This is a genomic window from Marivivens sp. LCG002 (assembly GCF_030264275.1).
Lineage (GTDB): Bacteria > Pseudomonadota > Alphaproteobacteria > Rhodobacterales > Rhodobacteraceae > Marivivens.
The window spans coordinates 641,684-752,715 of record NZ_CP127165.1 but is presented as its reverse complement, the minus strand read 5'-3'; the positions used below and the strand labels follow the sequence as shown (position 1 = coordinate 752,715).

The window sequence follows — 111,032 nt, the reverse complement described above, 5'->3', positions numbered from 1 at the left end:
CCTCCTCCGATCCTGCACCAATATCGTCGCGCTTGCGGGGGCCGAGCAGATCAACGCCGCGCTTGCGGGCGGCGCCGATATCGTCATTGCAGGGCGCACCACCGACACCGCCATTATCGCCGCGCTCCCCCTTGCGCGGGGGGACAACGCGGGCGCGGCATGGCATGCGGCCAAGATCGGTGAATGCGGTGCGCTTTGCGCCACCAATCCGCAATCGGGCGTCATCCAGATCGACATTGATCAAGAAGGTTTCACCGTCACGCCCTTGGCCGATGGCGCATTTGCCAGCCCGCATACGGTATCGGCACATATGCTTTACGAGAATTCGGATCCGTTCATTCTCTATGAACCCGGCGGCCATCTTGATGTGACCCACACACAGTATGAGCAGCTCGACGAGCGTTCCGTGCGTGTCACGGGGTCTGTCTGGCATCCCTCCGACGATTATACGGTCAAGCTCGAAGGCGCACGCGTCACGGGCTTTCAAACGATCCAGATCGCTACGATCCGCGACCGCCGCTATGTCGAAAACGTGGAGGCGTGGTGCGCCGATATTCTTGTCAAACACAGGGCCAAGACCTGTGACCGCCTTGGCCTCTCGCCCGATGATTTCAGCGTCGAGCTGCGGATCATGGGCCTCTCGTCGACGCTTGGCGAGATCGAGAGCCGCAAGGTCATCCCGACAGAGGTCGGCATTCTTGCCATCATCACGGCCCCGACCCAAGAGCGCGCGAACGAAATCGCAAAGCTGATGAACCCCTATCTGCTCCACCATCCGCTGACCCAAGAAGAAGAGCAGCCGACCTTTGCCTTCCCCTTTTCCCCTGCCGAGATCGACCGCGGCGCATCCTATGGCTTTTGCCTGAACCACATCCGCCATCTGTCCGATCCGATGGAGGCGTTCCGTCTGGAGTTCCACGATGCCTGAGCTTGGCCAAATCGTTCAGAAAGTCCGCTCCAAGAATGCAGGGCCTTTCTGGCTTACCATCGACATTTTCTGCGGAGACTCTGCAGCCTTTGATCGGGTCGTCAAAGGGCTTGGAACAGACCGCGTTGCCGCACTTTTTCGGGCTGAAACCTCGGACGTGAAACGCTTCGACATCCCGAGCCTCAATGTCGTGAAATTCTCGCTCCCGCGACCTGCGATCCAAGGCACGCCAGAGGACCGCGACATGCATGGCGCGGGTTGGGCGCCGCTCCTTGCCGAGATCGAAATCAACTAGCGCTTCATCCGCCGCTCGACGATGGGGGAAAGCATGATCACCAGAACGATCCGGATGATATGGTGGGCGACAACAAACCCCACGTCCGCCCCCGCAACAAGTGCAAGAACCGCCATTTCGGCCTGACCACCCGGCGAAAAGGCGAGCAATCCTTCCAGAAACGGCACAAGCCCGAGAGCAATCGCAGCGCCTGCGAAAAGGCTCGAGACGATGAAAATCAGCACGGAATAACCAAGACCCGCGACCACATCGATACGCAACTCTTTCCAAGTGATGCCCGAATATTTCACGCCAACGGTAAAGCCGATAAAGAACTGAGCCGCGTAAATCGCCTGTGCAGGCGGACGATGTTCGATCAAACCCGAAAGACTGAACACAGTTGCGAGGATCATCGGCCCGAGAATCGAGGCGCCGAAGAGCCCGATCTTTTTTGCGCCCTGCCAGCCGACAATTCCGACAGCTGCCATGAGCAACACCTCGTGAAGCGGTAGCTCCGCAATCGGCAATCCAGGTGCGCGCGACAAGTCGATGTGCAGCACATAGGCAAAGAGCATGGGCAACAAGGTGACGATCACCAACACACGCGTCGCATGGATCAAAGACATGGCCCGAACGTCGCCGCCTGCCTCTTCGCCAAAAACAAGCATATCCTGCAGGCCGCCCGGCATAGCGGAATAATAGGCGGTCGCGTGATCGAACCCGAAGACGCGGCGAAAGAACGGATATCCGACAAGCCCGATAATGAGCGTCAAAAGAGGCATCAAGGCCAGCGAGATCAGCATCTCGTCAAGTCTATGGAACAATTCGGGGGTGATCGAGGTGCCGACCGCGACCCCGAGAATGGTGCGCATCAGATTGGATGTCTTTGGTGCGCCTTTCAGCCTTATGCCGAAAAGCGAAGCCGCAAGGCAGCCCGCCAAAGGCCCGAGCAGCCATGGAAGCGGCAAATGAGCCAAGCTGAACACGGCGACGCCAACAAGCGATATGGCGATGGTGAGCGCAAGCCTGAAATAGTTCGACAACGATCTTCTCCCCCGTCTGAACGCGGGATAGGCGCGGTCCCTGACAACAACCTGACGCGGCCGCAAAACCCATCGGGTTCGGCGTCAACGGCTTGTTCAACGATGTTTGGAGAGTGGTACCACCTCCCCGGCTCGAACGGGGGACCTCCTGATCCACAATCAGGCGCTCTAACCAACTGAGCTAAGGCGGCACTGCGGGCGATTTAGCCCTGCTTTGAGATGAATGCAAGGGGCTTTGGGCGGAAAAACGAAATGCACCTGCTTGCCTTATGACGTGGCTGGCCTTAGGTCATTTCCAGCACATGAACGGAGATCAGCATGGGTATCGATACCGAACGCGACGTCGAAGCCAATCTTCAGATTGGACCGACCAGCACTGGAATGGTCCGAATTTTCATCGAGTCGGAAGGCGTAGAAATCCCGATGGATTTCGAACCCGAAGAAGCCGAAGAAATCGCCGAAGAGATTCGCGCCGCAGCCCAAGCCGCCAGGGCGCTTCGCTAGGTCATCGCGCCGCTCCGACCCTCGGGTCGCGCATCCCCTGAAGCCGCAGAGCCGTGGTGCGCGCGAATTTATGCGTCAGCACCTTGCGCCGCGCGGCGGCAAGCTTGGTCTCTTCGGGCATACGGATGATCTCGGCGCCATATCCATCGGCAATGATCAGACCGCTTTCAGGCGGCAAAAGCTCGGTCGGGAATTCCGTATCCACCGCCCAGAAAAAGCGGTCACACCATTCCAGATAGCCTTGCCACTTGCTGTCCGATTGAAAATCGGCGCGGGATGACTTGCATTCGATGACCCAGATCTCGCCCTTGGGTCCCAAGGCCATCACATCGACACGAAGACCCGACGTCGGCACCAACTCCTCGACCGTTACAAAGTCGTGGCTGAGCAAATGCCGACAGACCCCGCGAGCGAGCAACTGCCCCGGTTGAGGGGTGATTTCGGGCATGAGGTCGTCATTGATGATCGGCATGGGGAAACCATGAACAATCCATGAACATACGTCAAGACTTGGACTGCATGACTGCGTTTGGCACTTGAAGAACCGCGCCGCACGCCCTACCTACGTGAGCGGCGGGTTTCTGCTCTTCTCGTGCGTAAGCGTTTACATTCCAGTGGCCTTAAGCAAATCCGAGGGAGCTGGCTCTGTCTGGGTCCTGGCTCAGTTATCTGGCGCCCACCTGTATATACAGGTCCTCGGGAATAAAACGTGCACGGTCGCTGTGGTTCTCGCCACCAACAAAAACGCCGCTCGGGTATCCGGGCGGCGTTTTTGATTAGTGCAGGTTTCGTGCGCGATAGGTCTTGTGGCTCCGCGCTTCGACCCTCACCAGCGCGGGTTCGGGCATGAGACCGATTTTCGTCCCGCCGCGGGGTTCATCATCATCGTCTTCGGCCATATTCATGACCGCGATACCGAACTGGACACCCGCAAAGACAAGCCCGTTGAAAAGCCAAAGAAGAAACACGGCCAGAAGTCCGACATCGGACGTGCTCACCAGATGCCACAGGTTCGCGACATTGTACCACAAGAGCAATCCGACCAGAACGGCGGACAGCACAAATCCGATGGCGACATGGGTGATGTAAAGACGGATGAGTTTCGGCATGAGCGAGTCTCCCTTCACAATGGATGATAGGAGCATCGGAGCCGCCAACAATAGAAAAAGGCCCCAAAGGGCCCTTTTGTCGCGCAATCGGCTGATTCAAGCCGAACGCCTTAGAAGGCTTCGGGACGTGCTTCGCGGGCCATGTGATCGAGCACGGCGTTGACAAAGCGCGGCTCTTTGCCCTCGGGATGGAAGGCCTCGGCCACCTGCACGAACTCGACGATCACCACCTTGGGCGGGGTTTCGCCATTCACCAACTCGGCTCCTGCAGCACGGAAAAGCGCGCGCAGCGTCGGGTCGATCCGTGCGATCGGCCATTTGGCGACCAGAGCGCGATCCGTCATCTGGTCGATCTTTGCCTGCTCGTCGACAGCCTTCTCGACAAGTTTGCGGAACGTATCGACGTCACCTTCGACCATTTCTTCACCGTCATAGACAGCGCCGAAACGGTGGTCTTCAAATTCGCGGCAAATCGCTTCGATCGTCTGGCCGGAGGCTTCCATCTGGAAGAGCGCCTGCACAGCGTAAAGACGTGAAGCCGATTTCATTTGGCGTTTTTGAGAGTTCGAAGCAGTCATGCGATGGAATTTCCGTCACGGGCAAGGAGGATGTCGTTGGTAAAGCCGATGCCCTTATCGGCGCGGCCCCACTTACGGCCCAGAGCGATCAGGTGCAAGGCCGCAGCTGCTGCTCCGCCGCCTTTATTCTGGTCCTTCGGGTTTGCCCTTACGTCAGCCTGTTCATAATTCTCGACGGTCAGGATGCCGTTGCCGATGCAAAGCCCCTGAAGCCCGAGAAGTGTGATCGCGCGACTCGAGTCGTTGCAGACGGTGTCATAGTGGGTGGTCTCGCCCCTGATGACGCAGCCAAGAGCGACGTAGCCGTCGAAATTGCTCATACGGGCCGCGATGCCGATGGCCGTCGGAACCTCGAGAGCGCCCGGAACTTCGATCACCTCATAGGTGCCGCCCGCCGCTTCGATCTCGGCGGTTGCACCTGCGATCATCTGGTCGGTGATGTCCTTGTAATAGGGCGCGACCACGATGGCGATCTTGACGGGTTTGTCGAACGAAGGACGCTCAAGGGTGTAATGCGAGACGCCGGCCATCACGCCTCTCCTTCGATCTTGCGCGTGCCGGTGATTTCAAGCCCATAGGCATCGAGTGCCACCACTTTGGGACGCGGAGAATTGGTAAGCAGGGTGATCTTGGACAGCCCAAGGCTCGAGAGAATCTGTGCCCCTACCCCGTATTGGCGAAGCGTTTTGGGGCCGCGATCCTCGTCCGAGACCATCTGCATGTGGATATCGCGCAAGAGGACAACGGCGCCGCGTCCTTCTTTGGCGACTTCTTCCATGGCAAAGGAAAACTCGCGTGCGCGGGTCGCCCCTGCAAGGCCGACCATGTCGAGAAGCGGGTCGAGCGTGTGCATACGCACCAAGACGGGATCATCGCCCGACAAGTCACCTTTGACCAAGGCGATGTGCTCTGCGCCATTGGTCACATCGCGATAGATCCGCATGTTCCAATCGCCGCCGAACTCGGAACTGACCGCGGTTTCGCTTACCAGCCGCACGAGGTTGTCGTGGCGACGGCGATAGGCGATGAGATCGGAAATCGTTCCGATCTTGATGTTGTGACGCTGACCAAATGCCACAAGATCGGGCAGACGGGCCATGGAGCCGTCTTCGTTCATGATCTCGCAGATCACGCCCGAGGGGTTGAGCCCCGCCAAGCGCGAGATATCGGTCGCCGCTTCGGTATGGCCCGCGCGGACGAGGACACCGCCTTCACGGCTACGCAGCGGAAAGATATGACCCGGCGTTGCAATGTCTGCATGGGTCTTCGAGGCGTCGATCGCAACGGCAATCGTATGGGCACGGTCATGCGCCGAGATACCGGTCGAAACCCCTTCGCGGGCCTCGATCGAGACGGTAAAGGCGGTCTCGTGGCGCGAAGAATTGCTCGACGCCATCAAAGGCAGGCCCAAGGCGTCGATCCGCTCGCCCGTCAGCGTGAGACAGATCAAGCCGCGCCCATGGGTGGCCATAAAGTTGATCGCATCGGGTGTCGCCATCTGCGCAGGGATCACAAGATCGCCTTCGTTCTCGCGATCCTCGTGATCGACAAGGATGAACATCCGGCCGTTGCGGGCCTCGTTGATGATATCCTCGATCGGCGAAATGGCATCGGACCAGCTTTGCTCGACTGGACCGGATTCCTCAAAAGACTGTGTCATGGCGACCCCGCTGTTACTCAACAATGGAGATAAAGCACCTGTGGGCGCATGGAAAGTGCACAGTCGTCGCGCATTTGCGCACAAACGACATCAGGTCGATTATTCCCACTCGCGCAGTCGGGCCACATAGCGTGCCATCGTGTCGATCTCGAGATTGATCGGATCGCCCACCTTGGCCGCGCCCCAGGTCGTGACCTCTTTGGTGTGCGAGATGACATTGATGCCGAAGGTCGCGCCGTCCACTTCGTTCACGGTCAGCGAGGTGCCGTTCAAAGCGACCGATCCCTTGGGCGCGATGAATTTGGCAAGCGTGTCAGGAGCGCGGAAGGTCATGCGGGTGCTGTCGCCTTCGGTGTGCATCTCGATCAACTCGGCCACGCCGTCGACGTGGCCGCTCACGATGTGACCACCGAGTTCATCCCCGACCTTGAGCGCACGCTCGAGGTTGAGGAGCTTGCCGACCTGCCACATGTTACGGCCGATGTTGGTCTTGGAGACGCTCTCGGCGCTGATCCAGACGTCGAACCAGTTTTGCGGCTCTGTGCCCAGCGCGACAACGGTCAGGCAACATCCGTCACAGGCGATCGAGGCGCCGATGTCGATCCCGTCGACATCATAACGCGTGCCGATACGGGCGCGCAGATCGCCCTTTTGCTCAACTTCAAGAACTGTGCCGATATCGGTGATGATGCCCGTGAACATGCCGTTGATCCTTTTCCTTTGCGCCAAAGAAGTAGTCTCTCCTGATCGCCAGAGCAAGGCGCCCTATTCTTGCCCAAAAGACTGGATAGAATAAGGCGTTCGTTATAGTGCGGTGCGTAATGCCGATTAAGAATGCAAATCAGAGACGGTTTCTGTTTCTCCAAGGGCCGCATGGACCTTTTTTCGTCCGCCTTGCCGAAATGCTCCGCAAGGCAGGGGCAGAGGTTTGGCGTGTCGGCTTCAATGCGGGCGACCGAGCATTCTGGTTCGGGTCGAAGAATTACATTCCCTATCAAGGCAACATCGATGACTGGGCCGATACGTTTCGCGCGATCGTTGCAGAGCACCGCATCACCGACATCGCGCTTTATGGCGACACAAGGCCGATCCACGCCCAAGCGGTCGCGATCGCGCGCGAGCTCGGGCTTTATATCCATGTCTTCGAAGAAGGCTACATGCGGCCATTCTGGGTGACCTACGAGCGCGGGGGTTCGAACGGGAATTCCAAGCTCATGGACCTCAGCATTGCCGAGATGTCCCGCATACTCGAAACCTCTGATCTCGATGTCCCCGAACCTCCCGCCCATTGGGGCGACATGCGCCATCATGTCTTTTACGGCGCGCTCTATCACTGGTTCGTCATGTTCAGAAACGGTGCCTATCGCAACTTCAGGCCCCACCGCGACCTTCCCGTCCGAACAGAGGCCGCGCTCTATACAAAGCGCCTTTTGCTGATGCCCCTGATCGCATTGGAGCGGCGGATCGCGCAGGCGCGGATCAAATACGGCGGGTTCCCTTATCATCTGGTCCTGCTCCAACTCGAACATGACTCGAGCTTCCAGATGCATTCGCCGTTTACACGTATGGAAGAGTTCCTGACCCTTGTCGTCGAGGGGTTTGCAAAGGGTGCACCGCAGCACCACCATCTGGTGTTCAAAGCGCATCCTCTCGAAAACGACCGAAGCCCCGTGCGGCGTATCCTGCGCGATCTTGCAGCCAAACACGGGCTTGGGGATCGCGTCCACTATGTGCGGGGCGGCAAACTCGCCACGCTCCTTGATCATGCACGCACCGCCGTGACCGTGAACTCGACCGCCGCCCAACAAGTGCTTTGGCGTTCGATCCCGCTCAAGGTGTTCGGCCGCGCAGTCTATGATAAACCCGAGTTCGTCTCGACCCTCCCTCTGGAACAATTTTTCGCGCAGCCGGGACGGCCCGACAACAGGGCCTATCGCGACTATCGCCGCTTCCTGCTTGAAACCAGTCAGGTTCCAGGCGGGTTTTATTCCTCGCGCGGTCGTCGGCAACTCTTGCGTCAAGTCGTCGATATGATGCTCGACAGCGACGATCCCTATGATGCGCTCAAGGCGGGCAAGGCTCCGCCACGGCAGGCCTTGCGTGTCATTCCCTAGCCACCACAACTTTTAGTGGCTCCCACTGTTCTCGCGGCACAATCGCAACACAAAGCCCCCTGACCGTCACCACCTCGGGCTTCGTTCTGGATTTTCGGATCGTATTTCGATACTTTAGAGACAAAACTTGAGGCAGAATAACATAGGTCGAGGAGACCGAGCAGTGAACTCCAACCGTTTGCGTCTCGCAAGAGGCGCGGCACTCGTTGCCGCAATCGCCCTTACCGCATCCTGTGCGGCCTTGCCCCGTTCGGGTCCCAACAAGTCGGAAATCTTCGCGGGTTCCGTCCTGCGAGAAGGTGACAGCTTTATCATCACCGTGGATGACCGCGTGAACTATATCGCCTCTGTTGCGCCCTCTTATGGGTTCGACGATGCCTTCCTCAACGCAGGTATTGTCGGCTCCGATACGATCCAGCCGGGTGACGTGCTTGGCCTTACGATCTGGGAGAACGTCGATGACGGGCTTCTCGTGCCGCAAGGCCAGAATGCCACCGTCCTCGACGAAGTGCAGGTCGACGGCGCGGGGTTCATCTTTGTTCCCTACGCAGGCCGTATCCGCGCCGCAGGCAACACCCCCGAAGCGATCCGCCGCCTGATCACCGAAAAGCTCGGCGATCAGACCCCTGATCCTCAGGTGCAGGTCCGCCGTCTTGCGGGGGACGGGGCAACCGTGTCCATCGTCGGCGCCTCTGGTCAGGGTGTATTCCCGATCGAACGCCCGACCCGCACGCTCTCGGCCATGCTTGCTGCTGCGGGCGGCGTGAGCATCCAACCCGAAATCGCACTTGTCAAAGTGGTGCGCGGCGACAAGGTCGGGACCGTCTGGTTCCAGGACCTCTATGATCACCCCGCAAACGACATCGCTCTTCGCGGCGGGGATCGCATTATCATAGAAGCCGACCAACGCAGCTTTACCGCGCTCGGAGCCACGGGCTCACAAACCGAGGTGCCTTTCGAGAGCCGCACGATCTCGGCCATCGAAGCGCTTGCCCAAGTGGGCGGCCTAAGCTCGTCGACAGCCGACCCGACAGGCGTCTTCGTGTTCCGCAACGAGCCGGCCGAAATTGCGAACCCTTTGACGGGACGCACCGATCTCACGGGCTCGCAGCGCGTGGTCTATGTGCTTGATCTGACCAAGCCGAACGGCATGTTCATGGCACGTGACTTTGCAATCCGCGACGAAGACACGGTTTACGTGACCGAAGCCCCGATTGTTCAGTTCAACAAGACGATCTCGGCTCTGACTGGCACGCTGAGCTCGGTGACCGGACTGACCTCCGCAGCCAATAACACCACCGCGCAGTAATGCCCGATCGGGACACATTCCAGGACGCCGCCGAACCCTCTCGGCGGCGTCTTTTTGTCTATAATGGCGGTTTTCTCACCCAGACCCGCATCCGCCGTATTCTCGAACTTTCAGGCTTCGACATCGCGATCGGCCTTCCCAAATCCCCCCAAGACCTCATCGGCGTGTGGGGGCAGTCGCCGACGTCGCCCAGAGGTGAGGCCATAGCCGCAAAGACAGGCCACAAGGTGGTTCGCATCGAAGATGCCTTTTTACGGTCGGTCCTGCCCGCACGACTTGGCAAAGAGCCTCCGCTCGGGCTTCATATCGATGAAACGGGCCTGCATTTCGATCCCGAAACCCCGAGCGATCTTGAAACGCTCCTCAAAACGCATCCGCTCGACGACACCCATCTTCTTGAACGTGCGCGTGCGGGGATGGACCGGCTTAGGCGCGAGCATTTGAGCAAATACAACGGATATGATCTGGGGGCCGAAGTCCCTGCTGCAGGATATGTGCTCGTTGTAGATCAAACCAAGGGCGACGCCTCTGTCACGGCAAGCCGCGCCAACCGCAACACCTTTCGCGAAATGCTCTTCGACGCGCGCGAGGCCTATCCAGGCGCGAAAATCCTGATCAAATCGCACCCCGAAACGCTCGGCGGCGCACGAGACGGTTATCTTCGCGGTGAAGATTGTGATGCCAATACAGAACTTTTCGACCGCAATGCCTCGCCTCAGGCTTTGCTCGAAGGTGCGATTGCCGTCTACACCGTGTCCTCGCAGCTCGGGTTCGAGGCGATACTGGCAGGACACAAACCGCATGTTTACGGACAGCCCTTCTATGCGGGTTGGGGTCTCACACAGGATCGCGTTCCGCTTGCAAGACGGCAACGCAGATTGACGCGGGCACAGCTCTTCGCCGCCGCGATGATCCTCTATCCCGTCTGGTATGACCCCTACCTTGACCGCCTGTGCACCTTCGAAGAAGCCCTGAACACCCTAGAAGCCGAAGTCAGAGCATGGCGCGAAGACAATCGCGGCTGGGTCGCAACGCATATGCGCCTCTGGAAGCGACAGCCTTTGCAGCGCTTCTTCGGCAGCGCCGAGCCAATGCGATTTGCCCGACCTTCAAGTGCCGCCGCCAAAGCCGAACGCCGAGGCGCAAGGCTCATGTGCTGGGCGAGCAAGATCACCGAGGATCTTGCAGCCGCAGGCGCAGTCCGCGTCGAGGACGGCTTCTTGCGCTCGCGCGGCTTGGGTGCGGCCCTGACGCCGCCCCTCAGTCTCGCGCTTGATGATCTGGGGATTTACTACGACCCGAACCAGCCAAGTCGTCTTGAACAGCTGATCGAGGCCTCGGTCACGCTCCCCGACCACGCCCGCCAAAGAGCCGCAGCGCTCCTCCGCGCCATCACGAAGAGCAACCTCAGCAAATATAACCTCGGTGGCGCGGCCCTGCCTGCAGGTCTTCCAGCAGGTCGGCGCATTCTGGTGCCGGGACAGGTCGAAGACGACGCCTCGATCCTTCTGGGCACCCAAGAGGTGCGCACCAACCTAGAACTCCTCGAAGCGGCTCGGCGGGCCAATCCCGCCGCAGTCATCCTTTACAAGCCGCATCCAGATGTCGAAGCAGGCTTGCGACAGGGGCATGTCTCCGAGCCTGAAACCCTCGCCGATGCTGTCTTGACTGCAACCGATCCGATTGCCGCGCTGTCAGGGGTGGACGAGGTCTGGACAATGACCTCGACCCTCGGGTTCGAGGCGCTGTTGCGCGGCAAATCCGTGACCTGCCTCGGCCAGCCGTTCTATAGCGGGTGGGGCCTGACCGACGACCGCGCGATGCCGATCGCGCGGCGCGCCGCGCGGCCTGATCTCATCGGCTTGGTCCATGCGGTCTTGATCGACTATCCGAGGTACTTCGATCCGCTGACAGGGCGCCCCTGCCCGCCCGAAATTGCAGTCTCGCGACTGGCTCAAGGCGATCTCCATCCCTCGACCTTCACCAATCGGCTTTTGTCAAAGCTCCAAGGAGGCTTGGCCAGTGCCGCCGCGCTTTGGCGCTAGGCTTTACGCCAAACCGTCATGACATCGGGGCCGATGGTTTCGCTGCTCTCGAGCGTGAAGTGCGGAGCATCGGCCAGCCGCACTAGCCCGAGCGAGCCAAGCCCTGCACGGCCGTCCGCACCGATCGCTTTGCCCGCCGTAAAAAGAACGAGGTGATCCACAAGCCCCGCGTGCAGGAGCGATGCCGCAAGCTGGCCGCCGCCTTCGCAATAGATCCGCGTAAGCCCGAGCGCGCCCAAAGCCGTCAATGCCTCGACACAATCGCCGCCATCCGCCAAAGGGATCGAGCGGACACCCGCCGCGACCCAATCGGACACAACCGAGGTTGCAGAATGACAAAGAAAGACCGGTATTTCGCCCGCAGTCCGCGTCAGATTGCATGATTTGGGCAAGTCGCCACTCGCACTCATCACAATGCGTGCAGGCTGACCCCCGATCCCCAGCCCCCGCACAGTGAGTGACGGATCATCCGCTCGGACCGTGCCCGCCCCGACCATGACCGCGTCATGGGACGCGCGTTGCATATGGACCCGCCGCCGCGCTTCGGGGCCTGTGATCCACTGGCTTTCGCCGCTCGCGGTCGCGATACGTCCGTCAAGCGTCATCGCCAGCTTGAGCGTGACCATCGGCCGACCGCGCTCGACTTTGCTCAGGAAGCCCGCGTGATCACGGCGTGCTTCGGCTTCGCACACCCCGACCGAAACGTCGATCCCTGCGGCGCGCAGCATCGCACTCCCGCCGCCGTTGACCCGAGGATCGGGGTCTTCACAGGCAATGACAACCCGCGCAACACCCGCCGCAATCAATGCCTCGGCGCAGGGCGGCGTTTTGCCGTGATGGGCGCAGGGTTCGAGTGTGACATAAGCCGTCGCGCCTCTCGCCGCGTCCCCCGCCATGGCAAGAGCTTGGGGTTCGGCGTGGGGTCGGCCGCCCGACGCTGTATGTCCCCGCCCGACAACGCGGCCGTCTTTGACGATGACGCAACCAACCGAAGGGTTGGGCCAGACACGACCAAGACCCCGCCGACCAAGCGACAGGGCCATGAGCATAAAGCGTTCGTCGGTCGCTTGTGTCACTCGTCCGATTTACTGTCTGGCCGCAGCTCGTCGATGAATTTGTCAAAGTCACCGGCAGCTTGAAAGTTCTTGTAAACGCTGGCAAAACGCACGTAGGCAACGGCGTCGATCCGCGCGAGGCTTTCCATCACGATCTCGCCGATGGTGCTCGATGGAATATCGGTCTCGCCCATACTCTCGAGACGGCGCACGATCCCCGAAATCATCTGGTCCATACGCTCGGGCTCGACGGGGCGCTTCTGGAGCGCAATCCGGATCGACCGCTCGAGCTTGTCACGATCGAAATCCTCGCGACGCCCGTTCGATTTGATCACCACGAGATCGCGTAGCTGGACCCGCTCATAGGTGGTGAAACGTCCACCGCAAGCAGGGCAGAAGCGACGACGCCGAATGGCGACATGATCCTCGGCAGGGCGCGAGTCTTTTACTTGAGTATCGACGTTTCCACAAAACGGGCAACGCATGGGCCTGTCCTCATTCTTTACCGCTCTTATTGATGTCGAGTTATCCCCCGACTTATCCACAATCACTATAGGGGAGCATCTAGAACTTGGGTAGAGTCTTTTTGAACCCCCAAGATCAAGGGAAGCGGTTTCCTCACCGATCAGCTAGGAAATGATGGATGCCTAGCCGATATGAGCCGCAACGCGGCGGGTGTGCGGGCGGTCACGATGCTCGAAAAGATAGATCCCCTGCCATGTGCCGAGCGCGGGCCGTCCCCCCATCACAGGGATCGAGAGGCTGACAGGCAAGAGCGCAGCTTTGATATGCGCAGGCATATCATCGGGGCCTTCGTAGGTGTGCGTCAGATAGGACATCGACGGGTCCGTCGTCGGGGGCACCAGACGGGCGAAATATTCGCGCATGTCGACGCGGACTTCGGGGTCTGCGTTCTCTTGGACAAGGAGCGAACAAGAGGTGTGCTGAACGAAGAGCGTCAAAAGCCCCTCCCGCACGCCCGTCCCTTCGGCCCAGCGCAGAACATCACGGGTGAACTCGTAAAGGCCCTGACCACGGGTCGGAATTTCAAATAGGGTGTTCATCGGATATCAGCCCCCGCAGCGCGCACCCCACTCTCCTGTTTCCAGACAATAAAAGAGACCTTCTGCCTCACGGGCCTGAAAAAGCGGGTAAAAGTCGCTGGCCGCGATGCTGCCCGTATCGCAAGTCAGTGTCGCAATCTGATCGTCACCTTGAAAAACATTGATCCCGCCTTCGGTCGGTCGGTCGGGATCGTTGCGATCAATACTGTAGCTGATTTCATAACTATAGCCATTGTTCGGGACGATCACCGTTTCCCCGATATAACGCCCGATCCCCGACCAGGGGATGTAGTCCACATTCGTGACGCTCAGGCTCAAGGCAAGCTCGGGCTGCCCGCCCTTTGGCCCATAAGCATACCTCACCAAGCCATCAGCGACACAAAGGTCGACGGCTTTTTGACCCTTCTTAAAGGTGCAGGAGAACAAGGCTTCAGAGCCGACACAGGCAGCGAAGCTTGCAGATGGCAGCACCATCAAAGCGACGAGGATTGATTTGAGCATGGGACCTTCACAAGCCGAACTATAATCAGTCTAGCGCTGGACGACGTGCCGGCACATCCCTCAAAATGCTGAAAAGCACCCTCGGCAAATGAAAACGCCCCCTTGCGGGGGCGCCTTGTGTTACTGATCGAGGAAGCTGCGCAGCTTGCGCGAGCGGCTCGGGTGTTTGAGTTTCCGCAGAGCCTTGGCTTCGATCTGGCGGATACGTTCGCGGGTCACGCTGAACTGCTGGCCGACCTCTTCGAGGGTGTGGTCGGTGTTCATACCGATACCGAACCGCATCCGCAAAACCCGCTCTTCACGCGGCGTGAGCGAGGCGAGCACGCGAGTGGTCGTTTCCTTGAGGTTTTCCTGAATAGCAGAATCCAGCGGAAGGATCGCGTTCTTGTCCTCGATAAAATCGCCGAGCTGGCTGTCCTCTTCGTCGCCGATGGGCGTTTCGAGCGAGATGGGTTCCTTGGCGATCTTCATCACCTTGCGGACCTTCTCGAGCGGCATCTGGAGCTTTTCGGCCAATTCCTCGGGGGTCGGCTCGCGGCCGATCTCGTGGAGCATCTGGCGACCGGTGCGGACCAGCTTGTTGATCGTTTCGATCATATGGACCGGAATACGGATGGTGCGGGCCTGATCCGCGATCGAACGGGTGATGGCCTGACGGATCCACCACGTCGCATAGGTCGAGAATTTATAGCCGCGGCGGTATTCGAACTTGTCCACCGCCTTCATCAGGCCGATGTTCCCTTCCTGGATCAGGTCAAGGAACTGGAGGCCGCGGTTGGTGTATTTCTTGGCGATCGAGATCACGAGGCGAAGGTTTGCTTCGACCATTTCCTTCTTGGCCTGACGGGCTTCTTTCTCGCCCTTCTGGACCTGTTGGACGATGCGGCGGAATTCGCTGATATCCACGCCAACGTATTGACCGACCTGAGCCATTTCGTTGCGCAGCTCTTCGACCTTGTCACTCGATTTCTCGACGAACATCTGCCATGCGCGGCCGCCCTTTTCGCTCATCCGGTCGAGCCAGGTCGGGTCGAGTTCCGCCCCTTTGTATTCCTCGATGAATTCGCGACGGTTGATGCGGGCCTGATCCGCGAGCTTCACCATGTTTGAGTCGATGGACATGATGCGGCGGTTGATCCCGTAGAGCTGGTCGATCAGCGCTTCGATACGGTTGTTGTGAAGGTGAAGCGAATTCACCAGTTCAACGATTTCGGAGCGCAGCTTTTGATAGGTCGCTTCATCCACCTCGGAGAAGGTGCCGTCCTCGTTCAGCGTGGCCGACATACGGGCGTCCTGCATGTCCGACAGGGTGGCGAAATCGCGTGCGATAATCTCGAGCGTTTCGAGAACGCGCGGCTTGAGCGCGGCTTCCATGGCAGCAAGGCTCATGTTCGCCTGATCGTCGTCCTCGTCTTCGTCGTCCGAGCCCATGATCGGGTTGCCATCGGCATCAAGCTCGGGTTCGTCTTCTTTGTTGGGCTTGGCCACAGCGGAAGCAGAGGTATCGACAACGGGTGCCTCCTCGCCCTCTTCGTCGCCGAGCTGGTTTCCGAAGGTGGCTTCTAGGTCGATCACATCGCGCAGGAGAATGTCTTCGGAAAGAAGTTCGTCGCGCCAAATGGTGATTGCCTGAAAGGTCAGCGGGCTTTCACAAAGCCCGAGGATCATGGTGTTGCGACCTGCCTCGATCCGCTTGGCGATGGCGATCTCGCCCTCACGCGAGAGGAGTTCGACGCTTCCCATTTCGCGAAGATACATGCGAACGGGGTCATCGGTGCGGTCGAGTTTTTCGGTTTCCTGACCCGCAAGAGCAACGTCGCGGTTTCCGCCCGTTGTGACGACGGCGGTCGAGGCGCTGTTCTCGTCGGAGTCGTCGGCTTCGTCGTCTTCGGTGACCTGAATGCCCATTTCCGAGAGCATCGACATAACGTCTTCGATCTGGTCGGACGAGACCTGATCCGGCGGAAGAACCTGATTGAGCTGATCATAGGTGATGTAACCACGCTCGCGCGCGTCAGCGATCATCCGCTTGATGGCCGCCTGACTGACGTCCATGGAAATGTCGCTGTCCTGATCGCTGTCCTTGGTTTCTTCGTTATCTTTTTGTGCCATCTGGCTCTCCTCAAACGATGAAGGGGCGATCATCTGATTCGCGTGATTCGGTTAAAGTCGAATCAATCTGCCCAGTGAGAGATTCGCAACCACTTAGGGTCGTTTTTCCAAGATTTTTACGGAAAATTCGCTCACTCATTCCTTTGAGGAGCCTGACATTCCGATTTGGCGAAGCAATGAACTAAAGGCCTCGCGCTCGTCACGCTTCATGCGCGCTCCGTTCGCACCGACTTCATATTCCGCTTTGTCCTCCTTGTCTTCGCCGGCACCGCCCCCTTCGAGAGCGCGCGCCGCTTGGCCCAGTCGCCATGTCAGCCCTTCATCGGCGACACCCTGAAGATCTTCCATCGCCTCGCGCAGCTCGCGGGCGTGGCCGCGACGGGCGTTCAGCTTGGCCAGCTCTTCCGCAAGCGACATCCGTGCAAGTTCCTCATCCCCCGCGCGGCGCACCGCGGGCGTGATTGCCACGTGGCGTTGAGCAAAGAGTTTTTCAAGGGGTTGCTGGCCAAGTTCCTTCGCAATCGCGTGGCGGACATCCTCTTGGTGGGCGTGTTTCAAAATCGCCGAGCGCAATTGTGCATGCTCGGGTGTCGAGCAGGTCATCCGTTCGATCTCGCCCTCGAATTGACCAAGGACAGTGGGATTGGCGATCGCTGTCGCAAGGATCACGGCCTCGCGGAGGATATCCTCGTTCGCTGCCTGATTGGCCAACATCGAGGATTTGGTCGTGGTCAGCGGGGGCTGCGGCGCATTCCATGCACGGCGCGGCGTAAATCCCGCACGCGGGGCCGAGCGCGGCTTGCGTCCGAAGAGGTCATAGCGCAGCTCCTTGATCGCTTCGCCATAATGCGAACGGATCGAGGGGTCCTTGATCAACCGTATCTTTTCGCGAAGAATCTTGTCCAAGGCGGCTCGACGCTCGGGGCTGTCAAAGACCTTTCCCTCTGTCTCGCGCCGCCACAAAAGCTGCACCATCGGCATCGCGCTTTCGAGAACCTCGCGCACGGCATCCGCGCCTTTGGCTTTGATGAGATCGTCGGGGTCCATCCCGTCGGGCATGATCGCGAAACGAAGCGACTGGCCCGCTTCGAGCATCGGAAGCGCAAGATCGACGACACGCATCGCGGCGCGAATACCTGCCGTATCGCCGTCGAGCGCGATGATCGGCTCGGGTGAAATGCGCCAGAGCATACGAAGCTGATCCTCGGTCACGGCAGTGCCGAGCGGGGCGACAGTTGCCCCGAACCCCGCCTCCGAAAGCGCGATCACGTCCATATAGCCTTCGGCCACGATAAGGGGCGCGCCCTTGCCTGCGGCCTCTCGCGCCTTGCCGTGGTTAAAGAGGCTGCGCCCCTTGTCGAACAGCAAAGTTTCGGGCGAATTCAGATATTTGGCATTGTCGTTGGGCTCCATCGCGCGACCGCCGAAGGCAATCGCTCGCCCTCGCGCATCGCGGATTGGAAACATGATCCGGTTGCGAAAGGTGTCATAGGGCTTCTTGCCGCGATCGGAGGCTTTCGCAAGGCCCGCGTCGATCAACAGTTTTTCAGGGATACCCTTGCCCGTGAGCGCGTCATAAAGCCCCTGCCAGCCATCCGGCGCAAAGCCGATTTCCCAGCGGTCCTGCGCCGCTTCGCTCAGTTGTCGCTTTGCGAGATAGGCACGCGCAGCCGATCCCGCGCCCGTTTTGAGTTGCAGACGGTAATACTTCACCGCCTCTTCCATCACTTTGCCGAGTTCGGTGCGATGATCCGATTTTTCCTGCGCTTTGGGGTCGCTTTGCGGCACGGGCATGCCCGCTTCACCTGCGAGAATCTGGATCGCTTCCATAAAGCTGACGTTCTCAGTCTCGCGCACAAAAGAAATCGCGTCGCCCTTGGCGTGGCAGCCAAAGCAGTAATAGTAGCCCTTGCGGTCATCTACGTGAAAAGACGCGCTTTTTTCCTGATGAAAAGGGCACGGGGCCCACATGTCGCCCTTGGCCTGATTGGACTTCTTCATGTCCCACATGACTTTGCGCCCGACGACTTGCGTCAGCGACAGTCGGTTTCGCAATTCATCGAGGAAGGTCGGGGGCAGACTCATACCCGCCAATATCGGCGCCCTCCCTCCCCGTGTCTAGGGGCGGCGGTCAACTGGGAGGCCAAACAAAAGCGTTATCGCAAAAGATCAAATCCTAAACATTCGGTTGAGCCTTACCCCGATAATAGGCCCGCAATCGGAAACAATAAGCCGCTATCTGGCCTAATGTCATGAAATGAACAGGTTTTCACTCAATTAAGGCCGCAGTTCGCCTCAATTCCGCCATAGCCATTAGAATATATGGCCTGACCATTAGTGTGTCTCGGCGTTGGTTTGATCGTCAATTTGAAGACATTTGATTCGAGGAAGAACAATATGAAACGGTCATTGAAATCGGAGACTTATTCGCTCCGTGAAAGGACCAGAGCCTTTTTGCAAAGGTTCCATAACGAAGAAGACGGCGTGTTTGTCATATTTTCGCTGTATGCCTTTGTTATCATGTTCATCTTTACGGGCATGGCGGTCGACGTGATGCGTGTCGAGACGCGCAGAACCGAGCTTCAGGCTCTTGCCGACCGTGCCGCCGTTGCCGCCGCCGACATGCAACAAACCATTCCGGGCAATACCGTTATCGTAGATTACTTTGCAAAAGCGGGCGTTTCTGAAACGCTCAAGACCTATAACACTGTCTCCACGGTTTCCTCACGCACCGCAACGGTCGAAGCCGAAGACGACGTACAGATGATCTTTGGCAAATTGCTCGGTGTATTCACCGAAGACGCGGGCCCCTTTTCGGGCTCGATGAAGGTCAAGGTCAAAGCCGTTGCCGAAGAGCGCATCGAGAACGTGGAAATTTCCCTCGCGCTCGACATTTCTGGCTCGATGTCGAGCTACGGCCGTATCGGCAACCTCAAGACCGCGGCAAAGTCCTTTATCGATACGGTTCTTGCGAACAACGCGAGCAACGGGCTCGTGACCGTCAGCCTTGTTCCCTATTCGGAACAGGTCAACATCGGCCCCGATCTCTTTGCCCAGATCCCGAACCGCCAGCTTCACAACTATTCCTATTGTGTGGATGTCCCCGACAACCAGTTCAGCCGTGTGAGCCTTGATTGGAACCACCGTTACCAACAGGACCAGCACTTCCAGTGGAACTGGAGCGGTTACAACAACGAGATGAACAACACCGTTTGTCCGCAGCAGACCTATGAACGCATCACGCCCTGGAGCCAGAACGCCGCCGCGCTCAAGTATCAGATCGACCAACTGCAACCGCGTGCAGGTACGGCGATCTACATGGGAACGAAATGGGCTGCCGCTCTGCTTGATCCGTCGACACGCCAGATCAACGCCAACCTTGTCGCCAGCGGCAAAGTCGCATCAGGCGCCGCGAACCGTCCTTTGAACTACAACACCAAGAACTCGATCAAGGCGATGGTTCTGATGACCGACGGCGAGAACTCGACCTCGGCACGGATCGCAAGCTGGGCCTATCAGGACTCGAGCCATTACAGCCATTGGAACACCTATAACTTCAACTGGTATCTGTCGCGTTATGTTTACTCCTATCAGCGCCCCCAGTGGTATTACACGCGCTACACAACCCAGCTCGCGGACCAGCTTCAGGCCAATATCTGTCAGGCTGCAAAGAATGCCGGGATCATGATCTGGACCATCGGTTTCGAGGTCTCGGACGCCGCCGCAAACAAGATGCGCAATTGCGCAAGCTCTCCTTCGCATTTCTATCGCGTCGCGGGCACCAACATCAACGATGCATTCAAAGCAATCGCATCCGACATCAATGAACTGAGGCTGATCGAATGAATATGGTTAGCAAATTGCACCCCAAAGCCATCAGACGTGCTCTTCGCCGGTTTGCACACGCCGAAGACGGTGGCCTGTCGGTCGAATTCGCACTGGTTTTTCCTGCGCTGATCTTTCTCACCCTGTCGAGCTTCGAGCTTGGGATGGTGATGCTGCGCAACGCGATGCTCGATCGGGGCGTAGACAAGGCCGTGCGCGCCTTCAAGATCGACACGAGCGCCCAGATCGACGTGAACACGCTGCGTCAATCGATCTGTGACAAGGCGGGCATTATCCCCGATTGCATGAACCAGCTTCGCGTTGAAATGCGGATGGTCGATCTGCGCGCATGGGAGGATCTTCCTGCAACCTACTCCTGCAATGATCGCTCTTTGACGACCCAACCGCTGGCAAGCTTCACCCCCGGTGGTGCCAACGATATCATGATCTTGCGGGTCTGCGCTCTCTTCGATCCGATTTTTCCGACGACGACGCCTTTCTTGTTCCACCCGCCCGAGCATAACGGTGGCGCTTATGCCCTTACCGCGTCGAACGCTTTCGTGATGGAGCCTGTATGATGCTGACACCGTTACGCAATTTTGTCCGGAAATTCTCGCGGTCCGAGGATGGCACCATCGGTGTCGAAGCCGCGATTACTATGCCGCTCCTGCTTGTGACCTTTGCGATGGGTTTCGTGCTCTTCGACGCGGTGCGCTCGCAGGCGCAATCGCTCAAGACCGCTCACGTGCTGGCCGACATTCTGAGCCGCGAGACGAACCACGTCACACCCATCTATTTAAATTCATTGTGGAAAGTTCAGCAGGAATTGAACAGTGCCACGACGAATACCGAAATGCGGGTGACGGTCGCGCGCTGGAACAAAGACCAGAACAAATACAACGTGGTCTGGTCGAAAGTGAAAGGCAGCAAAGCGCCTCTTACCGACTCGTCACTCGCAACCGATGTTCAAAAGGTGCTGCCGACGGTCGCGAACGGAAGAGTGGTGATCGCGGTGGAATCCTGGGTGCCGCACACGCCGGTTCTGGATGTGGGTATCGATCCCTTCATCTTCCATCAGGTTGCAGCGGCGCTTCCGCGTTTCACCACAAGCCAGCTTTGCTGGAACGACAATGAGGAGCAAGGCGTAGCGACGCAGGTCTGTTAAGCGAACCGCCGCCGAGGATGTTTCGGCGGCGATGCTTCGAAGTCGGCTTAAACCACTCTCGTCTGGATTGCTTCGGCAAAGGCCTTGGCCTGTCCGGCCGAGACAACGCCGCCGACACCGATCCGGTTGCCCATCCGCCACCAAAGACCAGGGGCCCAGGCAAACGGCGCTTTCGACTTGAGAACAATGGAAAAGCCGTTCGAAGGTTTGAGCGCGAAGGCCCCGCGCTCGACTTTCTGGACCTCCGCCAAAGCGCAGAGCACCCGACCCGAGCTGTCACGGACCTCTTGGGTCGTGACTTCCAGCGTCACGGCACTCGCGCGGCGGAGCATTTCGGCCAGATAAAGCGATCCGAGCCCCAGCACGAAGAGAACCGCGATCCAGATCGTCGCCATTCCGCCGTTCAAAGCGAGAAGCAAAAACAAGGCTCCCAAGAGCGCGATGGCAACATAAGCCACGGTTCTGCGGAAGTTATTCGGTGTAATACGGGCGATAACGCCCTTTTCGTCGGGTTGAAAAAGTTCGAAATCCACAATCTGTCCCCTATGTTGTGGCCTCTAGCTAGAGTTGCTTTCAGAACAAAACAAGCTTTGACCTGCATTTGCGCACCTTTCATGTGCATCAGGTCGAATTGCCCAAGCGGTCCCCGAGCACTAGATTTGTCTCAATTCCAATGGAGATGCAAAATGTCTATCCGCCCAACACTCGAAACCCGTCAGGCCGTTCCGACCATGGAAGGCGCAGGTGTGAGACTTCACCGTGCCTTTGGCTTTCAGGACCCGACAGAGCTTGATCCGTTTTTGCTGTTCGACGATTTTCGCGGCGATCATCCTTCGGATTACATGCGCGGCTTTCCGTGGCACCCCCATCGGGGGATCGAAACCATCACCTATGTCCTGAACGGCACGGTCGAACATGGCGACTCTTTGGGCAACGCCGGAACGCTCGGCGCCGGCGATATCCAGTGGATGACCGCAGGATCGGGTATCCTGCATCAGGAAATGCCCAAGGGAAATGCCAAGGGACAGATGCACGGTTTTCAGCTCTGGGCGAACCTGCCCTCGTCGCTCAAGATGACTGCGCCGCGCTATCAGGACGTCAAAGGCAAAGACATTCCCGAGATCATCGACGATGACGGCACCCGCGTCAAAGTCGTGATCGGCGAATTCTGGGGCAAGCGCGGTCCTGTGGACGGTATCGCGGCTGATCCGCAGTATCTCGATATCTTTGTGCCCGCAGGCGTGAAAAAGACCTTCAAGGTCGACACCTATCGCCGCGCCTTTGCCTATGTGTTCGAAGGATCGGGCGCTTTTGCGGATGCCTCCAAACCCGAAGGCGTTCTTCTGGAAAAGGAAGTCATGGGCCAAGAGGTCAACATTCGCGACCTGTCGGGCAACCGCACCCTGATCCGTTTCGGCACGGGCGACGAAGTGACGGTTCAGGCAGGCGAAGAAGGTATCCGCTTTTTGCTGATCTCGGGCGCACCTCTCGAAGAGCCTGTTGCCTGGCATGGGCCGATTGTGATGAACACCCAAGAAGAGCTGCGCACCGCGATGCGCGAGCTGCGGAACGGGACCTTTATCAAGCCCGCACATTGACGGGAACGGGGCGCCGCAGGGCGCCCTTTTCATTTGCCTTGGCCTCTCCCGCGCAGGTCGCTAAAACCGCTTCAGGATTTTGAAAGGCGGGACATGTTGCGCAATTTTGTCATTCTGTTGGCTCTTTCGGGGTGCGGGCAATTTCCCGATCTTGCGGACACGCTTCTCCCCGAAGCCCAAGCCGCCGCCTATCCCCGACCGACAAACGTTTTGCCCGTCCTCGCGGCCGCAGCGCAAAGCGACGAGAAAACCGACAGGATCGAAGCTGCGACCGCCGCCCAGATCGCGCGTGCGAATGCTCTGGGTGCGCGCTGATTTTGCCTGACGTTCTTTGCCCTATGTTGCGTTGCGCTGATCCTGCTTTCGGGGTAACAGCGCACTAAGTCTTTTTCTAACTCGGAATCTTTCATGTCAGACGTCCTTCGCCTTGGTATCGCTGGTCTCGGAACGGTTGGTGTCGGTGTTATCCGCATCATCCAGAACCAAGCGGAGCGTCTGGAGATGCGCACCGGCAAAAAGATCGTGGTGACGGCGGTCTCGGCCCGTTCCAAGGCCAAAGATCGTGGCGTCGATCTATCGTCCTATGCGTGGGAAGATGATCCGGTCGCGCTTGCCAAACGCGATGACGTCGATCTCTTTGTCGAGCTGATGGGGGGCTCCGAGGGGGCCGCCAAGGACGCCATCGAAGCCGCAATCGCAACAGGCAAAGACGTTGTCACCGCAAACAAGGCGCTTCTTGCCATTCACGGCCAAGCCATCGCCGAAGCCGCCGAAGATACAGGCGTTTGCGTGCGCTACGAGGCAGCGGTCGCAGGCGGCATTCCCGTGATCAAGTCGCTGCTCGAAGGCCTTGCCGGTAACGCGATCAGCCGCGTCATGGGCGTGATGAACGGGACCTGTAACTATATCCTGACCCGCATGGAAAGCGCGGGCCTTCCCTATGACGTGGTCTTCGAAGAAGCGAACCAGCTCGGCTATCTTGAAGCGGACCCGAACTTGGACGTGGGCGGCATCGACGCAGGTCACAAGCTCGCTATCCTCGCTGCGATCGCTTTCGGTACGCAAGTCGATTTCGACAACGTCGAACTTGAAGGGATCGGCTCGATCACCATCGACGACATCCATCAAGCCGCCGATATGGGATACAAGATCAAGCTCCTTGGCGTGGCCCAGATGACGGGACGCGGACTGGAACAGCGGATGTCGCCTTGCCTTGTGCCCGACACTTCGCCGCTCGGCCAGCTTCAGGGCGGCACCAATATGGTTGTTCTCGAAGGCGACAGCGTCGGCCAGATCGTTCTTCGCGGTGCAGGCGCAGGCGAAGGCCCGACCGCGAGTGCGGTTATGGGCGACGTCTGCGATCTTGCGCGGGGTGTGCGGATTGCAACCTTCGGCCAGCCCGCCAGAACGCTGCGCAAAGCCGCTTCTGCACGTGCGGCGGTGTCGGCCCCCTATTATCTCCGCCTCCAGCTTCAGGATAAACCGGGCGCATTGGCCAAGGTCGCCCGTGCCCTTGGCGACAACGGCGTTTCGATCGACCGTATGCGCCAATACGGCCAGCAGGACCTGACCGCTTTGGTGCTCATCGTCACGCATAAGACCACGCAGACCGCTCTTGATCAGGCCCTCGAGGCTTGCATGGAAACGGGTGTGGTCAGTGGAACGCCGCTTGCGCTCAGGATCGAATCCGTCTGAGCCAGCCAAAGACCATGGGCCGCTCTGCGGCGCTTTTGAATTTAAGACCAGGGCGTTAGCGCTCTCAGCCTTGCCCCCTTGCCGTTTGGCAGGATAGAGGTCCGTAAAAGTTTAGTTTTCAGGAAGTATCATGGCCCAATCTCCCGAATTTTATGATCGCATGCTTTCGCTCGGTCTCGCTCGTGTTTCCGAAGCAGCTGCGCTCGCTTCAGCAAATCTGATCGGCCGTGGAGACGAAAAGGCAGCCGACCAAGCGGCTGTGAACGCCATGCGCGACCAGCTCAACATGCTCGACATTCAGGGCGTCGTCGTCATCGGCGAAGGTGAACGGGACGAAGCGCCGATGCTCTACATCGGCGAAGAGGTCGGCACGGGCAATGGACCTGCGGTGGATATCGCGCTCGACCCGCTCGAAGGCACGACGCTTACGGCCAAAGATATGCCCAATGCACTGACCGTGATCGCCATGGCGCCGCGCGGCACCCTGCTTCACGCACCCGACGTCTATATGGAAAAGCTCGCGATCGGTCCGGGGTTCAAGCCCGGGGTCGTTACGCTCTCGATGTCGCCGTCCGAGCGGGTTTCCGCACTCGCCTCGGCCAAGGGCTGCTCGACCGAAGATATTACCGTCTGCGTTCTGGAACGTCCGCGTCACGAGGAAATGATCGCGGAACTGCGCTCCACAGGTGCTGCAATCCGTTTGATCACCGACGGGGACGTTGCGGGCGTCATGCACTGCGCCGAACCCGAACAAACGGGCATCGACATGTATATGGGATCGGGCGGCGCCCCTGAGGGCGTGCTGGCGGCTGCCGCGCTCAAGTGCATGGGCGGCCAGATGTTCGGCAAACTGTTGTTCCGCAACGAAGACGAGCGTGCACGTGCGCGCAAGGCGGGCATCACCAATTTCGACCGCGTCTACACGCGTGACGATCTCGTGACGGGCGATGTGATTTTTGCCGCCACGGGCGTGACCGATGGTTCGCTTGTTTCGGGGATCAAACGCGAGGTCGGTTATCTCACCGCTGAAACCATCCTCATGCGCTCCAAGACCGGCTCGGTCCGCCGCATGACCTATCGCAACCCAACGAAGTAAGGTTGGGGTATCTCGGGGTCACACATTCGCTCACGGGACGGCGCTGGATAGGCCCCAGCGTCGAAACGGAGCGTCTTGCCGAGGCGATGGAGCAGGCCACGGGCCTACCCTCGGCGCTCTGTAGAACGCTCGCGCGGCGCGGCGTTGCGCCCGAAGAGGCGAGCGGCTTTCTGGCCCCGACCCTCCGCGACCTTCTCCCCGATCCCCTCGTCCTCAAGGACATGGGCCGCGCCGCCGAGCGGTTTCTCAAAGCAATCAAATCGCGCGAGAAAATTGCGGTCTTTGCGGATTATGACGTGGATGGCGGCTCGTCTGCGGCTCTCTTGCTGACATGGCTGCGCCAGATGGGCCGCGAGGCAACACTCTATATCCCCGACCGTATCGACGAAGGATACGGGCCGAACGAACCCGCGATGGAGGCTCTGGCCCGCGATCACGGGCTGATCGTATGCGTGGATTGCGGCACATTAAGCCATGGCCCGATTGCTGCGGCCAAAGGCGCGGATGTCGTGGTTCTGGACCACCACTTGGGCGGGGAGACGCTTCCGCCCGCTTATGCTGTTGTGAACCCCAATCGTCAGGACGAAACGGGCGAGCTTGGACATCTTTGCGCCGCGGGTGTCGTGTTTCTCATGCTTGTGGAAGCAAACCGCCAGTTGCGCGCCGAGAGCGTGAACGGCCCTAACCTGATGGCGCTTCTCGATCTTGTCGCGCTTGCGACCGTTGCCGATGTGGCGCCACTCATCGGCGTGAACCGCGCTTTTGTCCGCCAGGGCCTAACCGTTATGGCGCAGCGCCAACGGCCCGGACTTGTCGCGCTGGCCGATGTGGCGGGAATGGACAGTGCCCCAAGCACCTATCACCTCGGGTTTCTTCTTGGACCTCGGGTCAATGCGGGCGGGCGCATCGGCAAGGCCGACCTCGGGGCGCGGCTTTTGTCGACAGACAACCAGCTCGAAGCCCAAACCATTGCGGCCAAGCTCGACGAATTGAACCGCGAACGCCGCGACATCGAAGCAAACGTGCGCGAGCTTGCGCTTGAACAGGCGACCCAGCGCGGCCTTGACGGTCCCTTGGTCTGGGCGGCTGGCGAAGGCTGGCATCCCGGTGTCGTCGGGATCGTCGCCGCCCGCCTCAAGGAAGCGACCAACAGGCCGACCGTGGTCATCGGCTTTGACGGCGACGAGGGCAAAGGCTCGGGGCGATCCGTTTCGGGGATCGACCTTGGTGCCTCGATCCATCGCGTCGCGCACGAAGGGCTCTTGGTCAAAGGCGGCGGACACAAAATGGCTGCGGGGCTGACCGTGACGCGGGACAATCTCGAAGCCGCAATGGAGCGGCTTGGCGAACTTTTGGCGAAACAGGGAGCGGGTGACCTCGGGCCACAGGATTTGACGCTGGACGGCATCCTCATGCCGGGCGCGGCAACGGTCGAGCTGGTGCAGGAGATCGAAAAAGCGGGTCCCTTCGGGGCGAGTGCCGCGGCCCCTCGGTTTGCATTTCCGGATGTTCAGATCTCGTTTGTCAAACGTGTGGGCGCAAACCATCTTAAGATCGGTTTCGGCGATGGGTTGGGAGCTCGGATCGACGCCATTGCCTTTGGCGCGATGGATGGCCCGATGGGGCAAATGCTCGAACAGCATAATGGCGCACGCTTCCATCTGGCAGGGCGGCTCGAGATCAACATCTGGCAGGGTCGGCAATCGGTTCAACTTCGCCTAGAAGATGCCGCCCGCGCCGAATAAGCGCGACAACAGAAGACGTTACGTCTCGAAACTTTTTTCACGCCAAAGTCAAAAAATCGCACGAATCCCCTTGCGGAAGTTTGGCGTATTTCATAATCAGCGCTCACACAGAGTGGCCCGTTCGTCTATCGGTTAGGACGCCAGGTTTTCAACCTGGAAAGAGGGGTTCGATTCCCCTACGGGCTGCCACTTTTCCCCTAAAAATCAAAATACCGGCCATTGCGCAAAGCGTTTGCCTTTTTCATGACATCCGCCGTCATGATCGGGCCTTGGGCGCTTTTGAACCCAAAGCCCGCTCGATGATGCACTCAGGAATGGTGCGCCTTTCCCACTGCATCGAAAAGAACGACTTGAGAGGGGTCAAAGATCAGGTGCACCTTGTCACCTGTCTGAACGTGAGACCGACCGCTGTCTTGGGCGACGATCTGGGTTCCGTCGGGCAGCACCGCATAAACCAGCGTCCTGTCTCCCAGACGCTCGACGACACGCACGCGCGCCGGCAAGCCATCGGCAGCATCGGTAAGTCGGATCGCTTCGGGCCGTATCCCGAGTTCGAAGGCTCCGAAGTTCGAAAGCGCGATGTTCGTTTCAAGTGTCAGCCCATCGGAGGTGACGAAATTCGCGCCTGTTTTCCCTTGTGACGTGGTTCCCGAGAGAAAGTTCATCGCAGGGCTGCCGATAAAGCTCGCAACGAATTTGGTCGCAGGGGTGTTGTAAACCTCCAACGGTGTTCCGATCTGCTCGATCTTGCAGTTGTTGAGGATCACAATCCGATCCCCCAAAGTCATCGCCTCGGTTTGATCGTGCGTCACATAGATCATCGTCGACTTCATGCGCTGATGAAGTTCGGCAAGCTCGACACGCGTGCGCACCCTGAGCGCGGCATCGAGGTTGGACAAAGGCTCATCGAACAGGAATGCGGCAGGTTCCTTGACGATCGCCCGCCCGATCGCCACGCGCTGGCGTTGCCCGCCCGAGAGTTGCGCAGGCTTGCGATCAAGCAGGGCACCGATTTCAAGGACATGCGCGGCTTCTTCCACCCGACGTTTGATTTCGTCGGGCGCAAGACGGATGTTCTTGAGACCGAAGGCCATGTTTTCCCGAACGGTCATATGGGGGTAAAGCGCATAGTTCTGGAACACCATCGCGACATTGCGCTGACCGGGAGCCAAATCCTGACTGACTTTTCCGCCGATCAAAAGCGTGCCTGAATCAATGCTCTCCAGTCCTGCAATCATCCTCAGAACGGTCGATTTTCCCGACCCCGAAGGGCCGAGGAAAACCACGAACTCGCCCGAATGGACATCCAGAGACAACCCCGAGATCACCTCGACTGCGCCGAAACTCTTGGAGATATTTTGAAGCGAGATATCTGCCATGTTCTATCCTTTATCCCTTGATCCCGGCGGAAAGTGTGATGGCCGTGGTCACGCGGCGCTGGAACAACAAATAGGCGAAAGCGACGGGAAACCCTGCGAGCACGGCGGCGGCAAGCTGGCGCGCATAGTAGACACCGAAGGCATCACTGACCTGTGTGATCCCCACGGTGATCGTCATCATTTCGTTCTTGGTGACGGCAAGGAACGGCCAAAGGAAGGCGTTCCATGACCAGATGAACGACACAATGGCAAGTGCGGTCGTCACGCCCCAATTCATCGGCATATAGACTCTGAACAGCGTGCCGAACTCGCTGGCATTGTCCATGGCCGCAGCCTCGCGAAAGTCCTTCGGCACTTGGTCGAAGAACTGTTTATAAACTATGATCACAACGGGATGGATCAACTGGGGCAGAATGATCCCCGCCCAAGAGTTCAAGAGCCCCATATTCGCGACCAGCACAAAGTGGTTGATGATGAGAACCTGTGTCGGGACCATAAAGCTTGCCAAAATCAACCAATAGAGCGTGCGGCGAAACGGGAACCGCAGCTGGCTGATGGCATAGCCCGCAAACATCGACGTGCTGACCGTCAGAACCGTAACACCAAGCGCCGTGACGATCGAATTGATATACCACCTCCCGATTTGGGTCTCGGTCAGGGCGAACCAATAATGGTCGAAGGTCAGGGTTTCGGGCCACAATTCGATATAGGGCCTGACAACCTCGTCTTCGGGTTTGAGCGAACTGACAATGCCCCAATAGATGGGAAACGCCCAGATGATGGCACAGATCAGCGTGAAGACGGTTATGATCCCGCCGAACAGATTGAGCTTTTGAAGTCGACCCGAAGTCATGAGCGTTTCTCCGCAAACCGCATCAGTTGGAAATTCAGGACCGAGACGATGATCACGATGATGAAGAGGACAATCGCAATCGCTGCGGCGCGTCCGCCGTCATTGCTCACAAAGGCGCGCTGGTAGATGTAATACACCATCACCAGATTGTCGTTAGGACGTCCCCCGACCGAGAAGAGATAGACTTGGTCAAAGATTTTCAGCTGCAAGATCAACTGGATCGTCAGGACCAGCGCCGTTACGGGCCACAACAGCGGCCATGTGATACGTCGGAACAAAGTCCATCTGTTGGTGTTGTCTAGCGAAGCCGCTTCATAGATCTCGCTCGGGATCGAGCGTAGCCCCGCAAGAAACAAGAGGATGGAAAATCCCGAGGTCCACCAGACTGTAACCATCGCAACCGCGGGCATGAACCACCCCGTCACCTTGAAGATCGGAACGCGGTCAATTCCCATCAGATCGAAGAGATGCATCGCGATGCCGAATTGGAAATTCAACGTCCAGTCCCAGAGCCGATAAACAACGGAAACAGGGAGAATATAGGGGAGAAAGAAAAGCGCCAAAACGATGGCCTGAAGTCGTCCCTGAAGTCGGCTTATGCCCAGTGCGATCGCCAGAGCGACGAATGTGCCCGGAATAACGGAAAGCAGCACGAAATAAGCCGTATTCCAAAAGGCCGTATCGAACCTGCGATCATTCGGGAGGCGTGTGTAATTTTCCAATCCGACCCACTCGCCCTTGCCGATCAAGGGGGCGTCGGTGAAGGACAACAAGAACATGTCGATCGTCGGATAGACGAAAATCAACGAGTAGATAGAGAGGAAAGGAAGAATGAGGATGAACGCGACCAGAGCCTCTTTTTTGCGATCACGGATCATGCGGCGTGCCCCTACCCTCGGAATTGCGTCAGTGGTTCGTTGCAGTCGAAGGCAGGACGACGCATCACGCCGTCCTGCCTCTGATTTTACATGTCGTTGAGATCTTCAGTGATACTCGCCACTGCCTCGGCAGGGTCCAATTCACCGTTGAGCGCGGGCACGAAGTAAGTCGACATCACGTCGAAGATCGGTCCTGCGACACCTGCAAGCGGGGTCTTGGGATCATAGATCATATTCGCGGTCAGGCTCGAATAGGTGGCATTGGGTTCCATCGCCTTGTATTCGGCCGAGTCCGTCACGGCTTTGTAGGCAGGAATGTGACCTGCAGTCGCCCAGAAGAGGGACTCTTTCAAAATCCCCGAAATGACCTTGAGCACGGCGGCACGCTTGGCGGGGTCTTCTGCGCTTCCTGCGGGGATCGCAAAGACGTGGCTGTCCGAATAGGTTGCCGGATGGTCAAAGATCACGGGAAGCTCGACCGCACCCCACTCGAAGAGTTTGCCCTGCGCATGAAGGTCGGTCATCGTCGGGACTTCCCAGACACCGTTGATCATCATCGCAGCTTCGCCGCTGGTAAAGAGCGCCACGGTCGCGGGATAGTCGGTATAGGTGGACTGTAGACCCGCCGTGGTCCATTCCTGCAGGACTGCAAGGGCATTCTCGAGCTTGGCGGCGTTGTCACCGACAAGGAACTCGCCGTCCGTAAGCAATTCGCCGTCCTGTTGGCCGACAAGCGAATAGATCGTGCGGAACATGAAGTTACCGTCAGCCGTCACAGAACCGAGCGGGAACTTGACCTGACCGCTGTCGGCAATTGCCTGAAGCATCGCGGTGAATTCTTCGCGGCTTCCCATCCCGGCGGGTGTTCCGTCGGCATTGAGCTGCCCTGCGGCACCAAGGATGTCCTTGTTATAGTAGAGAACGATCGGGTGGGTATCGAGCGGCACACCGTAAATCTTGCCGTCCGGGCCCGTGACACCATCCCAGATTTGGGCTGCGAAATCGTCCTGACCAAAGCCCATTGCGGCCCAGTCTTCGGGGGTAATTTCATCGAGGACCCCTTGCTCGACTGCAAGCGGAATGCGCGAGGCGTGATAGGTCATCACATCGGGCGCTTCGCCCACCGCGACGGATGTCTGAACTTTGGTATAGAAGGGAACGCCCCACTCGAGTGTGGTTGCGTCAATCTTGACTTCTCCGGCGTTGGCTTCGTTGAAGTCAGAAATCAACTGCTTCATTCGGACACCATCACCGCCGCCAAGGAAATCCCACCATACGACGGTTTCCTCGGCTTGGACGGCACTTGCCATCAACCCGGCAAATGCAATCGCGACATACTTGTTCATTGTAAGTCCTCCCTTTTTTGTCCGGCTTGAAAACCGGTACTGGCGAAATGCTACACCAAACATCGATTCTTTCAACGGATTTGTGGGTATATACCACAAACCGTGATATACTACATCTGGACCCGTACGACCGAGTAGCTATAGGGCGGCAGGGACAGCGACAGACCGCCCGCCGTAATTTTTGCGCCATCCCCTTGCTTTGGAACAACTTTATTCGGCTCCTCCGCCGTGTTCCGCGCCTCGAGATCATCATGCTTGAGGATCGTATGCTCAACCGATTTGGGGCTACCGAACCGCTCGATGGCGAGATCAATATCGAGATGTTCGGTTCCGTTCCGGTTGACCGCAAAGAATGTCAGCACCCCGCTCGCCGCATCATGAACGCCCGAAATATCGAGATAGGATACATTGGCAGCAACTGCAGCATCATAGGTCGGACAATCCACATCCAGATTCAGCGCGGTTCCACGGCCCAACGTCGAAGCAAACTTGAACGGGTAAAAGATCGTCTGACGCCAAGACGTGCCGCCCGGAACAGTCATAATGGGTGCAATCACGTTCACGAGCTGTGCGATACATGCGATCCGCACCACATCCGAACGACGGATAAACGTGTTGAGAATACACCCGACCTGAAGCACATCCTCGAAGGTATAGATATCCTCGAGCAGCGCAGGCGCATGCGGCCAATCCCATTCGGCCATGCGCTTCGCATCATTCTTGCGCTCGTGATACCAGACGTTCCATTCGTCAAAACTGATCTTTACATCACGCTTGGAACGAGATTTCGACTTTACATAATCGATCACACCCGAAACCGTCCCGATATAGCGATCAAGCTTTTCAGGAAGCGCAAGGAACTCTGCCGTGTTCTTTTCGTAGTTCTCGAAATACATGTGGAGCGAGATGTAATCGACCTGATCATAGGTCTGTTCGAGAACGGTCGCTTCCCATTGCGGATAGCTCGGCATTTCCGAGTGCGAGGACCCACAGACAACAAGCTCAAGCGACTTGTCAAACGATCTCAGCGCCTTAGCCGTCTCATTGGCAAGACGACCGTATTCAAGCGCGGACTTGTGACCGATTTGCCAAGGCCCATCCATCTCGTTCCCGAGGCACCACAACTTGACACCCCAAGGATCGGCGCGCCCGTTCTTTTTGCGCAGATCGGACCAATAGCTTCCACCCGGATGGTTCACGTATTCGACAAAGGCGCGCGCCTCGTCCAAGCCGCGCGAGCCAAGGTTCAGCGCAAGCATCATCTCGGTATTCGCCTTTTCGGCCCAGTCGGCGAACTCGTGGATACCGACCTGGTTCGACTCCGAGGTGCGCCAGGCAAGGTCCAGTCTCGTCGGACGGTTTTCCTTGGGGCCGATACCGTCTTCCCAATTGTAAGCCGAAACAAAGTTACCGCCGGGATAGCGACAAATCGGAGTGTCCAGTTCCCGCACGAGTTCTATGACATCGCGACGCATCCCGCTGTCATCGGCCTGCGGGTGATCGGGTTCATAAATCCCAGTATAGACCGCCCTCCCGAGATGCTCGAGGAAAGAGCCATAGAGCCTGTTGTCAATTTCAGAGATTGTATAGCGGCTGTGAGCCGTGACGCGAGCTTTCATCGACCATCACCCATTCATATCGAAAGTTAAGGTTTATACCGTTATTTCCGATATGATTGTGGCGAGTCTTGCTTTCAGTCAACGATTCATTTCACCGAAGTCGCATAATGATGTCTTGGTCATAGTTCCCGAAACCACGGCCGAAGATGTTGATCCCGCCGGGATGGGCGGCATCATCCCGCACACCGATCCGCATCCGGATCGAGCGGTGGGCATCAATATCAAGATCGCCGATCTTGGTGCTCGACACCTTCATTCCATCGACAAATGTGCCTTTGGAATTGATGCGCCAAGTCTTGAGTTTACCGTATTGCGAGCCCGAGAGTTTCCACCATTTTGGAGTGTAAACCCCTCTTTTATCACCGAAATCTCCTGGAGAGGTCCAAGTCGCGACATGGACGCCGTTGACCTCGAGGAAAATGTCGGACGGCCAATCCGCGCTCGTTCCGGGAACCTCCGACGAGAGCTCCATCGAAAATTCGACTTCGCTCGGGGTGAGGTTTTTCAGCTTCGCATTATTGGGGAATTGATACTCGACATAGCCGCTGTTGAACCACAAAAGCCCCGCGCGCATCCGCTCGGGTTCGAGGAAAGTATTGGGCACATCCAGCAGACCGATCACCCCATCGGTCGAACACAATCCACAGGGCGAGGAAATCTCGCACCGTGAATAAAGACCGAGAGGCATGGAAACTTCGATGTCATTCTCGGCTTGCTCGGGGCGGACCTCGTGAAAAGCGATCAAGATTTCACGAAACCGCGACTCGCAAATCTTTTGGCTGCCTTTTTTTGCCTTTTGAGACGTCGTCGCAACTAATCCAACATCTTCAAGGACTTGAAGGTTGGATGAGACGGTAGACTGGGGCAGATCCAGCGCAGCAGAAATCTCGTTTACGTTCATCGGACCTCGGATGTCCAAAGTCTTTAGGATCGAGACGCGGATCGCGCTCGCCAACGCTTTGACCACATCAAGATTTTGCTCCGGATCAACCAACAAGAACCGATTGGTCACTGCATTCTCCTTCAAAGGTAACAAATCTTTCATATCAACAATTGTGATATTTAAAAAGTGAAAAAACCACTGGCTGAAACCCGATCAGGTTTCGACCGTGGAAAAAAGATTTTGTGGGGCTTTTTCTCCTATCGTCCCGAAGGTTCGTTCACGCGAAAGCGCGCTTCGAACCCTGTTGCTGACGAGCGACGTGGAGAGCGGATGTCAAACGCACCACCCGAACGCTCGGCTATGGAGCGCACTATCGCAAGCCCGAGACCGCTGCCCGTGGATTGGGCCCCCTCACCGCGCTCGAACCGATGTGTGAGCCGCGCAAGTGTTTCTTCGGGCACGACGGGACCCTCGTTCGAAACCGTAAAGGTGCCGTCGGCACCCAGAACAACCTCGATAGGTGCATCAGACTGCCCGTGGCGGACGGCATTTTCGACAAGATTGCGCAGGATGATGGCCAGCGCATCGGGTTCAAGGTCGGACAAAACGGCGCTGTCGGGGAGAGAGAGGACAATGTGGGCGGGTGCCACGGTGCGCCTCAGGTCGTCGATAATCAGCTCTGTGATCGGCCGAAGATCCGCTCTGTCGTTTCGGCGCAACTTGGCGCCCTCGGCCCGTGCCAATTGCATCAGACGTTCTGCAAGCCGCGTCAGCCGCTTGAGCGTCGTTTCGATCTCGCCTGCGCGCGCCTTGGCATCGGGATCGGATGTTTCGGACTGAAGTCTCTGCGCCTGAGCGATTGCACCCGCCAAGGGGGTCCGCAATTCATGCGCCGCGTTTGCTGCAAAGCTGCGCTCTGCATCAAAGGCCGTTTCGAGCCGACCAAGAAGCCCGTTAAGCGTTTCGGCAAGCGAGGCAATTTCGGTCGGAAGATCATCGGTATCGATCCGGCTCAGATCACGTTCGCTCCGCGCAGACAGCCGCATCCGATAGCGGCGCACGGGCGCAAGGCTGGCACGAACAGCAAGGGCGATCGCGCCAAGGGCAAGCGGCAACATGATCAAAAGGGGAAGCCCCAAACCCCGCTGGATTTCGTGGGACACACTGGCACGATGCTCCAAAGGTTCGGCCACCGTAATCCTGATCGTCCCTTTCACCGCTTCGTCGCTATAGAGGCGGTGACTGTCGGTCGTCGAGAACCCCACCCCGCGCCATTCGGCAAAAGTATCGGGATCTGCCGTATGGGATTGCAACAGGATCCGGCCTTGATCGTCCGTGACCACATAGGTGAAGAACTCGGTATGGTCGCTGATGGCGGCTACGCGCTGGTTGATCCCTTCTTCCTCGCGGCCGAGAATATCCACCACAGCCAAAGGAAGGATACGTTGCGCCGTCTCTTGCAGCGCCGAGTCGAACACCTCTTCGATTTCGCTGCGCGCAATATAGGCGGTCACATTCGCCGCGGCGACCCATACGACAGTAAGGGCCAAACCGAGCAAGAGCATCAAACGGCCTTGAAGGCTCTTCGTAAACCTCATGCACGCCCCAATCGATACCCGAGACCCCGTTCGGTCTCGATCACCGACGCTCCCAACTTTTTCCTCAGGCGGCTGACATGCACTTCGATCGTGTTGCTTTCGATCTCGGCCCCGAAATCATACATCTTGCCCTCAAGCTGCGCTTTGGAGAGCAATTGACCGGGACGCGAGAGAAACACTTCGAAGAGGGCCCATTCCCGCGCGGTCAGGGTCACAGATTTTCCGTCCCGATAAACACTGTGCGCCGCCAGATCGATCTCGAGTGCGCCGTGTTTGACAATCGGATTGGGGTTGCCGGCATAGCGCCGCGCCACAGACCCGATCCGCGCAGAAAGCTCCGCGAGATCGAAGGGCTTGACGAGATAATCATCCGCCCCCGCATTCAGGCCATCTATGCGGTCGCTGATCTGGTCCAGCGCGGTCAGGATGATCACGGGCGTGACATCCCCCTTGGCCCGTAATCGGCGGAGAAAGGGAATACCGCGCCCGTCGGGCAACATCAGATCAAGGAGAACAAGATCGAAACCCGTTGCGGCAATCGCGTCTTGGGCGACGTCGAGGCGCTGAACCCAATCGATCGAATGACCATCGGCGGCGATCTGGTCGCGCACCGCAGCGCCGAGGATCATATCGTCTTCGATCAGTAATACTCTCATGTCCAGTCGCCGCCCTTCACGCTTGTTTCCGCTTATAGGATCAAATCGTCCTGACGCACAGCTGAAGAAGAACACCAGCTCTCTTCAGCTTGGCGTCAGGTTGAAGCTCTATCCCTGTGTCAAAGTTGGCCCCAACTTGGAGAGTGGCCCATGCAAAAGACCATTACAATTCTTGCTTTTCTGACAGCCTCGGTCGCAGGGTCCGCCCGAGCCGAAGAAGGTTGCTTTGTGCCCATGTCGAACTGGAAGCCGCGCGAGGCTGTCGTCGAACTTGCCGAAGAACGGGGCTGGAACGTGCGCCGCATCAAGATCGATGACGGGTGCTACGAGATCCAAGGGCGCGACGCATCGGGCCGCGAAATCGAAGTGAAGCTCCAGCCGGACACGTTGCAGATCGTCGAATTCGAGTTCGAAGAAGAACATGATGACGACCGCAAGGGTGACGAGTCCCACTGACCCACATTCACCACTTTAAGCCCACCTATGCTCCGCTCCCACCGGCGGCGGAAAGGCGCGTTTCACGCGTTGAATAGCCACCTGACGCCAAGCTGAAGCAGAAAAGTGTCGCGCTTCAGGAACCGCTCAGGTCGGGGCCCCAAGTCTAGGCCATCACATCACAGGAGACACGCTCATGACTTCCCGAACCATCCTTCTTCTCTCTGCGACCGCTCTCGGCGCGACCCTTGTCCTTCCCGCTTTTGCCGCGAACGCGCCGATCGGCCACGCCGTGGCGTCTTGCGATGGTGTCTGCGCCGCCGTGCTTGATCCTTTGGACGCTGTGCCTCTCGTCCGCGTCAGCGATGACCGCGACGACGACGATGATGATGACGATCACGGCCGCCGTCACGATGACGACGATGATGATGACTGCGAGGGCGACGAGCACGGCTGGCGGCTCTTTTCGCGCGGCGATGATGACGACGACTGCGAAACGCTACGCGGCCAGAATACCCCCAATTCGATGAACTCGGGCACGCCGCCCGCCAACGGTCTCTTCGGCAATGGCGCCGCCCCCAAAGCCGTCACGAACTGATCGACCCATTTCCAAGGATATTCTCATGAAATCTCTCATTGCGACCCTCGCTCTTACCACCGCGCTCACCCTTCCGGGGTTGGCGATGGCGCGGCCCGTGACCCTCAGCACGACTATGAACACCTATGGCGGCAACGGGGCCTATCTCGCGCTCTATGTCACCGATGCCTCGGGTGCCTATGTCGGCAGCCTCTGGATGGCGGGAGGTAAATCCAAATATTACAAACACCTGACCGATTGGACCGCCGCAACGGGAGGCAATACGGCCGAAGTCAACGGCATCACGGGCGCAAGCGTCGGGTCGGGCCGCACTCTGGATATTTCGCTCGATCTGGCGGACGCCCTCTTTGACGCGGGCTATACCCTTCATATCGACGCCGCGGTCGAGGACTTCCGCGATAGCCCGAACGAGATTGCCGTGCCGCTGACGAGCGATGGCTTCGGCAAAGCCGTTCAGGGGCGTCGCTATATCTCCAGCTTCACCTATCGTTAAGAGGGGCAACCCATGATCCGTACGCTTCACCGCTGGCCTGGACTGATTGCTCTTGTTCTTGTCACCGTCCTTGCGCTCAGTGGTGCGGCGCTCTCGGTCTTTCCTGCCTATGAACGCTTGACTGCGCCCAGCGCCGTTGCAGAGCAAAGCGTTGCCGATCTCGCGGCCCGCGTGGCCGCCACTCATCCGGGTCTCGAGGAAATCAGACGATCCCCTTCGGGACAGATCACCGCTTGGTGGTTCAAAGACGGAAACCCTGGTTCGGCGGTCATCGATCCTGCAACAGGACTCGATGTCGGCTCTGCCGATCCGAACCCCGTCGAGCGCTGGCTCACCAACTTGCACCGTTCTCTCTTTCTGGATGATGCAGGGCGACTTGTGGCTGCCGTAGGTGCGGGTGCAATGCTTGCGCTCACCCTCTCTGGTGCAGCACTCGTCGCGCGGCGGACGGGGGGCTGGCAGCGCTGGTTTTCGCCGCTCAAAGGCCCGAAGGCCGGACGGCTTCATGTCGAGATCGCTCGCGTCGCTGTTGTCGGCCTTGCTCTTTCGGCTGCGACCGCGCTTTGGATGACTGCCTCCACGTTTGATCTTTTGCCCGACAGCAGCGCGAATGCGCCGCAGCCGAGCAGCGTCAGTGGATTGACCGACTATCCACTGGACACCATGCCCGCGCTTCGCAGCGTCTCGCTCGACGGGTTCCGCAAATTGAGTTTCCCCTACGACTCCGATCCACAGGATGTTTTCACCCTCTCGACCGATGCGGGAACCTCGCTCATCGATCAAGGCACGGGCGAGACGCTGTCTTCGGTCCCGCTTTCGTCGGCGCAAAAGATCACCGAGACGATCTATATGCTGCACACGGGCAAAGGAGCCGCCACCCTCGGGCTGATCTTGGGGATCATCGCTTTGAGCGTGCCCGTTATGGGGACCACAGGCGCGTTGATCTGGATCGAAGCACAACGGGGACGCCCCCGCTTCAAGCAGAACTCTCCCGCCAGCAGCGCAGAAACCGTTGTTCTTGTCGGCTCAGAAGGCGGGAGCACTTGGGGCTTTGCCGTCACGCTCGCCAAGGCTCTGGCCCAAGGCGGACACTCGGTCCACATCGGCCCGATGACGGGTTTCGATCCGGCGCGTTTTGCATCCGCCAAGCGGTTTCTCTTTCTTGCAGCAACCTTCGGTGAGGGTGACGCACCGAGTTCAGCAAAAGGCTTTCTTGACCGCCTCGACGCGCTGGATCAGTCCTCCTCTGCGCCCTTTGCCGTTCTCGGGTTCGGGGACAGAAGCTTTCCCGCCTATTGCGCTTTTGCGCAGGAGGTGGACCTTGCCCTGCGGGCCAAGGGATGGGATGCGCTCTTGTCCTTCGAGACGGTTGACCGCCAGTCGTCACAGGATTTTGCCCGTTGGGGGCGCACACTCGGGGATGCTCTGGGGCTTCCCCTCGAATTGAACCACCAACCGATGCCGCCCAAATCCGAGAAACTGGAACTGGTCTCGCGCCGCGACTACGGGACGGCGGTTCAGGCACCGACAGCGATCCTCCGCTTCGCCCTCCCCAAGCTTTCGCTTTGGGCGCGCATGACGGGCCAAGGTTTTTCGCGCTTTGAGGCGGGGGACCTCGTCGGGATCATTCCGCAGGGTTCACGCCTTCCCCGATTTTATTCTCTGGCGTCGGGCGCACGCGATGGATTTGTGGAGATCGTCGTCAGAAAGCACCAAGGCGGTCTGTGCTCTGGCCAACTCCTCTCGCTCGAGGCGGGGGATAAGGTCGAGGTTTTCTTGCGGCGCAATCCGAATTTCCATGCAGGGCGCGCGCGCACGCCGCTCCTTCTTATCGGCGCAGGAACAGGCGTGGGTCCCTTGGCGGGCCTGATACGGGGCAACCGTCGCAAGCGCCCCATGCACCTCTTTTTCGGGATGCGCCATGAAGACAGCGATTTCCTCTATGGAGAGGACCTGCCCCGCTGGATCGAGGACGGCCAGCTTTCAAATCTGACCACGGCCGCCTCCAGAGGGACAAAGCCACTCTATGTTCAAGACGCTCTCAGAGCTGAGGCCCAGACGGTAATCGACGCCATACATCAGGGCGCCAAGATCATGGTCTGCGGCGGTCGCGACATGGCCCAAGGAGTAAGCCAAGCGCTTGAGGACATCCTCGCACCGATCGGACTGTCGACCGCCACTCTCAAAGCCAAAGGGAAATATGTCGAAGATGTCTACTGATCTTGTGCGCCACGCCCTCAACGGACCGACGATGGGCACCCGATGGAGCGCCTTGTTCTTCTCGGATAGCTCTGTCGATACCGTCCAGCTTAGGGCAGAGCTTCAAGCGGCCGTCGACGCGGTAGACCGCCAGATGTCGACTTGGAATACCGACAGCGACCTGATGCGGCTCAACGCCGCCCCGATCGAGGAATGGCGGCCCCTGCCCTTTCATATGGTGCGGGTGCTCGGTCTTGGGCTTGCCATCGGGCGCGCGTCAGGCGGGGCATTCGATGTCGGCATGGGAGAGGCCGTCGAGGCGTGGGGCTTTGGCCGCACCGACGCCGATCCATTGGCCATTCGCGCAGCGATGGATCACGCTCATCTGCCGACCCATGACATCCTTGACCTTGCAAACGGCCAAGCACGCAAACGGGCACCGCTCTCGCTTGATCTCAACGGCATCGCCAAGGGCTATGGGGTGGACCTCTTGGCCGATGTGCTGGAAAACCACGGCGTTTCCAACGCTCTGGTCGGCATCGACGGCGAAATGTGCGCCTTGGGTCATCGACCCGATGGCACCGCTTGGACCATCGCCATCGAAGCCCCTGATTATAAAAAACGCACACCCTTTTCGATGCTCGCACTGGAAGATGCGGCCGTCGCAACATCCGGGGACTATCGCCATTGGATCACGGTCAAGGATCGCAGGCTGTCCCATACGATGGACCCGGCCCGCGGCGCACCGCTTTTGCAAGCGCCTGCCTCGGTCACAGTTATTGCACCGACATGCGCCGAGGCGGATGCTTGGGCAACGGCTCTGATGGTGATGGGCGTGGAGGAAGGGCTTCGCTTTGCGCAGCAGGCGAAACTTCAGGCGCTCTTTCTCACGCGCCAGCCCGACGGCACTGTGCAAAGCGTTGGAACTGGCCCTCTCTTCGGGGTCGCCGACAGGAACTGAGCCAATCTGTTCGGCCTGATCAAAAAAGGAAAAGCCGCGCGGAACCTGCCGCGCGGCTTTTGGTTTGGGACTGGTTCCCTTAGTCAGAGCGCGTCATTTGCCCCAGCGCAGGGCAAGAACGTCCATCTCTTTCGACAAAGACAGCAAACGATCTTTGGTGCGCTGGCTCATCGGCTTGAGCGGATGACGCACATAGTCCGACTTGATGACCCCGCCTGCCTGCATCACGGTCTTGGCAGCCCGCAGCCCGCACTGACGGTTCTCGTGATTGATGAGAGGCAGGCACTTTTGCCACTGAGCCAAGGCCGCATCGTGGTTGCCCGCAAGATAATCGATCACGATAGGGCGGATCTTGTCGGGTTGAAGCGCCGACGTCATGGTGCCTGTGCACCCTGCATCGAGGTCCGCAAGAAGCGTCGCGGCCTCTTCACCGTCAAAGGGACCGACGATCGCGTCCCCGCCCTGCTCGATCAGCGCTGCAAGCTTGTCGGCGGCAAAGGGCACTTCGATCTTGAAATAGCTGACGTTCTCAAGCTCTTTGGCCATACGGACGAGAAGCGGCACACCGAGCGTGCAGCCCGAAAGAGGCGCATCCTGCACCATGATCGGGATCGAAATCGCATCGGACACGGCTTGGAAATGTTCGTAGACACCTGCTTCGGCAGGAACGAGGCCAACACCGTGATAGGGCGGCATCATCATGACCATCGAGGCCCCGAGCGCCTCGGCGTTCTTGGCCCGTTTGACCACGATATCGGTGCTGAAATGACTGATCGTCACGATCACGGGCACCCGCCCAGCAACATGCTCGAGCGACACTTTGGTCAAAAGCGCCCGCTCGTCGTCCGAGAGAAGAAACTGCTCGGAATAGTTTGCAAGGATACAGATCGCATCGACGCCTTGGTCGATCATACAATCGAGAACGCGGCGCATCCCCTCTTCGTCAACGCGGCCATCGGCGTGAAACGGGGTGGGAGCAACGGGCAGAATGCCTGTCAGAGCTTGTTTCATTCATCAATTCCTTAGTCGTTAAACGGCTCGACGCTGATGCGGCGTCCAAGCGCGAGAGCGTCGGACACATGCACCATCGGACGAAGATCCATGTCGATCTCACCTTGCGCGACGAGTTTGGCCATATTTGCGTAAAGACGCGGGTATTCCCCCGCGAGCGGATTGTCCGAAACGAGGGCATCTTCGACCCCGTCGATCTGGATGCGCGCGCCTCCGTCGAGAAGCACAAGCGTTCCCTTGTCTGTCTCGGCCTCAATCATCCAAGTCTGCTCGCCCGTCTGACGCCAGTCGAAAACGGCGGAAATCTCGGCACCATGGGGATGTGCAAAATGAAGCTCCGCGCCGATGGGCGTTTGGCGATTGGACGGCACCTCGAGCGTGGCCGAGGCGAGATGGATGTTCACGGGCAGGATCTCGGTCACGATCGAGAGCGCGTTGATACCGGGATCAAAGACCCCCATTCCACCGGGTTCCCAGATCCAGTCCTGACCCGGGTGCCAACGGCGCACGTCCTCTTTCCAAGTTACCTTGAGGCGACGCAATGTCTTGTCCGCGAGCCATGCCTTGGCCGCGGCAACCTTATCGGCTTCGCGGCTATGCCATGTGGCGTAAAGCGAGACACGGTGTTCCTGTGCAAGAGCCGTAAGGGCGTGACACTCGGCAAGTGTAGCGCCCGGCGGCTTTTCAAGCATCACATGGCGGCCCGCACGGATTGCGGCGGCGGCATATTCGAAGCGCGGCACCGGCGGAAGACAGAGCGAGACCACACGAATGTCGGACCGTTCCTCGAGCATCTTTGCAAAATCGGTATAGGCCTCGACGCCTTCGACCGCGCCTTGACGCGAGACAGTCGCCGCAAGTTCCCAGACGGACGAAGCCGCTATCGCGGGCACATGTTGATCAAGGGCAATCTTGCCGATGCCCACGAGTGCGATCTTCATCAATGCGAGTCCTTTCCGACATCGTTGCCGCGATGTCCGCGCAAAAAGTCGAGATCGGCTCCGGTATCCGCGCCTTGGACGTGGTTCTGGTGGAGCCACGCATAGCCGGACGGCGCCTGTTCATGGTTGGGTTTCCACGCCGCCAAACGACGGTTCAACTCCTCGTCGGAGATATCGAGGTGGATACGGCGCTCGGCCACATCAAGCTCGATCATATCGCCGTTCTGCACAACGGCGAGCGGTCCGCCCGCCGCCGCTTCGGGCGAGGTGTGAAGGATCACCGTGCCATAGGCTGTGCCCGACATCCGCGCATCCGAAATGCGAACCATATCGGTAATGCCTTTCTTGAGCACTTTGGGCGGCAGGCCCATGTTGCCGACCTCGGCCATACCCGGATAGCCGCGCGGACCACAGTTCTTGAGCACCAGAACACAGGTTTCATCGACATCGAGCGCATCGTCGTTGATCTTGGCCTTGTAGTCGTCGATGTCCTCGAAGACGACGGCGCGGCCGCGGTGCTTCATCAGCGATGGCGTTGCGGCAGAGGGTTTAAGAACCGCCCCTTTGGGCGCAAGGTTCCCGCGCAGAACCGCGATGCCGCCCTGTTTGGTCAGCGCCTTGTCCAGCGGCAGGATCACGTCCTCGTTCCAGTTGACGACATCCTTGACTTCGTCCCAGATGGTCTGGCCCGAAACGGTGAGGGCGTCTTTGTTGAGCTGGCCGCCCTCGCCCAGACGTTTGAGAACGACAGGAAGACCGCCTGCATAGAAAAATTCTTCCATGAGGTATTTGCCCGAGGGCATCAGGTTCACGATGGTCGCAACATCGCGCCCGCAGCGATCCCAGTCATCAAGCGTCAGATCGACGCCTGCACCACCCACGCGGCCCGCGATTGCAAGCAAGTGAACCACCGCATTGGTCGAGCCGCCGATGGCGCCGTTGGTGCGGATCGCGTTCTCGAACGCCGCTTTGGTCATGATATCCGAAGGCTTCAGATCGTCCTTGACCATTTGCACGATGCGGCGCCCCGAAAGCTGCGCCATCACGCGGCGGCGGCTGTCGACGGCGGGGATCGCCGCGTTGCCGCTGAGTGCCATGCCGAGCGCTTCTGCCATCGAAGCCATGGTCGAGGCGGTGCCCATGGTGTTGCAGGTGCCCGACGAGCGGGACATAGACTGCTCGGCTTCGAGGAATTCCTCTTGCGTCATCTCACCGGCTTTAACCGCCTCGGAGAACTTCCAAAGGTGGGTGCCCGAGCCGACGCGCTCGCCGCGGAAATAGCCGTTGAGCATCGGCCCGCCCGTTACGACGATGGACGGAATATCGGTCGAAGCCGCACCCATCAAAAGCGAAGGCGTTGTTTTGTCACAACCGACAAGCAGAACCGCGCCGTCGATCGGTTGCCCGCGCATCGCCTCTTCCACGGCCATAGCCGCGATGTTGCGATACATCATCGCCGTTGGGCGATAGGTGTTTTCCGAGGCCGAGAACACGGGAACCTCTACGGGAAAACCGCCCGCTTCCCAGATGCCCGCCTTTACCTTTTCGGCAAGCTCGCGCAGGTGACCGTTACAGGGCGTAAGATCGGACCATGTGTTCATGATGCCGATCACGGGGCGACCGTCGAACAGATCATGCGGGTGGCCTTGGTTCTTGAGCCAACCACGGTGATAGATCGTATCGCGCGAATTCCCGCCATACCACTCCTGAGAGCGGAGTTTGCGGGGCCACGCAGCAGGTTTGAAAGCCATCTGTTACCCCTGTTTACTCTTGTTGTAGACGTCGAAGAACACGGCAGCGAGCAGCACGAGTCCTTTGATCACCTGTTGATAATCGATACCGATCCCGAGGATCGACATCCCGTTGTTCATCACGCCCATGATAAAAGCACCGACGACAGCGCCGATAATCTTGCCCGAACCGCCCGACATCGACGCGCCGCCGATAAACACCGCCGCGATCACGTCGAGCTCGACAGCAAAGCCGGCTTTGGGGGTTGCGGTGTTGAGGCGTGCAGCAAAGATCAGACCTGCAAGCGCCGCCAAGAGCCCCATGTTGACAAAAGAGAGGAACATCAGGCGTTCGGTCTTGATCCCTGAAAGCTTGGCTGCCTTTTCGTTGCCGCCGAGCGCATAGATACGACGACCGATCGTCGTATTGGCAGTCAGGAAAGCATAGATCACGGTCAGGACGACCATCGAGATGAGCACGTTCGGAAGACCGCGGAACGTGGCGAGTTTGAACATCACGAAGAGCAGAGCGCCCGCCACAATGGCATTGCGTGCGATAAAGAACGCTTTCGGCTCGCCTTCGATCCCGTATTTCGCATTGTGAGCGCGGTCGCGCAGGCCCATCCAGATGATGATCGCCACAGCAATGATCCCCAGCGCCATCGCCAGCACGTTGAAATTCCGCGTGCCGACCATTTCGGCAATCGCGCCCGAGACTCCCGCAGGCACGATGTCGGGCACAAAGCCGGTCGAAATGAGCTGGAACGATTTCGGGAACGGACCGACCGACTGCCCTTCGAGAAGCCAAAGCGAAAGCCCGCGGAACACGAGCATCCCCGCAAGGGTCACAATAAACGAGGGTATCTTCCAATAGGCAACGAAATAGCCCTGCGCCGCACCGATCACGATACCGACGATAAGAGAGGCAACGATCGTCACACTCACAGGAACGCCCCATTCGACGATCATCACGGCCGCAAAAGCACCAACGAAGCCCATCACCGAGCCGACCGAAAGGTCGATGTTCCCCGAAACGATGACCACCAGCATGCCCAAGGCCATGATGATGATATAGCTGTTCTGCAAGAAGAGGTTGGTGATGTTGACGGGCTTGAGAAGCGTTCCGTCGGTCACGACCTGAAAGAACACCATGATCGCGATCAGGGCGATCAAAAGCCCGTATTCGCGCATGTGGTGTTTGAAATATGCACCGAGGTTGTTTTTGTTTACCTGTTCCATCCCCAAGTCCCCTATTCGGTAACGATGAGCGACATGATGCGCTCTTGGCTGGCTTCCTCGGCGCTCAGTTCGCCGACAAGCTCGCCCTCGTTCATGACGTAAATGCGGTCGCACATGCCCAAAAGCTCGGGCATTTCGGACGAGATCATCACGACCCCTTTTCCTTCGGCGGCCAATTCATTGATAATGCCGTAGATCTCGAATTTCGCGCCCACGTCGATACCGCGTGTCGGCTCGTCGAGGATAAGCACTTCGGGCTCGGCAAAGAGCCATTTGGACAGCACGACCTTTTGCTGGTTGCCGCCCGAAAGGTTTACGACCTTTTGAAAGACCGAAGGCGTGCGGATATTCATCGCGCTGCGGTATTTCTCGGAGACCTGCGTTTCCTGATGTTCGTTGATCACGCCTGCACGCGACACCTCGTCGAGATTGGCGAGCGTGATGTTGGTGCGAATGTCCTCGTCCAGCACGAGACCCAGCGATTTGCGGTCTTCGGTGACATAGGCAAGTCCCGCAGCAATCGCACGGTCGATCTTGGAGACATCCACGGGCTTGTCATGAAGCCGAACTTCGCCGCTGATATTACGTCCATAGCTGCGACCGAAAATCGACATGGCAAGTTCGGTGCGCCCGGACCCCATAAGGCCCGCGATCCCGACAACCTCGCCTTTGCGCACGTTGAAATTCGCGTTCTTGATCATCTGGCGATCCGCATGTTCGGGGTGCCAGACGTTCCAGTTGCGGACTTCCATCAAGACATCCGAGGGATTGCGCGGACGCGCGGGATAGCGGTCCGACATATCGCGGCCCACCATGTCGCGCACGATGCGGTCCTCGGTGATTTCGCCACTCGCCGCACTCATCGTCGAAACCGAAGTTCCGTCGCGGATGACGGTGACGGTATCGGCCACGCGGCGGACCTCGTTCAGCTTGTGGCTGATGATGATTTGCGTGACGCCCTGCGCTTTAAGCTCGAGCATCAGATCAAGCAGGGCTTGGCTGTCGGATTCCGACAGAGCCGCCGTCGGCTCGTCAAGGATCAGAAGCCGCACTTCCTTGGAGAGCGCCTTGGCGATCTCGACAAGTTGCTGCTTGCCTACGCCCATTTTTTCGATGAGCGTCGTCGGCGCTTCTTTCAGGCCGACTTTCTTGAGAAGAGCTTCGGTGCGCTGGAATGTGTCGCGCCAATTGATCACGCCATTGGTGGCGCGCTCGTTCCCCAAAAACAGGTTCTCGGCAATCGACAAGAGCGGCACAAGGGCGAGCTCTTGGTGAATGATGATGATCCCTTTTTCTTCGGAATCCGAAATGGTGCGGAACTCGGCGAGTTTGCCGTCGTAATGGATTTCGCCGTCATAGGAGCCTACGGGATAAACGCCCGAAAGGACCTTCATCAAGGTCGACTTGCCGGCGCCGTTTTCACCGCAAATTGCGTGGATTTCGCCTTCCTTCACATCAAGGTTCACCTGATCGAGCGCTTTCACGCCGGGAAAGGTCTTGGTGATGGAACGCATCTCGAGCAGAGAGGTCATGCGAGTCCCTATGTAGTATGAATGAATGCCCGCGATACGCATCGGCATCGCGGGCAGACAGGGAGGAGACGTTACTGGATCTGGTCGGCGGTGTAGTAACCGCTTCCGATCAGAATTTCTTCCCAGTTCGACAGATCGACCGATACCGGCTCGAGGAGATAGGACGGAACGACCTTTACCCCGTTGTCATAGGTGGTGGTGTCGTTGATCTCGGGCTCGCCGCCTTTGAGGAGAGCTTCGACCATGCCGACAGTCACACCAGCAAGAGCGCGGGTGTCCTTGAAGACGGTCGAATACTGCTCGCCTGCGAGCATCGACTTGACCGAAGGCACTTCGGCGTCCTGACCGGTGACGATCGGCATCTTCATGTCGCCCGAGCCGTAGCCGACGCCCTTGAGGGACGAAAGGATACCGATCGAGAGACCATCATAGGGCGACAGAACGCCATGGACCTGAGCATCGGTGTAATGTGCCGAAAGCAGGTTATCCATGCGGGCCTGAGCCACTGCACCGTCCCAACGCAGGGTGCCGACGGTGTCCATGCCCATCTGACCCGATACGATATTGACCGTGCCTGCATCGATCAGCGGCTGAAGAACCGACATCGCGCCGTTGTAGAAGAAGTAGGCGTTGTTGTCGTCCGGCGAGCCGCCGAAGAGTTCAACGTTATAGGGGCCTTCGCCGAAGCGCTCTTCGAGACCGGCAACAAGGCTCGACGCCTGCTGCACGCCCACTTTGAAGTTGTCGAAGGTCGCGTAGTAGTCGACGTTGCCGCTGTCACGGATCAAGCGGTCATAAGCGATAACGGGAATACCCGCAGCCGCTGCGTTCTCGAGAGCGTTCGAGAGCGTGGTGCCGTCGATTGCCGCGATGACCAGAGCGTCAACACCCTTGGTGATCATGTTCTCGATCTGGGCAAGCTGGTTCGGGATATCGTCTTCTGCATACTGAAGATCGGTTTCAAAACCGGCAGCAGCGAATTGCTCGACCATCGAATTGCCGTCCGAGATCCAACGGGCAGACGACTTGGTGGGCATCGCGATACCGACGGTTTCGGCGTAGGATGCAGAAGCGAAAGAAATAGCCGCGGTTGCAACCGTGGCCAACAGATAATTGAGTTTCATAAGTACCTCCCAATCGGCGGTCCGCGCATCCCTCATGAACGGCGGAACACCCTGACAGAGCATAGAGCTCGGCAGAAGTGTTACCTCTCGCTTCACATAACTGTAAAATTCAATTATAGATATTCAACATATAAAAAATGGTATGTTAGATGAATTTCACCAGACAACTCAAACCTGCGCACCTTCAACTTTTGCTTAAAATCGCTGAAGTAGGACAGTTGCAAATCGCCGCCAGCGCGCTTGCAATGTCCCAGCCCGCTGCATCACGTATCGTCGCCGATATCGAGGCGCGTGCTCAGACAACGCTGTTCCATCGCTCACCCAAGGGACTCGAGCCCACGCCCGTCGGCGAGATGTTCTTGCGTCATGCGCGAGTGATCGTGTCGGAACTCGAGAGTCTCCAGAAAGAGGTCGAGAACCTCAATGCGGGGCTGAGCGGTGAAGTGCGGATCGGAACCGTGACGGGGCCCGCCGTCGGGATCGTTTTGCCGGTTTACCAAAGCCTGAGCGAAACCTCACCCGACATCGCCGTAACGATCGAGGTCAGCCCCTCGACCGAACTTGTGCGCGGACTTGATGAGGGACGGTTCGACTTCATCGTTGCGCGAATCCCGACCGATCACAACACGGCCGAATTTCTCGTGCACCCGGGACGTAAGGAAGTGGTCCAGCTTATGGTTCGGAGCGCACATCCCCTCGCAGGGCGCCAACAGATCACACTCAGCGATCTGTCAGACTACGACTGGGTGATTCAGGAACGCGGCTCTCCCATTCGCAAAGCGGTCGAGGACGCCTTTCACGCGTCGAGCCTTGCGGTGCCGAACCGCGTCGTCAACAGCTCTTCGCTTCTGGTGGTCGAGGCTCTTTTGGCGAGTTCGGACGTCATCGCGCCGCAATCCAAGGAAGTCAGTGATCTTTTGACGGGGTCGGGCCTTGGCAACCAGCTTGACGTTCTTCATCTTGAAAAACCCATCACCGTGCCGCCCTATTTCGTGATCCGCAATCGCTCACGGCAACTTACGCGCGCGGCCTCGCTCTTCTTCGACCGAATTCTCGAGGCGCTCTAGAACGGCAAAGGGCCGCGCAACGGCGGCCCCTCGGGAGTGCTGGACAGAGGCCCTAGATCTCGAGCGCTGCGATCATGCGCACGGCATGAGCTGCCTCGGCGCCTTTCTTGATGAAATGGGCGTGATAGAAGCCTGTGTGCTCGGCACTCGGCTGGAAATGGTGCGGCGTGAGCGAGACGGAATAGGTCGGCACACCCGTCTCCATCTGGGCCTGCATCAGCCCGTCCACCACAGCGGCAGCGACGAAATCGTGGCGATAGATACCGCCGTCGACAACGAGCGCGGCACAAACCACGGCATCGTATTTGCCCGAAGCACCCAGCTTCTTGGCCAGCAGCGGCATTTCGAACGCGCCGGGAACGTCAAAGGGCGTGACCTCGAATGGGGTGCCGCTTTCGGTCATGTTCTGGGTAAAGCCGACATAGGCCTGATCGACGATGTCGGCGTGCCAGCGGGCCTTGATAAAGGCGATCTTGAGAGTTTTGGTCATGGGTCCATCCTGTGTTTACCAAATGGTCCCAAGGCGATAGCGGTCAGGGCCGGGCGAACCCGTCCTGTCCATTCTCTTTCATCCAGACTTTAACTGTCGGCCTCGGAATTTCACCGAAGTCTGCTGACCCTTCTGCAAATGCAAAAGGCGCTCGCGGGCTATAACCGCCGGTGGGGAATTTCGCCCCGCCCCGAGAATAGCGCCTAAGTAGCCGTGAAATCGCTTCTCTGCAAGGCGACGAAAAAACAATGCGGGAAAGTTCAAATTGCCTCTTGCGCGCGGCGATGGCACAGACTAAACGCTCCCCACCGTGGCCCGTTCGTCTATCGGTTAGGACGCCAGGTTTTCAACCTGGAAAGAGGGGTTCGATTCCCCTACGGGCTGCCACTTCCCCAAAATACTTAATGATACGTTAGTTTCGCAGTGCTTTAGCCTGTTTGATCCTGCTGGTCTCCCGTCCGTATCTCGCCCACACTCGGGTGCAGTGAATCGCACGAACGTGGGGAACCCTGATGCCGCTGGGAAATGAGCTTGGACCAAATCTCGTTGTCGTCGAACCTGGAAAAGTCGAAATCGAGATGCGACCGGTTCTAACGCACGCCCCGAGCGGCTGGGTTCTGGTCGATATCGAAGCTGTGGGGATTTGCGGCACGGACTACCATATTTTCGAAGGAAAACATCCCTTCCTTGCCTATCCACGCGTCATAGGTCACGAGCTTTCGGGACGTATCGCCGAGGGTCCGCGTCAAGGCGAGCTGGTCGTCGTGAACCCCTATATTTCATGCGGAACCTGCCGCGCCTGTTCACGCGGCAAACCCAATTGCTGCGCTCGAATCGAAGTGCTCGGGGTGCACCGTGACGGCGGCATGTGCAAACGCATCGCGGTGCCCGAAACGAATATCTATTCCGCCGAGGGCCTGACGCCCATCGAAGCGGCAATGGTCGAGTTCCTCGCCATCGGTGCGCACGCGGTGGCCCGCTCGGAAATCGGACCAGGTGACCTTGTCCTTGTAACGGGTGCGGGTCCCATCGGGATCGGCGCTGCACTCTTTGCGCGCCTTGCAGGTGCAGAGGTGCACCTTATGGACCTGAGTGAAGACAGGCTTCGGCTTGCCAAGGAAAAATTCGGCTTCAAAGTCACACACACACCCGAAGACAACATCCTCACAGGCCGATTGTCCGAGGGTTTTGACGCGGTCTTCGATGCGACAGGAAACGCCAAGGCCATTATGTCGGGCTTCCCTCTGCTTGCGCATGGAGGGACGACCGTTCTGATCAGCGTGGTCAAGGACGACATCACCTTTAGCGATGCCGAGTTCCATAAACGCGAGGCGCGGATCATCGGCTCGCGCAATGCTCTCAAGGCGGACTTTGAACGGGTGATGGCAGCGATGCGCTCGGGAGATATTCCGACCAAGGAAATAGCATCCGAAATCGTGGCGCTGCGTGATCTTCCCGCACGGTTTGCGGATCTGACAGAGCACCGAGACCATCTGGTCAAGGTGCTCGTCACACCCTGACCTAGAGAAGAACGGCGTATTCCTCGCGGCCCTGCCCTGCATTGGGCTGGACAAAGACCATCCCTGTGCCCGCGAATTTTGCCCTTTCGTCCTCGCTCAGACCTTCTGATGCGGAGGTGCAAAACAGAGTGGTCAGATCGGAGCCGCCGAAAGCAGGACAGGTGACTTGGGCCGCGTCCATCGCATGCGACGCGATTTGCGTGCCGGTCGGGCTGTATACGCCGACCTGCGCTGCGCCCCAAAACGCGATCCAGAGGTTCCCTGTCGCATCAGTCACCGCACCATCGGGGTTAAGACCCGACGCCGTGAAATCGACAAGCACTTCGGGCGCGGCATCGGGCCAGCCGTCTTTGTCGAGCGTCACGGTAAAAAGTTTGCCCTGCGCTGTATCCGAGAAATAGGCACGGCTCCGATCCGGCGCAAAACAGGTCGAATTGGGAATTGTGATATCGGGAAAGAGTTGGCGCAGCTCGCCTTTGTAATACCGATAGAAAGCCCCCGCCTCTTTTTCGGCTTTGAACCCCATCGTGCCGATCCAGAGACCGCCCCAAGGGTCGGCGCGTCCATCATTCGAACGGGTCACGGCGTTGTCGGCTTCAAGATCGACAAGTTTCTCGGTCTCGCCCGTATCAAGGTTGCAAAGCACCAAAGCGGACTGCGTTGCCACGACGATACGCGCCGCGTCCACCCAGAAGGCAGCAGAACTGACCTCGTCGAGAGCGGTGACGATGGTCTCTGCCGATCCCTTGCGGAACATCTTTTTGCCAAGGATGTCGAACCAGATAAGCTCTTGGCGTTTCGGGTGCCAAAGAGCCCCCTCGCCCAAGGTGCAGCGCGTGCTGTCGAAAACCTCTGCCATATTTCCCCCCATTCGGCTTGAAGGGAGGCCGCCGGCCTCCCCTCGTTCAATTAGCGAATATCCTCGGGCAGCACAGCCGCGGGAATGTTCTGATAGGAGACGGGCCGCAGGAAACGACGGATCGCCATCGTTCCGACCGAGGTCGCTCCGAAGTTCGTCGACGCGGGATAGGGTCCGCCGTGCACCATGGCATCACAAACCTCGACCCCTGTCGGGAACCCGTTCGCAAGAATGCGGCCGGCTTTGCGCTCGAGGATCGGAAGAAGCTTGCGGGCGTCCTCGGCGTCTGCATCGTCAAGATGGATCGTGCAGGTAAGCTGCCCCTGTAGGGACCGCGCTATGGTGAGCATTTCGTCCATATCGGCAGCTCGAACAATAAGACCGAGCGGGCCGAAGACCTCTTCGCCGAGGACGTGGTTGTCGAGCCACTCCTTGCCTGTGGTGGCAAAGAGATAGGGCGTGGCGTTGCGCATGTCACAGGTCGAAGTCAGAAGCTCTTGGACCCCTGCGGTGGCGGCAACACGGTCGCGACCACTGCGATAGGCGCTCGCGATCCCGTCGGTGAGCATCGTTTGGGCGCCGATCGGCTCGAGCGCTTTGACGGCGGCTTCGGTAAAGCGATCGGCATCGGGGCCGTCGAGCACGACGGAAATGCCCGGATTGGTGCAGAACTGGCCTGCCCCCATGGTCAGCGACCCCGCCCAGCCCGCTGCAATCGCTTCGCCGCGGTTGGCAAGGGCATTGGGCATAAAGAACATCGGGTTGACGGAGCCAAGCTCGCCAAAGAACGGGATCGGCTCATCGCGCTGGGCGCAAAGATCAAAGAGGGCACGGCCGCCCGCAAGTGAGCCCGTGAAGCCTACAGCCTTGATCAACGGATGCTGCACCAAAGAGGTGCCGACATCGCGCTTGCCGCCCTGGATGAGGCTGAACACACCAGGATGAATGCCGCATTTGGCAATGGCGGCATGAATGGCCTCTGCGATGATCTCGCCCGTTCCGGGGTGGGCCGAGTGACCTTTGACGACGACGGGACAGCCCGCAGCCAGAGCCGAAGCCGTGTCGCCGCCCGCGGTCGAAAAGGCGAGCGGGAAGTTCGACGCACCGAACACCGCAACGGGACCGATGGGACGCTGCATCAGGCGGATTTCGGGACGCGGAAGCGGCGCACGGTCGGGCAACGCCTCGTCCACGCGACGATCAAGGTAATCCCCTGCCAGAATATGCGACGCAAAGAGCCGAAGTTGACCCGTGGTGCGGCCACGCTCGCCTTGGAGGCGTGCGACAGGAAGCCCCGTTTCCTCGGTCCCGATCTGGGTGATGGCGTCGGCGCGAGCTTCGATCTCGTCCGCGATGGTGTTGAGAAAGGCCGCGCGCTCGGCACGGGAGCTATAGCCATAGGACCAGAACGCCTCTTCTGCCGCAACGCAAGCACGATCAACCTGCTCAGGCGTGCCGACCGAAAAGTCGTGCGCTTCGCCATGGGCGGGTTCGGAGCGGAAGCTCTTTTCACTTGCCACCCATTCGCCTGCGATGAGGTGTTTGCCGTGCGGGGTAAAGGTCATCTTCTTCTCCTCGTGTTGACGGACCGCGCATCGGAAAACTCATATTTCAGAGCGCTTGAGCCGTCTCTCATTCCTGAATCGTCTCGCGTTTGATAGTCGCCCAAGACATAGCACTCAAATTTCAACGCGCAAACTTGGTATACCATTCTTGATATACGACTAGATTGCCACGTCGGACAAGAGGTCGCCAAGCGTACCACGCACCCCAAGATCAGGGGTCAGGCAGATGAGGTCATCCGCGCGACGTCCGATCACCGTCGCAAGATCGGGGCGACCGAGCAACTGCGCAGGATGCGTGACCGCCATTTTCAGCGCATCACAAAGCGCGATCCCGGCCCGTTGCACAAGAACCGCGACGCCTTCGGCCATTGAGATATGCGCCCCCGCGAGAGCGCCTTCGGGATTGACGAGACGGCCCTTCTCTACCCTTATTTCCATATCATAAAGCTCAAAGCTCTCGGGTCCCCCGACCGTCGGCATGGCATCGGACACAAGGTACATGCGGTCGGCCCTCGGACGGGCACGACAGGCAAGCGCGATCATCTCGGGGGCGACATGATGCCCATCGGCGATGATCCCGACAAAGGCATCGGAATTGATCGCAGCCCCGACGAGCCCCGCCTCGCGCCCCTGCATCTGGGACATCGCGTTGTAAAGATGCGTGACCGCGCGCGCTCCTGCCGCGAAACCCGCCTTGGCCTCTCGGCTCGTCGCATTCGAATGGCCGAGCGACACGATGACCCCAAGCTCGGTCAGCAGGGCGATATCGCGCGGCGCAACATATTCGGGCGCAAGCGTGAGCATCACGGGTATTCCCTTGGCCCTAAGCCGCTTGATCGGCTCAAGGCTTGCATCATCAAAGGGACGGATAAAGCGCGCCGCATGGGTGCCGCGCTTTGCCAGATTGATATGCGGCCCTTCGAAATGCGCCCCGAGAATTGACGGCTCCCCCCACAGATCGAGCATCGCGTCTGCGGCACGGGCCATGACCTCGGGGGCATCGGTGATAAGGGTCGGCATTATGCCCACGGTGCCTAAACCGCGGTGTGCAGCAGCGATCCCGAGAGCGCCTTGGACGGTTGGCTCTGCATTCCACAAAATGCCGCCCCCGCCGTTGACCTGAAGATCGAGAAACCCGAGTGTGACAATCCCCTCCAATCGGGTGCCACTGCCGCTCGGCTCTGTGACGTTCACGATGACACCATCCCGAACGATCATATCGCGCGGCCCGAGTCTTTGCCCGTCGAACAGCGTTGCAGAGACGATGCGCTCAACCATGGTTTGCCTTGCGCCATGCGGCATAGGCTGCGCCGCTTGCGCCGGCAGTGTCCCCGACAGTGGCAAGCCGCAGCTCGGGGATACCGAAGCCGCCGAATTGCGCGGCTTTCAAAGCGGCGGTCAGGTCTTCGATCAGATGGGGGATATTGGACAATCCACCCGCAATCACCACGACTTCGGGGTCGGCCGCCAGCGACAACGTCAAAAGAAGTTCAGCCGTCAGCTCGCACCAGACGCGCCAGACCTGCCCCCGCTCGGCCGCGATGAGACGCGTGTCACGAAGTTCGGATCCCAGCACCTCGGCGATCCGCACCATACCCGGACCCGATACATAGGTTTCGACACATCCTTTGCGGCCACAGCCGCATGTGTGGATCGGAAGTCCGTATTTGGCGACCGTCGGCGCAGAGAGCGGCCCATGTCCGATCTCGCCGACTGTGCCTGTGGGGCCCGTCAACAAACGCCCCTTGACCGCGATCCCGCCCCCGACACCTGTCCCGAGGATGAGGCCCGCAACCGAAGCAACGTCTTTTGCCGCGCCGAAAACCGCTTCGGACAGGATAACGGAACGGGCATCGTTCACCCAAGTGACCTTGCGCCCTGCCCGTTTGGTCACATCCGCCGGAAAAGGTTTGCCGCTTGCAGGGAGGTTGGCGGTCAGGGCGACACCTGTTTGCGGATTGATCAGCCCTGCGGCACTGATCCCGACGGGCACGGGGCCTGCCCATTGAATGAGATCGGCCACCGCCTCTACGAGGGTGTCATAAGTAGCGGGCGTAGCGACGCGCTTGGTCTTGCCTCTGTTCCAATCGGCATCGAAAAGCTGCGCTTCGATTTTGGTCCCGCCAAGGTCGATACCTGCTGCGATCATGAAGGCCCCGCAAAGCAAAAGGTGGAGTTTCCCCCACCCTATACGCGCCCCCTCGGGGGCTTCAATGCTTTGGCCGAGATTAGGCGTTCCAAGCCTTGTCTTCACCGCCCAGACCGCCGATCTGGACACGGGTCGGAAGCCCGATCCGATCAAGAATGCTAAAGAACGGCTTGGGATCAAGCTCTTCAACGTTCTTCATCGTCTTGGCGTCCCATTCTCCCGTAGCAACAAGCATCGCGGCAGCCACAGGCGGCACGCCTGCGGTATAGCTGATGCCCTGCGAGCCGACTTCTTCATAGGCTTCCTTGTGGTCGGCAACGTTGTAGACGAAGACCTCGAAATCTTTACCGTCCTTTACACCTTTGACCAGATCACCAATGCAGGTTTTGCCGGTGTAGTTCGGTGCCAGAGAGGCAGGATCGGGCAGCACGGCCTTGACCACCTTGAGCGGCACGACCTCTTGGCCCTCGGCGGTGACGACAGGTTGCTCGGACAAAAGCCCGAGGTTCTTCAAGACAGTGAACACGTTGATGTAGTGATCGCCGAAACCCATCCAGAAGCGCACATCCGCCTGCGGATAGTTGGTGGCAAGACTGTGCACTTCGTCGTGGCCCGACTGATAGGCGCGGCAGGTGCCGACGACAGGCAGATCCCAATCGCGACCCGAGGCGAACATCGAAGTTTCCTTCCATTGCTGGTCTTCCCAGTAATAGACGGTGCCGGTGAATTCGCGGAAGTTGATCTCGGGGTCGAAGTTCGTGGCAAAATACTTGCCGTGCGATCCTGCGTTGATGTCCACGATGTCGATGGATTTGACCTCGTCCATCATGTCGATCGCGAAACGGGCGAACGCATTCACGACACCCGGATCAAAGCCGGCGCCGAGGATGGCGGTCACGCCCTTTTCAGCGCAAAGATCGCGCTTTTTCCATTCGTAGTTGCCATACCACGGCGGGGTCTCGCAGATTTTTGCGGGGTCTTCGTGGATAGCGGTGTCGATATAGGCAACGCCCGTCTCGATGCAGGCATCAAGCACATACATGTTCACAAAGGCCGAGCCGACGTTGATCACGATTTCAACACCCGTCTCGCGGATCAAGGCTGCGACTGCCGCCGTATCCATTGCATCGACCTGATGAGCTTTGAGAACGCCGCTCTGTTTCATCGCGCCCTTTGCGTGGACAGACTCAAGGATCGCTTCGCATTTCGAAAGCGTCCGGCTCGCGATATGGATCTCGCCAAGCACATCGTTGTTTTGCGCGCATTTATGCGCCACGACCTGAGCGACGCCGCCAGCGCCGATGATAAGCACGTTCTGTTTCAACTCACGAAACCCCCTTTGGTGATCAGGTTAGCTCTAATGCCTCTCGGCAAATGATTTACGACAGGGCCGCCGCAAAATCCTCGTAGGTGAAATCTTTCACCAGACGTTCGGTTCCATCCAGCTCGCGGATTGCAATGGCGGGCATTTTCACGCCGTTGAACCAGTTCTTCTTGACCATAGTATAGCCTGCGGCGTCCTGAATGGACAGCCTGTCGCCTACGGCCAAGGCTTTGGGGAATTTGAACTCGCCGAAAATATCGCCCGCAAGACAGGATTTGCCGCAGATCATCCACTCCTGATCGCCGCTTTCGTTCATCTTGGCGCTTTCGCGATAGATCAAGAGGTCAAGCATATGCGCCTCGATCGAGCTATCGACGATGGCAAGGTTCTTGCCGTTATAAAGCGTATCGAGAACGGTCAACTCGAGCGTGGTCGATTTGGTTATCGCAGCCTCACCCGGTTCAAGGTAGACCTGAACGCCATTGACCTCTGCAAAGCGCTTCAAGCGCTCGGCGAGCTTGTCCAAGGGATAGCCTTCGCCCGTGAAATGAATACCGCCCCCAAGGCTGATCCATTCCATCTTGCGGATCAAATAGCCAAAGCGCTGCTCGATGCTGTTCAGCATCGCGTCAAAACGCTCGAAATCCGCGTTCTCGCAATTGTTGTGGAACATGAAACCACTGATCAAATCGGCCACGGGTTCGATGTTCTTGGGGTCATGCTCGCCCAAGCGGCTGAAGGGTCGCGCAGGGTCGGCAAGATCAAAGCTCGACGTGGACACACCGGGGTTCACCCGAAGGCCGCGCTTGTGCGTGCGGGATTTTTCCTCGTGCCGAAGGAGCTGGGCCGCAGTGTTGAAAATGATCTTGTCCGAATTGGCGAGGACATCATCCATCTCGTGATCGGACCACGCCACCGAATAGGCATGGGTTTCGCCCGGAAATTTTTCACGCCCGAGTTTGACTTCGAAGAGCGACGACGAGGTCGTGCCATCCATATACTCGCTCATGAAATCGAAAACGCCCCAAGTCGCAAAGCACTTGAGCGCAAGAAGCGCCTTGGCACCGGAATGTTCACGCAGCCAAGCGATCTTTTCCATATTGGGAAGAAGTCGGCTCTTGTCGATCAGGTAGTAGGGCGTCTGGATCATGGCTCCCCCCGCTTGGTCTTAACACGGACAACAGGAGGGCCACTTAGGGCCTTTGCCCCCTCCTAGCAAGGGCTAAGGTCATGTTTTCCGTATCCTGCCCGCGATTAGGGGGTGCCGAAGAGCTCTTCAAAGCGTTCGCGGTCGATGATCCGCACGCCTTGGCGCAACCGTTCGACAAGACCTTGCTCTTTGAACTCTTTGATCACACCGTTCACCGTCTGCCTTGAACAGCCCACCGTTTCGGCAAGAAGCGACTGGCTCCGATCAAAGACACCGTGACGATCCGAGAATTGCCACAGATAGCGTCCGACACGGAAATTGATCGGATCGACACGGTCCATAACGCGGTTGTCGTTCTGGATCGCGACCTGAATGGCGAATTGCTGCATCCACGCTTTGAGGAACTCGGGGCGCTGCATCCAACCCAAAAGCGTCTCGCGCGGGCAAAGCAGAAGCGTGGTGCCCCGACGTGCCGTGACATTGGCCACCACGGGGCAATCCCCGATCGACTCGATCTCGCCCATGGTTTGACCGCTCTGCACCAAGAGGAGTGTTACGCGCTCGCCGCCCTTGGAGGCACGGTTAATTTCAAGCGCACCATGCGCCACCATGTAGAGTCCCTTGGACTGGCCGCCCTGAACCAGCACATCCGTTAGGTTCTCGTAAATTTGAACAACACAGGCATCGAGAAACTCGACCCGATCTTCATCACTCAAACCCGCCAAAAGCGGTGACCGCATCAGGTGCGGGAAACGGACCGAGTTTGAAATATTTATATTTTTCAATGTATTATCCGATAAGTAGAATTTCGCCGCAAGGAATGCGAACCAGTGTCCGAACGAAAGACAAATCCAGTTATCTGACGTGGTATACCATACAGTAGCCAGCTTTTCTAAGCTACAATGTCGTATAGGCGACAGTCCAAGGCTGAACTGCCGCCTATTTTCTACACGTTTACGTATAATGTTTAAGGCCTACTTCACTTCAAGGTAGTTTTCGAGCGGTGGGCAGCTGCAAACCAGATTGCGGTCGCCATAGACATTGTCGACCCGATTGACGGGCGACCAGTATTTATCGACACGGAACGACCCTGCGGGGTAACAAGCCTCTTCGCGCGAATAGGGTCGATCCCACGCGCTGATCAAATCCTCGACCGTGTGCGGCGCATTCACCAACGGGTTGTTGTCCAAGGGCCAGTCGCCTGCTGCGACTTTGTCGATTTCCTTGCGGATCGACAGCATCGCCTCGCAAAAACGATCAAGCTCGGCCTTGGTTTCCGATTCCGTCGGCTCCACCATCAGGGTTCCCGCCACAGGCCAGCTCATGGTCGGCGCATGGAAGCCGTTGTCGACAAGCCGCTTGGCTATGTCGTCCACAGTAATGCCTGGCGCTTCGGCAAAGGGTCGGGTGTCGAGAATGCACTCATGCGCGACAAAGCCGCCTTTGCCTTTGTAGAGCACCCCGAACGCTCCTTCGAGCCGCTTGGCGATGTAGTTCGCGTTGAGGATTGCAACCTTGGTTGCATTGGTGAGCCCCTGCCCCCCCATCATCAGGACATACGCCCAAGAGATAAGAAGGATCGAAGCACTGCCCCAAGGCGCCGCAGAAACCGGCCCCGTCAGACCGCCTGTTTCGGGATGGCCGGGCAGATAGGGCGCAAGATGCGCCTTGACTCCGATCGGACCCATGCCGGGACCGCCACCACCATGGGGAATGGCAAAGGTCTTGTGAAGGTTGAGGTGGCTCACATCGCCGCCCACATCCCCCGGACGGGCAAGTCCGACCATCGCATTGAGGTTCGCCCCGTCGATATAGACCTGCCCGCGGTATTGATGTGTGATCTCGCAGACCTCGCGGACGGTTTCCTCGAACACGCCGTGTGTCGACGGATAGGTGATCATGCAAGCGGCGAGCTTGTCTCCTGCCGCCTCGGCTTTGGCACGGAAATCCTCGACATCGATATCGCCATTCTCTGCCGATTTGACGACGACGACTTCCATGCCGCACATCTGGGCAGAAGCGGGGTTGGTGCCGTGGGCCGACACGGGGATCAGGCAAATCTTGCGGTCCGTATCGCCTTGGGCCAGATGATAGGCCATGATGGTCAAGAGACCCGCGTATTCGCCTTGGGCGCCCGAGTTGGGCTGCATCGACATCGCGTCATAGCCTGTCGCCTGACAGAGTTTGTCCGACAGATCGGCGATCATCTCCTGATAGCCTGCCGCCTGATCGACAGGCACGAACGGATGCATAAAGGCAAACTCGGGCCAGGTGATCGGCATCATCTCGACCGCAGCGTTAAGCTTCATGGTGCACGAGCCAAGCGGGATCATCGCGCGATCAAGCGCAAGGTCGCGGTCCGACAGGCGGCGCATATAGCGCATCATCTCGGTTTCGGCGCGGTTCATGTGGAAAATCGGGTGGGTGAGGTAGTCGCTTTCCCGTACAAGCGTTTCGGGGATCATATAGCGATGCGTCAGATCCTCGTCCTTGCGGTCGATCCCGAAGGCACGCCAGACGGCCTCGATCGTCGAACGGCGTGTGCGTTCGTCAAGGCTGATCCCGACTTTGGTGGTGCCGACCTTGCGAAGGTTGATCCCCTCTTCGACCGCGGACTTCATGACGGTGCCCTGAAGCGGGCCGACCTCTACGGTGATTGTGTCGAAATAGGTCTCTGGCTCAACCTTGAAGCCCGCCGCTTCAAGCCCGCGCACCATGCGCACGGTTTTGCGGTGGATGCGCTGTGCGATCGCCTTGAGACCGACAGGCCCGTGGAACACGGCATACATCGAGGCCATGACCGCAAGAAGCGCCTGAGCGGTGCAAACGTTGGAGGTCGCCTTCTCACGACGGATATGCTGTTCGCGGGTCTGAAGCGCCAGACGCAGGGCGCGGTGCCCGTGACTGTCGACCGAAACACCGACGATACGACCCGGCATCGAACGTTTGTAAGCGTCCTTACAGGCGAAATAGGCGGCGTGCGGGCCACCATAGCCAAGCGGCACGCCGAAACGCTGGGTCGATCCGACGGCAATATCGGCCCCCATCGCGCCCGGTTCCTTGAGCAGGGTAAGCGCAAGCGGGTCCGCGATCACGATCCCGATCGCCTTGGCCTCGTGAAGCGCTGCTATCTCGGCCGTGAAATCGCGGACATGGCCATAGGTTCCGGGATACTGGAACACAGCGCCAAAGACCTCGTCGGCCTTCATCTCGTCGGGCGCGCCGACGATGACCTTGATCCCGAGCGGCTCTGCACGCGTGCGGATCACGTCGATGTTCTGGGGGTGGCAGTTCTCATCCACAAAGAAAGCCGTAGCTTTGGATTTGGCCACGCGCTGCGCCATAGTCATGGCCTCGGCTGCGGCAGTCGCTTCGTCCAGCAGGGATGCGTTGGCGATCTCGAGCCCCGTAAGGTCACAGATCATCGTCTGATAGTTCAGAAGCGCTTCGAGACGACCTTGGGAAATCTCGGGTTGATAGGGCGTATAAGCCGTATACCACGCAGGATTTTCCAGAATATTGCGCTGGATCGCAGGGGGCGTGACGGTGCCATAGAACCCCTGACCGATGAGCGAGGTCAGAACCTTGTTCTTCTTGGCCACATTCCCGAGGAAATAAAGAAGCTCGCCTTCGGACTTCGGTTTGCCGAAGTCCAGCGGTTCGGCTTGGCGGATCGACGCGGGCACGGTGCGCTCGATCAACTCGTCAAGGCTGGACACGCCGATGACCTTGAGCATCTCTTCCATCTCGGCCGGGCTCGGGCCGATGTGACGCCGATTGGCGAAATCATAGGGACGGTAATCAGTGGCGTTGAACGGCATCACTCAGGCTCCTTACAAAGCTCCGCTGGCGGGGGGACAGAGCCCCCCTTGCAAACTACTGGAATTGATTGTGCCGACCTTGGTCGGCGTTCTGGTCTCGATCAGCCGACAAACGCTTTGTAAGCGGCTTCATCCATCAGCTCGTCGAGAGCCGACAGATCTTCGATCTTCATCTTGAAGAACCACCCCTCACCGAGCGGATCGTCGTTCACGAGCGACGGGTTATCGGCAAGCACATCGTTCACTTCGACGATCTCGCCATCAAGCGGGGCAAGGATGTCCGAGGCGGCCTTGACGGACTCGATCACGACGACTTCCTCATCCTTGGTGACTTCGGTGCCTTCCTCGGGCAGTTCGACGAAGACGATGTCGCCAAGCTGTTCGCTGGCATGCTCGGTGATGCCCACGACAACCACGTCACCTTCGACGCGAAGCCATTCATGCTCTTCGGTATATTTCATTTGGCTGATCTCCTGCTGGACTATTTCTTGAACTGGGATGGACGGAAAGGAAGATCGGCGATCACGGCAGGAAGTCGTTTGCCACGCACTTCACCCCAGACGGTCGTTCCCTTGCTCGTAAAGTCTTTGGCGACATATCCCATCGACATCGGTCGCCCGATGGTCGGGCCAAAGGCGCCCGAAGTCACGACACCGATCTGCGCGCCACCTTCGGCGCTGTCGAAGATCGGTGTGCCTTCACGCATCGGTGCCCGCCCCTCGGGGAGAAGACCGACACGCGCACGGTATGCGCCATCCGTGATCTGGCCGAGGATTACATCGCTCCCTTTGAACCCGCCTTCACGCGCACCGCCCGAACGGCGCGCCTTCTGGATCGCCCAGAGAAGCGAGGCCTCGATCGGCGTGGTGCCTTCGTCGATGTCATGCCCATAAAGACAAAGCCCTGCCTCGAGGCGCAGCGAGTCGCGTGCGCCGAGCCCGATGGCCTCGACTTCGTCAAATGCAAGAAGCGCACGGGTCAAAGCGGCGGCTTGATCGTTCGCGACGGAAATCTCGTAGCCGTCCTCGCCCGTATAGCCCGAGCGGGAAATCCAAAGCTCGCCAAACGCCGAACCTGCGACGATCACATCCATGAAACGCATGTCCGCCGCTTCGGGCACGATCCGCTTGAACACCTCTTCGGCCAGTGGACCCTGAAGCGCGAGGAGCGCACGATCCGCGACCTCTATCTCGACCCGATCCCCGATCGCAGCGCGAAGATGCGCTTCGTCCGCATCCTTGCAAGCGGCATTCACCACCACAAAAAGATGGTCACCGCGATTGGCGATCATAAGATCGTCAAGGATGCCGCCCGTGTCATTGGTGAAAAAGCCATAGCGCTGACGCCCTTGACCAAGCCCCGCGATATCGACAGGAACCAGCATTTCAAGCGCGAGAGCCACATCCGCAACATCGCCCTCTTTCGGCGAAAGGATAAGCTGTCCCATGTGGCTCACATCAAAGAGCCCCGCCTTCTCGCGGGTCCAATTGTGCTCTTGCATCACCCCGAGCGCATATTGGACGGGCATCTCGTAGCCCGCAAAAGGAACCATGCGCGCGCCAAGCTCGCCGTGCAGCTCAAAAAGCGGTGTTTTCTTCAACTCTGTCATTTCGCCTCCGACGTAGCCGAAGGTCGGAGACATTCGGCACCAAAACGGGCCAAAGCCCGCGAATTGATGCCCCCTCTGTCCCTTCGCCTGAGATCGTTATCCCTTCGGCGGGTGCGCATTCTGCACCTCTCTCCAGAGCTTCACACATGTGGCGGTCCATTTGCCTGAGAGTTTACCGGGGCGGTTGCTCCTTCGGCACTGGTGATCCAGTTCTCCCGTCACATGTGTTTCCGATAGGAAATTTTTGAACGGCTGTCCAGTGGAATTTGTCGTTCTCACGCGCCGTTTGGTCGGTTTTTCTACCATACCTATAAACGTCATCCCGCGGTTACATCTCCGCAACCTCTGCGTCACAAATCAGAACCATCTTTTGGGCCATAGACCGCATCAACCTTGGGAAAACCGATGCAGACTTTGGACTTTTCGGGACAAACACGGATCAGGGCGCTTTTCATCTCGGATCTGCACCTCGGCGCACGGGGCTGTAGGGCATCGGAAATTCTGGCCTTTCTGGAACGCACACAGGCCGAGATGATCTATCTCGTCGGGGATATTTTCGATCTTTGGCACGGTGCGACGATCTATTGGGACGAGCGGCATGATTCGATCCTCGATCTTCTCCTGCGTCGTCAGGCCCAAGGTGTGAAACTCGCCTATATCCACGGAAACCACGACGCCCCGAACGCAGACCCTGCCCGCCGTTGGGTGCCCGAGTGGACCATTTGCGAACGGACGACACATGTGCTTGCCGACGGGCAAAGGATGCTCGTCCTGCATGGGGATCAATGCGATGGACGCCTGCTGAAGTGGAGCGTCATGACACGCGCAGGCAGCATCCTTGACGGCACCATGCGGCGGATCGACGGCTGGCTACGCAGGAGGCTTGGTCGGTCCGAGCACGAGCGCAGCCTTGTCCAAGCCTGTATCGCTGCGGTGAACTCGGTTCTAAGCAGTGGCGACGCGCTTGCCGAACGTCTCCTCGCGCTTGCGGACCAAAGCGGGCACGACGGTGTCATCTGTGGTCACTTCCATCGCCCTGCGCTGCGCCAAAGCAACGGCATGACCTATGCAAATTGCGGTGACTGGATGGATAGCCTCACCGCTCTTGTCGAAACCTATGACGGCACCTTGCAACTCTTGGAATGGGCACCGCAATCAGGGACCCATTCGGTGTCGTTCAGCCAGAAAGCACTTATATGTTGATCACACTTTCGGTCGCTCTTTTCTCGCTCTTGGCGGCACTGCACTTCGGCACCATTGCGATGACGCTTTGGCGCTATCTTGTGCCCCGCCGCAGCGCACCACGGGGACAGCCCTTTTTGTCGCTGATCAGACCCGTCTGCGGCGCTGATCCGATCGAACGAGAAACCCTCGGATCAAGCTTTGCGCTCGACTATCCCCAATACGAGCTGATCTTTTGCGCACCGCGCGAAAACGATCCGTCGGTCGCGCTTGTCAAAGATCTGATGGCCCAGCATCCTGCCCGTCCCGCACGCCTCTTGATCGGAGAGACGGCGCTTACCGGAAACCCAAAGCTCAATAATCTTTTCAAAGGCGTCGAAGCCGCGCGTTCGCCGTGGCTGGTGATGACGGATTCGAACCTTTTACTTCCACCGAGCTACCTCGATGATCTTCTGGACTGCTGGACAAGCGGGGTCGGGCTTGTCTCCGGTCCCCCCGTCGGCAGCAGGCCCGAGAGCTTCTGGGCAGCGGTCGAGGCGGCCTTTCTCAACACCAATCAGGCACGCTGGCAGCTTTCCATCGACAGCCTCGGGTTCGGCTTCGCTCAAGGCAAAACCCTATTCTGGCGTCGTGATCTATTGGAACAGGCTGGGGGCCTCGTCGCGCTCGGCCGAGAGCTTGCCGAAGATGTCGCGTCCACCAAAGCAGTGCGGGCCCAAGGGTTCCGTGTCCGCCTCCCGCGCAAGCTCTTTGCGCAACCGCTTGGCAAACGCGAACGCCGTCCCGTTTGGCACCGTCAGCTTCGCTGGTCCCGCCTGCGGCTCGAAGGCTTTCCGATCTTCTTCATGCTGGAAATCTTCCAAGGTGCGCTTCCGCCGCTCCTTTTGCTGAGCACTTTCGTCGGGATGGGGCTCGCACCGCTTTGGTCGCTGCCCGTGCTCGGTGGTCTCTGGTTCGGCGCGGAATGGCTCTTGGCGCGCGCCGCAGGCTGGCCCTCGGGCCCGCGCGATCTGGCCGCGATGATCGTTCGAGATGCGCTCTTTCCCGTGCTTTGGCTTTCGACTTGGCGCAGTCCGACGATCCATTGGCGCGGTCATCGCGTCGAGGCCATCGACTGATCAAAAGCAAAAGGCCGCCCGAAAGGCGGCCTTTATACTGTCCCGAAAGAGAGGCGATCTTACTTGATCTTGCCTTCTTTGTACTCGACGTGCTTACGAGCAACCGGATCGTATTTACGAACGGTCATTTTCTCGGTCATCGTACGAGCGTTTTTCTTGGTTACGTAGAAGTGCCCGGTCCCCGCGCTGGAGTTCAGGCGGATTTTGATGGTGGTAGGCTTCGCCATTTCTCATCTCTCCTGATCGCGGGCCACATGGCACATCGCGTGAAATACTGAATTGAAGCCGCCTTTTACCTGCGTGCCGCGCCGAGTCAACCTCAAAGAGCCAAGATTCAGCATCAGGTTCGAAAGATTCTTTTTCCACAGCGGCATGGGCAAAGAAATATGCGCGGACGGCCTATAAGCCGGGTTTTGTCCAAGAGGTTGCCCTCTCTGGATGACCATTCATCTCGAGCGGCTGTTACCAACCGCCCTCTAGCTGCCAACCCGAACCACTCGGGGTCAAGCGTCCCTGCGCGGATATCGGCAAGCCGATCAGCACACGCGCGTGGTTCCTATTTGGCATTGCTCCCGGTGGGGCTTGCCGTGCCGGTTCTGTTACCAGTTCCGCGGTGGGCTCTTACCCCACCTTTTCACCTTTTCCCTGCACGAGGCAGAGTAGTCTGTTTTCTGTGGCGCTTTCCCTAGGGTTACCCCCGCCGGACGTTATCCGGCACCGTGCTTTGTGGAGCCCGGACTTTCCTCGGGCCGAAGCCCGCGGTCATCCAGCCATCCGCGCGACGGCGTGCTTAGGCGCTTGGCGCTTGTCGGTCAACGGGAAACCGCTCGGCCAGATCGCCTGCAAGCGCCAGATCGATAGCGTCCACAGGTCCGCTCATCCTTGGACGAAAGCGCAGCCGAAGGGCGGCCAGACGCGTCTCGAAGGGCACGGCTGGATCATACCCGAACACCGTCAGCGCTGCATCGACCGCTTGCGCGATATCTTCGGCCCTCGCCACTCTGGCCTCAGGCCAGATCGAAAGGCCGGAGCGCGCAAGCCTCTGCCAATCGAACCGAAAGCCGGGATCGATCTTGCGACCGGGGGCGCAATCGGAATGCGCGATCACACGTTCGGGCGGGATAGACCATCGCTGCATAATCTGCGCGAGCAGCTCCTCGAGCGCGTTCATCAAAGGTGCCGAAAACGGGGCGTATCCCGTGTTTGACAGCTCGATCCCGATCGAGCGGCTGTTCACATCCGTGACGCCCCCCCAGCGGCCTGCGCCCGCGTGCCAAGCGCGGTCTGTCTCGTCCACAAGCGGGATCACCTCACCCTGTGGCGAGATCAGGTAATGCGCTGACACCTCTGTCTCGGGAGAGCACAAGACACGCTCGGCCGCCACACAGTCCGCCATTGCAGTGTAATGAATGACGACAAGATCAGGTCGGGCCCCGTCGCGGCGCGGCCCGAAATTCGGGGATCTGGGCCCCGAGGCGATCAGTTGCCGGACGCGGCTGCCTTGGCCGCCAGCTTGAAGGGCGCAGGGTCCCATGCACAGGCAAAGCCGTCGCCATCGGGATCAAGCCCGCGCGCGTCCCGCTCAGGGCCGCCACGCGCCAGAAAATCGCGCTGCGCCGCATCTGCCGAGACATAGGAGGCGCAATTGCGCTGATACCGACTCTGGCTGGCGAATTTGAAACGCGAATACCATTCCTGCCCCTTGGAATTCGGCGCATTGAGAGCGTATTCCACGATATTCGGACCTTCGCGCCCGTCCCGCTCGGGAACGGCAGTCTGGCCGACGACCTGATATTGAGCTGCATTTTCTGCCAGACGCGCGGCATCGGATTCGATCGTTTCGCGCGACGCAACCGCGTCAAAGTCCTGTTCGTCGGAAATCCCCGCCCCAATGACCGCAGGCGCAGCATTCGAGGGCGACGCTTCGATTCCCGTGGTCCGCCCCGCTGCGGCCTCGACCGCATCGATACGGGAGCCGATCCCGACCGCCTGCAACTCGGTCGTAGCGACTGCTGCAGGAGCGCTGAGGGTGCCCGCCGCAAGGGGAGCGGTCCCGTTCAGCGCCGCTTCACGCTGCGCACGCTCGATCTCGTATTGGCTGTAATCATTGAACCCGACGCCCGCGCCGCTGTCGGGGACAGACGAGCTACATGCAGCGAGTGCAAAAAGCGTAATACCAACACCAAGTAACGTTTTCACGATCAGGACCTGCCCATCTCAACCAGTTTCGGCGCTCTTACCACCACTTTGACGGCTTGGCTACGAAGCCAGCAGACCGTTCGAGCGAATAGGCGATATTCAGCAAATCGGCCTCTTCCCACGGACGCCCGATCAGCTGGAGCCCGAGCGGAAGCCCGTTCGAGGCAAGCCCCGTCGGAACCGCCACACCGGGCAGGCCGGCAAGGTTCAGCGTCACAGTAAAGACGTCATTGAGATACATCTCGACAGGATTTGCATCCGAGACCTCACCGATGCCGAAGGCCGGCGAAGGCGTCGCAGGCGCAAGGATCGCATCCACACCCGCAGCAAACGCCTCTTCAAAGTCGCGCTTGATCAGCGTGCGGACCTTGCGGGCGCGGTTGTAATAGGCGTCGTAAAAGCCTGCCGAAAGCACATAGGTGCCTACCATGATGCGACGCTGAACTTCGTGACCGAAGCCTTCGGCGCGGGTCTTCTCGTACATCTCGGTGATCCCGTCGCCCGACCCGAGCTTGGCACGATGGCCGAAACGCACGCCGTCATAGCGCGCAAGGTTCGACGAAGCTTCGGCAGGTGCGATCACGTAATAGGCGGGAAGCGCGTATTTCGTATGCGGAAGGCTGATATCGACGACCTTGGCCCCCGCATCGCGGAGCATCTCTGCACCCTGATCCCAGAGCTTGGAAATCTCGTCGTTCAGACCCTCAAGACGGTATTCCTTCGGGATACCGATCGTCTTGCCCTTGATGTCGCCGGTCAAAGCGGCTTCGAAGTCGGGAACCGTGATGTCGGCCGAGGTCGAATCCTTCATATCGTGACCCGCCATCACGCCCAGCATGATGGCCGAGTCGCGCACGTCTTTGGTCATCGGTCCCGCCTGATCGAGCGAGGAGGCATAGGCGATGATGCCCCAGCGCGACACACGGCCATAGGTCGGCTTGATCCCGACCGTGCCCGTAAAGGCCGCAGGCTGACGGATCGAACCGCCCGTATCGGTGCCCGTCGCCCCAAGGCAAAGATCCGCCGCAACCGCAGCCGCCGATCCCCCCGAAGAGCCGCCGGGGGTCAGATTGCGATCATCGATCTTCCACGGGTTGACCGCAGGGCCGTAAACCGAACTCTCGTTCGACGAGCCCATGGCGAATTCATCCATGTTGAGCTTGCCGAGCATGACCGCCCCGCTCTCGAAGAGCTTGGAGGTGACGGTCGACTCGTATTCGGGTTTGAAGCCTTCGAGAATTCCCGAGGCGGCTTGGGACGCAACGCCCTTGGTGCAAAAGAGATCCTTGATCCCGAGCGGGATACCGTTCAGAACGCCTGCCCCCTCGCCCCGACGGGCATCGGCCGCCTTGGCCTGCTCCATGGCGATCTCGGGGGTTTTGTGGACATAGGCATTGAGTGCATCGGCCGCATCGATCGCCGAAAGACAAGCTTCGGTGAGCTCGACAGAAGTCACCTCGCCTTTGCGAAGCGCATCACGCGCAGCGGCAATGGTCAGTTTATTGAGCTCGGTCATTATTCCACCACCTTCGGCACGGCAAAGAAGCCTTCACGCGCATCGGGCGCATTCTTGAGAACCGCACCCTGCTGATCCCCATCCGTCACCACATCAACGCGGCGCTTGAGGCGCTGCGGCGTGACCGAGGTCATCGGCTCGATACCATCCACATTCACTTCCTCGAGCTGTTCGATAAAGCCGAGGATTGCGTTGAACTCCTGCGCCAGTGCGGGCAGTGCATCTTCTTCCACCTTGATGCGGGCAAGTTTTGCCACGCGGCGGGCGGTTTCCGTGTCGATAGACATGGGCCTCTCCGTATATTGGTCGGGACTGCGTTTAACGCCGACAGTCCACACCCGCAAGCATATCAAAGCGCAAAAAGGGCAGGCTTAGCGGCGCGCGGCAAAAAAGCTGCGTAAAATCGCCTCCGCATCCTCGGCGGCCAGCCCGTCATAGACTTCGGGCGCGTGATGGCATTGGGGCCTTGCAAAGACGCGCGCTCCTACGCTTACCCCGCCCGACTTGGGATCGCTTGCCCCAAAATAAAGCCGCCGGATCCGCGCAAAGGAAATCGCCCCGGCGCACATCGGGCAAGGCTCGAGCGTCACATAGAGATCATGATCCGCAAGCCGCTCCTGCCCCAGAACACGGCAGGCCCCGCGGATCGCAAGCACTTCGGCATGGGCGGTCGGATCACACAACTCGCGCGTGCGGTTGCCTGCCCTGGCGACGACCTCGCCTTTCGGGCCGACGACGACGGCGCCGACAGGCACCTCGCCGCGTTCGGCCGCCGCCCGCGCCTCCTCAAGTGCGACACCCATGTGACTTGTGAATTCCATGCCCCCTTCTGCGCGATTTTCCTGTTCCGTTCAACTCCTGCCCCTCTTGCCTTTGTGCTTCAAATATCCCGGGGGAGTCTGCCTTTGGCAGACGGGGGCAGCGCCCCCCTCTTTTTATCCCCATTGCGCGGGCATCCCCTCAGGCGCTATGAGACCCCATGACCAAAGACACTCCCACAGGCGATCGCATCGCAAAAGTCCTCTCCCGCGCCGGCGTTGCCTCGCGCAGGGAAGCCGAACGTATGATCGAAGACGGCCGCGTGAGCGTGAACGGAAAGGTCATCACCTCTCCCGCGCTCAATATCACGGGCAGCGAACGGATCGTCGTGGACGGCAAGCCGCTTCAGGCGGCTGAACCTGCGCGCCTCTGGCTCTATCACAAGCCGACGGGCCTCGTGACGACCGAGCGCGATGAAAAGGACCGTCCGACCGTCTTCGGGTCGCTCCCCGAGGATATGCCCCGCGTGATGAGCGTCGGTCGCCTCGACCTCAATTCCGAAGGCCTTCTGCTGCTCACCAACGATGGCGAGCTCAAGCGCAAACTGGAGCTGCCCTCCACGGGCTGGCTGCGCAAATATCGCGTCCGTATCAAAGGAACGGCCTCCGAAGCGAGCCTCGACCTCTTGCGTCAAGGCATCGAAGTCGACGGCGTGCAATATCAACCGATGATCGTGAATTTCGACCGTCAGGTCGGGGCCAATGCATGGCTGACGATCTCGCTGCGCGAGGGCAAGAACCGTGAAATCCGCCGTGCCATGGAAGGGATCGGCGCCATCGTGAACCGCCTGATCCGCGTGTCCTATGGCCCGTTCCAGCTCGGCAACCTCAAAGCAGGCGAAGTCGAGGAAATCCGCCGCCGCGTATTGCGCGACCAGCTTGGGCTCGATGCGGAGATGGAGCCCTTGGGCACAGCCAAGGCCAAACCTTCGCGCACCCGCAAGGGCGACCCCAAACCCGCCCGCAGCACCGAAAGACCCGTGCGCCCGCAACGTGCGGCCTCGAGCACCGCTAAATCCGAGAAACCCGAAGGTGCGCCCCGTAAATCCTTTGCCCGCCCGAGCAGCGAGCCACGCAAGGACGGCGGCAAACCTTTGCGCAGACCGAGAAAACCCTAACCTTTCCACTTGCCACGGTTGAGTCGATAGTGCAGCCTGCACGCGAATTGACGGGGGTCGATGGTATGGTTGGGAATTTGTCCGAAATTTTGGTGCTCTGTGCCGCAATCTTTGCAGGATGTGCGGGGATCGTGCTCTTTGCCGGTGCGCGGCGTGTGCGCGTCCCGCAGCGACAGGGCGGCTCCACCGACCCACACACACGCCGCCCCTCGTAAATTCGATTGCGCCTTCCTATCTGGAAGGAAAAGCGCCAAACGAGGAACGATATGTCACGGCTTTTACTTTTGCTCCTGATTATCGCATTGCTCGGCTTTGCAATCGCGGGCCTCGCAAAAGCCGGACGGGAACTCGCAACCACATTCCACAGTATCAAGGGGGACTTCATGCCTTCGAGTATTCGCAATATCGCTTTCGCGATCCTTGTTGTCGTGATGTTCGGGGTCACCTCCGGCTGGCTCGGGGCGCTCTGATGGCCGAACGTTTCGGAGGAAAATACTCACCCGTTCCCCAAAACGGCACAGACAAGGCTCAGCGCCGTCAAGAAAAGCGTGACCGGCGCAAGGTCGATCCTGCGGGGGGACGCGCGAACGTCATGTTCGTTCCCGCCGTGGTCATCGCTTTCACATCCTTCGGATCGGGCGCCTCAGGCCTTGCTCTGGCTCTGGTCGCCGCCGCGCTTCTTGCGCTTTCGGCTTGGCTCTTGCGCGACGGTCTTCGGGCCGAAGCCGCGTTCAACGAGCGCAAGATCGCGCGTCGCCCCGCGTTTCCGCGCAAAATCGCGGCCTCACTTCTTGCAGGGATCGGGATCGCCTTGGCCGCCACCGCCAAAACCGGCGACCTTTTGGGCGGCGTTCTCTTCGGGGTGATTACGACAGCGCTTCACAGCGTCGCTTTCGGGATCGACCCTCTTTCAGACAAACGGGTCGAAGGGATCGACACTTTCCAACAGGACCGCGTTGCCCGCGTCGTCGACGAAGCCGAGGAATATCTCGCTGCCATCACCGATCATATTGCGACCCTCAAGAACCGCCCGCTCGAACTGCGCGTGAGCTCTTTCGTGTCGGAAGCGCGCGAGTTGATCCGTTCTGTTGAAGAAGACCCGCGCGACCTTACTTCTGCACGCAAATTCCTCGGAGTCTATCTGATGGGAGCGCGTGATGCGACGGTCAAGTTTTGCGACCTTTATCGCAAGAATAATGATACAGAGGCATTGCGCGACTACGAAGCGCTTCTGACCGATCTTGAGGGCAACTTTGCCGCCAAGACCCAGAAAATGCTGATCGAAGATCGAACCGATGTCGACATCGAAATAAAAGTGCTGCGGGACAGATTGCAGCGAGAAGGCGTAAAGCCACAGTGACGGAGAAAAAACATGTCTGAGAATATTCGCAAGCAAGCCGAGCAAACGCTCGCCGAAGTCGAGAAGATCACTGCCGCAGTTCTTCCCGAACCCAAGAATGAACTGGTGACTTTGGACGCAGCCGACAAGCCGACCAGCGCCGAGATCAAAAAGCGCATGGACGAGATCGACATGACGAACACTGGTTCGATCATCGCCTTCGGCAGCCGTGCCCAGACCGAACTTCAGGTCATTTCGCAATCGATGCTCCAAGGCGTGCGTAACAAGGACGTGGGTCCTGCAGGCGACAGCCTCCGCAGCATGGTTTCGACGATCCGCGGCTTTTCGGTGTCCGAACTCGACGTGCGCCGCGAGCGCAGCTGGTGGGAGAAACTCCTTGGCCGCGCCGCACCGATGGCAAAGTTCGTCGCGCGTTTCGAAGACATCCAAGGCCAGATCGACAAGATCACCGATGATCTCCTGAAGCACGAGCATGTGCTTCTCAAGGACATCGAGAGCCTTGATATTCTTTATGAAAAGACGCTCGATTTCTATGACGAGCTGGCGCTTTACATCGCGGCGGGCGAGGAAAAGCTCAAAGAACTCGACAGCACCACGATCCCCGCCAAAGAGGCCGAGGTTGCCGCTGCCTCGGAAGATCAGGGCATCATCAAGGCCCAAGAGCTTCGCGATCTGCGCGCCGCGCGCGACGATCTCGAGCGCCGTGTGCACGATCTCAAACTCACCCGTCAGGTAACGATGCAGTCGCTGCCCTCGATCCGTCTGGTTCAGGAAAACGACAAGAGCCTTGTGACCAAGATCAACTCGACGCTCGTCAACACTGTGCCGCTCTGGGAAACCCAGCTTGCTCAGGCGGTGACCATCCAGCGCAGCGCCGAAGCGGCAAACGCCGTGCGCGAGGCCAATGATCTGACCAACGAGCTTTTGACCGCGAATGCCAACAACCTGCGCGATGCAAACAAGATCGTCCGCACCGAGATGGAGCGCGGCGTCTTCGATATCGAAGCGGTCAAGCAGGCCAACGCGACCCTTATCGCGACGATCAACGAGAGCCTCGAAATCGCCGACGAAGGCAAGCGCAAGCGCGCTGCCGCAGAAGCCGAGCTTCAGACCATGGAAGCCGAGCTCAAAGCGACGCTGGCATCGGCCAAAGCGCGTGCAACGGGCACTGGCGATACCATCGCGACTTCGGTAAACTCGTAAAGTATGAGGACGGGAGCGAATATTGCAGGACTTACGCTCGGGCTTTTGCTCGGGGCCTGCACCATGCTCCCGTCCCAAACGCCTCCGATCGAGCCGCTCCCGAGCACCATCGCGCCGCAAGCCGATGATGCCTTTGACGATGAGTTCGCGCCCGCTCCGACGGGAGCAAGCGAAGAACTGGCCGTCTATTACCGCCGCTGGCAACAGGATCAGTTGACCCAAGGCTTGCTGAGAACGGACGGCGGCGGCCCCGATACGCCGTTCACCGACACCCAGCTTGCCAATAATTTCGTGCGTATCGCGCTCTTTGATGAATATGTGGCGCGCGGCGGTGATCTCAAAGCGCAGGCGACCTTGTCGAAGCTGCGCCGCTGGGAAACCCCGATCCGTATGCGCCTTGCGTTCGGCGACACCGTTCCGAGCCAGATCAGGGCCAAGGATTACGGGAGCGTTCAGTCCTATGCCAAACGGCTTTCGGATCTGACGGGCGTCCCGATCAGTTTCGGTGCAAGTGCCCAGAACGCCAATTTCCACGTCTATATCGTGAACGAGGAAGACCGTCTCGGACTTGGCCCCGAATTGAACCAGATCGCGCCGGGTCTGTCCGAAAGCACGGTGCGCTATACGCTCAATCTGCCCAAGGATCAGCTTTGCCTTGTGATCGGGATTTTCAAAGCCGATGGCGTCACCTACGACCGTGCGGTTGCGATCATCCGTGGCGAGCATCCCGACCTCTTGCGCCTTACCTGCGTTCACGAGGAACTCGCCCAAGGCATGGGCCTTGCCAATGATTACTCGCGTGCCAGCCCTTCGATTTTCAACGACAACGAAGAATTCGGCACGCTGACGCGTCATGACGAGTTTTTGCTCAAGATGCTTTACGACAAACGGTTTCGCACAGGCATGACCGCCGCCGAAGCCGCCCCTATTGCCCGTGAGATCGCCCGCGAACTCATGGCCGAAACGACGATGTAGAAGGAGCCATTTCAGATGGGCATTTTGGATTTTCTCTCAGGCGAATTTATCGACGTCATCCACTGGACCGATGATAGCCGCGACACGATGGTCTGGCGGTTCGAGCGCGAGGGTCATGCCATCAAATACGGCGCGAAGCTCACCGTCCGCGAAGGTCAAGCTGCGGTCTTTATCCACGAAGGCCAACTCGCCGATGTGTTCACTCCGGGCCTCTATATGCTCGAGACCAACAACATGCCGATCATGACGACTTTGCAGCATTGGGACCACGGGTTCCGCTCGCCGTTCAAGTCCGAGATCTATTTCATCAACACGACGCGGTTCTCCAATCTCAAATGGGGCACCAAGAACCCGATCATGCTCCGCGACCCCGAATTCGGGCCGACCCGCATCCGCGCCTTCGGCACCTATACGGTCAAAGTGGGCGATGCCGCCAAGTTCATGCAGGAAATCGTCGGCACCGACGGCGAATTCACCGCCGACGAGATCACGTTCCAGATCCGCAATATCATTGTTCAGGAATTCAGCCGCGCCATAGCGCAGTCGGGAATTCCCGTTCTCGACATGGCGGCCAATACGGCCGAGGTCGGCGCTCTGGTTGCCAAGGCAATCGATCCGATCATCTCGCAATACGGTCTGACCATCCCCGAGCTTTATATCGAGAATATCTCGCTCCCGCCTGCAGTCGAAAAGGCACTGGATGACCGCACGAGCCGCGGCATTGCAGGCAACCTTGACGATCACATGAAGTGGAAAGCCGCCGAAGCCATGGGCGCCGAAGGCTCTGCCATGGGTCAGGCGATGGGTGCAGGTATGGGCGCGGCGATGGGTATGGCTATGGGCCAACAGACAATGACCCAAGGCCCTTGGGGTGCTGCGCCGCAAGCGGCCCCCGTTGCGCCCCCGCCGCCACCTGTCGAACATGTCTGGCATATCGCGGAAAACGGCGCGACCAAGGGTCCCTTCTCCAAGGCAGCCTTGGGCCGTATGGCTAGCGATGGCGCGCTCAAACGCGAAACGCTGGTCTGGACCGCGGGGCAGGACGGCTGGAAAGCGGCGGGCGATGTGGCGGAGCTTGCACAGCTCTTTACGATCCTGCCGCCCCCTCCGCCGCCGCCCGCAGGCTGATTACGCTTCGCGCCACTCCACCAATGCTTTGGTCAATTCGGCGGTGGCGTTCTTATAGGCGGGGCTCTCCAAACGCTTGAGAGCCTCGTCGAATTCGCCCCGAGCCAAGTCAAGCGCGACTTTACCTGCATTGAGATGGAAATCGGAATGAAGTTTGCGAACCATATAGGGCGTTCGGCTAAAACGGAGATCCTCGGGCTGTGAGTAATACCACTTTCCAAAGGTGCATTGGTCGTCTCGGCAGATCGTGCCGACAGGAAGCTCGCGGTCTTTGTTATGGGCGGCCGTTGTCAATTTCTGCTTCCAAAGATCATGCGCAGCGAGGGCGGCATCAATTTCGGAACGTAGTGTTTGTGTCGTCATAATTGCCTCTTGAATAACTGCTCTTTAACGGCCACCCAAAAAATTCTGTTAGCCCCCCGGACCCGAAATTTCGAAAATCTGACCCATGAGCCAAACACCCGTAGAACACCGTTTTCCCTGTCATCAATGCGGCGCAGATATGCGCTTCGAGCCGGGCGCAGACCGTTTGATCTGTGATTTTTGCGGCAATACCGAAGCCGTGGAAAAGGGCGCTTTTACGGGGGAAGCCATCCGCGAGCTCGATTTCGAGGCCGCGATCCGCGACCAGCTGCCGCAGGCCGAAATCGAAGTAACACGGAATGTGGACTGCCAGAATTGCGGCGCCTCCTTCGAGTTCGACGAAAGCATCCACTCCGCCGAATGCCCGTTTTGCGCAACCCCCGTCGTCACCGACACAGGGGCGCACCGCCAGATCAAGCCCAAAGGCGTAGTGCCTTTCGCGCTTTCGGAACCGCAGGCCCACGAGGCGATGAATGCGTGGCTGGGCAGTCTTTGGTTCGCTCCGAACGGTCTTAGGGAATATGCGCGCAAGGGGCGCAAGATGAACGGCATCTATGTGCCCTACTGGACCTTTGATGCCGATACCAAGACCCAATACACGGGCCAACGCGGCGACGACTATTACGAAACACAAACCGTCGTCCGTGACGGCAAGCGCGAGACGGTTCAGGTCCGCAAGACACGCTGGCATAATGTTTCGGGCCGCGTCGCACGGTTCTTTGACGATGTGCTTGTCCTTGCCTCGCGCTCGCTCCCCAAGAAATACACCGATGCACTTCAGCCTTGGGACCTGTCGGCCCTACTGCCCTATTCCGCCGATTTTCTGGCGGGATTTCGGGCCGAGGGCTATCAGGTCGATCTGAGCGACGGCTATACCGAGGGGCGTCAGATCATGGACGCGATCATCTTGCGCGACATCAAGTTCGACATCGGCGGCGACCATCAACGGGTGTCTTCGGTCAATACCACAATCAAGGATGTGACGTTCAAGCATATCCTGCTTCCTGTCTGGCTTGCCGCTTACAAGTATCGCGGCAAAAGCTATCGTTTTGTGGTCAACGGACAGACGGGCAAAGTTCAGGGCGAACGGCCCTATTCTGCGTGGAAGATCGCCTTTGCCGTCATCTTGGGGCTTATCGCTGCGGGAATTGTGGGCTACATCGCTGCGCAAAATCAATAACACTTGACCTGAGGTCGCAATTCTTGCACCCCCTTTGGTCAAATGATTGCGCTAACGGCGCCTTTTGGAGAAAGTGACCCCAATGATCCTGTCTTGTGGTGAAGCCCTCATCGACATGCTCCCGCGCAAATCCGAAGCGGGTGAAGACGCCTATGCCCCCTATGCGGGCGGCGCGGTCTTCAACACGGCCATCGCGCTTGGACGTCTCGGCGCACCTTCGGCGTTTTTCTCCGGGATCGCGAGCGACTTCCTCGGTGACATCCTTTTGAACTCGCTCAAAGAGTCCAAGGTCGACACCTCGGCCTGTGCGATTTCGGATCGCCCCTCGACCGTGGCCTATGTGAAGCTGGTCAACGGTCAGGCGACCTATGCCTTCTATGATGAAAACACTGCGGGCCGCATGCTTTCCATGGATGACCTTCCGACCGTCACTGCGGACGCGCTGTTCTTTGGCGGGATCTCACTGGTGGTCGAACCTTGCGGTGCGACCTATGAGGCCTTGATGATCCGCGAGAGCACCAAGCGCGTGACCATGATCGACCCCAATGTCCGCCCCTCGTTCATCAAGGACGAAGAGAGCTATCGCGCCCGCATCGACCGCATGTTCCGTCATGCCGATATCGTCAAACTCTCGGACGAAGACCTCGCTTGGCTCATGGGCGGCGACGACATCGAAGCCATGGCGCGTGAAATCCTGCACATGGGCGCACGTCTCGTCTGCATCACCAAAGGGGCCGAAGGTGCGGTCGGCTATACCAACCAGCACGTTGTCGAAGTCCCCGCCAACAAAGTCGAAGTCGTTGATACGGTCGGCGCGGGCGATACTTTCAACGCGGGCGTTCTGGCTGCGCTCTACAAGCGCGGTGCCCTTGAAAAGCAGGCGCTCAAGACGCTTGATGAAACGTCGATCCGCGCGGCGCTGACCCTTGGGGTGCAGGCGGCGGCTGTGACCGTCTCGCGCGCGGGTGCAAACCCGCCATGGGCAAACGAGCTATGAGAGCGCTTCTCCAACGCGTCACCGAAGCTTCGGTCAAGGTCGACGGGGAAGTCATCGGCGAAATTGGTGAGGGTCTGTTGATCCTCATCTGCGCCATGGACGGGGATGAGGATGCCAAAAGCGCCCAACTTGCCGCCAAGATTTCAAAGTTGCGCATTTTCAAGGACGAAGACGGCAAGATGAACCGCTCGATCCTCGACATCGGCGGCTCGGCCTTGATCGTGAGCCAGTTTACTCTTGCCGCCGACACATCCCGTGGAAACCGTCCGGGGTTCAGCTATGCCGCCCACCCCGACGAGGGCGAGCGGCTCTATGAGCTTTTCAAAAAGGATGTCGCGGCACTCGGCATCCCCACGGCCTGCGGCAAGTTCGGCGCGGACATGAAGGTCTCGCTCGTCAATGACGGCCCCGTGACGATCTGGATGGACGTCTAGCGGCGCATCGCGGTCGCGAGGGTCGAGCCGCCGAACATGGCGGCCGCAACCACGACGATCGAGGGACCGACGGGCGTATCGAGATAAAGCGAAACGCCCAATCCCCCCAACGCCGCAAAGGCCCCCAAACCCGCTGCGATGAACGCCATCCGCTCGGGCGTGCGCGACAAGCCACGGGCGGTTGCGGCGGGAATAACCAAAAGCGCCGTGATCAGCAGCGCCCCGACCACCTTGATCGAGACCGCCACCACGGCAGCAAGAAGAAGCGTGAGAACGAGTTGCTCACGTCTCGGGTTCAGCCCAGCGGCATAGGCGAGATCGGGGTTCAGCGTCGAGGTCAGAAGCGCAGACCAATGCCGCCAAAGCACAAGCGCTACAACAAGCGCCCCGCCCCAAATAATCGCAAGATCCGTTTTGGAAACGGTGAGAACATCCCCGAAGAGATAGGCATCAAGGTTGATTCGCGCGCCTGGGATCAACGAGACGGCGACAAGCCCCGTTGCCAGCGCCCCGTGCGCCAGAACGCCTAGAACCGTATCGACCGCATAGCCCTTGCCGGTAAGTGCAAAGATGCTGAGCGCCATGAGCAGCGCGATCCCCGCCACACCGACGAAGATCGAAACCGAGAACCCCAGAGCAAGCGCCACTCCGAGGATCGCCGCATGGGCCGTTGCATCACCGAAATAGGCCATCCGGCGCCAAACCACGAAACACCCTAAAAGACCTGCCGCAAGCGCGGTCCCGACGCCTGCCAAAGCCGCGCGCACCAAGAAATCGTCAAACATCAATGCGCATCCTCGTGGTGCTTGTGATGGGGGTGGTGATGATCATCGTGGGCATGGTGATGGTCATGATCGTGGTCGTGTTCATGACGATAGAGCGCAAGCGCCCCGCCCGTCCCCGTGCCAAAGAGCTCGCGATAGGCAGGCGCAGCCGAGACGACAGCCGGCGAGCCTTCGCAGCAGATATGCCCGTTGAGACAGATCACGCGGTCGGATGCGCTCATCACCACGTGAAGTTCATGACTGACCATCAGAACCGCGCAGCCGAGCGTATCGCGCACCTCTTCTATCTGGCGATAGAAATGCGCGGACCCCGGTTGATCAAGGCCCTGCGTTGCTTCGTCGAGGATCAGAAGGTCGGGCTCGCTCAGGATCGCACGCGCCAGAAGGACGCGCTGGAACTGCCCGCCCGAAAGACGGGTCATTTGCCGATCCTCAAGGTCGGGCGCCCCCGCTTTGACCAAGGCGGCACCAGCGGCTGCATCACTGACCCGATGCGGCAGATCGAGAAAGCGCCGCACGGTCATCGGCAAGGTCGGGTCGATATGGAGCTTTTGCGGCACGTAACCGATCTTGAGCCCCGATTTCCGTTCGATCCGCCCGCCCGTCGGTTTGATCGCCCCGATGAGCGACCGAAGGAGCGTCGATTTTCCCGACCCGTTCGGCCCGACAATGGTGACGATTTCACCACGTCTGATGGTCAGGGACACGTTCTCGAGAACGGCCTGTTCTCCGCCATGTCCTGCAGAAAGGTTCTTTGCTTCCAGAAGGATCAAGCTTTGCCCCCCTGACACGAAGGACAAAGCCCCTCGGCTTCCATGACGGTTTGCTCGATCACAAAGCCTGCTTCATCGGCGCTCCCCTTGAGAAGCGCACCGCGCGGCGCTTCGGCTTCGGCCACCTTGTGGCAGCTGCGACAGATCATAAAGGCAGGGTCGTGCTCCGCTCCGGGATGGGTGCAGGCCACAAAGGCATTGAGCCGTTCGATGCGATGGGCAAAGCCGTTGTCCACAAGGAACCCGAGCGCACGATAGGCGACGGGCGGTTTCGAGCCGAACCCGTCCTTGTCCAGACGCGCAAGCACGTCATAGGCCCCCATCGCCTGATGCGACTCGAGCAGGATTTCCAGCGCCCGCCGCCGCACAGGGGTGAGCTGGAGCCCTTGATCCGCACAAGAGCGCTCGGCAGAGGCAATCGCATCGTGCACGCAACTGTGGTGATCGTGGTGGGAAAAGCCTTTTGCACCCGTCATCAAATCAAGCCTTGTGATGTTATAACGTAACTCATATATCCGACCCATTCAAATTGCACAAGAAGAACCATGCTGATTCGATCCCTGCCCTTTTTGCTCCTTGCGCTGCCCGCCCATGCGCAATCGCTGACCATTGTGACCGATATTCCACCGCTTGCAGCGATCGCTTCTGCGGTTGTCGGGCCAGATGTCGAGGTCCGCGCGCTCCTACCTCAAGGTGGCTCGCCCCATGATTTCGCGATGCGGCCCTCGGATGCACGGATGCTGCACGGCGCTGATGTGGTCTTTTGGTCGGGCGAAGGAATGTCGCCTTGGATGGAGCAGGCTCTCGAGAGCCTCGATGGCGAGACGATCATCATCGAAGCCTTCGAAACCCAAGGGTGGACGCCGTTGCCATTGCGCGATCTCGAAGCGATCGGGCACGTCGAGAACCACGAGGAACACGAGCACGAAGTCGACCACGGGCATGGGCATGGCGATTTCGACCCTCATGCGTGGCTCTCGCCCCTCAACGCGGCTGCATGGGCCGAGACCTTGGCCGATGTCCTGACCCAGAACAACCTCGCCGGTGTCGAAGTCTCGGCCAATGCCCAGACCTTTGCGATGGAGATGGGCGCCCTTGAAACCGCGCTCAAGGCAGAGGCCGAGAAACTCCGTGGCAAGGGCTACCTCGTCTCTCACGATAGCTTCCAGTACCTCGAAACCGCGCTCGATCTGCCTGCATCGGGGGCCATCGCGCTCTCGGATGCTTCGGCTTCCGGTCCTGCGCATATCGCTGTCCTCAAGGAACAGGTCGTTGCGCAGGGAATTTCCTGCATCCTCACCGACCCTCAGAGCAATCCCGATCTTGCGGCGCTGGTTGCCGAAGGCACCGAGGCGAACATCGCGATGGTCAATCCGCTTGGGAATGCGGAATTGACGGGTGCGGAGTATTATCGTGCCTTGCTCGGCGGTATTCTCGTCACTCTGGCCGAGTGCACGGGCGCGACGAACTGAGCCAATCGGGAAGATCGACAATCGTCTCCAACACAGTTGCGGCATGGGGCGCAAGCACATGCCGCGGCATCGGCCCCGTCAGGACCGCCACCGGCGTCATGCCTGCCTTTTGACCGGCGTGCAGATCGTGAAGACTGTCCCCGATCATGACACAGTCCTTGGCAGCGAGGCCCGTCCGCTCGCAAAACGCGGCGAGCTGGCCTGCCTCGGGCTTGGCACCATAGCCGCTGTCTGCACCTGCGATAAAGTCGAATAGATCCAGAATACCGTGTGCTGCCAGATGCGCCCGCGCGGGGCCTTCGGTATCATTGGTCGCAATCCCGAGCACATAGCCTTGGTCCCTCAGACCCGAGAGATAGGGGAAAAGATCCGTCACAGGCACCTGCGGCACCGCTTTTGCCTTTTCACTGACCAATGCAAAAAGAGTGTCCTGCGAGATATCGAGATGCGGCACAAGGAGCGCGGTCCAGACCTTGGCGGTCTCGGCGATAAAGACACTCTCGGCGGTGAACCGCTCTTCGTCGATCTTCACCCCCATGAGGGCCGCCAGCGCCGCGAGATGGTCGTCATCACGCGCCAGCTCGATCAGCAACTGCTTGGCATAAGGCCCCCATGTCGCGTTGAAATCGAAGAGCGTGCCGTCTTTGTCGAAAACAAGTCCCTTCATGTCCAATGCACATGCTCCGCACCCGGAAGTGCATAGCGCGCCCTTAGCGGCTCTTCATAGGCATAGGCATGGGCATCACAAAACGCGACCACCCAAGCGTCATCCATAGTGAGGAATTCGAGCACCGAGGCCAGAAAGGTCGGGTCCGCCGCCCTCTCCCGCATATCATCGACCGATGTGCCGGTTGACCCCATAAAGATGGGGCAAAGCTCGTCATTTCCCGCAAGCCAAGCAAGAGCGCGCAGCGCGAGTGTTTCAGCCTGTTCAGGTTTCATGGATGCTCCCGTGCCGATGGCAATGGTTTCTTAACAACTTTGGGTCACTTTGACTCAAATCGGAGCTATCCGCATCGCGCGAGGAAATTCAACATGTCAGGGAAAATTCTTGTCCTCGATCCGTCGACGACACATCGCATTCTCCTCAAGGTGCGGCTTCAGAGTGTCGGCTTCGACGTGATCGGCTGCGCCAGTTCCGAGGACGCCAAGATCGCACTCGCCGAAGGGAAACCCGACCTTCTTATTGCCGCAATGGGCACAGGTTATCCCGCCATCCGCGAATTCTGTGCAGCCTTTCGGCTCGGGTCCGAGACGAGCCATATTCCCATCCTCGCCTTCGGGGCGAGCGACAAGCGCAAGCGCACGGATTGGCTTACCGCTGGGGCCGATGATGCCTTGGATCAAAGCACCAGCGACGCCCATCTTTTTGCCCGTATCCGAAGCCTTTTGCGGATGCATACGGGCGAACGGCCGCTCGGTTTCGTTACCGAGCGCGCTTTGGGTTTTTCCGAACACAGTGATGGCTTCGGTCGCCCCGCTCGGGTTCTGATCCTGACGCATATTCCAATTCGGGCACGCGCGCTGGTGCAGGCCTTGGAAACAGGCGGGCGCTTTATCGTGAGCTGTCTCGATCCTGCGCAACCTTTTCCCCAGAATGCCCCACCGCCCGATGTTCTGTTGATCGACGCCCGCGGGGGTCAGGACCCCCTCGGCCAAGGCAAAGCTCTTCGGCTCATCACAGAGCTGCGGAGCAGGGCCGACACGCGGAGCGCCGAACAGTTGGTCATCACGCCCGAGGATGGGTCGGCCATCGCGGCGCTTGCTCTCGATCTCGGAGCGTCGGACACGGTTTCGGGTGACGCGAGCCACGACGAAATCACCCTTCGCATCGGCAAGCTACATTACCGCAAGCAAAAGCTCGAACGACTGCGCGCCACCTTACGGAACGGGGTCGAAGCCGCATTGACCGATCCGCTTACGGGACTTCACAACCGCCGCTATGCCGAACCGCATATCCAGGCGATTGCCGAGCATGCGCGCGAAAATGCGACGACCTATGCGATCCTTGCCATCGATGTGGACCATTTCAAACGGATCAACGACACCTATGGCCATGCCGTCGGGGATCAGGCGCTTGTCTCTATCGCCGCGCTCCTCAAACAGGGGACGCGCTCGAATGATCTTGTTGCGCGCTTTGGCGGCGAAGAATTCGTGGTGGTGATGCCCGAGGCCGATCTCAAATCCGCCGAAGCGATGGCCGAAAGGCTGCGCGACCGGATCGAAAGCACGCCGATCTATGCGGAATTGGCTGGGGGCGCCATCGGCATGACGGTCTCGATCGGAGTGGCTCTGGGCGGCACGCTCGGTGATCGGCTGTCCTCACCGCTGGAGCGGGCGGACGCGGCGCTCTATCGCTCAAAGCTTGCGGGGCGCAACATGGTCAGCGTGAGCGCCCTCGCCTCCTAGCGGTCGTCCTGTTTGCCTCTTGTCGCGAAATGCTCGACGCGGTCGGCAAAGGCGTTGCGCTCTTGCGCATCCATTTCGACAAGTCGCTTGATCAAAGCCTCCTGCCCCGCCTGCATCGCCAACGCACCGCGGTCGCGTTGAGCGGCAAAGAGGTCTTCGATCACACCTACGTCAAAGGGTTCAGCGCGCACGGCCGTAATGAACGCACGCACCGACTCTTCGCGCGCGCCGCGCGACGGAAGCCTGAAACTCGGGTTCGCCCGCAGATCCTCGCGGATTTTGGCGCGGTCGTCACGAGACAGGGCCTTGCCGAATTCACCCAAGCTGACGTCATACCCCCCCATCGGGGCGGGGCGTTTGCCGTTGAGCAGGCCACCCCCGATCACGCCGAGGATCATGACGTTCAAGGCGAGCGAAATGACAAAGGCGATCTTGAGCGCCTTGCCCTCTGTCAGTTTTTGAAAGCGGGATTTCGGTTGGTCACTCATCGCTTAGCCCTCCACACCCAAAACATCGTCCGAAGAAAACACGGTCAGGTCAACACTTGTGCCCCAGATCGCATCGTCAATGACGGAAAGCGCATCGGGCGGTGCAATCCCGATCCAAAGTCCCGTGATCGCAGCGGCGGCAAGCCCGCCTGTGCCCACCCAGCCGCCGAGCATGCTCCAAACAAGGGTCAACAGCCCGCCGCTTTCTGTTATTTTCTCCACGGGGGGCGCCGACCACTCGTCCTGAACCATCGCCGCATCCGCAAGGAGTCGCGTCATGAAATCATCGCTTACTTCGGGCGTCGTGCGCCGCGCAGAAGCGAAAATCTCGTCGAGTTCGAAATCGTTCATATCGGGCTTTTCAGTGGTCATTTTCATACCCCAATTCAGCTTTCCTGCCGGCCAGAAGTGCGGCCAGCGCTCTTTTCCCACGCGCTGTCAGGCTTTCGACGGCCTCAACGCTGATGTCCATGATCTCGGCGATCTCGGGGTTTCCGAGCCCGTCGAGGTGACGCAATGCGACCGCTTGGGCCTGCCGTTCGGGAAGCTCGGACAAAGCCTCCTGAAGCGCCTTGTGTCGTGCTCGATCCTGCATCTCTTCTGCGACCGAAGGAGCCCCGCTTTCGGGCTCTGCAATCGTGTCGATACCCACGCTTCTTTTGCGCCTGCGAAGACGGTCGGTGCAGAGGTTCGAGGCCACGCGATAAAGCCATGTCGAAACCTGCGCCTCGTCCTGCCGCCACTCAGGTGCGATGCGCCAAAGGCGGATCAACGCCTCTTGGGTGACGTCTTCGGCCTCGGCCCGATCCCCGAGCATACGATACGCCTGAGCCAATATGCGCGGTGCAAGCCGTCCCGCCAGAATGCGCGCAGCATCTCGATCTCCGTTGGCATAAGCAACGAGGAGCGCTCCATCGGGAATTTCAGTGTCCTGCAAGGCAGCTAGTGTCATCGTCCAAAGTGCTATCTGCTTGGCCAGCGCGTGGCAATCACTCGGTAGGAAGAGAGGAGGCCCGCGCAGGCGGACCCCCAAGGCGCGGGGGGATTAGTTTCCGCGTCCACCTTTGCCGTGGCCTTCGCCGCCATGACCACCCTTGCCGCCTTTTCCTTCACCGCCGCGCTCAGGGCGGGCGGCTGCGGCTGCGTCGAACTCATCTTGGGTGATGTTGCCGTCCGAATCCGCATCAAGGCGCGAGAACATGCGCTCGGAACGATCCCCTGCCTTGGGGGTCATTTCGTCCGCGCTCAGAACGCCGTCGTCATTGGCATCGAGCCGTTCCAGCATCTTTGTCGCCATATCGGTCGAGCGTGCGGTCGCCTGCGCGGCAACCATCGCGGCGATTTCTTCGGCGCTCAGCGTGCCATCGCCATCGGTGTCGGCCGCTGCGAAACGGGCCGCAGGAATGGCTTCGATCTCGGCGAGCGTGACATTGCCGTCACCATCCGCGTCAAGTTCGGCAAAGCTCGGAGCCTGTGCCCCACCAAAGCCGCGCCCCATGTCTGCATAGGCGGCAGTGGTGCCCAGAGCGGCAAGAAGAGCGGCGAGAACGATTTGCTTTTTCATTTTTCTATCCTTTAACGAGGTCGTCGATTGGGTTCAGATCAGGCCCTCAACTGCCGTGATCGACTGTAATACGCCCCTCGCTTCCGCTTCCGTCGCGCCGCTGCGATTTTTTTCGCGCATTTTTGCCGAACGCCCCCCTAGGACAGAATGTCCTCTTTCTTTGTTCGGCCGAAAGTCGCATGTGTAGCGCGAACCGGAGATGCTGCATGATCCATACGACCGATATCACCACCGAAGAACGCTCGACCAAAACGGCCGTAATGCGTGGCTTGCGCCGCCGTTGCCCGAGCTGTGGCGAAGGCCCGATGTTTGCCGGCTATCTCAAGGTGAACGATCGTTGCCCTGCGTGCCGCGAAGAGCTGTCGCACCATCGTGCGGACGACGGTCCCGCCTATCTGACCATCCTCGTAGTCGGACACCTTATGGCGCCGCTGATCCATATCGTCTTTGTCCAGTTCCGTCCCGATCCGATGGTTATGGCGACGATCTTTACCGTTGGCTGTGTTGCGCTCTCGCTTTTCCTGCTACCAAGGCTCAAAGGGCTTGTGGTCGGCATTCAATGGGCCAAGCGCATGCATGGCTTCGGACGGTCCGAGGACTAAGCCCCTTTGAAACCATAAGGGACTTCTATGTCGGACACTCCAATTCGCGATGCAGCGACGCTTGTCGTCATCAAAGACCGCGACACCAATCCTTCGATCCTTATGGGGCAGCGAGGTGAAAACGCGGCTTTCATGCCCAGAAAGTTCGTTTTTCCGGGTGGGGCGGTCGATCCCGTGGATGCCACTGTTCCTGTGGCGGGCGCCTTGTCAGAAGTCTGCGCAGAGCGTCTTGCGATGCAGAGCGCCATGTTGCCTGCCGCCCTTGCCGCTGCCGCTATTCGTGAGTTGTTCGAGGAAACGGGGCTTGTTCTTGGCTCCAGAGAGACTTGGGAAGGCGCGCCCAAGGGCTGGCGCGGCTACGCAGCAACGGGCCATATCCCGAGTTTCGAGGGCCTTGAGTTCATCTTTCGCGCCGTGACACCCAAAGGTCGCCCCCGTCGTTTCGACGCCCGCTTTTTCCTCGTGGATGCGTCGCGGCTGTCCTCGGACCCCGATGATTTTTCCCGCGCCGAGGACGAGCTTTCACATCTTCAGTGGATACCGCTGTCGCAGGCGCGCAAGTTCGACCTTCCCTTCATCACCGAATGCGTGCTGGCCGAAGTCGCGGCGAACCTTGATCGCAAAGGCCCGCCGGTCTCGGTGCCGTTCTTTCGCAACAACGACGAGGCCAACACGATCGCACGTTTGGGTGGTCAAAGCCCGCTCGAGGCTTATTTCAACACCTCGAGCCGCGACAGATCGTAACCGTTATAGCCCAGAATATCCTTGGCCGCCTGTAAACGATCGGCCGAGATATCGGGGGTCCGGTTCAGGATCCAACCCGATTGACCGTTCGGCGCGCCGACCACGGCTGTGCGATAGTCCTGATCGACCCAGAGCACCCAATAGTCGGATTTAACAAAGGGAATGGACGGGAAGCTGACCTTGAGCCGTCCCGGCCCGACGATATCCGCTTTGCCCTTGATCGTGGAGCGCACGCTTCCGTCCGCATTGCGACAAGTGTTGAAGACGGAAATCGTGCCATCGCTATTTTGCCCGTAATCGGCGGTCACGCCGACGCAGTTCCGCTCGAAGGGCACAGGAAACCGCGCCACTTCGTGCCAAGTTCCCAAATACCGCTCGGGCAGGAAATTCGCCTGCGAGGAAATCGCAACGCTTTGGTCACGATAGCTCTCGAAGAGCCCGCCACCACAGGCGGCAAGCCCCAAGAACGCGGTCAATAGAATTGCCGCGCGCATCCTAGAATGGCATCGGGTGCGCTTTGTGCGCAGCCTCGATGTCCTTCAGAACGTCTTGACCAAGTTTCACATCTTTTCCTGCAAGGATACGCTCGAGCTGTGCGCTTGTTGTGGCACCGAAGATCGCCGAAATCGGGAAAGGCCGCGTATCCTGCCACGCCATTGCCATATGCACAGGATCAAGCCCGTGTTTGGCAGCGATATCGAGATAGGCCTGTGTCGCCGCGAAAACGCGGTCTGTCTTGCGCCCGCCGAGATCGCCATTGAGCGCAAGGCGGCTGCCTTCGGGCAACGCGCCGTTCTGGTATTTGCCGGTCAAAAGTCCACAGCCCAGCGGCGAGTAGGACGCAAGAAGCACGTCTTCATTCACCGCAACCTCGGCAAGATCGGTGTCATAGAGACGGCAGAGCAGCGAATATTCGTTCTGGATACTGGCCACGCGCGGCCCGCCGACCTGTTCGGCAACGTCGATCCAGCGCGTGGTGCCCCAAGCGCTTTCGTTCGAGAGACCAAAGGCGCGGATCTTGCCCGCACCGACGGCGCGCTGAAGTGCGGTCAGCACACCCGCCATATGATCAAGCGTTTTCTGACGATTGTTCGGCTTGGCGGCAAAGCCCCAGTTCTGGCGGAAATGATAGGACCCGCGCAGCGGCCAATGGAGTTGGTAAAGGTCGATGTAATCGGTCTGCAAACGACGCAGCGAGTCGTCGATGGCCTGTTCGATGTTCGACCCATCAAAGCTCCGACCGTCTCGGAAGAAACCGCCGTTCGGCCCCGATACCTTGGTGGCGAGGATATACTCGCCGCGACGCCCCGATTTGGCGATCCAATTGCCGATGGTTTCTTCGGTCATCCCGACCGTTTCCTTGGCCACCGGATTGACGGGATACATCTCGGCCGTATCGACGAAATTGATCCCTGCATCCAGAGCCATATCGAGTTGGCGGTCCGCGTCATCCTGTTTGGTATGGGTTCCAAAGGTCATCGTGCCGAGGCACCACTTGGTGACTTCGATCCCCGTGCGGCCAAGTGCAATCTTTTCCATGTCGCTCCCCTTATTTGCGGGCAAACCCTAGCCTTATCTTAGCCGAGGGCAAGGGGGGGGTGACTTTTTACCTCCCAAAGCGCTCGGGCTTTCCCAAGGCACTGGCCCTTTGGCCTTGGGCGCGTTAAACCGCTAGCAAATCTGATCAAGAGGCACGTATGGCACGCCATCTCATTACTTCGGCCATCCCCTACATCAACGGGATCAAACACCTTGGGAACCTCGTGGGAAGCCAGCTTCCCGCCGATCTCTTTGCGCGATACCAGCGCGGCCGTGGACACGAGGTCCTGTTCCTCTGCTCCACCGATGAACATGGCACGCCCGCCGAGCTTGCTGCTGCCAAAGCCGGCAAGCCCGTTGCCGAGTATTGCGCCGAAATGCATGAAGTGCAGGCAAGGATCGCCGAAGGCTTCCGTTTGTCCTTTGACCATTTCGGTCGCTCGTCCTCGCAGGAGAACCACAAGCTGACCCAGCATTTCGCAGGCCGTCTGGCCGAAGCGGGGCTGATTGCCGAGGTCAATGAAAAGCAGATGTATAGCCATGCGGACGGGCGTTATCTTCCCGACCGTTATATCGAAGGCACCTGCCCCAACTGCGGTTTCGACAGTGCGCGCGGCGATCAATGCGACAACTGCACAAAACAGCTTGATCCCGTGGACCTTATCAACCCGCATTCGACGATTTCGGGCTCGACCGACCTTGAAATGCGCGAGACCAAGCACCTCTATCTCCGCCAGACGCAGCTTCGCGGCCAGCTTGAGGAATGGATCGACAGCAAAACCGACTGGCCCGTCCTGACCACCTCCATCGCCAAGAAATGGCTGCGTGACGGCGACGGCCTTCAGGACCGCGGTATCACCCGCGACCTTGACTGGGGTGTGCCTGTGAAAAAGGGCGATCAGGATTGGCCTGGGATGGAAGGCAAAGTTTTCTATGTCTGGTTCGATGCGCCCATCGAATACATCGCCTGTTCGCAAGAATGGGTCGCAGCCGGCAAGGGCAGCGATTGGGAACGCTGGTGGCGCACCGACAAAGGCGCCGAGGACGTGACCTATACCCAGTTCATGGGCAAGGATAACGTGCCATTCCACACGCTTTCGTTCCCCTGCACGATCTTGGGGTCGGGCGAGCCGTGGAAGCTCGTCGATTACATCAAATCGTTCAACTATCTGAACTATGACGGTGGCCAATTCTCGACCTCGCGCGGACGCGGGGTGTTTATGGATCAGGCGCTTGAAATCCTTCCGTCCGACTATTGGCGTTGGTGGCTCCTCAGCCACGCCCCCGAAAGCTCGGACTCGGAATTCACTTGGGAGAACTTCCAGCAATCGGTGAACAAGGACCTTGCCGACGTGCTCGGCAACTTTGTCAGCCGCATCACCAAGTTCTGTCGCTCCAAATTCGGTGAAGAGGTTCCTGCCGGCGGCGCTTTCGGGGCCAAAGAAGCCGAGGTCATCTCTGCTCTTTCCGAGCGTCTGACCGCTTACCAAGGCTTTATGGATGCCATCGAAGTGCGCAAGGCGGCAGGCGAGCTGCGCGCCATCTGGGTGATCGGCAACGAATACCTTCAGGATGCCGCGCCGTGGTCCACCTTCAAGGAAGACCCCGAAACGGCCGCAATGCAGGTGCGGTTCGGCCTCAACCTCATCCGTCTTTATGCGATCCTCTCGGCCCCCTTCATCCCCGATGCCGCCGCGACCATGCTGGCCGCAATGAAGACCGAGGACAGCGCATGGCCCGACAGTGTGGAAACCGCTCTTTCCGCCCTGCAAGCGGGTCACGGATTCGAGGTTCCCGAGAACCTCTTCCGCAAGATCACGGACGATGAGCGCGAAGAATGGCAAGCGCGCTTCGCAGGAGTTCGCACTTAAAGAAAAACCCGCCGAAAGGCGGGTTTTTTGTTTCAGGTCAGGCCCAGCGCCACGGACGTGTAAAGGCACCAAGCGCCTTGACCACGTCATCATCGGTGGCTGTGCCCGTTTTCACGAGACAGGCCACAAGCCCGAGCTTCTTGTCTTCGATAACCTCGCCGACTTCGGCGGCGACATCCGCATTCGACAGAGCCGCATTATAGACACGGGTGATTGCAAGGCGGCGCAAATCGGGCTTGAATATCTTGCCGACTGCGGTTTTCGGCAGTTCGGGCAGAATCTCGATGTGCTTGGGAATGGCCGCGCGCTCGTGGATATTCTCGGCGGCATAGGCCAAAAGCTCGTCCTCGGTCACACTCGCGCCCGCGACCAATTCGACATAGGCGCAGGGGAGCTCGCCTGCATGGGCGTCGGGTTGACCGATCGCACCTGCAAAAGCAACGGCAGGATGACCTGCAAGGACCTCTTCGATATCGGCGGGATCGATGTTGTGGCCACCGCGAATGATCAAATCCTTGGCGCGGCCCGTGATCCAAAGATAGCCGTCCGCATCCAGTCGCCCAAGGTCGCCCGTGCGAAGATACTGCGTCTCGCTCTTGGGGCCGGGATAATAGAGTGATACGTTCTTGCTTTCGTCGGTATAGGTATGTCCGAGCGAAACACCGGGGTTCGAGACACAGATTTCCCCGACCTCGTCACAGCCCAGAACTTTCTGGGTTGCGGTATCGACGATCTGGACGTCGGTATAGGGGAAGGGAATCCCGATCGAGCCGACCTTTTTCTCACCGTCAGGCGGGTTAATCGAGACAAGACAGGTCGCCTCGGTGAGGCCATAGCCTTCGCAAATGGTGACGCCTGCGGCAGCCTCGAACCGCTTGTAAAGCTCGAGCGGCAAAGGCGCAGAGCCACAAAAGGCAAGACGGAGCGACGAAATATCGGCATTCACCGGTCTTTGCATCAGCGCCGACATGGCCGTCGGCACGGTGATCATAAATGTGGCCTTATACCGCTCGCAGAGCTTCCAGAAATTGTCGAATACCCCCTCGCCCCGATAGCCTTGGGGCGTCGGGATCACAAAATGCGCACCCGACGAAAGCGACGCACCAAGCGACACGATGGTTGCGAAAACGTGGAAGAGCGGCAGCGGACACATCTGCACGTCCTTCTCGGTAAAGAGAAGACGGGCTCCGAGCCAAGAGTTGTAGACGATGCCCGAGTAGCGGTGCTGCGCCACTTTGGGCAGACCCGTCGTTCCGCCCGTGTGGAAGAGCGCGGCAACGCGATCCTCAGTCGAAGGTGCGAATGAGAGCGACTTGGATTTGGTAGTCATCGTGCGATTGAAATCGACGACCTTGGCCTTGTGCGTCACCTTCACCTTGGGTCGGATGAGCGGCACGATCAGACGCTTGGCTCCTGTGAGGTAGCGCACCAGATCAACCTCGACCACTGCCTTGACATTCGGAGCAAGCGCGACCGCTTCGGCGGCCTTTTGTGCGACCTCGGTCTTGGGGAAGGCGCGCAGGGTGACTAGCACCTTGGCGTTGGTCTCGCGCATGATGCCCGCAATATGTTCGGCATCAAGAAGCGGGTTGATCGGGTTCACTTTGCCCGCGATCTGTCCGCCGATATAAGTGAGGATCGCTTCGGTGCAATTGGGAAGAAGATAGGCGACGGTATCATCCTCGCCCACACCGAGATCCCGCAGCATGTTCGCGGTCTGGCACACCTTTTCCTTGAGCTCGCGCCAGGTCAGCGTTTCCTTCTTGCTCGTCGGGTCGGAGAAAATCTGAAAGCTGGTTGCGTCGCGATCCGGAAACTTGTCGACGGTTTGACAAAGCAAGTCATACGTCGTCGTCGGCAACTCTCGGTTTTCCCAAGGCATTTCGGCAACGATAGCGTCACGATCCGCAACTGATGCGTAAGGCATAAGTAATCTCCCTTGCTGCCGCAGCGACTGCGGCTTTCTCCCTTTAGATCAAGATGGTGAATTACATCTAAAGGCGCAAGGATTACGCAGCGAAACGTCGTTATTCCGCTGCGAGACCTTCTGTAAACTGGAGTTTGGCCAGACGGGCGTAAAGCCCACCCTCGGCAACAAGCTGGTCATGCGTGCCTTGGGCAACAATACGGCCTTGATCGAACACGACGATGCGGTCGGCCTTTTTCACGGTGGCAAGACGGTGCGCCACGATCAGGGTCGTGCGATCCTGCGCCAGCTTGTCGACCGCCTGTTGCACCAAGCGTTCGCTTTCCGCATCAAGAGCGCTTGTCGCCTCGTCGAGCAAGAGGATGGGCGCATCGCGCAAAATCGCACGGGCGATCGCAATCCGTTGCTTTTGACCGCCCGAAAGCATCACCCCGCGTTCCCCCACGTAGGTATCATACCCATCGGGAAGGATCGAAAGGAAGTCATGCGCGGCAGCGGCCTTGGCTGCGGCTTCAACTTCAGCGTCGGTGGCTTCGGGGCGACCGAAACGGATGTTCTCGCGCGCGGTATCGGCAAAAATCACAGGGTCCTGCGGCACGAGCGCGATGCCTTTGCGGAACTCGGAGCGCGCGACCTCGCGAAGGTCCTGCCCACCGATGCGGATAGAACCTGCCTCGGGGTCATAGAACCGGAGCAAGAGCTGGATGATCGTCGACTTGCCCGCACCGCTCGGTCCGACAAGAGCAACCGTTTCACCCGGCGCAACCGTAAGGCTGATGTCGTCGAGCGCTGCCATATTCGGACGGCTCGGATAGTGGAAAGTCACGCGGTCGAACTCGATCTTGCCGCGGTTCATTGCGCCCACTGCTTCGGGAGCGGGTTGATCGGCGACGCTGTCCTCGGCGTTGAGAAGCTCGACAAGACGTTCTGTCGCTCCTGCCGCGCGCTGCAATTCGCTCCAGATTTCGGTCAGAGCACCGACGGCGCCTGCGACCATGATGGCATAGATCACGAACTGCACCTGCTCGCCGACCGTCATCGCGCCGACCGCAACATCGCGTGCACCGACCCAAAGCACACCGACAACACCCGAGAAGATCATGAAAATGATGATGAAGGTCAAAAGCGCCCGCGTTTTGATCCGCTGCAAGGCCACATCAAAACTTTTCTCGGTGACATCGTTGAACTTGGAACGCACCGATCCCTCTTGGGTAAAGGCCTGAACCGTTTGGACCGAAAGAAGCGCCTCGGAAGCGTTGCCAGAAGAAGCCGCGATCCAGTCCATATGCTCGCGGCTGCGTTTGCGCAGCTTGCGGCCGAGCACAACAATGGGAACGATGACCAGCGGCACGATCAACAGAACAAGACCGGTCAGCTTGGGCGAGGTCAGGAACAACAGGATCAGCCCGCCGAAAAACACAAGAACATTGCGAAGCGCGACAGAGACCGAAGAACCGATCACCGAGAGGATCAGCGTGGTATCGGTGGTGATGCGGCTGAGAACCTCGCCCGTCATGATCCGTTCGTAAAACGCAGGGGACATTGCGACCATGCGGTTGAAAACAGCCTCTCGGATGTCCGAAACAACGCGTTCGCCCAATCGGGTCACAAAATAATAGCGCAGCGCCGTGCCCAAAGCCAAAAGCGCAACGATCCCGATGGCAGCGCCGAAGTATTGGTTGAGCAGCGGGCTAAGACCGTCTTCGAAGTTATCGACCACACGCCGCGCCGCCAGAGGCAGCGTCAGAGAGATCATCGAGGTGACGACAAGAAACACCATCGCAAGGGCAATATTGCCCGCATAGGGTTTGAGAAAAGGCCAAAGCCCCTTGAGAGCGCCGATCTCTTTGGATTTCTCGCGCTCGTCTGCGTTGATACGTGTTGGGTCAGCCATTGCACCTTGCCGTCTTTATGTGTCACCGACACATAAGGAACGTGACACCTAAGCTCAAGCGCCGCGATGTCTCATCTTTGGGCGAGAGGGCACAAATCGCCTTCGAGGCGCCGTATCATGGTAACTTGGGGGATTTTGGAGCGGGTGACGGGAATCGAACCCGTATCATCAGCTTGGAAGGCTGAGGTCTTACCATTACACAACACCCGCGCTCTGGCTGGGATATAGTCCAACCTCGGCGACGGGTGCAAGCGGCTAATGCACATAAAGATGCCAAGTCTTGCCACATTAACGCCGAAATCGGGGAGTAGCGAAGGAGCAAGTGCCATTCCTTTGTGCTTGGCCAAGTGAATTGGAGATTTTATTGATGCGCCGCATTCTCGCTTCCGCTTTTGCCTTTGGACTCACAACATTACAGGTCCAAGCAGAAGAAACGAAAACAGTAGTTATCACCGGTTTGGGCTATTTTCCCGCCGTGACCTATGTCGTTCCAGGAGACAAGATCCGCTTTTACAACGGGTCTGATTCTGTCCAGTCGATCAAATCCGACGCCGCTCCCGAGGGATCGGGGCTCAACGCTTGGGAAGTCAGCGACATTGCGCCTGGGTCGGAATATACTGTGACCGCTGCTACGGGGTTCGTGCTTACCTATCACGACAAATACGACTCCTCGCGCTATGCGGCATTTTCCTTTGACGCGCCGCCGAACTAACCCTCGTCTTCCCACGGCTCGATCAATTCGGGTCCCTGCGCGCGGTTGGAGTTGATCGCGGTGCCGACACGGGTAAACCGAAGCCGTCCGACCTCGGTCGGCTTCATCAGAAGCGCCGCGCCCTTGCCCTCTTCGCCAAGCCATTTGGGCCAGTCCTTCGGTTCGAGAACAACCGGCAACCTGTCATGGATCGGCGCCATATCCGCGTTGGCGTCACAGGTCACGACGGCACAGGTCGAGACACGCTCACCGCCCTGCCCCCAGTCCTGCCAGATACCTGCAAAAACAATCGGGGTATTGTCGCTACGCGTCACATACCACGGCAGCGGCGTGGCACCCTTTTCCCGTTTCCATTCATAGAACCCGCTGGCCGCAATCAGGCACCGTCTTTGCCGACAGGCTTCGCGGAAGGCGGGCTTCTCGGCAATCGTTTCCGAGCGGGCATTGATCAAGAGCGGGCCATCGGTCGGAGTTTTGTACCAAGCAGGAATGAACCCCCAACGCATGGGACGAAGATGCCGAAGACCCGCGTCCGAGGTCACCACCGCGATCTCTTGGGTCGGACAAACATTATAATTCGGCCCAACGGGAAGTGAATTCGACGGGCTCGCCTGAAACATTTGGACCATGGCTTCGGTCGGCTCGGTGATGGAAAGACGGCCACACATCAGCGGCTATACGCCTTGCGCGACATTGCAATCCGCGCTTCCATCATCGACATTTCCTTCATGATCTCGCTGCGGCGCGTGCGATCACCCGTCTCCAAAAGCTCTTGGCGAAGCTTGGCCAGTTCGCGGCTGAGCGAGACGAATTCGGGCACGGCCCCATTTTCGGCAATCAGCCGATTGATCAGCTCGTTTTCGGGATCATCCGACCATCGGAGCGGCTTGCCCGCGCCTTCGAGATTGTCAAAGGCACCTTCCGCTTCGGCAGCGGCAATGCGGGCATTGATCAGATCGATAAGCGGATGGTCCATGTGTCCCTCGTCGGTATGACGCCGAGATTAACCTTTCGCTTCCTGTCCCGAAAGCCCCAAGCGGTGCGCGGCAAGCGCGGTGATCACCCCCACCAGAAAGTAGGGGTGATCAAAGGGGTTTTATTCGCCGACGATCTTGATGCGGCCATCGATGACAGGGGTATAGGGCGCCTGAGCTGCCAGATACTCGGCCGTCACATCGGCAAGATCGGGTCCGAAATCATAGGCGTTCTGGGCATCGCGGAACATCGCATATCCGTCACCGCCGTTGCGCACATAGTTGTTGGACACCACGCCATAGACCTTGGCCATGTCGATCGGTGCACCGCCCACCATCACGTCCGAAACCCGCTCGCCCGCGGGCTTGGCGGGATCAACGGTAAAGCTCATGCCCGCCACCTGAGGGAACCGGCCCGCGCCTTCTTCGATCTGCGACGCCCCGTTCTCGAGTGCTGCGACGATGGTTTCGCCCGTCACCTGAAACGTGGAGAGTGTGTTCTGGAACGGAAGAACTGTGAGAACTTCGCCCATGGTGACTTCACCTGCGTCGATCGACGCACGGATGCCGCCGCCGTTCTGGATGGCGATCTCGATGCCCTGATCCTTGACGCGGGCAAGCATGGCGTCCGCGATAGCGTTGCCCATAGAACATTCGCGCGCGCGGCAGTTTGCGCGGTCACCGTCCAATGCGTCCGAGGTGGCGGCCACAACCTTGTTGCGGATTTCCTCGAGCGGCTTGGCAAGTTCGGCAATACGCGCAACGGTCGGCTCGTCTTCGACCACTTGGCCGTCGATCAGGATGGGTTGCCCAGATGCCTCGATGATATTGCCCGCATCGTCAAAGGTGACGTTCAGCTCGCCCAAGAATTTGCCATAGGCATAGGCCGAGAGGATCGCGACCCCGTTGACCATCGTCGGATAGGGACCTTCCGCGCCTTCCATGTCGCCAAGAAGCGTGTTGGTGTGGCCGCCCACAATCACGTCAAGCCCCATGGTCCCTGCGGCGACCTTCTGGTCCATCGCATACCCTGCGTGCGAGAGCAGGACGATCTTGTTAACACCCTCGGCGGTCAGCTTGTCGATCTCGCCCTGAACCGCAGAAACGGAGTCGGTAAAGATCACGTTGGGTCCGGGGCTGGCAAGCTCGTCCGTGTCCTCGGGTGTAAGACCGATCAGACCGATCTTTTCGCCGCCCCGTTCGATCACTGCCGACTTTTGCAGAACGCCCGCAAGCGTCGGTTCGCCCGACACATCGGCATTCGACATCAGAACGGGAAAGCTCACCTTGTCCATAAAGCCGCGAAGCACCTCGGGGCCATCGTCGAATTCATGGTTCCCGACCGTCATGCCGTCATAGCCGAGCTTGTTCATGAACTCTGCCGCCATCGCGCCTTTGTAATAGGTGTAAAAGAGCGTGCCTTGGAACTGATCACCACCATCGACGAGAATGGTGTTGTTCGAGCGCGCCCGCGCCTCGGCAACCGACGTCACCAGACGCGCCGTCCCACCGAAACATTCGCCTGCAGCATTTGCTTCCGCGTTACAGGTGGAATCGAACTGGCTGATCGGTTCGAACCGCGCGTGAAAGTCATTGGTGTGAAGAATAGTGAGCGAATAATCCGCAAGAGCAGGACCCGCACATAGAGCAAGGGCACAGGTGGTGCCGAAAATTGTCGTTTTCATGATAATCCCCCAGGTTGGATGACGACAGAGTGAAATCCTTTGACCATCCAGTCAAAAAAATAATTCGATCTTTGTCTAATTCCCGAACGTCACAACCGTGCGACACGCGCGGCCCGCTCGCAGATTTCGCAGTTCGCAGCAAAACGAGGCAGCCCGCAAAGCCCCTTGACCCGCTGGCTGCCATTCGGCATCACCGCGCCATGCTGATTTACAAGATTTTCCGTGCTGGCGAATGGGCCGAGCTTCAGTCCAAGGGCGAAACTTTGGGTGCACCGATCGACGTGATCGACGGCTACATCCATTTTTCCACCGCCGAGCAGGTCAAGGAAACCGCCGCCAAGCACTTTGCAGGCGAAGAGGGGCTCGTTCTTCTCGGTCTCGAAAGCGAAGCGCTTGATCCGCTCGTATGGGAGCCCTCGCGCGGCGGAGCGCTGTTCCCGCATCTTTATCGCCCCATCCGTCTCGGCGATGTTTTGTGGAGCAAACCGCTCCCGCTTGTCGACGGCATCCACCAGTTTCCGGAGATGACATGAAGCTTCTTGAACAGTTCGGCATGGTCGCGCTGCGCAGCATCGACCCCGAAGTTTCCCATGGTCTTGCGATCCGAGCGCTCCAGATGGGCCTTGGCCCCAAAGCAGGACCGTTCAGCAGCTCACGTTTGAAAACGTCAATTGCGGGGCTGGAAATGCCCAATCCTGTCGGACTTGCCGCAGGTTTCGACAAGAACGCCACCGCGCTCCACCCGCTTGCCAAATGCGGTTTCGGCTTTGTAGAGGTCGGCGCAGCCACCCCGCGCCCGCAACCCGGCAATCCCAAGCCGCGCCTCTTCCGTCTTTCCGAGGACAAGGCCGCCATCAATCGTTTCGGGTTCAACAACGACGGCATGGACGCGATTGCAGAGCGGCTGGCCCAGCGGCCCAAGGGCGGCGTGATCGGGCTCAATCTCGGCGCCAACAAAGACAGCGAGGACCGCGCCTCGGACTTTGCCAAAGTCCTGAGCCGTTGCGGCGCGCATCTCGACTTTGCGACGGTCAACGTCTCCTCGCCCAACACCGAAAAACTGCGGGACCTTCAGGGCAAGGCCGCGCTCTCCGCACTCCTTTCCGGCGTTATGGCGGCGAATGCGAACCTCGATCGTCCGATCCCGATCTTCCTCAAGATTGCACCTGATCTGACCGACGCGGAAATCGCGGATGTTGCCGAAGTCGCGAACACTTCAGGCGTCTCGGCGGTGATAGCAACCAACACGACCCTTTCGCGCGAAGGTTTGAAAAGTGCAGACAAAGACCAGATGGGCGGCCTTTCGGGCGCTCCTTTGTTCGAAAAGTCCACGCGCGTTCTGGCGCGCCTGTCCACGCTGACCTCTGTTCCACTCATCGGCGTCGGTGGTGTCGGCAGCGCCGAGCAAGCCTATGCCAAGATCCTTGCTGGGGCCTCGGTCGTGCAACTCTATACCGCGCTCGTTTACGGCGGGATCAGTCTTGTGGACGAGATCACACGCGGTCTTGATCGGCTTTTGGAGCGTGACGGCTTTGCCAATGTTGCAGATGCGGTCGGCAAAGGGCGGGATCAGTGGCTGTAATCCTCTGGCACAATCCGCGTTGTTCCAAATCGCGCCAAACGCTTGCGCTCCTTGGGGAGCGCGGCGTTGCGGTGGAAACGCGGCTCTATCTCGACACGCCTCCGAGCAAGGAAGAGCTTGGGCACGCGCTCGAACTCTTGGGCAAGACACCCTCGCAGATCATCCGCAAGGGCGAAACCCTGTTCAAAGACCTCGGGCTAGAGAGTGCAGACGAGGCCACGCTTCTTGAGGCGATGGTCCAAAATCCCAAGCTGATCGAACGCCCCATTCTCTTTGCAAAGGGCAAAGCCGCGATCGGACGTCCCCCCGAAGCCGTTCTGGACATACTCTAGGCGGCAGCGCGTTCGAGTGCGGGATAGCGTGCTCCGAGCGTGATCCCCCGCATGATCCAGCTGAAAATAAGGGCCATCCAAAGCCCGTGATTGCCAAAGGCGCTCATGAGCGGGAATGCCGCCAGGAGATATAGTCCGAATGACAAAAGCATCATGTTGCGCATGTCTCGGCTACGTGTCGCGCCGATGAATATCCCGTCCAGCATCCATCCCGGAAGCGCGATCACGGTGCCGACGATCATATAAGGCAGGAACACCCGCGCCTCGGCCCGCACCTCGGGCGCCGTCGTCAAAAGATCGATGATCGGGCCGCCAAAGACCGCAAAGGCCAGCGCCATCAGAACGGCCGCCACCGCCCCCTGCCCCGATGTCATCAAAGCCGCACGGCGCAAGCCCGCCTGATCCTTTCGACCCATCGCTTGCCCGACGAGGGATTCCGAGGAAAACGCGAACCCGTCCAAGGCAAAGGCTACAAGGCTGACGAATTGCATCAGCACCTGATTGGCGGCAAGCTCCACATTCCCGAAGCCCGCTCCCCAGAACATGAAAGTGACGACCACTGACTGGAGCGCAACGGTCCGGATCAGAATATCCCCGTTCACCGAAATCATCCGCTTGATACGAAGCGGATCGAGGATCGCGGGAAGCCCCAAGCGGCGCAGCCCTGCACGGCAGAGCCAAAGACCGAGCGCAAGCCCCGTCCATTCGGCAAGAAAGGTCGCAATCGCCACCCCTTCGACGCCCCAACCCAGCCCCAGCACGAACACAACATCGAGCAAGATATTGAGCCCGTTCATCCAGACCTGAAGCGCAAGGACGGCGCGGGATCTTTCGTGCGCGATCAGCCAGCCCGTCACCGCATAAAGCGCGATCGTTGCAGGGGCGGACCAGACGCGAATGGCCATATAGCTGCGCGCCATGGCTTCGACCTCGGGTGTGGCGGGTGAGAGGGCAAAAGCGCCGATGAACAGCGGCCATTGCAGCACAATCACCGCAAGCCCGAACCCGAAACCGACGAGCAGCCCGCGTTGAAGAAGTGCGGCAACCTCGCCCATATCCTCGGCGCCAAGGGCCTGACTCGTCATGCCTGTGGTGCCCATGCGCAGAAACCCGCAAATCCAATAAACGCTCGACAAGATCAAAGCGCCGATGGCCACGGCCCCGATAGGCTCGGCCGCACCCAACTGGCCCACAACGCCGGTGTCCACCAATCCCAACAGCGGAACGGTGGCGTTCGAGATCACGATCGGAACCGCGATGGCGAGAATACGTCTGTGGGTCAGCGCCCTACTCATCACGAGATGGCATCAGGAAATGGCCCGACGCTTGGGCAAAAAGGCGACTGCGGTTGTCCTGCCAGGCTTCGACATGGACCGAGGCATAGCGGCGACCCGAGCGGTTCACCCGCGCCCGCGCATAGGCATCCCGCGGAAGTCCGGAGCGCAGATAATCCACCGTAAAATCAATGGTCTTGGGGAGTTTGAACGGCGCGTCGCCAAATCTGAAGTCGGAATTCTCGGGCTTTTCCATATCCTCCCAGAGAAGTCCCCAGCTGAGTTCGATGATAGCGGTGATTTCGAGGAAAGCAGCCGTCACACCGCCATGGATCGCGGGCAGCATGGGATTGCCGATCAACTCGTCCTTGAAGGGCAGAACAGCCGTAAGCTCATCACCGCGACGGTCGAATTCGACCCCGAGAAACCGGATATAGGGCACCTGACCGATGAGCTTCTGAAGCGCCTCGTCGCGGCGTTTTTTCACGACCTGAACGGGTTCAACGGGACGTCTCATGCCGCACCGCCTTTTGCGCGCTCGAGCGAGAAGGCGCCCGTTGCCGTGGCCACGGGGCGCGAGGTGTCCTCGTCCGTGGTGGTGGCGCGCACGAAAGCGACAGTGCGGGTCGCGTGATAGCAATGGGCGGTCGTAACCAATTTCTGACCCGGCGTTGCGGACCGCATATAGTCGATACGCAAATCCAGTGTCGCCGTTGCAATCGGCCCAGTCGGATGCGCCATCACCGCAGCGCCGCAACAGGTGTCCATCAGGGCAGAAACAGCCCCTCCGTGGATGACACCCGTTTCGGGATCACCGATCAGTTTTTCATCATAGGGCATCTCGATACAGGCCGTGCCCTCCCCCAATTCGGTCAGGCGCATACCCAAGGTTCGAGAATGCGGGATCGCTTCGATAAACTGACGTGCTATCTTTTGGCGCACCTGTGCGGAAACGCTTTGATCGGGTGTGGTCATATCGTTACTCCTTATGGCAGTTTTGTCCTGCCCATCCGCAACGAGCAAGCCCAAAGAGACGTCCTCGAGAGAGTTGCGCATTCAAAGATAAAAAAGTTAAATTCGCCCAAAGGGGAGAGGTCCGGATGCCCAATCAGCGCTTGAGCTTCAAAGAAATGTGCGCACGCTTCGACGTCACGCCGCGCACGTTGCGGTATTACGAATATATCGAGCTGCTCACACCCGAAAAGGAAGGCCGATCCCGCTATTACCGTTCGCGCGAACTTGCGCGGATGACGCTGATTCTGCGCGGTCGCAAATTCGGTTTCAGCCTCGAGGAAATCCGTCAGTGGCTTTTGATCTATGATCAAATGGGAACCGAGGCGCAGTATCGGACCTTTATCGACGAAGCGAACAACAAACTTGCCGACCTCATCGAACAGCGCCGCCAATTGGACGAGACGATCAGCGATCTCGAAGCGCTGAGAGAGACCACGCGAAAGCTCCTTCCCCCCGAATAACAAAGTGACCTTCGGTCATCGCAGGTCCTGACGCCACGTTACGTTTACGTTAACGTCATCTTTGCTTGTATGCTCTCCACACGATACGCATGTTCAGCCTCTGACGGACATGCGCCGAGGGGAGAATATGACGGACACCCAACTGACAATTCGCCAAATGTGCGAGGCTTACGACGTAACGCCGCGCACCTTGCGGTTTTACGAAGCCAAAGAGCTGTTGTTTCCGGAACGACGCGGCCAGCAACGTTTGTTCACCAAGCGCGATCAAGCCCGTTTGAAGCTTATCCTGCGCGGCAAGCGCTTTGGCTTCAGCCTCGAAGAAATCCGCCAGTTGCTCGACCTTTATTATGTCGGCGACCAACAGCGCACCCAGCTTGAGCGCACGCAAATCCTTGCCCGCAAGCATTTGGCCGACATGGAAGCCCAGCGCGACGAGCTGCAAGTCGCAATCGAGGAACTCAAGGAACAGATGGTGTGGGGCGAAAAGCGCCTCGCCGAGCTCGAAAAAATTGACGAGCAAAACGTTTAATTAGGGAGAGAAAGATGCCGGTATTTACCGCACCGACCAAAGATATCCAATTTGTGCTCCACGACCTTTTCAAAGTGAGCGAACAGCCGATCCCGGGCTATGACGAAATGGACCGCGACTTCACAGGTGCCGTGCTCGAAGAAGCGGGCAAGATCGCGTCCGAGGTTCTCGCCCCGCTCAATGTGGTCGGCGACAAGGAAGGCTGCCATTTCGAAAACGGCGTTGTGCGCACGCCCAAGGGCTTCAAAGAGGCCTTTGAGCAAATGAAAGAAGGCGGCTGGACCGCTCTGGATTGTGATCCCGACTACGGCGGTCAGGGCCTCCCCTATCTGATGCACACCGCCGTTCAGGAAAGCTTTGTTTCGGCGAATATGGCCTTCAACATGTATCAGGGGCTGACGCACGGGGCTTATTCGGCAATCCATGCCCACGGCTCGGACGCGCAAAAGGCCAAATATCTCCCCAAGATGGTGACGTGCGAATGGACGGGCACCATGAACCTGACCGAGCCGCACTGCGGCACCGATCTGGGCCTGATGCGCACCAAGGCGGAACCACAAGCCGACGGAAGCTACAAGATCACGGGCCAGAAGATTTTCATCTCGGCAGGTGATCACGATCTGGCCGAGAACATCATCCACCTTGTGCTTGCCAAGATCGTCGGCGGCCCCGAAGGCATCAAGGGCGTGTCGCTCTTTATCGTGCCCAAAGTCCATGTGAACGACGACGGAAGCCTTGGCGCGCGCAACGCGGTTTCGGTCGGCAAGATCGAAGAAAAGATGGGCATTCACGGCAACGCCACCTGCGTCATGAACTATGACGGGGCCACGGGCTATCTCTTGGGCGAAGAGCACAAGGGCATGCGCGCCATGTTCACCATGATGAACGAAGCCCGCCTCGGCGTCGGTCTTCAGGGCTATGCTCAGGCCGAAGCCGCCTATCAGAACGCCGTCGCCTATGCCAAGGACCGCCTTCAGGGCCGTGCCGTTACGGGCGCCGCAAACCCCGAAGGCCCTGCCGATCCGTTGATCGTGCATCCCGACATCCGCCGCAACCTTCTGGACCAAAAGTCCTTTGTCGAAGGTGCGCGCGCCTTTACCTATTGGGGGGCGCTCCTTCTGGACAAGGCCCATCGCACGGGCGACGCAGACGCCGAAGGTCTGGTGTCCCTGCTCACCCCCGTGATCAAGGGCTTTCAAACCGACAAGGGCTTTGACATGGCCGTTCAGGCACAACAGGTCTATGGCGGTCACGGCTATATCGAGGAATGGGGCATGTCCCAATTCGCCCGCGATGCCCGGATCGCCATGATCTACGAAGGCGCGAACGGCATTCAGGCGCTCGACCTTGTGGGGCGCAAGCTTGCACAAGACGGCGGCAAGCATGTCATGGCGTTCTTTGATCTGGTCAAAAGCTTCATCAAGGACAACGAGGCCAACGAGGCGCTCAAGAAAGACTTCCTTGATCCGCTCAAAGAGGCATCCAAGGCTCTCCAAGCCGCTGCCATGTATTTCATGCAGAACGGCATGAAGAACCCGAACCACGCGCTGGCCGGTTCCTATGACTTCATGCACCTCACCGGCCACGTCTGCTTTGGTCTGATGTGGGCCAAGATGGCCAAGGCCTCGCTCGAGGCGCTTGAAGGCGGTGCTGCGGACAAGGCGTTCTATGAAACCAAGCTGACCACGGGCCGCTACTATATGCAGCGCCAGCTTCCTGCGGTGGCGATGCACCTTGGCCGTATCCAGTCGGGGGCGGATAGCGTGATGGCGCTTTCGGCCGAGAACTTCTAGGTTTCAGGAGACACAACAACGAAGAGACAAGAGAATGCCCAAACGCTTTCGCCTCACCCGCCGCTTTCCCGTTGCCATGACCGAAGACGGGTATCGCAAGCTGAAACGGTTCGCCCAAGAGGCGGGGCTCGACGAAGGCGAGGCGCTCTCTTTCCTCTTCGAGAACTTTGACGCGATCATGGATCAAGAAATGCTTGGTCAGCGGTTGCGTCGGTTCAACTCGGAACTTGAAGACCGCAAGCGCTGATCACGGCGCTTGCCGACAACCAACAGGGCAAAGCTGATGACGATCGAACTCTATTGTTTTGGTGAAAGCGGCCACTCTTACAAAGTGGCTTTGATGCTCGAGCTGTGCGGTCTCGACTGGACACCGCGTTTTGTGGACTTCTTCGCAGGCGAAAGCCGAAGCCCCGCCTTTCGCGAAGTGAACGAGATGGGCGAATGCCCCGTGTTCGTAGACGGTGCGACCAAGATCACCCAATCGGGCGTCATCTTGCAGCATCTTGTTGAGACAACGGGCAAGTTCGGCCCCAAGACTAAAGAAGAGGAACGCGAGATCCTGCGCTGGATTTTGTGGGACAACCACAAGCTTTCGAGCCAGGCTGGCATGTTGCGGTTCCTGATGAATTTCCTTCCCGAGGAGAAGCGCCCGCAAGAGGTGATCGCCTTTACCACGGGCCGCGTGAAATCCGCCTTTGCGGTGCTCGACGCCCATCTTGCAAACCGCGATTGGATCGCCGCAGACCGCCCGACCATCGCCGATTTCACCTGCTGCGCCTATCTCTTCTATCCCGAAGAGTTCAATTTCAACCGCGCAGACTATCCCAATATCGACCGCTGGCTGGACCGCATTTCGGCCCTCCCCGGTTGGAAACACCCTTATGATTTGATGCCCCGCGCATTCCGCGGCGCCTGAGGAGGACCCAGATGACCGAAGCCTATATCTATGACGCAGTGCGCACCCCGCGCGGCAAAGGACGCGCCGACGGGAGCCTTCACGAAGTGACCAGCGTCCGACTCTCGGCGCAGGTTCTAAACGCCCTCAAAGAGCGCAACGGACTTGAGGGTCATGCGGTCGAGGACGTGATCTGGGGGAACGTGACGCAGGTCGGCGAACAAGGCGGCTGTCTGGCCCGTTCGGCCGTTCTGGCCTCCGACCTTGATCAGGCGATCCCGGGTCTTGCGATCAACCGCTTCTGTGCCTCGGGCATGGAGGCCGTGAACCTTGCCGCCAACCAGATCAAGGGCGGCGCAGGTTCGGCCTATATCGCAGGCGGAGTCGAGATGATGAGCCGCGTGGCCATGGGCTCGGACGGTGCAGCGATTGCGGTTGATCCGACCCTTGCGATGGAGACCTATTTCGTCCCCCAAGGCATTTCGGCCGACATCATCGCCACCGAATACGGGTTCACCCGCGATATGGCGGACGCGCTTGCCGTTGAATCACAAAAGCGGGCCAAAGCCGCTTGGGACGATGGCCGCTTTGCCAAGTCGGTCATTCCCGTGCGCGACCAGAACGGTCTCACCATTCTGGACAACGACGAGTTCATGCGTCCCGACACGGACATGCAGGCGCTTGGTGCGCTCAAGGCCTCGTTCAAGGACATCGGCGAGGTGATGCCCGGTTTCGACAACGTGGCTTTGATGAAATACCCGCATCTGGAACGGATCAACCACATCCACCATGCGGGGAACTCGTCGGGTATCGTGGACGGATCGGCAGGCATCCTGATCGGCAATAAGGAATTCGGCGAGAAGTGGGGGCTCAAGCCTCGTGCGCGGATCAAGGCCACGGCCAAGATCGGCACCGACCCCACGATCATGCTGACAGGTCCCGTTCCCGTGACCGAGAAAATCCTGCGCGACAACGGAATGGCGATCAGCGATATCGACCTCTTCGAAGTGAACGAAGCCTTTGCATCTGTCGTGCTGCGCTTCATGCAGGCCTTTGACGTCGAAGACAGCAAGGTCAACGTGAACGGCGGTTCCATCGCGATGGGCCACCCGCTTGGCGCAACGGGCGCGATCATCATCGGCACCCTTCTCGACGAGCTGGAGCGTTCTGGCAAAGGCGTCGGCCTTGCCACGCTCTGCATCGCGTCCGGCATGGGCGCTGCAACCATCATTGAACGCGTCTGAGGGAGGACACAGTCATGACCGATTTCACTATGGCCGTCGACCAGGACGGCGTTGCAGTCATCACTTGGGATGTTCAGGGCAAATCCATGAACGTGCTGAGCCTTGAGGGGCTCGCCGAGCTCGACGCGCTTATCGACAAGGCGCATGCGGATGACGCCGTCAAAGGCATCGTCATCACCTCGGGCAAAGACAGCTTTGCGGGCGGCATGGACCTCAATATCATTGCCAAGATGCGCGACAGCGTGGGCGATGATCCTGCCAAGGGTCTTTTCGAAGGCACAATGAAGATGCACGGCATCCTGCGCAAAATCGAACTTGGGGGGATGGATTTCAAAACCAAAAAAGGCGGCAAACCGACCGCTGCGGCCCTCCCCGGCACGGCGCTCGGCATCGGGCTGGAGCTTCCGCTTTCGGCCCACCGCATAATTGCGGCTGACAATTCCAAGGCCAAGATCGGCCTTCCCGAGATCATGGTCGGCATTTTTCCGGGCGCCGGCGGCACGACCCGCCTTGTGCGCAAAATGGGCGCAATGGCCGCCTCGCCACTTCTTCTCGAAGGCAAGTTGAACGATCCCGCGAAGGCCAAGGCCGCAGGTGTGATCGACGAGGTGGTCCCCGCAGAACAGCTTTTGGCCCGCGCCAAGGAATGGGTCCTTACCGCCACCGATGCGGACATCATCAAGCCTTGGGACCAAAAGGGCTACAAGATGCCGGGCGGTGCGCCCTATCACCCTGCGGGCTTCATGACCTTTGTCGGTGCCTCGGCGATGGTGAACGGCAAAACCAAGGGCGTTTACCCTGCAGCCAAGGCGCTCCTCTCGGCGGTCTACGAGGGCGCGATGGTGCCCTTCGACACCGCACTCAAGATCGAGGCACGCTGGTTCACCAACGTTTTGATGAACCCGTCGTCAAGCGCGATGATCCGCTCGCTTTTCATCAACAAGGAAAAGCTTGAAAAAGGCGCGAACCGTCCCGAGGTCGCAGACGCTCGTGTGCAAAAGGTCGGCGTCATCGGCGCGGGCATGATGGGCGCGGGCATTGCTCTGGTCTCGGCTCTGGCGGGGATCAACGTCGTGCTGATCGACGCCACCCAAGACGCGGCGGATCGCGGCAAGAGCTATACCGAGGCCCATATGGACAAGGGCATCGCCCGCCGCAAAGCCACGCCCGAGAAGAAAGAGCAGGTTCTCGGTCTGATCAACGCGACCACCGATTACGACGCGCTCAAGGGCTGTGACCTGATTGTCGAAGCGGTATTCGAGGACCCGAGCATCAAGGCCGAAGTCACGAAAAAGGTCGAAGCCATCGTGGGCGAGGACTGCATCTTTGCGACCAACACCTCGACGCTTCCGATCACCATGCTCTCCAAAGCATCGAGCCGCCCCGAGCAGTTCATCGGCATCCACTTCTTTAGCCCCGTGGACAAGATGATGCTGGTCGAGATCATCAAGGGCAAAGCAACGGGTGATCGCGCGGTTGCCAAGGCACTCGACTATGTGCGCCAGATCCGCAAGACGCCCATCGTCGTCAATGACGCGCGCTTCTTCTATGCGAACCGCTGCATCATCCCATACATCAACGAAGGCATCCGCATGGTCAAAGAGGGCGTCGAACCCGCTCTGATCGAAAATGCGGCCAAGCTTGTCGGGATGCCGCTCGGCCCGCTGCAGCTTGTCGATGAAACCTCGATCGACCTTGGCGTCAAAATCGCCAAAGCGACCAAGGCCGCCATGGGTGATGACTATCCCGACGGCGAAGTGGACGAGGTTCTGTTCTGGATGGCAGATCAGGGCCGTATGGGCCGCAAGTCCGCATCGGGCTTCTATGCCTATGACGACAAGGGCAAGCGCACAGGCCTCTGGGACGGTCTTGCCGCTCGGTATCCTGTCGCAGAAGAGCAGCCGGACCTGACCACGGTTCAGCACCGTCTTCTCTTTGCGCAAGTGCTCGAAGCCGTTCGCGCCTTCGAGGCGGGTGTCCTGACCGACATTCGTGAAGGCGATGTCGGAGCAATCCTCGGTTGGGGCTTTGCGCCTTGGTCGGGCGGTCCGTTCTCGTGGCTCGATATCATCGGTGCGGCCTATGCGGTCGAGCTCTGTGACCAACTCAGCGCCCGCTACGGCGCGCGTTTCGCGGCCCCTGCCCTCTTGCGCCAAATGGCCGAGGACGCCGACGAATTCTACGAGACCTATGGAGACGGCCAAGCCGCCGCCTGAACGATGAAAGGCCGCCATCAAGGCGGCCTTTTTCATGACGCTGCGAGCGCTTTAGTGACGGGCGCAGACGCGGCGGTCGACGCGAACGTTTTCAAGACAGGCGACGATGAGTTCCGCTTCGGCCATTGGCAGCACTTGATACTCGGGGGCGACGGTTTCGCCGAAAATGCGGCCAAGGATATCGCTCGTTGCGGGGCAATGGAAAAGACCGCC

Annotated in this window: 115 protein-coding genes, 4 tRNA genes, 1 other RNA gene and 2 riboswitches (2 of these 122 running past the window's edge); of the genes, 51 read left to right on the top strand and 69 right to left on the bottom strand. The window is 59.1% G+C overall.

The genetic code is table 11. From position 1 onward, the window contains the following. Positions 1 to 928, top strand: partial view of an acyclic terpene utilization AtuA family protein gene (locus tag QQG91_RS03845; protein ID WP_285771663.1) — the 3' portion only. The gene continues 425 nt to the left of window position 1, outside the view; 928 of the gene's 1,353 nt are visible here — the last part of the coding sequence; its start codon lies off the left edge, out of view; its stop codon occupies positions 926 to 928. Beyond that, the gene (locus tag QQG91_RS03840; protein WP_285771662.1) at positions 921 to 1,223 is read left to right on the top strand and encodes a DUF4387 family protein; all 303 of its coding nucleotides are present in this window, start codon (positions 921 to 923) and stop codon (positions 1,221 to 1,223) included. The genes QQG91_RS03845 and QQG91_RS03840 overlap by 8 nt, the downstream gene beginning before the upstream one ends. On the opposite strand, the gene QQG91_RS03835 is transcribed toward QQG91_RS03840, so the two are convergent. Together QQG91_RS03835 and QQG91_RS03830 are read right to left on the bottom strand one after the other, a co-directional pair. Further along, positions 1,220 to 2,245 carry an AbrB family transcriptional regulator gene (locus QQG91_RS03835; RefSeq protein ID WP_285771661.1) on the bottom strand — a complete coding sequence of 342 codons (1,026 nt, stop codon included), beginning with the start codon at positions 2,243 to 2,245 and terminating at the stop codon, positions 1,220 to 1,222. The two genes, QQG91_RS03840 and QQG91_RS03835, sit on opposite strands and share 4 nt — an antisense overlap. A 114-nt stretch (positions 2,246 to 2,359) precedes the next feature. Then, positions 2,360 to 2,436, bottom strand: a tRNA-His gene (locus QQG91_RS03830). A gap of 127 nt (positions 2,437 to 2,563) precedes the next feature. Here QQG91_RS03830 and QQG91_RS03825 point away from each other — a divergent pair. Next, complete coding sequence (locus tag QQG91_RS03825; RefSeq protein ID WP_285771660.1) at positions 2,564 to 2,749, top strand: DUF6324 family protein; 186 nt, start codon at positions 2,564 to 2,566, stop codon at positions 2,747 to 2,749. Between the two features lies 1 nt (position 2,750). On the opposite strand, the gene QQG91_RS03820 is transcribed toward QQG91_RS03825, so the two are convergent. The 6 genes from QQG91_RS03820 to QQG91_RS03795 form a co-directional block, all read right to left on the bottom strand. Continuing rightward, the gene (locus QQG91_RS03820) at positions 2,751 to 3,221 is read right to left on the bottom strand and encodes an MmcB family DNA repair protein (RefSeq protein WP_285771659.1); all 471 of its coding nucleotides are present in this window, start codon (positions 3,219 to 3,221) and stop codon (positions 2,751 to 2,753) included. Between the two features lie 304 nt (positions 3,222 to 3,525). Continuing rightward, positions 3,526 to 3,858 carry a hypothetical protein gene (locus tag QQG91_RS03815; RefSeq protein ID WP_285771658.1) on the bottom strand — a complete coding sequence of 111 codons (333 nt, stop codon included), beginning with the start codon at positions 3,856 to 3,858 and terminating at the stop codon, positions 3,526 to 3,528. 110 nt (positions 3,859 to 3,968) lie between these two features. Then, positions 3,969 to 4,436, bottom strand: coding sequence for a transcription antitermination factor NusB (gene nusB / locus QQG91_RS03810; protein WP_285771657.1), 468 nt, complete (start codon positions 4,434 to 4,436; stop codon positions 3,969 to 3,971). Continuing rightward, entirely contained in the window at positions 4,433 to 4,966 is a 534-nt protein-coding gene (locus QQG91_RS03805) for a 6,7-dimethyl-8-ribityllumazine synthase (protein ID WP_285771656.1), read from the bottom strand. Before QQG91_RS03805 ends, nusB begins: the two co-directional genes overlap by 4 nt. Next, complete coding sequence (ribB, locus tag QQG91_RS03800; protein WP_285771655.1) at positions 4,966 to 6,096, bottom strand: 3,4-dihydroxy-2-butanone-4-phosphate synthase; 1,131 nt, start codon at positions 6,094 to 6,096, stop codon at positions 4,966 to 4,968. The genes QQG91_RS03805 and ribB overlap by 1 nt, the downstream gene beginning before the upstream one ends. Positions 6,097 to 6,195: 99 nt before the next feature. Further along, on the bottom strand, positions 6,196 to 6,798 hold the full coding sequence (locus tag QQG91_RS03795) for a riboflavin synthase (protein ID WP_285771654.1): 603 nt from the start codon (positions 6,796 to 6,798) through the stop codon (positions 6,196 to 6,198). A 119-nt stretch (positions 6,799 to 6,917) separates the two neighbouring features. Here QQG91_RS03795 and QQG91_RS03790 point away from each other — a divergent pair, with 119 nt between their 5' ends. From QQG91_RS03790 to QQG91_RS03780, 3 genes are all read left to right on the top strand, one after another. Next, a complete protein-coding gene (locus tag QQG91_RS03790; protein ID WP_285771653.1) occupies positions 6,918 to 8,210 on the top strand; it encodes a capsule polysaccharide biogenesis protein in 1,293 nt (430 codons plus the stop codon). Between the two features lie 163 nt (positions 8,211 to 8,373). Continuing rightward, positions 8,374 to 9,519 carry a polysaccharide biosynthesis/export family protein gene (locus tag QQG91_RS03785; protein ID WP_285771652.1) on the top strand — a complete coding sequence of 382 codons (1,146 nt, stop codon included), beginning with the start codon at positions 8,374 to 8,376 and terminating at the stop codon, positions 9,517 to 9,519. Further along, positions 9,519 to 11,564: a capsule polysaccharide biogenesis protein gene (locus QQG91_RS03780; protein WP_285771651.1), complete on the top strand. Its 2,046-nt coding sequence runs from the start codon at positions 9,519 to 9,521 to the stop codon at positions 11,562 to 11,564. The genes QQG91_RS03785 and QQG91_RS03780 overlap by 1 nt, the downstream gene beginning before the upstream one ends. Here QQG91_RS03780 and ribD read toward each other — a convergent pair. The 6 genes from ribD to dnaG form a co-directional block, all read right to left on the bottom strand. Continuing rightward, positions 11,561 to 12,613, bottom strand: coding sequence for a bifunctional diaminohydroxyphosphoribosylaminopyrimidine deaminase/5-amino-6-(5-phosphoribosylamino)uracil reductase RibD (ribD, locus tag QQG91_RS03775; protein WP_502881595.1), 1,053 nt, complete (start codon positions 12,611 to 12,613; stop codon positions 11,561 to 11,563). The genes QQG91_RS03780 and ribD overlap by 4 nt on opposite strands. Before the next feature lie 23 nt (positions 12,614 to 12,636). After that, positions 12,637 to 13,104 (bottom strand): transcriptional regulator NrdR, encoded by a 468-nt coding sequence (gene nrdR, locus QQG91_RS03770; protein ID WP_285771649.1) that lies wholly within the window; start codon positions 13,102 to 13,104, stop codon positions 12,637 to 12,639. A gap of 162 nt (positions 13,105 to 13,266) precedes the next feature. Next, positions 13,267 to 13,683, bottom strand: coding sequence for a secondary thiamine-phosphate synthase enzyme YjbQ (locus QQG91_RS03765; protein ID WP_285771648.1), 417 nt, complete (start codon positions 13,681 to 13,683; stop codon positions 13,267 to 13,269). A gap of 6 nt (positions 13,684 to 13,689) precedes the next feature. Continuing rightward, positions 13,690 to 14,184: a hypothetical protein gene (locus QQG91_RS03760; protein WP_285771647.1), complete on the bottom strand. Its 495-nt coding sequence runs from the start codon at positions 14,182 to 14,184 to the stop codon at positions 13,690 to 13,692. 120 nt (positions 14,185 to 14,304) lie between these two features. After that, on the bottom strand, positions 14,305 to 16,296 hold the full coding sequence (gene rpoD / locus QQG91_RS03755) for an RNA polymerase sigma factor RpoD (protein ID WP_285771646.1): 1,992 nt from the start codon (positions 16,294 to 16,296) through the stop codon (positions 14,305 to 14,307). Between the two features lie 135 nt (positions 16,297 to 16,431). After that, positions 16,432 to 18,381, bottom strand: coding sequence for a DNA primase (dnaG, locus tag QQG91_RS03750; protein WP_285771645.1), 1,950 nt, complete (start codon positions 18,379 to 18,381; stop codon positions 16,432 to 16,434). Between the two features lie 399 nt (positions 18,382 to 18,780). Between dnaG and QQG91_RS03745 the strand changes: the two genes are divergently transcribed. Genes QQG91_RS03745 through QQG91_RS03735 form a run of 3 tightly spaced genes read left to right on the top strand, consistent with a single transcriptional unit; the run spans position 18,781 to position 21,286 of the window. Further along, entirely contained in the window at positions 18,781 to 20,142 is a 1,362-nt protein-coding gene (locus tag QQG91_RS03745; protein ID WP_285771644.1) for a pilus assembly protein TadG-related protein, read from the top strand. A gap of 2 nt (positions 20,143 to 20,144) precedes the next feature. Beyond that, a complete protein-coding gene (locus QQG91_RS03740; protein WP_285771643.1) occupies positions 20,145 to 20,699 on the top strand; it encodes a TadE/TadG family type IV pilus assembly protein in 555 nt (184 codons plus the stop codon). Then, positions 20,699 to 21,286: a TadE/TadG family type IV pilus assembly protein gene (locus QQG91_RS03735; protein WP_285771642.1), complete on the top strand. Its 588-nt coding sequence runs from the start codon at positions 20,699 to 20,701 to the stop codon at positions 21,284 to 21,286. Before QQG91_RS03740 ends, QQG91_RS03735 begins: the two co-directional genes overlap by 1 nt. Before the next feature lie 47 nt (positions 21,287 to 21,333). On the opposite strand, the gene QQG91_RS03730 is transcribed toward QQG91_RS03735, so the two are convergent. Further along, positions 21,334 to 21,819: a hypothetical protein gene (locus tag QQG91_RS03730; RefSeq protein ID WP_285771641.1), complete on the bottom strand. Its 486-nt coding sequence runs from the start codon at positions 21,817 to 21,819 to the stop codon at positions 21,334 to 21,336. Positions 21,820 to 21,972: 153 nt separating this feature from the next. Here QQG91_RS03730 and QQG91_RS03725 point away from each other — a divergent pair, with 153 nt between their 5' ends. The 6 genes from QQG91_RS03725 to QQG91_RS03700 all read left to right on the top strand — a co-directional run bounded on the left by QQG91_RS03725 (position 21,973) and on the right by QQG91_RS03700 (position 27,609). Beyond that, positions 21,973 to 22,884 carry a pirin family protein gene (locus tag QQG91_RS03725; protein WP_285771640.1) on the top strand — a complete coding sequence of 304 codons (912 nt, stop codon included), beginning with the start codon at positions 21,973 to 21,975 and terminating at the stop codon, positions 22,882 to 22,884. Positions 22,885 to 22,977: 93 nt separating this feature from the next. Continuing rightward, positions 22,978 to 23,199 carry a hypothetical protein gene (locus QQG91_RS03720; protein ID WP_285771639.1) on the top strand — a complete coding sequence of 74 codons (222 nt, stop codon included), beginning with the start codon at positions 22,978 to 22,980 and terminating at the stop codon, positions 23,197 to 23,199. 93 nt (positions 23,200 to 23,292) lie between these two features. Further along, entirely contained in the window at positions 23,293 to 24,579 is a 1,287-nt protein-coding gene (locus tag QQG91_RS03715) for a homoserine dehydrogenase (protein ID WP_285771638.1), read from the top strand. A gap of 130 nt (positions 24,580 to 24,709) precedes the next feature. After that, the gene (glpX, locus tag QQG91_RS03710) at positions 24,710 to 25,675 is read left to right on the top strand and encodes a class II fructose-bisphosphatase (protein WP_285771637.1); all 966 of its coding nucleotides are present in this window, start codon (positions 24,710 to 24,712) and stop codon (positions 25,673 to 25,675) included. Positions 25,676 to 25,677: 2 nt separating this feature from the next. Further along, the gene (gene recJ, locus QQG91_RS03705; protein ID WP_285771636.1) at positions 25,678 to 27,420 is read left to right on the top strand and encodes a single-stranded-DNA-specific exonuclease RecJ; all 1,743 of its coding nucleotides are present in this window, start codon (positions 25,678 to 25,680) and stop codon (positions 27,418 to 27,420) included. Positions 27,421 to 27,534: 114 nt separating this feature from the next. Beyond that, a tRNA-Glu gene (locus QQG91_RS03700) sits at positions 27,535 to 27,609 on the top strand. 119 nt (positions 27,610 to 27,728) lie between these two features. Here QQG91_RS03700 and QQG91_RS03695 read toward each other — a convergent pair. From QQG91_RS03695 to QQG91_RS03660, 8 genes are all read right to left on the bottom strand, one after another. Beyond that, positions 27,729 to 28,799: an ABC transporter ATP-binding protein gene (locus tag QQG91_RS03695; RefSeq protein WP_285771635.1), complete on the bottom strand. Its 1,071-nt coding sequence runs from the start codon at positions 28,797 to 28,799 to the stop codon at positions 27,729 to 27,731. Positions 28,800 to 28,809: 10 nt separating this feature from the next. Continuing rightward, positions 28,810 to 29,652, bottom strand: coding sequence for a carbohydrate ABC transporter permease (locus QQG91_RS03690; RefSeq protein WP_285771634.1), 843 nt, complete (start codon positions 29,650 to 29,652; stop codon positions 28,810 to 28,812). Further along, positions 29,649 to 30,530 carry a carbohydrate ABC transporter permease gene (locus tag QQG91_RS03685; RefSeq protein ID WP_285771633.1) on the bottom strand — a complete coding sequence of 294 codons (882 nt, stop codon included), beginning with the start codon at positions 30,528 to 30,530 and terminating at the stop codon, positions 29,649 to 29,651. Before QQG91_RS03685 ends, QQG91_RS03690 begins: the two co-directional genes overlap by 4 nt. A gap of 86 nt (positions 30,531 to 30,616) precedes the next feature. Continuing rightward, a complete protein-coding gene (locus QQG91_RS03680) occupies positions 30,617 to 31,876 on the bottom strand; it encodes an extracellular solute-binding protein (protein ID WP_285771632.1) in 1,260 nt (419 codons plus the stop codon). A 110-nt stretch (positions 31,877 to 31,986) separates the two neighbouring features. After that, positions 31,987 to 33,495 carry an arabinosylfuranosidase ArfA gene (gene arfA / locus QQG91_RS03675; RefSeq protein WP_285771631.1) on the bottom strand — a complete coding sequence of 503 codons (1,509 nt, stop codon included), beginning with the start codon at positions 33,493 to 33,495 and terminating at the stop codon, positions 31,987 to 31,989. A gap of 91 nt (positions 33,496 to 33,586) precedes the next feature. Further along, positions 33,587 to 34,507: an ArsR/SmtB family transcription factor gene (locus QQG91_RS03670; protein WP_285771630.1), complete on the bottom strand. Its 921-nt coding sequence runs from the start codon at positions 34,505 to 34,507 to the stop codon at positions 33,587 to 33,589. Positions 34,508 to 34,635: 128 nt separating this feature from the next. After that, positions 34,636 to 35,976, bottom strand: coding sequence for an ATP-binding protein (locus QQG91_RS03665; protein WP_285771629.1), 1,341 nt, complete (start codon positions 35,974 to 35,976; stop codon positions 34,636 to 34,638). Next, on the bottom strand, positions 35,973 to 36,632 hold the full coding sequence (locus QQG91_RS03660; RefSeq protein ID WP_285771628.1) for a response regulator transcription factor: 660 nt from the start codon (positions 36,630 to 36,632) through the stop codon (positions 35,973 to 35,975). The genes QQG91_RS03665 and QQG91_RS03660 overlap by 4 nt, the downstream gene beginning before the upstream one ends. Positions 36,633 to 36,782: 150 nt before the next feature. On the opposite strand from QQG91_RS03660, the gene QQG91_RS03655 reads away from it, so the two are divergent. The 5 genes from QQG91_RS03655 to QQG91_RS03635 all read left to right on the top strand — a co-directional run bounded on the left by QQG91_RS03655 (position 36,783) and on the right by QQG91_RS03635 (position 41,318). After that, positions 36,783 to 37,088, top strand: a complete 306-nt coding sequence (locus QQG91_RS03655; RefSeq protein ID WP_285771627.1) for a PepSY domain-containing protein — start codon at positions 36,783 to 36,785, stop codon at positions 37,086 to 37,088. Positions 37,089 to 37,263: 175 nt separating this feature from the next. Next, positions 37,264 to 37,665 (top strand): hypothetical protein, encoded by a 402-nt coding sequence (locus tag QQG91_RS03650; RefSeq protein ID WP_285771626.1) that lies wholly within the window; start codon positions 37,264 to 37,266, stop codon positions 37,663 to 37,665. Between the two features lie 25 nt (positions 37,666 to 37,690). Further along, positions 37,691 to 38,158, top strand: a complete 468-nt coding sequence (locus QQG91_RS03645; protein WP_285771625.1) for a DUF2271 domain-containing protein — start codon at positions 37,691 to 37,693, stop codon at positions 38,156 to 38,158. Positions 38,159 to 38,170: 12 nt separating this feature from the next. Further along, positions 38,171 to 40,378 carry a PepSY domain-containing protein gene (locus QQG91_RS03640; RefSeq protein WP_285771624.1) on the top strand — a complete coding sequence of 736 codons (2,208 nt, stop codon included), beginning with the start codon at positions 38,171 to 38,173 and terminating at the stop codon, positions 40,376 to 40,378. Continuing rightward, entirely contained in the window at positions 40,359 to 41,318 is a 960-nt protein-coding gene (locus tag QQG91_RS03635) for an FAD:protein FMN transferase (protein WP_285771623.1), read from the top strand. Before QQG91_RS03640 ends, QQG91_RS03635 begins: the two co-directional genes overlap by 20 nt. Before the next feature lie 93 nt (positions 41,319 to 41,411). Here the strand turns inward: QQG91_RS03635 and QQG91_RS03630 are convergent, their stop codons facing one another. From QQG91_RS03630 to chvE, 6 genes are all read right to left on the bottom strand, one after another. Then, entirely contained in the window at positions 41,412 to 42,329 is a 918-nt protein-coding gene (locus QQG91_RS03630) for a dihydrodipicolinate synthase family protein (protein WP_285771622.1), read from the bottom strand. Between the two features lie 11 nt (positions 42,330 to 42,340). Further along, positions 42,341 to 43,270 carry a Gfo/Idh/MocA family protein gene (locus QQG91_RS03625; protein WP_285771621.1) on the bottom strand — a complete coding sequence of 310 codons (930 nt, stop codon included), beginning with the start codon at positions 43,268 to 43,270 and terminating at the stop codon, positions 42,341 to 42,343. Beyond that, a complete protein-coding gene (gene araD, locus QQG91_RS03620; protein WP_285771620.1) occupies positions 43,270 to 45,021 on the bottom strand; it encodes an L-arabinonate dehydratase in 1,752 nt (583 codons plus the stop codon). The genes QQG91_RS03625 and araD overlap by 1 nt, the downstream gene beginning before the upstream one ends. 3 nt (positions 45,022 to 45,024) lie before the next feature. After that, positions 45,025 to 46,239: a multiple monosaccharide ABC transporter permease gene (gene mmsB, locus QQG91_RS03615; RefSeq protein WP_285771619.1), complete on the bottom strand. Its 1,215-nt coding sequence runs from the start codon at positions 46,237 to 46,239 to the stop codon at positions 45,025 to 45,027. Positions 46,240 to 46,250: 11 nt separating this feature from the next. Then, on the bottom strand, positions 46,251 to 47,771 hold the full coding sequence (gene mmsA, locus QQG91_RS03610; protein ID WP_285771618.1) for a multiple monosaccharide ABC transporter ATP-binding protein: 1,521 nt from the start codon (positions 47,769 to 47,771) through the stop codon (positions 46,251 to 46,253). A 71-nt stretch (positions 47,772 to 47,842) separates the two neighbouring features. Next, positions 47,843 to 48,895: a multiple monosaccharide ABC transporter substrate-binding protein gene (gene chvE, locus QQG91_RS03605; protein WP_285771617.1), complete on the bottom strand. Its 1,053-nt coding sequence runs from the start codon at positions 48,893 to 48,895 to the stop codon at positions 47,843 to 47,845. Positions 48,896 to 49,044: 149 nt separating this feature from the next. Between chvE and QQG91_RS03600 the strand changes: the two genes are divergently transcribed. Further along, a complete protein-coding gene (locus tag QQG91_RS03600; RefSeq protein WP_285771616.1) occupies positions 49,045 to 49,962 on the top strand; it encodes a LysR family transcriptional regulator in 918 nt (305 codons plus the stop codon). Between the two features lie 52 nt (positions 49,963 to 50,014). Here the strand turns inward: QQG91_RS03600 and QQG91_RS03595 are convergent, their stop codons facing one another. Beyond that, a complete protein-coding gene (locus QQG91_RS03595) occupies positions 50,015 to 50,452 on the bottom strand; it encodes a 6,7-dimethyl-8-ribityllumazine synthase (RefSeq protein ID WP_285771615.1) in 438 nt (145 codons plus the stop codon). Between the two features lie 66 nt (positions 50,453 to 50,518). Continuing rightward, a riboswitch (FMN riboswitch) is annotated at positions 50,519 to 50,654 on the bottom strand. A 110-nt stretch (positions 50,655 to 50,764) separates the two neighbouring features. Between QQG91_RS03595 and QQG91_RS03590 the strand changes: the two genes are divergently transcribed. Both QQG91_RS03590 and QQG91_RS03585 read left to right on the top strand, forming a co-directional pair. After that, positions 50,765 to 50,839, top strand: a tRNA-Glu gene (locus QQG91_RS03590). Between the two features lie 125 nt (positions 50,840 to 50,964). Then, entirely contained in the window at positions 50,965 to 51,972 is a 1,008-nt protein-coding gene (locus tag QQG91_RS03585; protein ID WP_285771614.1) for a zinc-binding alcohol dehydrogenase family protein, read from the top strand. A 1-nt stretch (position 51,973) separates the two neighbouring features. Here the strand turns inward: QQG91_RS03585 and QQG91_RS03580 are convergent, their stop codons facing one another. The 10 genes from QQG91_RS03580 to gcvT all read right to left on the bottom strand — a co-directional run bounded on the left by QQG91_RS03580 (position 51,974) and on the right by gcvT (position 64,449). Continuing rightward, positions 51,974 to 52,831: an SMP-30/gluconolactonase/LRE family protein gene (locus QQG91_RS03580; RefSeq protein ID WP_285771613.1), complete on the bottom strand. Its 858-nt coding sequence runs from the start codon at positions 52,829 to 52,831 to the stop codon at positions 51,974 to 51,976. Between the two features lie 50 nt (positions 52,832 to 52,881). After that, entirely contained in the window at positions 52,882 to 54,396 is a 1,515-nt protein-coding gene (locus QQG91_RS03575) for an aldehyde dehydrogenase (NADP(+)) (RefSeq protein ID WP_285771612.1), read from the bottom strand. 159 nt (positions 54,397 to 54,555) lie between these two features. Then, on the bottom strand, positions 54,556 to 55,674 hold the full coding sequence (locus QQG91_RS03570; protein WP_285771611.1) for an N-acetylglucosamine-6-phosphate deacetylase: 1,119 nt from the start codon (positions 55,672 to 55,674) through the stop codon (positions 54,556 to 54,558). After that, positions 55,667 to 56,545, bottom strand: coding sequence for an ROK family protein (locus tag QQG91_RS03565; protein ID WP_285771610.1), 879 nt, complete (start codon positions 56,543 to 56,545; stop codon positions 55,667 to 55,669). The genes QQG91_RS03570 and QQG91_RS03565 overlap by 8 nt, the downstream gene beginning before the upstream one ends. A gap of 79 nt (positions 56,546 to 56,624) precedes the next feature. Continuing rightward, a complete protein-coding gene (locus tag QQG91_RS03560; RefSeq protein ID WP_285771609.1) occupies positions 56,625 to 57,869 on the bottom strand; it encodes a saccharopine dehydrogenase family protein in 1,245 nt (414 codons plus the stop codon). 55 nt (positions 57,870 to 57,924) lie between these two features. Beyond that, a complete protein-coding gene (locus tag QQG91_RS03555; RefSeq protein WP_285772303.1) occupies positions 57,925 to 59,016 on the bottom strand; it encodes a carboxynorspermidine decarboxylase in 1,092 nt (363 codons plus the stop codon). 107 nt (positions 59,017 to 59,123) lie between these two features. Continuing rightward, the gene (locus QQG91_RS03550; protein WP_285771608.1) at positions 59,124 to 59,804 is read right to left on the bottom strand and encodes a Crp/Fnr family transcriptional regulator; all 681 of its coding nucleotides are present in this window, start codon (positions 59,802 to 59,804) and stop codon (positions 59,124 to 59,126) included. A 189-nt stretch (positions 59,805 to 59,993) separates the two neighbouring features. Then, on the bottom strand, positions 59,994 to 62,840 hold the full coding sequence (gene gcvP, locus QQG91_RS03545; protein WP_285771607.1) for an aminomethyl-transferring glycine dehydrogenase: 2,847 nt from the start codon (positions 62,838 to 62,840) through the stop codon (positions 59,994 to 59,996). Between the two features lie 101 nt (positions 62,841 to 62,941). After that, a complete protein-coding gene (gene gcvH, locus QQG91_RS03540; RefSeq protein ID WP_285771606.1) occupies positions 62,942 to 63,301 on the bottom strand; it encodes a glycine cleavage system protein GcvH in 360 nt (119 codons plus the stop codon). 20 nt (positions 63,302 to 63,321) lie between these two features. Further along, positions 63,322 to 64,449, bottom strand: coding sequence for a glycine cleavage system aminomethyltransferase GcvT (gene gcvT, locus QQG91_RS03535; protein WP_285771605.1), 1,128 nt, complete (start codon positions 64,447 to 64,449; stop codon positions 63,322 to 63,324). A 142-nt stretch (positions 64,450 to 64,591) separates the two neighbouring features. Further along, positions 64,592 to 64,677, bottom strand: a riboswitch (glycine riboswitch). Between the two features lie 177 nt (positions 64,678 to 64,854). Here gcvT and QQG91_RS03530 point away from each other — a divergent pair. Both QQG91_RS03530 and QQG91_RS03525 read left to right on the top strand, forming a co-directional pair. Beyond that, a complete protein-coding gene (locus QQG91_RS03530) occupies positions 64,855 to 65,652 on the top strand; it encodes a UDP-2,3-diacylglucosamine diphosphatase (RefSeq protein ID WP_285771604.1) in 798 nt (265 codons plus the stop codon). Beyond that, positions 65,646 to 66,749 (top strand): ceramide glucosyltransferase, encoded by a 1,104-nt coding sequence (locus QQG91_RS03525; RefSeq protein WP_285771603.1) that lies wholly within the window; start codon positions 65,646 to 65,648, stop codon positions 66,747 to 66,749. Before QQG91_RS03530 ends, QQG91_RS03525 begins: the two co-directional genes overlap by 7 nt. Positions 66,750 to 66,808: 59 nt before the next feature. Here the strand turns inward: QQG91_RS03525 and rpmG are convergent, their stop codons facing one another. The 7 genes from rpmG to QQG91_RS03490 all read right to left on the bottom strand — a co-directional run bounded on the left by rpmG (position 66,809) and on the right by QQG91_RS03490 (position 71,285). Further along, complete coding sequence (gene rpmG / locus QQG91_RS03520) at positions 66,809 to 66,976, bottom strand: 50S ribosomal protein L33 (RefSeq protein WP_008885060.1); 168 nt, start codon at positions 66,974 to 66,976, stop codon at positions 66,809 to 66,811. Positions 66,977 to 67,135: 159 nt separating this feature from the next. Next, an RNA gene (gene rnpB, locus QQG91_RS03515) (RNase P RNA component class A) lies at positions 67,136 to 67,527 on the bottom strand. A gap of 12 nt (positions 67,528 to 67,539) precedes the next feature. Then, positions 67,540 to 68,283 (bottom strand): N-acetylmuramoyl-L-alanine amidase, encoded by a 744-nt coding sequence (locus QQG91_RS03510; protein ID WP_285771602.1) that lies wholly within the window; start codon positions 68,281 to 68,283, stop codon positions 67,540 to 67,542. Further along, positions 68,229 to 68,948: a hypothetical protein gene (locus tag QQG91_RS03505; protein WP_285771601.1), complete on the bottom strand. Its 720-nt coding sequence runs from the start codon at positions 68,946 to 68,948 to the stop codon at positions 68,229 to 68,231. The genes QQG91_RS03510 and QQG91_RS03505 overlap by 55 nt, the downstream gene beginning before the upstream one ends. A gap of 37 nt (positions 68,949 to 68,985) precedes the next feature. Further along, on the bottom strand, positions 68,986 to 70,464 hold the full coding sequence (gatA, locus tag QQG91_RS03500; RefSeq protein WP_285771600.1) for an Asp-tRNA(Asn)/Glu-tRNA(Gln) amidotransferase subunit GatA: 1,479 nt from the start codon (positions 70,462 to 70,464) through the stop codon (positions 68,986 to 68,988). After that, positions 70,464 to 70,751 carry an Asp-tRNA(Asn)/Glu-tRNA(Gln) amidotransferase subunit GatC gene (gatC, locus tag QQG91_RS03495; protein WP_285771599.1) on the bottom strand — a complete coding sequence of 96 codons (288 nt, stop codon included), beginning with the start codon at positions 70,749 to 70,751 and terminating at the stop codon, positions 70,464 to 70,466. The genes gatA and gatC overlap by 1 nt, the downstream gene beginning before the upstream one ends. An 84-nt stretch (positions 70,752 to 70,835) precedes the next feature. Further along, complete coding sequence (locus tag QQG91_RS03490; protein ID WP_285771598.1) at positions 70,836 to 71,285, bottom strand: nucleoside deaminase; 450 nt, start codon at positions 71,283 to 71,285, stop codon at positions 70,836 to 70,838. Positions 71,286 to 71,443: 158 nt separating this feature from the next. Here QQG91_RS03490 and QQG91_RS03485 point away from each other — a divergent pair, with 158 nt between their 5' ends. From QQG91_RS03485 to QQG91_RS03455, 7 genes are all read left to right on the top strand, one after another. Further along, positions 71,444 to 72,400: a pseudouridine synthase gene (locus tag QQG91_RS03485; RefSeq protein ID WP_285771597.1), complete on the top strand. Its 957-nt coding sequence runs from the start codon at positions 71,444 to 71,446 to the stop codon at positions 72,398 to 72,400. A gap of 77 nt (positions 72,401 to 72,477) precedes the next feature. Continuing rightward, the gene (locus QQG91_RS03480; protein WP_285771595.1) at positions 72,478 to 72,615 is read left to right on the top strand and encodes a hypothetical protein; all 138 of its coding nucleotides are present in this window, start codon (positions 72,478 to 72,480) and stop codon (positions 72,613 to 72,615) included. 51 nt (positions 72,616 to 72,666) lie between these two features. After that, entirely contained in the window at positions 72,667 to 72,870 is a 204-nt protein-coding gene (locus QQG91_RS03475; protein ID WP_285771594.1) for a hypothetical protein, read from the top strand. Then, entirely contained in the window at positions 72,870 to 73,760 is an 891-nt protein-coding gene (locus QQG91_RS03470) for a 5-bromo-4-chloroindolyl phosphate hydrolysis family protein (protein ID WP_285771593.1), read from the top strand. Before QQG91_RS03475 ends, QQG91_RS03470 begins: the two co-directional genes overlap by 1 nt. A 12-nt stretch (positions 73,761 to 73,772) precedes the next feature. Next, positions 73,773 to 74,963 carry a toxic anion resistance protein gene (locus QQG91_RS03465; protein ID WP_285771592.1) on the top strand — a complete coding sequence of 397 codons (1,191 nt, stop codon included), beginning with the start codon at positions 73,773 to 73,775 and terminating at the stop codon, positions 74,961 to 74,963. 63 nt (positions 74,964 to 75,026) lie between these two features. Continuing rightward, on the top strand, positions 75,027 to 75,938 hold the full coding sequence (locus QQG91_RS03460; protein WP_502881594.1) for a DUF2927 domain-containing protein: 912 nt from the start codon (positions 75,027 to 75,029) through the stop codon (positions 75,936 to 75,938). Positions 75,939 to 75,953: 15 nt separating this feature from the next. Further along, positions 75,954 to 77,066, top strand: a complete 1,113-nt coding sequence (locus tag QQG91_RS03455) for an SPFH domain-containing protein (protein ID WP_285771590.1) — start codon at positions 75,954 to 75,956, stop codon at positions 77,064 to 77,066. Here QQG91_RS03455 and QQG91_RS03450 read toward each other — a convergent pair whose 3' ends face one another. Next, the gene (locus QQG91_RS03450) at positions 77,067 to 77,429 is read right to left on the bottom strand and encodes a CZB domain-containing protein (RefSeq protein WP_285771589.1); all 363 of its coding nucleotides are present in this window, start codon (positions 77,427 to 77,429) and stop codon (positions 77,067 to 77,069) included. An 85-nt stretch (positions 77,430 to 77,514) separates the two neighbouring features. Here QQG91_RS03450 and QQG91_RS03445 point away from each other — a divergent pair, with 85 nt between their 5' ends. The 3 genes from QQG91_RS03445 (at position 77,515) to dtd (ending at position 80,040) form a co-directional block, all read left to right on the top strand. Continuing rightward, positions 77,515 to 78,609, top strand: coding sequence for a TFIIB-type zinc ribbon-containing protein (locus QQG91_RS03445; RefSeq protein WP_285771588.1), 1,095 nt, complete (start codon positions 77,515 to 77,517; stop codon positions 78,607 to 78,609). Positions 78,610 to 78,691: 82 nt separating this feature from the next. Then, on the top strand, positions 78,692 to 79,606 hold the full coding sequence (locus tag QQG91_RS03440) for a carbohydrate kinase family protein (RefSeq protein ID WP_285772302.1): 915 nt from the start codon (positions 78,692 to 78,694) through the stop codon (positions 79,604 to 79,606). After that, the gene (dtd, locus tag QQG91_RS03435) at positions 79,603 to 80,040 is read left to right on the top strand and encodes a D-aminoacyl-tRNA deacylase (protein WP_285771587.1); all 438 of its coding nucleotides are present in this window, start codon (positions 79,603 to 79,605) and stop codon (positions 80,038 to 80,040) included. The genes QQG91_RS03440 and dtd overlap by 4 nt, the downstream gene beginning before the upstream one ends. Here the strand turns inward: dtd and QQG91_RS03430 are convergent. Genes QQG91_RS03430 through QQG91_RS03420 form a run of 3 tightly spaced genes read right to left on the bottom strand, consistent with a single transcriptional unit; the run spans position 80,037 to position 82,074 of the window. Beyond that, entirely contained in the window at positions 80,037 to 80,825 is a 789-nt protein-coding gene (locus QQG91_RS03430; RefSeq protein WP_285771586.1) for a metal ABC transporter permease, read from the bottom strand. The genes dtd and QQG91_RS03430 overlap by 4 nt on opposite strands. Next, positions 80,825 to 81,598, bottom strand: a complete 774-nt coding sequence (locus tag QQG91_RS03425) for an ATP-binding cassette domain-containing protein (RefSeq protein WP_285771585.1) — start codon at positions 81,596 to 81,598, stop codon at positions 80,825 to 80,827. The genes QQG91_RS03430 and QQG91_RS03425 overlap by 1 nt, the downstream gene beginning before the upstream one ends. After that, positions 81,595 to 82,074 carry a Fur family transcriptional regulator gene (locus tag QQG91_RS03420; protein WP_285771584.1) on the bottom strand — a complete coding sequence of 160 codons (480 nt, stop codon included), beginning with the start codon at positions 82,072 to 82,074 and terminating at the stop codon, positions 81,595 to 81,597. Before QQG91_RS03420 ends, QQG91_RS03425 begins: the two co-directional genes overlap by 4 nt. Before the next feature lie 69 nt (positions 82,075 to 82,143). Here QQG91_RS03420 and QQG91_RS03415 point away from each other — a divergent pair, with 69 nt between their 5' ends. Beyond that, positions 82,144 to 83,070 (top strand): zinc ABC transporter substrate-binding protein, encoded by a 927-nt coding sequence (locus QQG91_RS03415; RefSeq protein WP_285771583.1) that lies wholly within the window; start codon positions 82,144 to 82,146, stop codon positions 83,068 to 83,070. Here the strand turns inward: QQG91_RS03415 and QQG91_RS03410 are convergent. Then, positions 83,036 to 83,737, bottom strand: coding sequence for an HAD family hydrolase (locus QQG91_RS03410; protein ID WP_285771582.1), 702 nt, complete (start codon positions 83,735 to 83,737; stop codon positions 83,036 to 83,038). The genes QQG91_RS03415 and QQG91_RS03410 overlap by 35 nt on opposite strands. Further along, complete coding sequence (locus QQG91_RS03405) at positions 83,734 to 84,012, bottom strand: DUF3572 domain-containing protein (RefSeq protein ID WP_285771581.1); 279 nt, start codon at positions 84,010 to 84,012, stop codon at positions 83,734 to 83,736. Before QQG91_RS03405 ends, QQG91_RS03410 begins: the two co-directional genes overlap by 4 nt. 93 nt (positions 84,013 to 84,105) lie before the next feature. Here QQG91_RS03405 and QQG91_RS03400 point away from each other — a divergent pair, with 93 nt between their 5' ends. After that, positions 84,106 to 85,479 carry a diguanylate cyclase gene (locus QQG91_RS03400; RefSeq protein WP_285771580.1) on the top strand — a complete coding sequence of 458 codons (1,374 nt, stop codon included), beginning with the start codon at positions 84,106 to 84,108 and terminating at the stop codon, positions 85,477 to 85,479. Here QQG91_RS03400 and QQG91_RS03395 read toward each other — a convergent pair. From QQG91_RS03395 to QQG91_RS03380, 4 genes are all read right to left on the bottom strand, one after another. Continuing rightward, complete coding sequence (locus QQG91_RS03395; protein ID WP_285771579.1) at positions 85,476 to 85,967, bottom strand: periplasmic heavy metal sensor; 492 nt, start codon at positions 85,965 to 85,967, stop codon at positions 85,476 to 85,478. The two genes, QQG91_RS03400 and QQG91_RS03395, sit on opposite strands and share 4 nt — an antisense overlap. 3 nt (positions 85,968 to 85,970) lie before the next feature. Then, positions 85,971 to 86,339 (bottom strand): hypothetical protein, encoded by a 369-nt coding sequence (locus tag QQG91_RS03390; RefSeq protein ID WP_285771578.1) that lies wholly within the window; start codon positions 86,337 to 86,339, stop codon positions 85,971 to 85,973. Next, entirely contained in the window at positions 86,329 to 86,919 is a 591-nt protein-coding gene (locus tag QQG91_RS03385; protein WP_285771577.1) for an RNA polymerase sigma factor, read from the bottom strand. Before QQG91_RS03385 ends, QQG91_RS03390 begins: the two co-directional genes overlap by 11 nt. 93 nt (positions 86,920 to 87,012) lie before the next feature. Continuing rightward, on the bottom strand, positions 87,013 to 87,531 hold the full coding sequence (locus QQG91_RS03380) for an EF-hand domain-containing protein (protein WP_285771576.1): 519 nt from the start codon (positions 87,529 to 87,531) through the stop codon (positions 87,013 to 87,015). Between the two features lie 206 nt (positions 87,532 to 87,737). On the opposite strand from QQG91_RS03380, the gene QQG91_RS03375 reads away from it, so the two are divergent. Beyond that, positions 87,738 to 88,133, top strand: coding sequence for a DUF983 domain-containing protein (locus QQG91_RS03375; RefSeq protein WP_285771575.1), 396 nt, complete (start codon positions 87,738 to 87,740; stop codon positions 88,131 to 88,133). A gap of 27 nt (positions 88,134 to 88,160) precedes the next feature. Further along, positions 88,161 to 88,877, top strand: a complete 717-nt coding sequence (locus tag QQG91_RS03370; protein ID WP_285771574.1) for an NUDIX hydrolase — start codon at positions 88,161 to 88,163, stop codon at positions 88,875 to 88,877. Here QQG91_RS03370 and QQG91_RS03365 read toward each other — a convergent pair. Together QQG91_RS03365 and QQG91_RS03360 are read right to left on the bottom strand one after the other, a co-directional pair. After that, a complete protein-coding gene (locus QQG91_RS03365) occupies positions 88,844 to 89,371 on the bottom strand; it encodes a lipocalin family protein (protein WP_285771573.1) in 528 nt (175 codons plus the stop codon). The two genes, QQG91_RS03370 and QQG91_RS03365, sit on opposite strands and share 34 nt — an antisense overlap. 1 nt (position 89,372) lies before the next feature. Further along, positions 89,373 to 90,416, bottom strand: a complete 1,044-nt coding sequence (locus tag QQG91_RS03360; RefSeq protein ID WP_285771572.1) for an aldo/keto reductase — start codon at positions 90,414 to 90,416, stop codon at positions 89,373 to 89,375. Positions 90,417 to 90,574: 158 nt separating this feature from the next. Between QQG91_RS03360 and metG the strand changes: the two genes are divergently transcribed. Further along, complete coding sequence (gene metG, locus QQG91_RS03355) at positions 90,575 to 92,287, top strand: methionine--tRNA ligase (RefSeq protein WP_285771571.1); 1,713 nt, start codon at positions 90,575 to 90,577, stop codon at positions 92,285 to 92,287. A 37-nt stretch (positions 92,288 to 92,324) separates the two neighbouring features. On the opposite strand, the gene QQG91_RS03350 is transcribed toward metG, so the two are convergent. From QQG91_RS03350 to QQG91_RS03340, 3 genes are all read right to left on the bottom strand, one after another. Next, positions 92,325 to 94,214 carry an acyl-CoA synthetase gene (locus QQG91_RS03350; protein WP_285771570.1) on the bottom strand — a complete coding sequence of 630 codons (1,890 nt, stop codon included), beginning with the start codon at positions 94,212 to 94,214 and terminating at the stop codon, positions 92,325 to 92,327. A gap of 100 nt (positions 94,215 to 94,314) precedes the next feature. Then, entirely contained in the window at positions 94,315 to 96,108 is a 1,794-nt protein-coding gene (locus QQG91_RS03345) for an ABC transporter transmembrane domain-containing protein (protein ID WP_285771569.1), read from the bottom strand. 136 nt (positions 96,109 to 96,244) lie between these two features. Next, positions 96,245 to 96,318: transfer RNA gene (locus tag QQG91_RS03340), tRNA-Gly, on the bottom strand. A 157-nt stretch (positions 96,319 to 96,475) separates the two neighbouring features. Here QQG91_RS03340 and QQG91_RS03335 point away from each other — a divergent pair. Continuing rightward, positions 96,476 to 96,820: a cupredoxin domain-containing protein gene (locus tag QQG91_RS03335; protein ID WP_285771568.1), complete on the top strand. Its 345-nt coding sequence runs from the start codon at positions 96,476 to 96,478 to the stop codon at positions 96,818 to 96,820. On the opposite strand, the gene QQG91_RS03330 is transcribed toward QQG91_RS03335, so the two are convergent. From QQG91_RS03330 to QQG91_RS03320, 3 genes are all read right to left on the bottom strand, one after another. Continuing rightward, entirely contained in the window at positions 96,817 to 97,488 is a 672-nt protein-coding gene (locus QQG91_RS03330; protein WP_285771567.1) for an SOS response-associated peptidase, read from the bottom strand. The two genes, QQG91_RS03335 and QQG91_RS03330, sit on opposite strands and share 4 nt — an antisense overlap. After that, a complete protein-coding gene (locus QQG91_RS03325; protein WP_285771566.1) occupies positions 97,488 to 97,796 on the bottom strand; it encodes a DnaJ family domain-containing protein in 309 nt (102 codons plus the stop codon). The genes QQG91_RS03330 and QQG91_RS03325 overlap by 1 nt, the downstream gene beginning before the upstream one ends. A 120-nt stretch (positions 97,797 to 97,916) precedes the next feature. Next, positions 97,917 to 99,479 (bottom strand): bifunctional metallophosphatase/5'-nucleotidase, encoded by a 1,563-nt coding sequence (locus tag QQG91_RS03320; protein WP_285771565.1) that lies wholly within the window; start codon positions 99,477 to 99,479, stop codon positions 97,917 to 97,919. 200 nt (positions 99,480 to 99,679) lie between these two features. Between QQG91_RS03320 and QQG91_RS03315 the strand changes: the two genes are divergently transcribed. From QQG91_RS03315 to arsC, 3 genes are read left to right on the top strand one after another with little or no spacing between them, the layout of a single operon-like run. Continuing rightward, complete coding sequence (locus QQG91_RS03315; RefSeq protein WP_285771564.1) at positions 99,680 to 100,012, top strand: DUF952 domain-containing protein; 333 nt, start codon at positions 99,680 to 99,682, stop codon at positions 100,010 to 100,012. After that, positions 100,009 to 101,061 carry a quinone-dependent dihydroorotate dehydrogenase gene (locus QQG91_RS03310; RefSeq protein WP_285771563.1) on the top strand — a complete coding sequence of 351 codons (1,053 nt, stop codon included), beginning with the start codon at positions 100,009 to 100,011 and terminating at the stop codon, positions 101,059 to 101,061. The genes QQG91_RS03315 and QQG91_RS03310 overlap by 4 nt, the downstream gene beginning before the upstream one ends. Beyond that, entirely contained in the window at positions 101,052 to 101,393 is a 342-nt protein-coding gene (gene arsC / locus QQG91_RS03305) for an arsenate reductase (glutaredoxin) (RefSeq protein ID WP_285771562.1), read from the top strand. Before QQG91_RS03310 ends, arsC begins: the two co-directional genes overlap by 10 nt. On the opposite strand, the gene QQG91_RS03300 is transcribed toward arsC, so the two are convergent. Genes QQG91_RS03300 through QQG91_RS03290 form a run of 3 tightly spaced genes read right to left on the bottom strand, consistent with a single transcriptional unit; the run spans position 101,390 to position 103,642 of the window. Beyond that, positions 101,390 to 102,688 (bottom strand): MATE family efflux transporter, encoded by a 1,299-nt coding sequence (locus QQG91_RS03300; protein WP_285771561.1) that lies wholly within the window; start codon positions 102,686 to 102,688, stop codon positions 101,390 to 101,392. The genes arsC and QQG91_RS03300 overlap by 4 nt on opposite strands. Next, positions 102,681 to 103,184, bottom strand: a complete 504-nt coding sequence (locus tag QQG91_RS03295) for a PaaI family thioesterase (RefSeq protein ID WP_285771560.1) — start codon at positions 103,182 to 103,184, stop codon at positions 102,681 to 102,683. The genes QQG91_RS03300 and QQG91_RS03295 overlap by 8 nt, the downstream gene beginning before the upstream one ends. Further along, positions 103,181 to 103,642, bottom strand: a complete 462-nt coding sequence (locus QQG91_RS03290; RefSeq protein ID WP_285771559.1) for a PaaI family thioesterase — start codon at positions 103,640 to 103,642, stop codon at positions 103,181 to 103,183. Before QQG91_RS03290 ends, QQG91_RS03295 begins: the two co-directional genes overlap by 4 nt. Before the next feature lie 125 nt (positions 103,643 to 103,767). On the opposite strand from QQG91_RS03290, the gene QQG91_RS03285 reads away from it, so the two are divergent. From QQG91_RS03285 to QQG91_RS03255, 7 genes are all read left to right on the top strand, one after another. After that, on the top strand, positions 103,768 to 104,142 hold the full coding sequence (locus QQG91_RS03285) for a MerR family transcriptional regulator (protein WP_285771558.1): 375 nt from the start codon (positions 103,768 to 103,770) through the stop codon (positions 104,140 to 104,142). A 127-nt stretch (positions 104,143 to 104,269) separates the two neighbouring features. After that, positions 104,270 to 104,671, top strand: a complete 402-nt coding sequence (locus QQG91_RS03280) for a MerR family transcriptional regulator (RefSeq protein WP_285771557.1) — start codon at positions 104,270 to 104,272, stop codon at positions 104,669 to 104,671. Positions 104,672 to 104,685: 14 nt separating this feature from the next. After that, the gene (locus QQG91_RS03275; protein ID WP_285771556.1) at positions 104,686 to 106,464 is read left to right on the top strand and encodes an acyl-CoA dehydrogenase C-terminal domain-containing protein; all 1,779 of its coding nucleotides are present in this window, start codon (positions 104,686 to 104,688) and stop codon (positions 106,462 to 106,464) included. A 34-nt stretch (positions 106,465 to 106,498) separates the two neighbouring features. Then, positions 106,499 to 106,711 carry a hypothetical protein gene (locus tag QQG91_RS03270; RefSeq protein ID WP_285771555.1) on the top strand — a complete coding sequence of 71 codons (213 nt, stop codon included), beginning with the start codon at positions 106,499 to 106,501 and terminating at the stop codon, positions 106,709 to 106,711. A gap of 36 nt (positions 106,712 to 106,747) precedes the next feature. Further along, a complete protein-coding gene (locus QQG91_RS03265) occupies positions 106,748 to 107,380 on the top strand; it encodes a glutathione S-transferase family protein (protein ID WP_285771554.1) in 633 nt (210 codons plus the stop codon). Positions 107,381 to 107,391: 11 nt separating this feature from the next. Continuing rightward, positions 107,392 to 108,603, top strand: coding sequence for an acetyl-CoA C-acetyltransferase (locus QQG91_RS03260; protein ID WP_285771553.1), 1,212 nt, complete (start codon positions 107,392 to 107,394; stop codon positions 108,601 to 108,603). Positions 108,604 to 108,617: 14 nt separating this feature from the next. Further along, entirely contained in the window at positions 108,618 to 110,819 is a 2,202-nt protein-coding gene (locus QQG91_RS03255) for a 3-hydroxyacyl-CoA dehydrogenase NAD-binding domain-containing protein (protein ID WP_285771552.1), read from the top strand. A gap of 51 nt (positions 110,820 to 110,870) precedes the next feature. Here the strand turns inward: QQG91_RS03255 and QQG91_RS03250 are convergent, their stop codons facing one another. Further along, on the bottom strand, positions 110,871 to 111,032 hold the end of the coding sequence (locus QQG91_RS03250; protein ID WP_285771551.1) for a Hint domain-containing protein. The gene runs 492 nt beyond the window's last position; 162 of the gene's 654 nt are visible here — the last part of the coding sequence; its start codon lies beyond the right edge, outside the window; its stop codon occupies positions 110,871 to 110,873.

Bases quoted from the DNA above. Each gene is read 5' to 3' on its own strand.
- QQG91_RS03840 (WP_285771662.1), top strand. From the start codon at position 921: ATGCCTGAGCTTGGCCAAATCGTTCAGAAAGTCCGCTCCAAGAATGCA.
- QQG91_RS03825 (WP_285771660.1), top strand. From the start codon at position 2,564: ATGGGTATCGATACCGAACGCGACGTCGAAGCCAATCTTCAGATTGGA.
- QQG91_RS03820 (WP_285771659.1), bottom strand. From the start codon at position 3,221: ATGCCGATCATCAATGACGACCTCATGCCCGAAATCACCCCTCAACCG.
- QQG91_RS03815 (WP_285771658.1), bottom strand. From the start codon at position 3,858: ATGCCGAAACTCATCCGTCTTTACATCACCCATGTCGCCATCGGATTT.
- nusB (WP_285771657.1), bottom strand. From the start codon at position 4,436: ATGACTGCTTCGAACTCTCAAAAACGCCAAATGAAATCGGCTTCACGT.
- QQG91_RS03805 (WP_285771656.1), bottom strand. From the start codon at position 4,966: ATGGCCGGCGTCTCGCATTACACCCTTGAGCGTCCTTCGTTCGACAAA.
- ribB (WP_285771655.1), bottom strand. From the start codon at position 6,096: ATGACACAGTCTTTTGAGGAATCCGGTCCAGTCGAGCAAAGCTGGTCC.
- QQG91_RS03795 (WP_285771654.1), bottom strand. From the start codon at position 6,798: ATGTTCACGGGCATCATCACCGATATCGGCACAGTTCTTGAAGTTGAG.
- QQG91_RS03790 (WP_285771653.1), top strand. From the start codon at position 6,918: ATGCCGATTAAGAATGCAAATCAGAGACGGTTTCTGTTTCTCCAAGGG.
- QQG91_RS03780 (WP_285771651.1), top strand. From the start codon at position 9,519: ATGCCCGATCGGGACACATTCCAGGACGCCGCCGAACCCTCTCGGCGG.
- ribD (WP_502881595.1), bottom strand. From the start codon at position 12,613: ATGCTCATGGCCCTGTCGCTTGGTCGGCGGGGTCTTGGTCGTGTCTGG.
- nrdR (WP_285771649.1), bottom strand. From the start codon at position 13,104: ATGCGTTGCCCGTTTTGTGGAAACGTCGATACTCAAGTAAAAGACTCG.
- QQG91_RS03765 (WP_285771648.1), bottom strand. From the start codon at position 13,683: ATGAACACCCTATTTGAAATTCCGACCCGTGGTCAGGGCCTTTACGAG.
- QQG91_RS03760 (WP_285771647.1), bottom strand. From the start codon at position 14,184: ATGCTCAAATCAATCCTCGTCGCTTTGATGGTGCTGCCATCTGCAAGC.
- rpoD (WP_285771646.1), bottom strand. From the start codon at position 16,296: ATGGCACAAAAAGATAACGAAGAAACCAAGGACAGCGATCAGGACAGC.
- dnaG (WP_285771645.1), bottom strand. From the start codon at position 18,381: ATGAGTCTGCCCCCGACCTTCCTCGATGAATTGCGAAACCGACTGTCG.
- QQG91_RS03740 (WP_285771643.1), top strand. From the start codon at position 20,145: ATGGTTAGCAAATTGCACCCCAAAGCCATCAGACGTGCTCTTCGCCGG.
- QQG91_RS03735 (WP_285771642.1), top strand. From the start codon at position 20,699: ATGCTGACACCGTTACGCAATTTTGTCCGGAAATTCTCGCGGTCCGAG.
- QQG91_RS03725 (WP_285771640.1), top strand. From the start codon at position 21,973: ATGTCTATCCGCCCAACACTCGAAACCCGTCAGGCCGTTCCGACCATG.
- QQG91_RS03720 (WP_285771639.1), top strand. From the start codon at position 22,978: ATGTTGCGCAATTTTGTCATTCTGTTGGCTCTTTCGGGGTGCGGGCAA.
- QQG91_RS03715 (WP_285771638.1), top strand. From the start codon at position 23,293: ATGTCAGACGTCCTTCGCCTTGGTATCGCTGGTCTCGGAACGGTTGGT.
- glpX (WP_285771637.1), top strand. From the start codon at position 24,710: ATGGCCCAATCTCCCGAATTTTATGATCGCATGCTTTCGCTCGGTCTC.
- QQG91_RS03695 (WP_285771635.1), bottom strand. From the start codon at position 28,799: ATGGCAGATATCTCGCTTCAAAATATCTCCAAGAGTTTCGGCGCAGTC.
- QQG91_RS03690 (WP_285771634.1), bottom strand. From the start codon at position 29,652: ATGACTTCGGGTCGACTTCAAAAGCTCAATCTGTTCGGCGGGATCATA.
- QQG91_RS03685 (WP_285771633.1), bottom strand. From the start codon at position 30,530: ATGATCCGTGATCGCAAAAAAGAGGCTCTGGTCGCGTTCATCCTCATT.
- QQG91_RS03680 (WP_285771632.1), bottom strand. From the start codon at position 31,876: ATGAACAAGTATGTCGCGATTGCATTTGCCGGGTTGATGGCAAGTGCC.
- arfA (WP_285771631.1), bottom strand. From the start codon at position 33,495: ATGAAAGCTCGCGTCACGGCTCACAGCCGCTATACAATCTCTGAAATT.
- QQG91_RS03665 (WP_285771629.1), bottom strand. From the start codon at position 35,976: ATGAGGTTTACGAAGAGCCTTCAAGGCCGTTTGATGCTCTTGCTCGGT.
- QQG91_RS03660 (WP_285771628.1), bottom strand. From the start codon at position 36,632: ATGAGAGTATTACTGATCGAAGACGATATGATCCTCGGCGCTGCGGTG.
- QQG91_RS03655 (WP_285771627.1), top strand. From the start codon at position 36,783: ATGCAAAAGACCATTACAATTCTTGCTTTTCTGACAGCCTCGGTCGCA.
- QQG91_RS03650 (WP_285771626.1), top strand. From the start codon at position 37,264: ATGACTTCCCGAACCATCCTTCTTCTCTCTGCGACCGCTCTCGGCGCG.
- QQG91_RS03645 (WP_285771625.1), top strand. From the start codon at position 37,691: ATGAAATCTCTCATTGCGACCCTCGCTCTTACCACCGCGCTCACCCTT.
- QQG91_RS03640 (WP_285771624.1), top strand. From the start codon at position 38,171: ATGATCCGTACGCTTCACCGCTGGCCTGGACTGATTGCTCTTGTTCTT.
- QQG91_RS03635 (WP_285771623.1), top strand. From the start codon at position 40,359: ATGTCGAAGATGTCTACTGATCTTGTGCGCCACGCCCTCAACGGACCG.
- QQG91_RS03630 (WP_285771622.1), bottom strand. From the start codon at position 42,329: ATGAAACAAGCTCTGACAGGCATTCTGCCCGTTGCTCCCACCCCGTTT.
- QQG91_RS03625 (WP_285771621.1), bottom strand. From the start codon at position 43,270: ATGAAGATCGCACTCGTGGGCATCGGCAAGATTGCCCTTGATCAACAT.
- araD (WP_285771620.1), bottom strand. From the start codon at position 45,021: ATGGCTTTCAAACCTGCTGCGTGGCCCCGCAAACTCCGCTCTCAGGAG.
- mmsB (WP_285771619.1), bottom strand. From the start codon at position 46,239: ATGGAACAGGTAAACAAAAACAACCTCGGTGCATATTTCAAACACCAC.
- mmsA (WP_285771618.1), bottom strand. From the start codon at position 47,771: ATGACCTCTCTGCTCGAGATGCGTTCCATCACCAAGACCTTTCCCGGC.
- chvE (WP_285771617.1), bottom strand. From the start codon at position 48,895: ATGAAACTCAATTATCTGTTGGCCACGGTTGCAACCGCGGCTATTTCT.
- QQG91_RS03600 (WP_285771616.1), top strand. From the start codon at position 49,045: ATGAATTTCACCAGACAACTCAAACCTGCGCACCTTCAACTTTTGCTT.
- QQG91_RS03595 (WP_285771615.1), bottom strand. From the start codon at position 50,452: ATGACCAAAACTCTCAAGATCGCCTTTATCAAGGCCCGCTGGCACGCC.
- QQG91_RS03585 (WP_285771614.1), top strand. From the start codon at position 50,965: ATGCCGCTGGGAAATGAGCTTGGACCAAATCTCGTTGTCGTCGAACCT.
- QQG91_RS03580 (WP_285771613.1), bottom strand. From the start codon at position 52,831: ATGGCAGAGGTTTTCGACAGCACGCGCTGCACCTTGGGCGAGGGGGCT.
- QQG91_RS03575 (WP_285771612.1), bottom strand. From the start codon at position 54,396: ATGACCTTTACCCCGCACGGCAAACACCTCATCGCAGGCGAATGGGTG.
- QQG91_RS03570 (WP_285771611.1), bottom strand. From the start codon at position 55,674: ATGGTTGAGCGCATCGTCTCTGCAACGCTGTTCGACGGGCAAAGACTC.
- QQG91_RS03565 (WP_285771610.1), bottom strand. From the start codon at position 56,545: ATGATCGCAGCAGGTATCGACCTTGGCGGGACCAAAATCGAAGCGCAG.
- gcvP (WP_285771607.1), bottom strand. From the start codon at position 62,840: ATGCCGTTCAACGCCACTGATTACCGTCCCTATGATTTCGCCAATCGG.
- gcvH (WP_285771606.1), bottom strand. From the start codon at position 63,301: ATGAAATATACCGAAGAGCATGAATGGCTTCGCGTCGAAGGTGACGTG.
- gcvT (WP_285771605.1), bottom strand. From the start codon at position 64,449: ATGACAGAGTTGAAGAAAACACCGCTTTTTGAGCTGCACGGCGAGCTT.
- QQG91_RS03530 (WP_285771604.1), top strand. From the start codon at position 64,855: ATGCAGACTTTGGACTTTTCGGGACAAACACGGATCAGGGCGCTTTTC.
- QQG91_RS03525 (WP_285771603.1), top strand. From the start codon at position 65,646: ATGTTGATCACACTTTCGGTCGCTCTTTTCTCGCTCTTGGCGGCACTG.
- rpmG (WP_008885060.1), bottom strand. From the start codon at position 66,976: ATGGCGAAGCCTACCACCATCAAAATCCGCCTGAACTCCAGCGCGGGG.
- QQG91_RS03510 (WP_285771602.1), bottom strand. From the start codon at position 68,283: ATGGGACCCTGCGCCCTTCAAGCTGGCGGCCAAGGCAGCCGCGTCCGG.
- gatA (WP_285771600.1), bottom strand. From the start codon at position 70,464: ATGACCGAGCTCAATAAACTGACCATTGCCGCTGCGCGTGATGCGCTT.
- gatC (WP_285771599.1), bottom strand. From the start codon at position 70,751: ATGTCTATCGACACGGAAACCGCCCGCCGCGTGGCAAAACTTGCCCGC.
- QQG91_RS03490 (WP_285771598.1), bottom strand. From the start codon at position 71,285: ATGGAATTCACAAGTCACATGGGTGTCGCACTTGAGGAGGCGCGGGCG.
- QQG91_RS03485 (WP_285771597.1), top strand. From the start codon at position 71,444: ATGACCAAAGACACTCCCACAGGCGATCGCATCGCAAAAGTCCTCTCC.
- QQG91_RS03475 (WP_285771594.1), top strand. From the start codon at position 72,667: ATGTCACGGCTTTTACTTTTGCTCCTGATTATCGCATTGCTCGGCTTT.
- QQG91_RS03470 (WP_285771593.1), top strand. From the start codon at position 72,870: ATGGCCGAACGTTTCGGAGGAAAATACTCACCCGTTCCCCAAAACGGC.
- QQG91_RS03465 (WP_285771592.1), top strand. From the start codon at position 73,773: ATGTCTGAGAATATTCGCAAGCAAGCCGAGCAAACGCTCGCCGAAGTC.
- QQG91_RS03460 (WP_502881594.1), top strand. From the start codon at position 75,027: ATGCTCCCGTCCCAAACGCCTCCGATCGAGCCGCTCCCGAGCACCATC.
- QQG91_RS03455 (WP_285771590.1), top strand. From the start codon at position 75,954: ATGGGCATTTTGGATTTTCTCTCAGGCGAATTTATCGACGTCATCCAC.
- QQG91_RS03450 (WP_285771589.1), bottom strand. From the start codon at position 77,429: ATGACGACACAAACACTACGTTCCGAAATTGATGCCGCCCTCGCTGCG.
- QQG91_RS03445 (WP_285771588.1), top strand. From the start codon at position 77,515: ATGAGCCAAACACCCGTAGAACACCGTTTTCCCTGTCATCAATGCGGC.
- QQG91_RS03440 (WP_285772302.1), top strand. From the start codon at position 78,692: ATGATCCTGTCTTGTGGTGAAGCCCTCATCGACATGCTCCCGCGCAAA.
- dtd (WP_285771587.1), top strand. From the start codon at position 79,603: ATGAGAGCGCTTCTCCAACGCGTCACCGAAGCTTCGGTCAAGGTCGAC.
- QQG91_RS03430 (WP_285771586.1), bottom strand. From the start codon at position 80,825: ATGTTTGACGATTTCTTGGTGCGCGCGGCTTTGGCAGGCGTCGGGACC.
- QQG91_RS03420 (WP_285771584.1), bottom strand. From the start codon at position 82,074: ATGACGGGTGCAAAAGGCTTTTCCCACCACGATCACCACAGTTGCGTG.
- QQG91_RS03415 (WP_285771583.1), top strand. From the start codon at position 82,144: ATGCTGATTCGATCCCTGCCCTTTTTGCTCCTTGCGCTGCCCGCCCAT.
- QQG91_RS03410 (WP_285771582.1), bottom strand. From the start codon at position 83,737: ATGAAGGGACTTGTTTTCGACAAAGACGGCACGCTCTTCGATTTCAAC.
- QQG91_RS03405 (WP_285771581.1), bottom strand. From the start codon at position 84,012: ATGAAACCTGAACAGGCTGAAACACTCGCGCTGCGCGCTCTTGCTTGG.
- QQG91_RS03400 (WP_285771580.1), top strand. From the start codon at position 84,106: ATGTCAGGGAAAATTCTTGTCCTCGATCCGTCGACGACACATCGCATT.
- QQG91_RS03395 (WP_285771579.1), bottom strand. From the start codon at position 85,967: ATGAGTGACCAACCGAAATCCCGCTTTCAAAAACTGACAGAGGGCAAG.
- QQG91_RS03390 (WP_285771578.1), bottom strand. From the start codon at position 86,339: ATGACCACTGAAAAGCCCGATATGAACGATTTCGAACTCGACGAGATT.
- QQG91_RS03385 (WP_285771577.1), bottom strand. From the start codon at position 86,919: ATGACACTAGCTGCCTTGCAGGACACTGAAATTCCCGATGGAGCGCTC.
- QQG91_RS03380 (WP_285771576.1), bottom strand. From the start codon at position 87,531: ATGAAAAAGCAAATCGTTCTCGCCGCTCTTCTTGCCGCTCTGGGCACC.
- QQG91_RS03375 (WP_285771575.1), top strand. From the start codon at position 87,738: ATGATCCATACGACCGATATCACCACCGAAGAACGCTCGACCAAAACG.
- QQG91_RS03370 (WP_285771574.1), top strand. From the start codon at position 88,161: ATGTCGGACACTCCAATTCGCGATGCAGCGACGCTTGTCGTCATCAAA.
- QQG91_RS03365 (WP_285771573.1), bottom strand. From the start codon at position 89,371: ATGCGCGCGGCAATTCTATTGACCGCGTTCTTGGGGCTTGCCGCCTGT.
- QQG91_RS03360 (WP_285771572.1), bottom strand. From the start codon at position 90,416: ATGGAAAAGATTGCACTTGGCCGCACGGGGATCGAAGTCACCAAGTGG.
- metG (WP_285771571.1), top strand. From the start codon at position 90,575: ATGGCACGCCATCTCATTACTTCGGCCATCCCCTACATCAACGGGATC.
- QQG91_RS03350 (WP_285771570.1), bottom strand. From the start codon at position 94,214: ATGCCTTACGCATCAGTTGCGGATCGTGACGCTATCGTTGCCGAAATG.
- QQG91_RS03345 (WP_285771569.1), bottom strand. From the start codon at position 96,108: ATGGCTGACCCAACACGTATCAACGCAGACGAGCGCGAGAAATCCAAA.
- QQG91_RS03335 (WP_285771568.1), top strand. From the start codon at position 96,476: ATGCGCCGCATTCTCGCTTCCGCTTTTGCCTTTGGACTCACAACATTA.
- QQG91_RS03330 (WP_285771567.1), bottom strand. From the start codon at position 97,488: ATGTGTGGCCGTCTTTCCATCACCGAGCCGACCGAAGCCATGGTCCAA.
- QQG91_RS03325 (WP_285771566.1), bottom strand. From the start codon at position 97,796: ATGGACCATCCGCTTATCGATCTGATCAATGCCCGCATTGCCGCTGCC.
- QQG91_RS03320 (WP_285771565.1), bottom strand. From the start codon at position 99,479: ATGAAAACGACAATTTTCGGCACCACCTGTGCCCTTGCTCTATGTGCG.
- QQG91_RS03315 (WP_285771564.1), top strand. From the start codon at position 99,680: ATGCTGATTTACAAGATTTTCCGTGCTGGCGAATGGGCCGAGCTTCAG.
- QQG91_RS03310 (WP_285771563.1), top strand. From the start codon at position 100,009: ATGAAGCTTCTTGAACAGTTCGGCATGGTCGCGCTGCGCAGCATCGAC.
- QQG91_RS03300 (WP_285771561.1), bottom strand. From the start codon at position 102,688: ATGAGTAGGGCGCTGACCCACAGACGTATTCTCGCCATCGCGGTTCCG.
- QQG91_RS03295 (WP_285771560.1), bottom strand. From the start codon at position 103,184: ATGAGACGTCCCGTTGAACCCGTTCAGGTCGTGAAAAAACGCCGCGAC.
- QQG91_RS03290 (WP_285771559.1), bottom strand. From the start codon at position 103,642: ATGACCACACCCGATCAAAGCGTTTCCGCACAGGTGCGCCAAAAGATA.
- QQG91_RS03285 (WP_285771558.1), top strand. From the start codon at position 103,768: ATGCCCAATCAGCGCTTGAGCTTCAAAGAAATGTGCGCACGCTTCGAC.
- QQG91_RS03280 (WP_285771557.1), top strand. From the start codon at position 104,270: ATGACGGACACCCAACTGACAATTCGCCAAATGTGCGAGGCTTACGAC.
- QQG91_RS03275 (WP_285771556.1), top strand. From the start codon at position 104,686: ATGCCGGTATTTACCGCACCGACCAAAGATATCCAATTTGTGCTCCAC.
- QQG91_RS03270 (WP_285771555.1), top strand. From the start codon at position 106,499: ATGCCCAAACGCTTTCGCCTCACCCGCCGCTTTCCCGTTGCCATGACC.
- QQG91_RS03265 (WP_285771554.1), top strand. From the start codon at position 106,748: ATGACGATCGAACTCTATTGTTTTGGTGAAAGCGGCCACTCTTACAAA.
- QQG91_RS03260 (WP_285771553.1), top strand. From the start codon at position 107,392: ATGACCGAAGCCTATATCTATGACGCAGTGCGCACCCCGCGCGGCAAA.
- QQG91_RS03255 (WP_285771552.1), top strand. From the start codon at position 108,618: ATGACCGATTTCACTATGGCCGTCGACCAGGACGGCGTTGCAGTCATC.